This window comes from Aestuariivita boseongensis (assembly GCF_001262635.1).
Lineage (GTDB): Bacteria > Pseudomonadota > Alphaproteobacteria > Rhodobacterales > Rhodobacteraceae > Aestuariivita > Aestuariivita boseongensis.
On sequence record NZ_JXYH01000012.1, the window covers coordinates 1 to 86,133 of the forward strand.

Annotated in this window: 71 protein-coding genes; 34 read left to right on the forward strand and 37 right to left on the reverse strand. The window is 62.3% G+C overall.

Annotated features, from left to right (window positions below; genetic code table 11):
* The first annotated feature begins 53 nt into the window (after window positions 1–53).
* Window positions 54–314 (forward strand): NADAR family protein, encoded by a 261-nt coding sequence (locus TR61_RS06770; RefSeq protein WP_050929166.1) that lies wholly within the window; start codon window positions 54–56, stop codon window positions 312–314.
* Between the two features lie 56 nt (window positions 315–370).
* On the opposite strand, the gene arfB is transcribed toward TR61_RS06770, so the two are convergent.
* The 5 genes from arfB to TR61_RS06795 all read right to left on the reverse strand — a co-directional run bounded on the left by arfB (window position 371) and on the right by TR61_RS06795 (window position 4,921).
* A complete protein-coding gene (arfB, locus tag TR61_RS06775; protein ID WP_050929167.1) occupies window positions 371–787 on the reverse strand; it encodes an alternative ribosome rescue aminoacyl-tRNA hydrolase ArfB in 417 nt (138 codons plus the stop codon).
* 301 nt (window positions 788–1,088) lie between these two features.
* Window positions 1,089–1,718 (reverse strand): queuosine precursor transporter, encoded by a 630-nt coding sequence (locus tag TR61_RS06780; protein WP_050929168.1) that lies wholly within the window; start codon window positions 1,716–1,718, stop codon window positions 1,089–1,091.
* A gap of 85 nt (window positions 1,719–1,803) precedes the next feature.
* On the reverse strand, window positions 1,804–2,685 hold the full coding sequence (locus TR61_RS06785; RefSeq protein WP_050929169.1) for an esterase-like activity of phytase family protein: 882 nt from the start codon (window positions 2,683–2,685) through the stop codon (window positions 1,804–1,806).
* Window positions 2,658–3,530 (reverse strand): penicillin-insensitive murein endopeptidase, encoded by an 873-nt coding sequence (gene mepA / locus TR61_RS06790; protein ID WP_050929170.1) that lies wholly within the window; start codon window positions 3,528–3,530, stop codon window positions 2,658–2,660. The genes TR61_RS06785 and mepA overlap by 28 nt, the downstream gene beginning before the upstream one ends.
* Window positions 3,527–4,921, reverse strand: coding sequence for an MFS transporter (locus tag TR61_RS06795; RefSeq protein ID WP_050929171.1), 1,395 nt, complete (start codon window positions 4,919–4,921; stop codon window positions 3,527–3,529). The genes mepA and TR61_RS06795 overlap by 4 nt, the downstream gene beginning before the upstream one ends.
* Before the next feature lie 204 nt (window positions 4,922–5,125).
* Between TR61_RS06795 and TR61_RS06800 the strand changes: the two genes are divergently transcribed.
* The 3 genes from TR61_RS06800 (at window position 5,126) to yaaA (ending at window position 8,352) form a co-directional block, all read left to right on the forward strand.
* Entirely contained in the window at window positions 5,126–5,413 is a 288-nt protein-coding gene (locus TR61_RS06800; RefSeq protein WP_050929172.1) for a YggT family protein, read from the forward strand.
* 78 nt (window positions 5,414–5,491) lie between these two features.
* On the forward strand, window positions 5,492–7,531 hold the full coding sequence (gene recQ, locus TR61_RS06805; protein WP_050929173.1) for a DNA helicase RecQ: 2,040 nt from the start codon (window positions 5,492–5,494) through the stop codon (window positions 7,529–7,531).
* A 32-nt stretch (window positions 7,532–7,563) separates the two neighbouring features.
* Entirely contained in the window at window positions 7,564–8,352 is a 789-nt protein-coding gene (gene yaaA, locus TR61_RS06810) for a peroxide stress protein YaaA (RefSeq protein WP_050929174.1), read from the forward strand.
* On the opposite strand, the gene TR61_RS06815 is transcribed toward yaaA, so the two are convergent.
* Complete coding sequence (locus TR61_RS06815; RefSeq protein ID WP_050929175.1) at window positions 8,349–10,517, reverse strand: response regulator; 2,169 nt, start codon at window positions 10,515–10,517, stop codon at window positions 8,349–8,351. The two genes, yaaA and TR61_RS06815, sit on opposite strands and share 4 nt — an antisense overlap.
* 185 nt (window positions 10,518–10,702) lie before the next feature.
* Here TR61_RS06815 and TR61_RS06820 point away from each other — a divergent pair, with 185 nt between their 5' ends.
* Entirely contained in the window at window positions 10,703–16,123 is a 5,421-nt protein-coding gene (locus TR61_RS06820) for an alpha-2-macroglobulin family protein (RefSeq protein WP_082181871.1), read from the forward strand.
* Complete coding sequence (gene pbpC, locus TR61_RS06825; protein WP_050929176.1) at window positions 16,120–18,162, forward strand: penicillin-binding protein 1C; 2,043 nt, start codon at window positions 16,120–16,122, stop codon at window positions 18,160–18,162. Before TR61_RS06820 ends, pbpC begins: the two co-directional genes overlap by 4 nt.
* A 12-nt stretch (window positions 18,163–18,174) precedes the next feature.
* Here pbpC and TR61_RS06830 read toward each other — a convergent pair whose 3' ends face one another.
* The 4 genes from TR61_RS06830 to TR61_RS06845 are packed head-to-tail and all read right to left on the reverse strand — an operon-like array spanning window position 18,175 to window position 24,858.
* Complete coding sequence (locus tag TR61_RS06830; protein WP_050929177.1) at window positions 18,175–20,217, reverse strand: hypothetical protein; 2,043 nt, start codon at window positions 20,215–20,217, stop codon at window positions 18,175–18,177.
* Window positions 20,214–22,982 (reverse strand): DUF4159 domain-containing protein, encoded by a 2,769-nt coding sequence (locus TR61_RS06835; RefSeq protein ID WP_050929178.1) that lies wholly within the window; start codon window positions 22,980–22,982, stop codon window positions 20,214–20,216. The genes TR61_RS06830 and TR61_RS06835 overlap by 4 nt, the downstream gene beginning before the upstream one ends.
* Complete coding sequence (locus tag TR61_RS06840; protein WP_050929179.1) at window positions 22,979–23,854, reverse strand: DUF58 domain-containing protein; 876 nt, start codon at window positions 23,852–23,854, stop codon at window positions 22,979–22,981. The genes TR61_RS06835 and TR61_RS06840 overlap by 4 nt, the downstream gene beginning before the upstream one ends.
* Window positions 23,851–24,858, reverse strand: coding sequence for an AAA family ATPase (locus tag TR61_RS06845; protein WP_050929180.1), 1,008 nt, complete (start codon window positions 24,856–24,858; stop codon window positions 23,851–23,853). Before TR61_RS06845 ends, TR61_RS06840 begins: the two co-directional genes overlap by 4 nt.
* A 71-nt stretch (window positions 24,859–24,929) precedes the next feature.
* On the opposite strand from TR61_RS06845, the gene TR61_RS06850 reads away from it, so the two are divergent.
* The 3 genes from TR61_RS06850 (at window position 24,930) to TR61_RS06860 (ending at window position 27,523) form a co-directional block, all read left to right on the forward strand.
* Entirely contained in the window at window positions 24,930–25,511 is a 582-nt protein-coding gene (locus TR61_RS06850; protein WP_050929181.1) for a DUF1285 domain-containing protein, read from the forward strand.
* A gap of 66 nt (window positions 25,512–25,577) precedes the next feature.
* On the forward strand, window positions 25,578–26,327 hold the full coding sequence (locus TR61_RS06855; RefSeq protein ID WP_050929182.1) for a hydroxypyruvate isomerase family protein: 750 nt from the start codon (window positions 25,578–25,580) through the stop codon (window positions 26,325–26,327).
* Window positions 26,328–26,410: 83 nt separating this feature from the next.
* Window positions 26,411–27,523 (forward strand): THUMP domain-containing class I SAM-dependent RNA methyltransferase, encoded by a 1,113-nt coding sequence (locus TR61_RS06860; protein ID WP_050929183.1) that lies wholly within the window; start codon window positions 26,411–26,413, stop codon window positions 27,521–27,523.
* 43 nt (window positions 27,524–27,566) lie between these two features.
* Here TR61_RS06860 and polA read toward each other — a convergent pair whose 3' ends face one another.
* The 3 genes from polA to TR61_RS06875 form a co-directional block, all read right to left on the reverse strand.
* Window positions 27,567–30,368 carry a DNA polymerase I gene (gene polA / locus TR61_RS06865; RefSeq protein WP_050929184.1) on the reverse strand — a complete coding sequence of 934 codons (2,802 nt, stop codon included), beginning with the start codon at window positions 30,366–30,368 and terminating at the stop codon, window positions 27,567–27,569.
* Between the two features lie 76 nt (window positions 30,369–30,444).
* A complete protein-coding gene (locus TR61_RS06870) occupies window positions 30,445–30,921 on the reverse strand; it encodes a hypothetical protein (protein WP_050929185.1) in 477 nt (158 codons plus the stop codon).
* A gap of 160 nt (window positions 30,922–31,081) precedes the next feature.
* Window positions 31,082–31,261 carry a zinc-finger domain-containing protein gene (locus TR61_RS06875; protein WP_050929186.1) on the reverse strand — a complete coding sequence of 60 codons (180 nt, stop codon included), beginning with the start codon at window positions 31,259–31,261 and terminating at the stop codon, window positions 31,082–31,084.
* An 85-nt stretch (window positions 31,262–31,346) separates the two neighbouring features.
* Between TR61_RS06875 and TR61_RS06880 the strand changes: the two genes are divergently transcribed.
* From TR61_RS06880 to TR61_RS06910, 7 genes are all read left to right on the forward strand, one after another.
* Window positions 31,347–32,300 (forward strand): ABC transporter ATP-binding protein, encoded by a 954-nt coding sequence (locus TR61_RS06880; protein ID WP_050929187.1) that lies wholly within the window; start codon window positions 31,347–31,349, stop codon window positions 32,298–32,300.
* A gap of 128 nt (window positions 32,301–32,428) precedes the next feature.
* Complete coding sequence (locus tag TR61_RS06885; RefSeq protein ID WP_050929188.1) at window positions 32,429–35,401, forward strand: error-prone DNA polymerase; 2,973 nt, start codon at window positions 32,429–32,431, stop codon at window positions 35,399–35,401.
* 212 nt (window positions 35,402–35,613) lie between these two features.
* On the forward strand, window positions 35,614–37,131 hold the full coding sequence (gene gpmI, locus TR61_RS06890; protein WP_050929189.1) for a 2,3-bisphosphoglycerate-independent phosphoglycerate mutase: 1,518 nt from the start codon (window positions 35,614–35,616) through the stop codon (window positions 37,129–37,131).
* Window positions 37,128–38,258, forward strand: coding sequence for a murein hydrolase activator EnvC family protein (locus TR61_RS06895; RefSeq protein ID WP_050929190.1), 1,131 nt, complete (start codon window positions 37,128–37,130; stop codon window positions 38,256–38,258). Before gpmI ends, TR61_RS06895 begins: the two co-directional genes overlap by 4 nt.
* A gap of 7 nt (window positions 38,259–38,265) precedes the next feature.
* Complete coding sequence (locus TR61_RS06900; RefSeq protein WP_050929191.1) at window positions 38,266–39,600, forward strand: S41 family peptidase; 1,335 nt, start codon at window positions 38,266–38,268, stop codon at window positions 39,598–39,600.
* Between the two features lie 188 nt (window positions 39,601–39,788).
* Entirely contained in the window at window positions 39,789–40,739 is a 951-nt protein-coding gene (locus TR61_RS06905) for a TAXI family TRAP transporter solute-binding subunit (RefSeq protein WP_050929192.1), read from the forward strand.
* Window positions 40,740–40,805: 66 nt separating this feature from the next.
* Entirely contained in the window at window positions 40,806–42,584 is a 1,779-nt protein-coding gene (locus TR61_RS06910) for a TRAP transporter permease (RefSeq protein ID WP_050929193.1), read from the forward strand.
* Between the two features lie 30 nt (window positions 42,585–42,614).
* Here TR61_RS06910 and TR61_RS06915 read toward each other — a convergent pair whose 3' ends face one another.
* The 4 genes from TR61_RS06915 to ilvD all read right to left on the reverse strand — a co-directional run bounded on the left by TR61_RS06915 (window position 42,615) and on the right by ilvD (window position 46,201).
* A complete protein-coding gene (locus TR61_RS06915; RefSeq protein WP_050929194.1) occupies window positions 42,615–42,986 on the reverse strand; it encodes a hypothetical protein in 372 nt (123 codons plus the stop codon).
* 8 nt (window positions 42,987–42,994) lie between these two features.
* Complete coding sequence (locus tag TR61_RS06920) at window positions 42,995–43,768, reverse strand: DUF6478 family protein (protein ID WP_050929232.1); 774 nt, start codon at window positions 43,766–43,768, stop codon at window positions 42,995–42,997.
* A gap of 101 nt (window positions 43,769–43,869) precedes the next feature.
* Window positions 43,870–44,457: a hypothetical protein gene (locus TR61_RS06925; RefSeq protein WP_157440840.1), complete on the reverse strand. Its 588-nt coding sequence runs from the start codon at window positions 44,455–44,457 to the stop codon at window positions 43,870–43,872.
* Window positions 44,438–46,201, reverse strand: coding sequence for a dihydroxy-acid dehydratase (ilvD, locus tag TR61_RS06930; protein WP_050929196.1), 1,764 nt, complete (start codon window positions 46,199–46,201; stop codon window positions 44,438–44,440). The genes TR61_RS06925 and ilvD overlap by 20 nt, the downstream gene beginning before the upstream one ends.
* 370 nt (window positions 46,202–46,571) lie before the next feature.
* Here ilvD and TR61_RS06935 point away from each other — a divergent pair, with 370 nt between their 5' ends.
* The 4 genes from TR61_RS06935 to TR61_RS06950 all read left to right on the forward strand — a co-directional run bounded on the left by TR61_RS06935 (window position 46,572) and on the right by TR61_RS06950 (window position 52,836).
* Window positions 46,572–49,676 carry an ABC transporter transmembrane domain-containing protein gene (locus tag TR61_RS06935; protein WP_050929197.1) on the forward strand — a complete coding sequence of 1,035 codons (3,105 nt, stop codon included), beginning with the start codon at window positions 46,572–46,574 and terminating at the stop codon, window positions 49,674–49,676.
* Between the two features lies 1 nt (window position 49,677).
* Window positions 49,678–50,574, forward strand: a complete 897-nt coding sequence (locus tag TR61_RS06940; RefSeq protein ID WP_050929198.1) for a CPBP family intramembrane glutamic endopeptidase — start codon at window positions 49,678–49,680, stop codon at window positions 50,572–50,574.
* A 61-nt stretch (window positions 50,575–50,635) separates the two neighbouring features.
* Window positions 50,636–51,565, forward strand: coding sequence for an acetyl-CoA carboxylase, carboxyltransferase subunit beta (gene accD, locus TR61_RS06945; protein WP_050929199.1), 930 nt, complete (start codon window positions 50,636–50,638; stop codon window positions 51,563–51,565).
* A complete protein-coding gene (locus TR61_RS06950; protein ID WP_050929200.1) occupies window positions 51,562–52,836 on the forward strand; it encodes a bifunctional folylpolyglutamate synthase/dihydrofolate synthase in 1,275 nt (424 codons plus the stop codon). The genes accD and TR61_RS06950 overlap by 4 nt, the downstream gene beginning before the upstream one ends.
* Before the next feature lie 35 nt (window positions 52,837–52,871).
* Here the strand turns inward: TR61_RS06950 and zapE are convergent, their stop codons facing one another.
* The 7 genes from zapE to TR61_RS06985 form a co-directional block, all read right to left on the reverse strand.
* The gene (gene zapE / locus TR61_RS06955) at window positions 52,872–53,930 is read right to left on the reverse strand and encodes a cell division protein ZapE (RefSeq protein ID WP_050929201.1); all 1,059 of its coding nucleotides are present in this window, start codon (window positions 53,928–53,930) and stop codon (window positions 52,872–52,874) included.
* A 67-nt stretch (window positions 53,931–53,997) separates the two neighbouring features.
* On the reverse strand, window positions 53,998–54,915 hold the full coding sequence (locus tag TR61_RS06960; RefSeq protein WP_050929202.1) for an ornithine cyclodeaminase family protein: 918 nt from the start codon (window positions 54,913–54,915) through the stop codon (window positions 53,998–54,000).
* Window positions 54,912–55,532: an HAD family hydrolase gene (locus TR61_RS06965; protein WP_050929203.1), complete on the reverse strand. Its 621-nt coding sequence runs from the start codon at window positions 55,530–55,532 to the stop codon at window positions 54,912–54,914. Before TR61_RS06965 ends, TR61_RS06960 begins: the two co-directional genes overlap by 4 nt.
* Before the next feature lie 3 nt (window positions 55,533–55,535).
* Window positions 55,536–55,991 carry a YaiI/YqxD family protein gene (locus TR61_RS06970; protein ID WP_050929204.1) on the reverse strand — a complete coding sequence of 152 codons (456 nt, stop codon included), beginning with the start codon at window positions 55,989–55,991 and terminating at the stop codon, window positions 55,536–55,538.
* Window positions 55,992–55,998: 7 nt separating this feature from the next.
* Window positions 55,999–56,529, reverse strand: a complete 531-nt coding sequence (locus TR61_RS06975; protein ID WP_050929205.1) for a GNAT family N-acetyltransferase — start codon at window positions 56,527–56,529, stop codon at window positions 55,999–56,001.
* Complete coding sequence (gene fghA / locus TR61_RS06980) at window positions 56,522–57,352, reverse strand: S-formylglutathione hydrolase (protein ID WP_050929206.1); 831 nt, start codon at window positions 57,350–57,352, stop codon at window positions 56,522–56,524. Before fghA ends, TR61_RS06975 begins: the two co-directional genes overlap by 8 nt.
* A 60-nt stretch (window positions 57,353–57,412) precedes the next feature.
* Window positions 57,413–58,348 (reverse strand): AEC family transporter, encoded by a 936-nt coding sequence (locus tag TR61_RS06985; protein ID WP_050929207.1) that lies wholly within the window; start codon window positions 58,346–58,348, stop codon window positions 57,413–57,415.
* Window positions 58,349–58,506: 158 nt separating this feature from the next.
* Between TR61_RS06985 and TR61_RS06990 the strand changes: the two genes are divergently transcribed.
* Window positions 58,507–59,124 (forward strand): TetR/AcrR family transcriptional regulator, encoded by a 618-nt coding sequence (locus tag TR61_RS06990; RefSeq protein ID WP_050929208.1) that lies wholly within the window; start codon window positions 58,507–58,509, stop codon window positions 59,122–59,124.
* Here TR61_RS06990 and TR61_RS06995 read toward each other — a convergent pair.
* From TR61_RS06995 to uraH, 5 genes are all read right to left on the reverse strand, one after another.
* The gene (locus TR61_RS06995; RefSeq protein WP_050929209.1) at window positions 59,121–59,831 is read right to left on the reverse strand and encodes an NYN domain-containing protein; all 711 of its coding nucleotides are present in this window, start codon (window positions 59,829–59,831) and stop codon (window positions 59,121–59,123) included. The genes TR61_RS06990 and TR61_RS06995 overlap by 4 nt on opposite strands.
* Window positions 59,832–59,914: 83 nt before the next feature.
* Window positions 59,915–61,027 carry an S-(hydroxymethyl)glutathione dehydrogenase/class III alcohol dehydrogenase gene (locus tag TR61_RS07000; RefSeq protein ID WP_050929210.1) on the reverse strand — a complete coding sequence of 371 codons (1,113 nt, stop codon included), beginning with the start codon at window positions 61,025–61,027 and terminating at the stop codon, window positions 59,915–59,917.
* Window positions 61,028–61,095: 68 nt separating this feature from the next.
* Entirely contained in the window at window positions 61,096–63,435 is a 2,340-nt protein-coding gene (locus TR61_RS07005; protein WP_050929211.1) for an aldehyde dehydrogenase family protein, read from the reverse strand.
* Between the two features lie 42 nt (window positions 63,436–63,477).
* Window positions 63,478–64,467: a deoxyribose-phosphate aldolase gene (deoC, locus tag TR61_RS07010; protein WP_050929212.1), complete on the reverse strand. Its 990-nt coding sequence runs from the start codon at window positions 64,465–64,467 to the stop codon at window positions 63,478–63,480.
* A 93-nt stretch (window positions 64,468–64,560) separates the two neighbouring features.
* Window positions 64,561–64,920, reverse strand: coding sequence for a hydroxyisourate hydrolase (gene uraH, locus TR61_RS07015; protein WP_050929213.1), 360 nt, complete (start codon window positions 64,918–64,920; stop codon window positions 64,561–64,563).
* A gap of 155 nt (window positions 64,921–65,075) precedes the next feature.
* Between uraH and puuE the strand changes: the two genes are divergently transcribed.
* The 5 genes from puuE to TR61_RS07040 all read left to right on the forward strand — a co-directional run bounded on the left by puuE (window position 65,076) and on the right by TR61_RS07040 (window position 70,649).
* Window positions 65,076–66,488, forward strand: coding sequence for an allantoinase PuuE (gene puuE, locus TR61_RS07020; protein WP_050929214.1), 1,413 nt, complete (start codon window positions 65,076–65,078; stop codon window positions 66,486–66,488).
* Window positions 66,485–67,294 (forward strand): bifunctional allantoicase/(S)-ureidoglycine aminohydrolase, encoded by an 810-nt coding sequence (locus TR61_RS07025; RefSeq protein WP_050929215.1) that lies wholly within the window; start codon window positions 66,485–66,487, stop codon window positions 67,292–67,294. Before puuE ends, TR61_RS07025 begins: the two co-directional genes overlap by 4 nt.
* Window positions 67,291–67,779 (forward strand): ureidoglycolate lyase, encoded by a 489-nt coding sequence (locus TR61_RS07030; protein ID WP_157440841.1) that lies wholly within the window; start codon window positions 67,291–67,293, stop codon window positions 67,777–67,779. Before TR61_RS07025 ends, TR61_RS07030 begins: the two co-directional genes overlap by 4 nt.
* A gap of 18 nt (window positions 67,780–67,797) precedes the next feature.
* The gene (locus TR61_RS07035) at window positions 67,798–69,174 is read left to right on the forward strand and encodes an MmgE/PrpD family protein (protein ID WP_245626834.1); all 1,377 of its coding nucleotides are present in this window, start codon (window positions 67,798–67,800) and stop codon (window positions 69,172–69,174) included.
* Between the two features lie 125 nt (window positions 69,175–69,299).
* Window positions 69,300–70,649, forward strand: a complete 1,350-nt coding sequence (locus TR61_RS07040; RefSeq protein WP_050929216.1) for an aminotransferase class III-fold pyridoxal phosphate-dependent enzyme — start codon at window positions 69,300–69,302, stop codon at window positions 70,647–70,649.
* A gap of 358 nt (window positions 70,650–71,007) precedes the next feature.
* Here the strand turns inward: TR61_RS07040 and TR61_RS07045 are convergent, their stop codons facing one another.
* The 3 genes from TR61_RS07045 to TR61_RS07055 all read right to left on the reverse strand — a co-directional run bounded on the left by TR61_RS07045 (window position 71,008) and on the right by TR61_RS07055 (window position 72,666).
* Window positions 71,008–71,328, reverse strand: a complete 321-nt coding sequence (locus TR61_RS07045) for a hypothetical protein (RefSeq protein ID WP_050929217.1) — start codon at window positions 71,326–71,328, stop codon at window positions 71,008–71,010.
* 106 nt (window positions 71,329–71,434) lie between these two features.
* Window positions 71,435–72,091, reverse strand: a complete 657-nt coding sequence (locus tag TR61_RS07050) for a ChrR family anti-sigma-E factor (protein WP_050929218.1) — start codon at window positions 72,089–72,091, stop codon at window positions 71,435–71,437.
* 8 nt (window positions 72,092–72,099) lie between these two features.
* Window positions 72,100–72,666 carry a sigma-70 family RNA polymerase sigma factor gene (locus tag TR61_RS07055; RefSeq protein ID WP_050929219.1) on the reverse strand — a complete coding sequence of 189 codons (567 nt, stop codon included), beginning with the start codon at window positions 72,664–72,666 and terminating at the stop codon, window positions 72,100–72,102.
* A gap of 209 nt (window positions 72,667–72,875) precedes the next feature.
* Here TR61_RS07055 and TR61_RS07060 point away from each other — a divergent pair, with 209 nt between their 5' ends.
* From TR61_RS07060 to TR61_RS07085, 6 genes are all read left to right on the forward strand, one after another.
* Window positions 72,876–74,177: an NAD(P)/FAD-dependent oxidoreductase gene (locus tag TR61_RS07060; RefSeq protein WP_050929220.1), complete on the forward strand. Its 1,302-nt coding sequence runs from the start codon at window positions 72,876–72,878 to the stop codon at window positions 74,175–74,177.
* Complete coding sequence (locus tag TR61_RS07065; RefSeq protein WP_050929221.1) at window positions 74,174–74,938, forward strand: DUF1365 domain-containing protein; 765 nt, start codon at window positions 74,174–74,176, stop codon at window positions 74,936–74,938. The genes TR61_RS07060 and TR61_RS07065 overlap by 4 nt, the downstream gene beginning before the upstream one ends.
* Entirely contained in the window at window positions 74,935–76,182 is a 1,248-nt protein-coding gene (locus tag TR61_RS07070; RefSeq protein ID WP_050929222.1) for an MFS transporter, read from the forward strand. The genes TR61_RS07065 and TR61_RS07070 overlap by 4 nt, the downstream gene beginning before the upstream one ends.
* Window positions 76,182–76,760 carry a DUF3833 family protein gene (locus TR61_RS07075; RefSeq protein ID WP_050929223.1) on the forward strand — a complete coding sequence of 193 codons (579 nt, stop codon included), beginning with the start codon at window positions 76,182–76,184 and terminating at the stop codon, window positions 76,758–76,760. The genes TR61_RS07070 and TR61_RS07075 overlap by 1 nt, the downstream gene beginning before the upstream one ends.
* Window positions 76,757–77,488: an SDR family NAD(P)-dependent oxidoreductase gene (locus TR61_RS07080; protein ID WP_050929224.1), complete on the forward strand. Its 732-nt coding sequence runs from the start codon at window positions 76,757–76,759 to the stop codon at window positions 77,486–77,488. Before TR61_RS07075 ends, TR61_RS07080 begins: the two co-directional genes overlap by 4 nt.
* Before the next feature lie 62 nt (window positions 77,489–77,550).
* Window positions 77,551–77,868 carry a DUF3775 domain-containing protein gene (locus TR61_RS07085; protein ID WP_050929225.1) on the forward strand — a complete coding sequence of 106 codons (318 nt, stop codon included), beginning with the start codon at window positions 77,551–77,553 and terminating at the stop codon, window positions 77,866–77,868.
* A 170-nt stretch (window positions 77,869–78,038) separates the two neighbouring features.
* On the opposite strand, the gene TR61_RS07090 is transcribed toward TR61_RS07085, so the two are convergent.
* From TR61_RS07090 to TR61_RS07105, 4 genes are read right to left on the reverse strand one after another with little or no spacing between them, the layout of a single operon-like run.
* On the reverse strand, window positions 78,039–79,181 hold the full coding sequence (locus tag TR61_RS07090) for a saccharopine dehydrogenase family protein (protein ID WP_050929226.1): 1,143 nt from the start codon (window positions 79,179–79,181) through the stop codon (window positions 78,039–78,041).
* Window positions 79,178–80,239, reverse strand: coding sequence for a saccharopine dehydrogenase (locus TR61_RS07095; RefSeq protein ID WP_050929227.1), 1,062 nt, complete (start codon window positions 80,237–80,239; stop codon window positions 79,178–79,180). Before TR61_RS07095 ends, TR61_RS07090 begins: the two co-directional genes overlap by 4 nt.
* Window positions 80,240–80,248: 9 nt before the next feature.
* Complete coding sequence (locus TR61_RS07100; RefSeq protein ID WP_050929235.1) at window positions 80,249–80,863, reverse strand: glutathione S-transferase family protein; 615 nt, start codon at window positions 80,861–80,863, stop codon at window positions 80,249–80,251.
* A gap of 21 nt (window positions 80,864–80,884) precedes the next feature.
* Entirely contained in the window at window positions 80,885–81,538 is a 654-nt protein-coding gene (locus tag TR61_RS07105; RefSeq protein ID WP_050929228.1) for a histidine phosphatase family protein, read from the reverse strand.
* 207 nt (window positions 81,539–81,745) lie between these two features.
* Between TR61_RS07105 and fdhF the strand changes: the two genes are divergently transcribed.
* Entirely contained in the window at window positions 81,746–84,511 is a 2,766-nt protein-coding gene (gene fdhF / locus TR61_RS07110; protein ID WP_050929229.1) for a formate dehydrogenase subunit alpha, read from the forward strand.
* 82 nt (window positions 84,512–84,593) lie between these two features.
* Complete coding sequence (locus tag TR61_RS07115) at window positions 84,594–85,772, forward strand: hydantoinase/carbamoylase family amidase (RefSeq protein ID WP_050929230.1); 1,179 nt, start codon at window positions 84,594–84,596, stop codon at window positions 85,770–85,772.
* Between the two features lie 3 nt (window positions 85,773–85,775).
* On the opposite strand, the gene TR61_RS07120 is transcribed toward TR61_RS07115, so the two are convergent.
* Window positions 85,776–86,133, reverse strand: a 358-nt coding sequence (locus TR61_RS07120) for a winged helix-turn-helix domain-containing protein (RefSeq protein WP_172676945.1), incomplete at its 5' end; no start/stop codon positions are given.

An 86,133-nucleotide genomic window follows, 5' to 3' on the forward strand; every position in this document is an offset into this window, starting at 1 on the left:
GGCTATGAGTCCTGACCCTAGTCCAGAACTATGCAGCATTTTCTCGCGTTCTATTGGAAACGGGTTCGAAAGCCATTGTAGAAAAAAAGGTTAAGCGCGAGGATTTTTGGGGAGCGAAAGTGCAGGATGACGGTAGTTTTGTGGGCCGCAACGTACTTGGAAGGCTACTGATGGAATTGCGAGACCAAGTGCGTTTCGGCGAGTACGATGAAAAATCAGTAGTTCTGCCGCCGAGGATCCCTGGCATGTTTATTTTAGGACAGCCAATCGGTCCGGTTTCCGCTAAAGACAAGATTTACGAGCGGCTGATTTGAACACGCCAGTATAGAAGTTAAAAACCAAACTGATCACCGGTGCGTTAAAACCCACCCTACTCCTCCACACCACCCCGCAACCGCTTCACCTCTCCCCGCACCTTCTTCGCCTTCAACCGCCGCTCCACCGACCCTTTCGTCGGGCGGGTGGGCCGGCGCTTCTTCGGGGCCACCGCGGCCTTGGCCACCAGCTCTGCCAGACGTTCCCGCGCGATCTCGCGGTTGCGCGCTTGCGTCCGGGCCTCGGAGACTTGCAAGACCACCGCGCCCTCTTTCGTCCAGCGCCGCCCGGCCAGACGTTGCAGCCGACGCTTCACCGGATCGGGCAGGTTGGGGGACCGCGCCGCCTCGAACCGCAGTTCGACCGCTGTCGCCACTTTGTTCACGTTCTGCCCGCCGGGGCCTGAGGAGCGGATGAATTGCTCGGTCAGTTCCCAATCCTCAATCGTGATCTGGTCATTCACTCTCAGCATGCCGGTGCCTTTTCGGTGCACGGGTTGTGCACGCCCTGTGCACGCATGTCATACACGAAAAAGGGCCGCCAAACAGGCGGCCCTTTCGAAAGCTTCAGGAGGGGATATCGGTTAGACCTCATTGGTCAAACGATGTCACCGCGGGCGGCCTTCAACCGCCAAGGGTTGCCTCAGCAGGCGACCTCCCACGTTGTCCCGACATATCTCTCCAACATCTTTCTCGACACTGGATCACCTCCTTTCGTTTTGTTGAACCTAAGGGAATCTTGGCACAGATTTCCCAAGGCGCAAAACGATTTCTTCAGGCCAATGTGCGGTTGGTTTCCAGCCGCCCAACGATCAGGCGGAAGGGGATCAGCGCGATCAGCGCTAGCGACAGTTTCACCATCCAATCCGCAACCGCCAGCGACATCCACAGCGGTGCCATCGGACCCACGCCCAGAAGCGGCAGAACCTCGTTCGCCCAGGCCACATCGGTGGCAGGATCAACGAAGGACAGCGCATCCGAAAACGCGATGGAGAAGAAAAGCGCCGTATCGACGGTGGAGCCGATCAGCGTTGAAAACAAGGGCGCCAGCCACCACACGCGGTCGCGCAGGGCCGAGAAGATGCCCACGTCCAGAAGCTGCGCGGTCAGGAAGGCCAGGCCAGATCCGATGGCGATGCGGAAGGTGACCAGCGGGCCAAACTCGCCCATAATCTGCGTGCCGATCAGCGAACAGAAGACGCCCACCAGAAACCCGGTGAAGACAACGGTGCGCGCAGGCCCCGCGCCATAGATGCGGTTCATCAGGTCGGTGACCAGAAAGGCGAGGGGATAGGTGAACGCCCCCCATGTCAGCCAGTTGCCAAAGAGGAACTGAACCAGGATGTTCGAGGCCACAACAATGGCCGCCATGGCAATGATGCCGGGAAGATGTGCGCGTGTCATATTCGTTTTCCGTTTTGACAAGGTTGCGGAGACTTGGCCCGTCAGGGCTGCGCGGCGTGTACGGCGTTGCGACAAAATGCGCAAGTCATTCCGTCAGTGCGAATTCCACAATCTGCGTCCGCATGAACGGCCAGAAGTTGTCGTCTGACACCATCGTCGCCCTCAGCGCATTCCTTGTGTCACGCCACAGCGCGAGACCTTCGAGATTGCTGAACTGGCCCGGGCCTGTGGTCAGAAGAAGGGTCTCGTTCCGGGCCGTGTCGCCGGCAATGTCCCACCGGCGCAGGCGGGACTGAAAGCCAAGGATCGTGACTTTGCGTTCCAGCAGATAAAACCGCCCGTCCGGGCCGAATTCGCCAGAGACCGCAAGGAAGCCGTCTCTCGCGCCCAGATGGAATGGCTGGCTCCATCCGGTGCCATCCAAGCGCCAGACGGCAAAGCCCAAACCCAGTGTTCGTGGACGTTCGGCCAGCGTAAACAGATGGCCCTGATCGTTGATCGCCAGAGCCTCCAGCCCCTTGTTCAGAGCCAGGCTGCGGAAGGCTCGGGGGGTTTTGACCTGTTCCGTGGCGTTGGTGTTCGGATCATGGCGATAGATCACGTTGTCCTGCTCGAACGAGATGAACACAGACCCGTCGCCGCCCCAGGCCAGACCTTCTGTATCGAACAGCGCATCCTCTGCGTCTGGGTCGTCACCCAGCCTTTTGCTGCTCAGAACGTCGATGCCGGCAATCTTGCCCGCTTCCCTTCGGATCGTGACATCGAACAGATCACTGCGATCGGTCAGCAGAAGCGCGCCTGACCCATCATCGCGCACCAGGATGGCAGACAGCCCGCCCAGGCGCGTCTCGGACGGTTTCCAGGTGAAGACGGAGAGTAGCCGCGCGCCATCCGCATCGACCGAAACCGGTCGATACGCAACAACAAGGCAAAGAAGGATTACTGCGAGCGCAGAACCGATGCGCATTGCTTGGGCAGATCGGCCAGAACCAGCTCGCGCCGGGGCTTGCTGGGTTTCTTCGGTGCGTTGGGATCGGGCGGCGGCGGGTTCAGGATGTTGTTCACCCATTCCTGCGCGTCCGCGCAGCCATCCCCACGGGGTGGCGGATCCTGGTTCACGCAACCGCGCATTCCTTTGGGGCAGGTCAGACGCACGTGGAAATGATAGTGATGACCATACCACGGCCGGATTTTCCGCAGCCAGCGCCGGTCGCCTTTTTCATCCTTGCACATCTGCACCTTGGCGCCGGGAAACACGAAGATACGGGCAACGCGCGGATCTTGTGCTGCAGCGCGCAGGATACGGTGGTGGGCGCGGCTCCAGTTGTCATTCACGAAAGCGCCCTTTGCCCGCCGCAGCGAGATGGACGAGATGCTTTCGCGTTGCTGGCGTGACAATTTGATGTTCGACGCAGGCAGCATCCAGATGTCGATATCAAGACCGATCTGATGGCTGCGGTGCCCGGTCAGCATCGGTCCGCCACGCGGCTGGCTGATATCGCCGATATAAAGCCCCCGCCAACCGGGTTGCTTTGCGGCAAAGGCGCTGAGGTCTTTGACAAAGTCGATCGCCTCTGGGTGGCCCCAGTTGCGGTTCCGGCTTAATCGCATGGCCTGCCATGTTGGCCCTGTCTCGGGCAATTGCACAGCACCTGCCACGCATCCCCTGGCATAACTGCCCAAGGGCGCAGGCTGTTGGGCCGATGCCGTCCGTTTCGCGCCGAATTGTTGCTTGGCCAGCGGCTCGGCCGTCAGCGGCGCCGCCAGTCCAAGGCTCAAACCAAGTGTCGCGATGAGACGGATGAAGTTCATGTTCGTCGGTCCCCGTCCGGTTTCACCCAGATTAGCAGAAAGAGGCCGATGATGAAAAGGAAGACGATCGGGGACACCCCCAAACGCGCGCTTTCAGTCCAGGCTGTGACCGCTCCGATCAGCATCGGGGCGATGAAGGAAGTCGCGCGTCCGGACAATCCGTAAAGCCCGAAATACTCGGTCGGCGAGGCGGGATCGGAATGGCGCACCATCAGGCTGCGGCTGGACGCCTGCACGACGCCGCCCATGCCACCGATCAGAACGCCGCATCCGAAGAACACGATGTCGGGCAGGGTTGATCCGGGCGGCAGGGCAATGCCGAAGAACGTCTCGCGCGACATGAATACGACCACGATGCAAACGCCGATCAATACCCAGATCGCGGCGATGATCACCGGCTTCGGGCCGATCTTCTGATCCAGGCGGCCACCCAGCCAGCTGAAGACCACCGATGAAATCAGCGCAACAATGCCGAAAATGCCGATCTGCGTGATCTCCCAGTCCAGAACCAGGGCGGCATACACCCCGCCAAAGCTGTAAAGCCCGTTCAACGCATCGCGATAGAACATCGAGGATCCCAGATAGGCCGACAGGCTAAGCCGATGCACAAGGCTTTTCAGGAGGGCAACAAGCATCCCCATGGCCGTGCCGAAGCTTGCACGGCTTTCAGGGCGAGGCGCATCGCGGACCCACATGAAATACGGGATCATAAACACCGCAAACCACAATGCGGAAATGGGGCCGACCGCGCGGGTGCCTTCCCGTTCCGAGGCATCCAGACCGAACAGGGGATCAAGCCCGATCAGCGTCTTGCCATTGCCCTGTTCGGCAAAAAGCAAAAGCATGATCAGAAGTGACACGAAGCCGCCCGCGTATCCGAACGCAAAGCCCGACCCTGAGATCGCGCCGATCTCCTCATCGGTGCCAAGCGAGGGAAGCTGCGAATTGGTGAAAATCAGCGCATATTCCGCGCCGATGAAGCCAAGGCCAAAGGCGGCCAGCATCCACCACATGTTTGACCCGTCGGGATAGGTGAACCAAAGCGCGCCAGCGCCGATCACATACATGCAGGAAAAGGCAAATACCCAGGGCACCCGCCGACCGGAACTGTCGGCCAGTGCGCCCATCAATGGGGCCCCGAACCCGATGATCAGGCCCGTGATCGTCAGGCACAGCGCCCAAACGCTTTGCGCCTGTGCGTCGGCGAGCTGTTCGTCCATCCCGGTGCCAAGGTAATACTCGGCCGCCACGGCCGCGAAATAGGGTCCGAAAATGAAGGTGACCAGCAGCGTGTGATACGGCTGGCTTGCCCAGTCAAAGAAAAACCAGCCCCAGACGCGCTTACGAAGAGACACGCCCCCGAAAGGCGCTTGTTCTGCTGTATCTGCCATATGTCCCTGTTCCTTTTTTTGTTGGATGAGACACGGGAAACGCCGATGGGGCAAGTTATTCCTGCATGGGCTTGCCCGGACGATTTGCGGCATGGCACCCGTCCCAGCGCTGAAGCGCCCGTCAACCACAACCGCGCGCCAAGGCTTGCCCTTTGACCGCATGCCGCTTAACTCAGACCCTGAGAATAAAGGAGCCTTTTGCCCATGCTCGCCATCTATGGCCCTCTGCAGCTGGTCCTCAGCGTCGTGTACTTCGTGATGATCGTTCACATCATCATGAGCTGGTTGATCAACTTTCAGGTGCTCAATCTGCACCAGCCGCTGGTCTCGCAGATCTGGCAGGGGCTGAACCGCTTGCTTGAGCCGATTTACCAGCCGATCCGCCGGGTCTTGCCGGATACGCGGCCACTGGATCTGGCCCCGCTGGTGGCGCTGATCGTGGTGATCTCGCTCAGGGCTTATATTCTGCCTGTGATCTTCGGCTTCGCGTAAGCTCGGGTCTTGTTCACCGAATCTTAGTATGGGACAGTCACCTGTAAGAGCAGACAACTAAAATCTTACAGGTCACCCATGACATCTGCCGCCACGCTTTTGCGCGACGTGTTCGGATTCGACGCCTTCCGCCCCGGTCAGGAAGAGATTGTCGAGGCTGTGAGCACGGGTGAAAACGTGCTGGCGATCATGCCGACCGGTGGCGGTAAATCCCTGTGTTTCCAGCTGCCCGCGCTTTTGCGCGATGGGGTAACGGTTGTCATTTCTCCGCTGATTGCGCTGATGCGCGATCAGGTGCGCGCTTTGCAGGAAGCCGGTGTTGCGGCTGGTGCGCTGACCTCTGGCAATACGCCTGAGGAAACCGAAGCCGTCTGGCAAGCGTTGGAGGATGGTCGGCTCAAGCTTCTTTATATCGCGCCCGAACGGCTGGCCGCAGGATCGGCCATTGGCATGCTGCGCCGGATCGGCGTCAGCTTGATCGCCGTGGACGAGGCGCATTGCGTCAGCCAGTGGGGTCATGACTTCCGGCCCGATTACCTGCGCATCGGTGCCCTGCGTCGCGCGCTGGGCGTACCATTGGCCGCCTTCACCGCAACAGCGGACGAGGAGACCCGGGCCGAGATTGTCGAAAAACTGTTTGATGGCGCAGCGCCGCGAGCATTTCTGCGTGGTTTCGACCGGCCCAACCTGCACCTGGCCTTTGGCGCTAAAAACAACCCTCGCGCCCAGATCCTGAGCTTTGCCGCCGCCCGCCGGGGCCAGTCGGGCATCGTCTATTGCGGTACCCGCGCCAAAACCGAAACGCTGGCCAAGGCCCTGCGCGACGAAGGGCACGCCGCCTGTCATTATCACGGCGGGATGGAGGCCGATGACCGCCGCATCACCGAACGCCGGTTCCAGCAGGAAGACGGGCTGATCGTCGTGGCCACCGTGGCCTTTGGGATGGGGGTCGACAAACCGGATATCCGCTGGGTCGCCCATGCCGATCTGCCCAAATCGATCGAGGCATATTACCAGGAAATCGGCCGCGCGGGGCGTGACGGCGCACCGGCCGAAACGCTCACGCTGTTCGGCCCCGACGATATCCGCCTGCGCCGATCACAGATTGACGAAGGGCTGGCCCCGCCCGAACGCCGCCTGGCCGATCATGCGCGACTGAATGCGCTTCTTGGTCTGGCCGAAGCGCTGGAATGCCGTCGCAAAACCCTGCTGGGATATTTTGGCGAAACCGATGTGACCTGCGGCCGTTGCGATCTGTGCGACACCCCGGCCGAGACGTTCGACGGCACGACGCCTGTGCGCATGGCGCTGTCTGCCATCCTGCGGACCGATGAACGGTTCGGCTCGGGGCACCTCATCGACATCCTGACTGGAACCCTGACCGACAAAGTACGCGCCCGTCGCCATGACGAATTGCCCACCTTCAGCGTGGGTACAGACTATGACCGTCGCCAGTGGCAGGCGATTTTCCGGCAGATGATGGGCCATGACCTGATCCGCCCCGATCCCGAACGCCATGGCGCGCTGCGGTTCACCGAAGCCGCGCGCCCGATCCTGCGGGGAGAGGCGTCGATCACCCTGCGCAAGGATACGATCACACAGGCGCAGCGCCGTCCTGCCGTCAAAACGCTTGTGTCAGACGAGGACGCGCCGCTGCTGTCGGCGCTCAAGGCCAAACGTCGGGCCCTGGCCGAGGCCGCGAAGGTGCCTGCCTATGTCATCTTCCCCGACCGCACCCTGATCGAAATGGCCGAGACTCGTCCGAAAACCCTCGACGACATGGCGCGTATTGGCGGGGTGGGGGCCAAGAAGCTGGATCGCTATGGCAAGACCTTCCTTGAAGTGATCGCGGGCGAGGTGCAATCGCTTCACCCCGCGCGTCAGAAACTGGCGGGTCGCGACGCGGGCACGCTTTACGATCGGCTGCTTGAAGTGCAGGCCAATCTGGCGCGCGGTGAAACGGGTGTCGAGAAGCCGCTGAGTTGTTCCGCGTCGCTTTTGGCCAAGGTCGCGCAGCAGCGCCCCAGCGATGAGCGCGGGATGGAGCGGTTGCTGGGCGAACGCCGTAGCGAACGCTTTGGCGCCGCCTTTCTGGACGTTCTGCGGGAGGCGAGCTAAGTCCTTCATCGGAAGCTGCAAAAGGGGTCATCATGCTTGTTGTCATCTCACCTGCGAAACGTCTGGACTGGGCCGAACGCGACCTGCCCGTGACAACACCCGATTTTCAGGACGATGCGATCCGTCTGGCGAAAACCGCGCGCAATCTGACTTTGGGTGATCTGCAAAAGCTGATGGATATCAGCCCCGACCTGGCCAAGCTGAACCGAGACCGCTTCCGGGATTTTGCCGATGCGCCCGACGCGGAAGCCGTCCGCCCTGCGGCACTGGCCTTTGCCGGCGACACCTATCAGGGGTTGGAAGCCAGTTCCCTGGACGAAGATGAATTGTCCTGGGCACAGGACCACCTGCGGATTCTGTCGGGCCTTTATGGCGTCTTGCGTCCGCTCGACGCAATCCAGCCTTACAGGCTTGAGATGGGCAGCCGCCTGAAAACCCGGCGCGGCGGATCGCTGTATGAGTATTGGGGCGATCAGATCGCAAAGGCGCTGAACGCTCAGGCCGACGAAACAGGGTCTGACGTACTGGTCAACTGCGCCAGCCAGGAATATTTCGGCGCGGTCAAGCCATCCGCACTGAAGCTGCGGGTGATCACGCCGGTCTTCATGGAAGACAAACCCAACGGCCCCAAGATCGTCAGTTTCTTTGCCAAGAAAGCGCGCGGTGCGATGGCGCGGTTCATCGTGCAGAACCGCCTGACCGATCCGTCGTCCCTGACAGATTTCGATATGGGCGGGTATGCCTATCGCCCTGATCTGTCCGAGGAGGACAAGCCCGTCTTCGTCCGCGCCGAGGCGGCTGCGCTGAAAGCCGCCTCCTAATCCACCGGCGGCTCAAGTGGCGCGGTCCCGTCTGGCTGATGGGCCCGCACCTGTTCCAGGATCACATCCTTACGTAGTGGCTTGGTCAGGCACAGATCGATACCAGCCGCCAGGATCTCGTCATGATCGCTTTGCAGTGCATGGGCGGTCAGCGCGATGATGGGAACGTGATGGCTGCTGCCCTCTTCCATCTGGCGGATCTGGCGGGTGGCGGCCTTGCCATCCAGAACTGGCATTGAGATATCCATGAAAATCATGTCAGGCCGCCTGTCGGCATAGGCATGTACAGCCTCTTCTCCGTTTTCGGCGAATTGAAGCTCGGCATTCAGGGCTTTGAGCATCTTCGACAAGACCAGACGGTTGGTCTTGTTATCCTCGGCCGCAAGGATACGCATCGGTCGGATCTGAGGCACCTCCAAGACCGCTGGCGGCGCATCGCCTTTTGCACCGCGCAGGTCTGACAGATCGCCGAGCTGCTTGAAAAGAACGGCACGGGTAAGAGGCTTGGGCAAGGTCCCGTCAAATACATCCGACTGCCCCTGACGTTCGCAAGACATCAGCAATATGGGCGCGTTCAGTCCCAAGCGCCGTACGCCATCAACGAGGTCCCGCGCCATCATATCAGGCAAATCCTCGTCTATGATGACGGCGGCAAAATCACAGTGTTCGCGCACGATGCTCAGGGCATCCGTTCCGGTGGTGGCGGCTGTCACTTCGACCCCAAGCTGCGTCAACTGGCGACTGACAATGTCGCGGTTCAGTGCAGTGTTATCGACCACCAGAATAGGCGACAGGCTGTCAGCAAGCTGCGGCGGTTCAGTGGGGCCGCCAACCATGGGAAGGGTCACGCGAAATCCGAAGCAGGACCCGACACCCTCCTGTGCATCGACCCAAACTTCGCCCTCCATCAGGTCGATCAGGCGTTGGACGATGGCAAGCCCAAGGCCGGTGCCTTCAAAGCGGCGGCTGTTTTCATGTTCGACCTGATTAAACTCACCAAAGATATGGGCGATCTTGTCCTCCGGAATACCGATCCCGGTATCTTCGACGGTAACGTGAAGGGTGACGGTGCCCGCAGCCAGATCGGTCACACCCGTCAGCCTGATCAAAACATGGCCCTGTTCGGTGAACTTAACCGCGTTGCCGGCCAGATTGGTCAACACCTGTCGGATTCGGCCACTATCGCCAACGACCTCCACAGGCAGGAAAAGGTCGCAATCCATCGCCAGTGTAATGCCTTTGTCGCGCGCCGCCGGCTGAAGCAGGGTAACCACTTCATGCACGCACCGCTCCAGATCGAAGGGTTCGGCATAAAGTTTCAGCCTCTCTGCCTCGATCTTCGAATAGTCGAGCACGTCATTAATGATGACCAGCAGCGCCTCGCCCGAGTTCTTGATGGTTGACGCGTAAAGGCGCTGTTCATCCGTCAGGTCGGTATCCATCATCAGGTCCGCCATGCCCACGACACCGTTCATGGGCGTGCGGATTTCATGGCTGATATTGGCCAGAAAGGCGGATTTGGCGCGGTTGGCGGTTTCGGCATTCTGCCGGGCTGCATCCAATTCGGCCTCGTAGTGGACTGTCGCCGTGATGTTCAGCGCAAGGCTGACAATGTCGCCGCCAAAACCGCGCTGGTCGATCAGTTTGATGTATTGATCGTTCCAAAGACGGATAACCGTGGGCTCCGGTTCCGGCATCTGCCAGCGCGCCATCATTTTGGCGCGCCAGTCTCCGGGGCTCAGGTCCTCGGTGTTTACAATCCCTTCATCCGTCAGGATCTGAAGAATACGGACATAGCTTACCCCGGGGGCGACCTCCTCGAGATCTTCGAACACCGACAGATAGGCGGTGTTGGCCCCTATCATCAGCCCGTCGGCGTCGAAGAAGGCAAACCCGTCCTGAATCGACTGGATCGACAACCACAATCGGCGTTCGGCGATTTCGACCTTGGCGTTGGCCAGTGACAGGTCAGATTTGACCTTTTCATTTTCGTCCCGAACCGTTGCGACTTCGGCTTCGGTCGCGCCGATGCGCCGGGTCAAGGCCAGGGCATGCTGGCCCAATTTGCGGTTTGCCGCGTGCAGTTCGGCCTGCTTCAACTCAAGCAGACGTTCGGCGGCCAGCCGCGCGCGCCGCTCTTCAGCCAGTTTGCCTGCAAGGGTCATCTCGTGGGTCTCACCGGAGTGGGTTTTGCATGGGGTCACGGGGTTCGCGGAACAATCTGCTTTTTGTGTGAAGATCGGCTTAATCGCGGTGCGTTTTACGACCCCGCAAAGAAATTCGTCCGCGCAGTTGCCAGCGTGACCTGCCTCGTGTCACGCTGGAGGCAATTTTCAGTTGGGAGAGCCCGATGCACCGTATGGCCTTTGCAGCATTGTTTTCGTTTTTGATCGCACCCGCCCTTTGGGCACAGGCTATGCCCGATCACCGGATGATCGTGACGCGGGATGTCGATTTCTATGGCTCGGACCTGCAGGCGATTTTCGATACCGATCTGCAAATATGTATTCGTGTGTGCGCGCAATCGCCCGATTGCCAGGCTTTCACGTTCAACACACGATCGAACGCCTGTTTTCCCAAGACAGATGTGACCGATGAAACGCCGTATCAGGGCGCCATTTCCGCGCGAAAAACGCCGGTTTCGGCGGAATTGCAGGCCAATGCAGACCGTCGCCGGGCGGCGTTGCCGTTTCTGTCGGATAATGTCGTGCAGGACGCCCTGCGTGAGGCCCGCCAGATCGGCTTTCGACACGCTGACACAGGACTGGCGCTTGGGGATCTGTTGCAAGCCGCCAATGCAGCCGAAGCATCGGGTAACCTGCAAAGCGCAATCCAGTGGATGGGCGTTGCTGTCGCGCAAACCGATCGCGCCGACCTTTGGACAGAATATGCGCGGCTGAACCTTGAGCTTTTGCCCGATAATGGACGCGCGCGCCGCAATGCGGAACGCCGTGCGCTTTTGGGGGCCCTGAACGGATATGTACGGGGCGAAACAGCCAACATCCGTGCGAATGCGCTGATGGTCATGGCGCTTGTTCTTGAACGCGCGAACCGCGGGCGTGACATGGTGTCCGCCCTGCGCGTGGCGCAATCCGAAGCGTCGCGCCCGGATGTGTTGGCGGCCCTTGATGCGGCCGTGGCCAAATACGGGTTCCGTGTTGTTGACACACAAGTCGACAGTGATGCCGAAGCGCCGCGCATCTGCGTGGAATTCTCCGAACCGCTGGTGAAGGCCGGGGTGGATTACGAACCCTTCGTGCGCCTGCCCTCGTCCGACCTTGTTGTGACAGGCTCTGACCGCCAGCTTTGCGTCGATGGGGTTACCCATGGCACGCGGTATCAGATCACCCTGCGCAGCGGTCTTCCCGCCGCCTCGGGTGAAACGCTGGTCCGCGACATCGAGATCACCCAATACGTCCGCGACCGAAGCCCGCTGGTGCGCTTCCCGGGCCGGTCTTATGTCCTGCCCAAAGCCGCCGACGCAGCGCTGCCCGTGGAAACCGTGAACCTGTCGCGGATCGACCTTGCGCTGCGCCGTGTGTCCGACCGTAACCTGCTGCGCGCGGTGCAGGAGGGATATTTCGGGCGTCCCCTGTCGAAATGGGAGGACGAAAGCTTTGCCGAAACCATCGCGCAAGAGGTCTGGACCGGCACGGCCGATGTGCAGAACACACTCAACCAGACCATGACCACCCGCCTGCCCCTGGGCGAGGTGCTGTCGGATCTGCCCACGGGGATCTATGCGCTGAAGGCGCGCAATCCCGATGGCGATCCCTATGAAGATGGCGGGGCCACGCAGTGGTTCGTCCTGTCCGACCTGGGGCTGGCGACGATGCTGGGCACGGAAGGTCTGCATGTGGATGTGCGAGGCTTGTCCGACGCGCAACCGCGTTCGGGGGTAGAAGTCACTTTGATCTCGCGCGCGAACGAGGTTCTGGGCCGCGCAACCACCGATGCCGACGGACGCGCCCGTTTCGATGCCGGTCTGACGCGGGGCGCAGGATCTGCCGCGCCCGCCCTGGTTCTGGCGGCGCTGGGCGAAGGGGATGTGGGCTTTCTCAGCCTTACCGATCCGGCCTTTGATCTGTCCGATCGCGGGGTCGAGGGGCGCGCACCCGCCGGCCCTGTCGATGTTTTCCTGACGCCTGATCGCGGTGCCTACCGCGCGGGCGAGACGATCCACCTGACGGCGCTTGCACGCGACAGCGACGCCCGCGCGATCGACGGGCTGCCACTGACGGCGATCCTCACCCGTCCCGATGGGGTCGAATATCGCAGGCTGCTGTCGAATGGCGGGCGTGCGGGCGGCCATGTCTTTGACTTCCCGCTGGGTCTTGCAGTGCCGCGCGGTACCTGGAACGTGGCGCTGAAAACCGACGCGAATGGCCCTGCACTGGCCACAACGCAACTGCTGGTCGAAGATTTCCTGCCCGAACGGATCGACTTTGACCTGTCCCTGCCTGACGCTCCTCTGCGCCCGGGCGACACGCCGCCGATGACGGTCGAGGCGCGCTATCTCTTTGGTGCGCCGGGATCGGATCTGGCCATTGAAGGATCCGTCGCCCTGCGTGCAACCCGCAGCCTTGAAGACTGGCCCGGATACAAATTCGGCCGCTACGATGACAGCACGCGCACGATCCGCAGCTATTTCGACGGCGGACCGACCGACGGGAATGGCCGCGCCGTCGTCGCAGTTGAGATCCCGCAAACCGATCTGGCAGGCATGCCGCTGACAGCCACGGTCACCGGACGGATTGCAGAAGGATCGGGCAGACCGGTGGAACGCCAGATAACGGCGGTGGTGCGGCCCGCCGGATCGCTGATCGGTATCAAGCCACTGTTCGAAGATGTGGTGGCCGAAGGCACCGAAGCGCGCTTTGACGTTATCGCGCTTTCCTCGGATGAGCAGCCCGAGGCGCGTTCCGTCACCTGGACGCTGAACCGCGTGCAGACGCGGTACCAGTGGTTCCAGCTTTACGGCAGCTGGGATTGGGAGCCGATCACCCGCCGCAGCCGCGTTGCCACCGGCACTGCCCGCATCGACGGCGGCCCGCTACGCATAGCTGCGCCGGTCGAATGGGGCCGGTACGAATTGATCGTGGAAACCGCTGATGGCGCTTATGTCGCCGCGTCCCAGGATTTCTACGCCGGGTGGTATGCGCCGGCCGACAGCTCGGACACGCCCGATACGCTTGAGCTGTCCCTGGACAAACCCGACTATGCGCCCGGTGACACCGCCCAGCTGCGCATCGTACCGCGTTTTGAAGGAACGGCGCTGGTTACCGTGATGTCGGATCACGTGATCGCCCGTCAGGCGGTGGAGGTCCGCACGGGCGAAAACCTGATCCCCGTTGCGGTCACCGATGACTGGGGTGCGGGGGCCTATGTCACCGCCACGGTGATCCGCCCGATGGATGTGGCCGCTGGGCAGAACCCCGCGCGCGCACTGGGTCTGGCCTATGCCAAGGTTGCTCCGGGCGACCTGCAACTGTCGGTGACGCTGGATGCACCGGATATCGTGCGCCCCCGCGGAACGTTGCGCGTCGGCGCGACAGTGGATGGCGCGGCACCTGGTGATGAGGTCTGGATGACTGTTGCCGCGGTGGATGTGGGTATCCTGAACCTGACGGCCTTCGACAGCCCCGACCCTTCGGCGCATTACTTTGGCCAACGACGGCTGGGGGTCGAACTGCGCGATGTCTATGGCCGCCTGATTGACGGCATGAACGGCGCAACTGGCCGCGTGCGATCGGGCGGGGATGCCAATGCGGGCATGCGCATGCAGTCGCCCCCTCCGACGCAAGAGCTGATGGCGCGTTTTTCGGGCCCCGTGCAGGTTGGCGCGGATGGCAAGGCCTTCGTCAATTTCGACCTGCCCGCCTTCAACGGGACCGTCCGACTGATGGCCGTGGCCTGGAGCAACAAGGGCGTCGGTCAGGCCGAATCCGATGTGATCGTGCGTGACCCGGTTGTGGCAACAGTCAGCCTGCCACGGTTCCTGGCACCGGGTGACAGAAGCCGCATGCGGATCGAACTGGTACATGCGGAAGGCCCTGCCGGAGAGATGGCGCTGCGCCTGGGCGTGCCGCAATCGCTGCTTCTTGCAGAAACGGCGGCACAGGTCACATTGGCCGAACAGGGGAAAGAGACGCTGGATATTGCCCTGTCTTCCGATCAGGTGGGCGATCATCCGATTACTCTGACGCTTGTCACCCCCGATGGCACCGAACTGACGCAGGACTTCCTCTTGCCTGTGCGCGCCAACGATCCTGAAATCGCGGAAACGCGCCGCTTCGCCCTTGGCGCGGGCGAGACATTCACCCTCGACACCCAGGTCTTTGCCGAGATGCGCGCTGGCACGGGCAGCGCGTTGATTTCGGCCGGGGCGCTGGCGCGGTTCGATGCGCCGGGACTCTTGGCGGCGCTTGATCGGTATCCTTATGGCTGCACCGAACAGGTGACCTCGCAGGCGATGCCGCTCCTCTATCTCAGTTCCGTGGCGCAGTCCGCAGGCCTGGGCGAGAGGCCTGATATGGACCGCAAGATCGCCTCGGCCATCAGCCAGGTTCTGGCGCGCCAGACCTCCAGCGGGGCTTTCGGGCTGTGGCGCGCGGAATCCGGTTCGGATTTCTGGCTGGACGCTTATGTGGCCGATTTCCTCAGCCGCGCCCGCGCCGGAGGGCACGCGGTGCCGGATCTCGCGTTCCGCATGGCGCTGGACAATCTGCGCAACCGCGTGAACTTCGCCGCCGATTTTGACCGGGGCGGACAGGACATCGCCTATGCGCTGATGGTGCTGGCCCGCGAAGGCGCGGCGTCGATGGGTGATCTGCGGTACTACGCCGATCAGAAGGCCGATGCGTTTGCGACGCCAATGGCGCTGGCGCAGTTGGCCTCGGCCCTTGCCGCCTATGGCGATCAGGTGCGGGCGGACAGGCTTTTTGCCCTGTCACAGGCGCGTCTGGATGCGCAAACCGGGGATGGCCTGCCGGTATGGCGGTCGGATTTCGGCACTTACCTGCGCGATGCCGCGGGCGTGCTGACGCTGGCGTCGGAGGCAGGCAGTACAGCGATCGACACCACCGCACTGGTTGACCGGGTGGCGTTGCGTCAGGGCCGCCGGTCAACGCAGGAAGCGGCCTGGTCGCTGCTGGCCGCACACGCTTTGGCCGATAACCCGGCCAGCGGCTTGCGCGTGAACGGCGCGGATGTGTCCGGCCCCTTCGTGCGACTGCTGCAGGATGCGATGACCGACCAAAGCTTTGCCATAACAACGGCCCAGCCCACGGATATCACGTTGACAACCATCGGTGTGCCGCTGATCCCGCCGCCTGCCGGGGGCACCGGGTACACGATCAGCCGCAGCTATTACGACTTGGATGGCGCACGCATGGACCCCTCGGCCCTGACACTGGGCGAACGGTTCGTCGTCGTGCTTGAGGTCCGCCCATCGCTCGACACCGGGGCGCGGCTGATGATCGACGATCCGCTGCCCGCCGGGGTGGAAATCGACAATCCCAGCCTCCTGCGCTCAGGCGATATCCGCGCGCTGGACTGGCTTGAGACGTCCGAGACTGAACATACCGAGTTCCGCAGCGACCGGTTCCTGGCCGCGGTCGATCTGCGGGATCGGCGGACGGTGACGCTGGCCTATGTCGCCCGCGCGGTGACGCCGGGGGTTTATCACCAGCCGGCGGCGTCGGTGGAGGATATGTACCGCCCCCGTTACCGCGCGCGCACCGACACCGGCCGCGTGACCATCGCGGAATGATCCGCGCCGCGCCCCTTCTGTTCACGGCAGGGCTGGCCTTGGCCGGCCTTGGGGCGCTGCGCGATTTTGGCGATGCGTGGATCGCTCGCACCGATCTGCCGCCGGTGCTTACCGAAACCTCGGTCGAGGTGGTCGATCGAACCGGCACCCTGATGCGTGTGTTCCCGGTGGAGGATGGCCGCTGGCGTCTGGCCGTTTCGGTCAGCGATGTGGACCCACTGCTGATCGACATGCTGATCCGATATGAGGATCAACGCTTCTGGTCACATGCGGGCGTTGACCCGCTGGCGCTAATCCGGGCGGCGCTGCAATCGGCATGGCATGGGGAAATCGTGTCGGGCGGATCGACCCTGACGATGCAGCTTGCGCGCCTTCTGGAAAACGGCAGCACCGGCCAGTGGTCCGGCAAGCTGAGGCAGATGCGCCTTGCGCTGGCGTTGGAGCGGCGGCTGACCAAGGATCAGATCCTGTCGCTGTATCTGCTGCATGCGCCCTATGGCGGCAATCTGGAAGGCATCCGATCCGCCACGCGGGCATGGTTCGGCAAGGACCCGCGCCGCCTGACCCATGCCGAAGCCGCCCTTCTGATCGCCCTGCCGCAATCGCCCGAAGCGCGCAGGCCGGACCGCAACCCCGACACCGCACGCGCGGCCCGCGACAGGGTGCTGGCGCGCCTGGCGCAGGATGGCGTGATTGCACAGGATGATACGCAGGTGGCCCTGCGCAGCGCCGTGCCTCTGCGGGCTCACCGATTTCCGGCACTGGCCCCGCATCTGACCGATCAGGTGGCAGTGCAGGATCCCGTTGCACTGCGCCACCACCTGACACTGGACGCGCGCCTTCAGGCGCGGCTCGAACGGCTGTTGCAGGAAGACATGGCCCAGGCTCCGCCGCGTGTTTCGGCCGCCCTTGTCGTCGCCGATCACCGCACGGGTGAAATCCTGGCCTCGGTCGGATCGCCCGATTTCACCGATACCCAGCGGCAAGGCTTCGTCGACATGACCCGCGCCATCCGGTCGCCGGGATCGACGCTCAAACCGCTGGTCTATGGTCTGGCCTTCGATCAGGGCCTGGTGCATCCCGCGACGCTGATCCATGACGGCCCAGTGCAGTTTGGCCGCTATGCGCCGCAAAACTTTGACGGGCAGTTTCGCGGCGATATCCGCGTGCGCGATGCCTTACAGCTTTCGCTGAACATCCCCGTGATCAAGCTGACCCACGCGATGGGTCCGGCCCGCGTGATGTCAGCCATTTCGCGCGCCGGGGTCGAGGCACGCGTGCCCGGCGGTAAGCCGGGGCTGGCGATTTCGCTGGGTGGCATCGGCCTCAGCCTGCGTGATCTGGTCCAGCTTTACGCGGCCCTCGCCAGCGGAGGGGAGGCGATCCCGCTCTCCCACCTCCCACAGGCCGAACAGCCGAAAACGCGCTTGATCTCCCGTTCGGCCGCCTGGCAGATCGGTCATGTTCTGGCTGACCTTGCGCCCCCACCCGGCGCCCCGGCCCACGCAGTGGCTTACAAGACCGGCACCTCCTATGGCCACCGGGATGCCTGGGCGGTGGGCTGGGATGGCCGCCATGTGATCGGCGTCTGGGTGGGCCGCCCCGATGGCACGCCTGTGCCCGGCGCCTATGGCGCGGATGCGGCGGCCCCGATCCTGTTCAAGGCCTTCGGTAGCCTCAAGCCGGCCTTCGACCCGCTTCCGCCGCCCCCGCCTGAAACCCTGCTTCTGGGGGCCGCGCAGCTTCCGCAACCCTTGCAACGCTTCAGCGCGCGGCAAAGCGGCCTTCAGCAAGCCAATGCTCCCGAGTTGACCTTCCCGCCGGATGGGGCAAGCCTTTCCTTGTCGGATGCCGGGTTGGTGGTGAAACTGCGCGGTGGGCAGCGACCCTATGCGATCCTGTCAAACGGATTGCCCGTGGCCATGAACATTCACGCGCAGGAGGTTGAAATGCCCAATCCAGGTGCGGGGTTTTCCACCCTCACCGTGGTGGATGCGCAAGGCCAATCGGCCCGGGTGAACATCCGCGTTCTGGACTGACCCGACCCGGTTTTACCGCCGACCTTCGCGTAACCAGCCTGTCAGGATGAACCCCGATGCCAGAAGCAGCACCAGCCATGCCGGTAACAGCGGGATTTGCGTGACATTGCTGGTCTCATAGGCCCCGCGCGGGGTAATCCCGATCCAGCCGCGCCCGGATGCAGGCCGGCCCTCACGTACAGATCGCAATGTAGGCAACCCGTCTTCCAGCCGCATCACGCCGCCGCGCAACGTGTTGGCGACGGGCTCCAGAAGCTCTGCGCTAGCGATGGTCTCTTCGAATTCGCGCGGGGCGGCCGGGCCAAGGCCGATCACGGCCTCCTGATCGCCTTCGACCAGACGGTAAAGCCCGATCTCGGGCCCTTCGTAAAGCGCCTCAAACCGGCCCGGACTGACCTCTTCCAATGTCACCTCGACACTGTCACCCACCGGCGGTGTGACGGTGACAGGCCCGACACCTTCCTCCAGCGTGCGGCGGATGATGCGCATGGTCTGGCCTGTCGCCTCGGCCCAGAGGGCTTCTTCCTCCAGCTCGGGCTCTTTCATCATCCAATGCGCCAGCCGGCGCAGCAATTCCATCTGTGGGCCGCCCCCTTCAAAGCCCCGGCTCCACAGCCAGGCATGATCCGATGCCAAAAGCGCCACGCGCCCCTCTTCCACGCGGTCAAGGATCAGCAGCGGGCGGTCATCGCTCCCGGTCATCACCACATTGCCGGTTTCGGGCAGGACGTCGATCTGGCGCAGCCAGGCGCCCCAATCCTCGGACCGGCCCAGATCGGCGGTCACGGGATGGCGCGTGCCCAGATCGGTGACCGTGGGCAGAAAGCGATCCTCGACCACCCGTGCCGTGGGTTCGGCCGGCAGGACCGTTGCAAGAGGCGAGCGATAGATACTGTCCGCCGTCGCGAAATCAGGTCCTGCGGCCACCAGAACCGCGCCACCCGCGCGGACATAGGCAGACACATTGTCCAGATAGATCGCAGGCAGAATGCCCCGGCGCTTGTAGCGGTCGAAGATGATCAGATCGAAATCGTCGATCTTCTCCAAAAACAGCTCGCGCGTGGGGAAGGCGATCAGGCTCAGCTCATTGACCGGAACGCCATCCTGCTTCTCGGGCGGTCTGAGGATGGTGAAATGCACCAGATCGACCGAGCTGTCGGATTTCAGCAGGTTCCGCCAGGTGCGGCTGCCCTGATGCGGCTCGCCCGACACCAGAAGCACGCGCAGCCTGTCGCGCACACCGTTCATCTGGATCAGAGCAGTATTGTTGCGGTCGGTCAGCTCTCCATCGGCCTGCGGGACGGTGAACTGCAACACATTGCGCCCGCCATGCGGTAGCGTGACAGGTAATTCCAGATCCTGTCCGATGGGCACGTCGATGCGCTGCGGCTCCCCACCATCGACCGAGATATCCAAGGGCGCGGTCGTCACGCCAGCGGGAGCGGCACCGCTGTCTTCAATGCGCAGGGTCAGCGTGACCGGCTCGCCAATGATGGCGAAGGCCGGCGCGTTGCGCACGATCAGGCGGCGGTCCCAGTCGTCCTCTGATCCGGTCAGCAGAACGTGGAGGGGCGCTGGCAGATCCGGCGTGCGTTCGATGTCATGCACCCGGCCATCGGTCAGCGCGATGATGCCCGCCACCCGCGCGCGCGGCTCTTCGGCCAGCGATTCGTTCAGGGCGGTCATCAGCTCGGTCCCGGCATCGCCCTCGCCATCGGGGATCCGCACGCGCCGCAATTCGGTATTGGCGCGCGCGGCGATGCGCGCGGCCAAATCTTCCGCCGCTTCCGCCATCTGAGACGGGCGATCGCCCAAAGACTGACTGGCGCTGTCATCCTCCAGCATGACCACGATATCGGTCAGCGGGCTGCGGTCTTCCTCCTGATAGACCGGGCCAGCCAGAGCGGCTACGATCACCGCACCGGCCAGCGCCCGCAGGCCCCAGCCCGACAGGCCACGCAGCCCGGCCAGCAGGACGGTGGCCAAAGCGACAGTCGCCACCGCAATCAGCGCTGTCCAGGGGATCAGCGGATCAAAGATGATATGTCCCGTCATTGGCCCAACCTGTCCAGAAGCGCAGGCACATGGACCTGGTCGGATTTATAATTCCCGGTCAGCACATGCATGATGAGGTTGACGCCGAACCGGTATGCCAATTCTCTCTGGCGTTCGCCAGTAAACCCGCGTCCGACCGGCAGCAGCGCGTTGCCCTGTGTATCGGTGGCCCAGGCCGCCGCCCAGTCATTGCCGCCAATGACAATCGGCGTCACCCCGTCATTGAGGTTGCGGAAGGGCATCCCCTCGATCTGTTCGGCATCTGGTGGGGCGGCCTCGACCCAGACATCGCGGCTCAGGTGGCGGCCCGGAAAATCCTGCAGCAGATAGAAGGTGCGCGTCAGCACATGATCCGCCGGAATGGGCTCAAGCGGCGGTACGTCCAGCGGTGCGGCCAGTTGCTGCAGCTTGCGCCCGTTCGGGCTGGCCGAACCGAACCGCGCAATATCCGCATCACGCGTATCGAAAACGATCATGCCACCCGATCGCAGATAGGTGTTGAGTTTCGCATAAGCCTCGGCCGACGGGGTTGGCTGCTCAGGGGTGACAGGCCAATAAAGGATCGGGAAGAAGGCAAGTTCATCCAGTTCCAGGTTCACGCCGATCGGGTTCGCCGGTTCGACCGAGGTGCGGAAAAACAGCGTATCCGACAACCCGCGCAACCCCGCTTCCGAGATTTCGTCCACGCGCCCATTGCCGGTTATGACATAAGCCAGCACCACCTCTGACGTGGCTGCAAGACTGTCGACATTGCTTGCCGATTGTGCGCCGGCAGGCTGCGCAAGCGGCGTGGACATGACCGCCAGAGCAATCGCAGCGGCGCCGATCGCGCGGCTGCGGCCCAGACGCCCCGACAGCGCTAGCGCGGCGATCACATCCAGAAGCAGCAGGCCGATGGCAAGGCTCAGAAGCAGCCCGCCCAAAGGCAGTTCGGCGCGGATCGAGATCCCCTCAACCGGGATGCGCGGAGGCCAGAGTGCCGGGCTCAAGACGTCCTCCGGCCCGACCACGTTGCGCGCAAGGCGGCGATCTTCGTTATCATACAAGCCGGGCAACAGATCCGGCCCAACCGGATCGGTGACCAGAACGGGCCCTTCGACGCCCGGCAGATTGCCCGCGTCGCGCAGGCGGCCGAAGCCATCCATCACCTGAACCGGTGTCCATGTGGTGCCTTCCAACTCCTGCGCTTCCGGCATCTTGGCCGATGAGGACACGGCCAGCCGCTCCAGCATCTCGACGAACAGTCCCGACAGCGGCAGGGTCGACCATTCGGCATTCGCGGTGACATGGAACAGGACCACCTGCCCCTGACCCAGATCCTTGCGCGTTACCAAAGGCGTACCGTCCGACAGAGAGGCCACAACCCGCTCTGCCAGCGTCGGATCCGGCTGTGCCACGACCTGAGCGGTCACGGTTACATCATCGGGGATCTGCAGCCCGAAGAAGGGCGACCCTTCGGCAAAAGCCGCCAACGCCTTGGGTTCGCCCCAGCTCATCGCGCCGCCGACGCTGCGGCCACCGGCCCGCAGGCGCACAGGCATCAGCGGATGTTCGTCATCGCGGCTGATATCGCTTGCGGCCATCCGCGGCCCGGCAAAGCGCAACAGCATGCCCCCCGCTTCGATCCATTGGGTCAGCGCTTCTTCCTCGCCCGAGGACAGGGTGGCGACATCGGCCAGAACGATCACATCGGGGTTGGCGGGCAGCACGTCCAGAAGCGCGCCGTTCAGCAACTCCGCAGTGGGGATCAGCGCCTGTTCCAGGAAATGGAGCGGCGAGAGCAGCTCAAGCCCCTCCCGATCCTCACGCGCGGCAATCAGGGCCACCTCGCGGCGGCGCAGGCTGTCATCGCTGAGCGTTGTCGCCCCGGCAGACCGCTGGCCCTGCAATTCGAAACGCGACAAACGCCCGCGCAGTTCCGCGGGCAGGGACAGCATGGCAGTGGCTTCGGTCGCATCTGCGGCAAAACCGGCGGGGGCTGTCGCCAAAACCCGTTCGGTACCGGAAGGATCGCGGCCAATGGCCAGAATGGTCACATCGCGTTCACCACCTGTCACGGCGCGGCGAGCGGTCAGCTGAATCGCGCCATCCTCGAACCGGGGCGGGGCCAGGGCGGAGGCCGGGCTTGGCGTTTGAAACACGCGCACGGCCCCGCGCGCCTCAAGATCGCTCAACAACGCTTCGCGGCCGGGATGATCCAGCGCATCACTGATCCAATAAGTGTCAAAGGATGCATCGCCAAACCCGGCGATTGCCTCTTCCACCCGCGCTTCATCCGGCTGCCAGGGCGCCGGAGCAAAGCCGGGCAGGCGGCTGCGCCACACATCGGCGGCCTGGAAAACCGGCTTTTCCGGGTCGGTCAGCTGCACAATGGCGACGGTGCGCCCCGCGCGGCCCGCATCGGCCAGCTTGTTCTCCAGAAGCTCCATCTTGACGGGCCAGGCAGGCGCGCCCGCCCAGCTGCCATCCAGCAGCACCAGAAGCGGGCCTGAGCCTTCGCGTTCGGCCTGCGGGTTCAGCACAGGCCCCGCAAGGCCCAGGATCATCGCCGCAACGGCAAGCATCCGCAAAAGCAAAAGCCACCAGGGTGTACGGTCCGACACGCTTTCGTCATCGGTCAGTCCCAGCATAAGCGCCACACCGGGGAAACGGCGGCGGATCGGTGCGGGCGGCACCGCGCGCAGGATCAGCCACAGGATCGGCAGGGCCAGAAGACCCAGCAGCAACCACGGTGTGGTAAATCCGATACCGCCCAGAACGGTCATGCCGTGCCTCCATCCAGCGCGCGATACAGCCACAGAAGCGCCGATTGCGCGCTGTCATTGGTGTGATGCAAACCCAGCTGCCAGCCCGTTGCCTGTGCCAGCTGCGCCAGTTCCGCCTTGCGGGTGGCCAGACGACCCAGATACCGGTCGCGCAGGTCATTTGCTTTCAGCGTCTCGTGGCTGAGCGTGCCGCCCATGCTTTCGAAAATCGTCCGGCCCTGGAAGGGGAATGCCTCTTCACTGGGGTCCAGAACCTGCAACAGCACGCCGCGCACTCCGCGATCAGCAGCCTTGGTCAGCGCCAGTGTCACATCCGCCATATCGCCCAGGAAATCCGAGATGAACACCGCCCGCGCATGCGGGATCATCGCGCGATGTTCGGGGGCGGCGTAATCCGCTTCCGCGTCGACCGAGAATGCTTCGGCCAGACGATAGATCTGATTATTGCCGCGGCGTGGCGGCAGGGTCGTGCCAGTCAGGCCCACACGCTCACCACCCCGGATCAGCAGGATCGCGGTGGCCAAAGCCAGCACCCGCGCGCGTTTGGCCTTCTGCGGCAGGTTTTTATCTGACGCAAAGCGCATCGACGCGCCCTGATCCACCCACAGCATGACCGATTGCGCGATCTGCCATTCCCGTTCGCGCACGAATTGAACATCGCCCATCGCGCTGCGCCGATGGTCGATCAGACGGCGACTGTCGCCTTGTTGCGCCGGACGGTATTGCCAGAAATCATCCCCCAACCCCGCGCGGCGGCGGCCGTGTTCGCCCAGAAGGACGGTGCCCGCCAGATGTTCGGCCCGCGCCAGGAGCGCAGGCAGACGGGCGGCCTCCGTCTCGGCCCGTTCGCGAAGGAAAAGGGGTTGCTTCACGCCGCAGCCTCAGTCCGCGTCAGACCCGCAGCTGTTGTTTCAATCAGATCGGCCAGGCTGTCGCCCCGCGCCCGCGCGGCAAAGTTCAATGCCATCCGGTGGCTCAGCACCGGGCGGGCCATGTCGATCACGTCTTCGACATTGGGGGCCAGGCGGCCCTGCAGCAGCGCCCGCGCTCGAACCGTCAGCATCAGCGCCTGTGCGGCGCGCGGTCCGGGGCCCCAGGCCACCGTTTCGCGCACGCGGTCTGAGACGTCAGCTTCACTGGGCCGGAAGGCGCGCACCAGATCAAGGATTATATCGACCACACCATCGCCCACTGGCATTCGCCGCAAAAGCGTTTGCGCCGCCAGCAATTGTGCGGTGTCAAACACCTGTGTCGAGACTTCTTCAGCCACACCAGTCGTGGCCAGCAGAATGTCCTTTTCCGTCTCCCGATCGGGGTAATTCACGTCGATCTGAACAAGGAATCGGTCCAGCTGTGCTTCGGGCAGGGGATAGGTGCCTTCCTGTTCAATCGGGTTCTGCGTTGCCAGCACGTGGAAGGGCGGGTCCAGCGGACGGTCCTGCCCCGCAACTGTCACAACCTTCTCCTGCATCGCCTGCAGCAGCGCCGATTGCGTCCGGGGGCTGGCGCGGTTGATCTCGTCTGCCATCAAAAGCTGGCAAAAAATCGGCCCCGGCACAAAGCGGAACGACCGGGTGCCATCGGCTGCAGTGTCCAGAACCTCGGACCCAAGGATGTCGGCCGGCATCAGATCGGGCGTGAACTGGATACGGTTGCCGTTCAGCCCCATTACGGTCGACAGTGTTTCAATCAGGCGGGTCTTGCCCAGCCCCGGCAGGCCGATCAGCAGCGCATGTCCCCCGCACAAAAGCGCGGTCAGCGTCAGGTCGACAACGCGCTCCTGCCCAATAAACCGCTTGGTGATCGACGCGCGCGCCTCGGCCAGTTTATCCTCGAGGGCCTCGATCTCGGCCACCAGATCTGCGTTGTCGGACATGACAATCCTTTCTCGGGTCATATATCGGTCTTAGACAAAGTGTATCTCGCCAAACGGAAATGGCAAAAGCTATGAGTGGACAAAAAGCTGTTACTCCCTCTGCAGACGGGCTTGCTGCCTCGGTTAAGGCAGCCAAACCGCGCGGACGTCCGCCGGTTCACCTGTGGAACCCGCCGTTTTCCGGCGATCTGGACATTCGCATCGCCCGTGACGGCACCTGGTATTACGAAGGATCGCGGTTTGAACGGCTGGAACTGGTCAAGCTGTTCTCGTCGATTCTCAAGAAAGAAGGGGACAAGTACTTCCTTGTCACGCCGGTCGAAAAGGTGGGCATCATTGTCGAGGACGCCCCTTTTGTCGCGGTCGATTTCGATGTTGAAGGCGATGGCGAAGGGCAAACCCTGACCTTTCTGACGCAAGTGGGCGAAACCGCCAAAGCCGGTGCAGATCTGCCGATCCGTGTCGCACATGACGACGAAACCGGCGAACCCGCGCCCTATGTCCTGATCCGCGACAACCTCGAAGCGCTGATCGACCGCAAAAGCTTTTACCGCCTTGTCGAACTGGGCACACACAAGGACGGGTGGTTCGGCGTCTGGTCGCAGGGCACGTTCTTCCCCATCGCCCCCTCGGACACAGTTGAAGAGGGCTGAACAGCACCGCCCCCTTGGCCCGGCTGCGATCCGCGTCTAATCCTGATCGTGATCAAGGAGGCGCGCATGCCCAAATTTGCAGCAAATATTACTCTGCTGTTCGATGAATTGCCCTATCTCGACAGGTTCGACGCGGCGGCGGAGGCCGGTTTCGGCGCGGTCGAGATCCTGTTTCCCTATGACTGGCCGGGGCAGGAGACACTGCAGGCCCTTCTGAAGAACCGCTTGGATCTGGTTCTGATCAACGCCCCGCCCCCAAACTATACCGGGGGGGAGCCGGGTTTTGCCGCAATTCCGGGTAATGAGGCACGGTTCGAAAAAGACATCGCGCGGGTCATGCGCTATGTTGATCTGCTCAAGCCGCGCTTTGTCCATGTGATGTCCGGCAAGGCGCAAGGGGCCGAGGCCGAAGCGACCTTTATTCGCAACCTGCAATGGGCCGCTGACAAGTATCCTGACCAGCAGTTCACGATCGAACCGCTGAACCCCGACGATCAGCCGGGGTATTTTCTGAACCGTTACGATCTGGCCGCGCGCGTTCTGGATGCGGCAGACCGCCGCAATCTGGGTCTGCAATATGACGCCTATCACGCGCAGAAAATCCATGGTGATGCGCTGGCGATTTGGCGCGAATACGGGGGGCGTGCCGCTCATATCCAGATCGGTGACACCCCTGACCGCCGCGCGCCGCTCAGCGGCGAGATTGATTTCAAAGCGCTGTTCCAGATGATCGACGACAGCGGCTATGCCGGTTGGGTCAGCGGTGAATACCACCCGCGTGGCCGGACCGAAGAGACGCTTCAATGGATGCGCTAAAAGCTGACGGCAACGTTGTCTCCCACGCAATCAGAGCGCAAAAACACCTCGTCGGAGGTCGGCAAACAAGGTAAGCCGCCTTCATGAGCGCGACTGACCCTTTCGAAATCTTCCTTGCCGCCACGCCGGGGCTGGAACAGGCCCTGTGCCATGAAGCGCGAGAGGCTGGCTTTCCCGATCCCGTTGCCGTGCCAGGCGGTGTCACCTTCCAAGGCGGATGGCGGGACGTCTGGCGCGCCAATCTGGTTCTGCGCGGGGCAACCCGTGTGCTGGCGCGCTTTGGCGGGTTTCCCGTCTTTCACCTGGCGCAGCTGGACAAACGCGCGCGGAAATTCGACTGGTCGGGGGTTCTGCGCCCGGATGTTCCGCTGCGCGTGGAAGTGACGGCCAAACGTTCCAAGATCTATCACGCAGGCGCGGCGAAACAGCGGATCGAAACTGCTCTGGCAGAAAGCTTCGGCGCGACCCTGTCGCCGGATGCCACGCTGCAGATCAAGGCGCGGATCGAAGACAATTTCTGCACCTTCAGCGTGGATACCTCCGGCGCGTCCCTGCACAAGCGCGGGTACAAGGAAGCGGTGGGCAAAGCCCCGCTGCGCGAAACCCTTGCCGCGTTATTTTTGCGGGAATGCGGCTTTACCGGGGATGAGCCGCTGGTCGACCCGATGTGCGGATCAGGCACTTTCGTGATCGAAGCCGCCGAACGCGCTCTGGGCCTTCATCCCGGCCGCGCCCGGTCCTTCGCGTTCGAGGATCTGGCAAGTTTCGACCCCGACGCCTGGGCAGCCCTGCGAAAGCCAGAGACACGGGCCGTACCCAACCTGCGGTTTCGCGGCTATGACCGCGATCAGGGCGCCATCGCGATGAGCACCGCAAACGCCGCGCGCGCCGGTGTGGGTGCGATCTGTGACTTCACCTGCCAACCCATCAGCGCACTGACCCGGCCCGATGGCCCGCCGGGGCTGGTCATGGTCAACCCGCCCTATGGCGCGCGGATCGGGAACAAGAAAATGCTTTACGGTCTATACAGCGCGTTGGGCGAGGTCCTGAAAACCAATTTCGCCGGCTGGCGCGTGGGCATCGTCACCTCTGAGGCCGGTTTGGCCCGCGCCACCGGGCTGCCTTTCGTGGCCAGCACGCCCCCGGTGCCGCTGGGCGGGCTGAAGATCAAACTGCACCGCACAGACCCGCTCTAGCCGTGCGGCATACCGGATCAATCTTGGAACGTTTGGTGCGAACTCAATGCGCCTCGGCCCAGTTCTGGCCCTGACCGGCATCGACGATCAACTGCACATCCAGTTTCACTGCAGGGTCGGCCGCGCCTTCCATCACCTCTTTGGCGCGGGCGATGGTGGTGTCGACGGCGTCTTCATCCACTTCGAACAGCAATTCGTCATGCACCTGCAGCAGCATTTTGGCCGGGAGGTCTGAAATCGCCTTTGGCATGCGCACCATGGCCCGCCGGATAACATCCGCCGCCGTACCCTGAATCGGGGCGTTGATTGCCGCACGCTGGGCAAAGCCTGCGCGCGGTCCCTTGGCGTTGATTTCAGGCGTGTGGATCTTCCGGCCAAACAGCGTCTGCACAAAGCCGTGTTCCTTCGCAAAGGCCTTGGTGTCATCCATATAGGTGCGAATGCCCGGGAAGCGTTCGAAATATCGGTCGATGAAACCTTGCGCCTCCCCCCTTGGAATGCGCAGGTTGCGCGCCAGGCCAAAGCCCGAAATCCCATAGATCACACCAAAGTTGATCGCTTTCGCGCGCCGCCGGATTTCGGGTGTCATCTCGTCCAGCGGCACATCGAACATCTCGGACGCGGTCATGGCGTGAATGTCCAGCCCATCGGCAAACGCCTGTTTCAGCTGCGGGATATCGGCGATATGCGCCAGGATACGCAATTCGATCTGGGAATAGTCCAGCGACAAAAGCACCTTGCCATCCTCGGCAACGAAGGCTTCGCGAATGCGGCGGCCTTCCTCGGTGCGGATCGGGATATTCTGCAAGTTGGGATCGGTCGACGCCAGCCGCCCGGTCGACGCGCCGGCAATCGAGTATGATGTATGCACCCGGCCCGTATCAGGATTGATGTGATCCTGAAGCGCGTCCGTATAGGTCGATTTGAGCTTGGACAGCTGCCGCCAGTCCAGCACCCGCGCGGGCAGTTCATGTTCGGTGGCCAGATCCTCCAGCACGTCCGCGCCAGTGGCATAGGCCCCAGTCTTGCCGCGCTTGCCGCCCTCAAGCCCCATCTTGTCGAACAGGATTTCGCCCAACTGCTTGGGAGAACCCACATTGAACGTCTCACCGGCCAGTTCATGGATCTCCGCCTCAAGACCGGCCATCTTCTGTGCAAAGGCGTTGGACATGCGGCTCAGCGTGTCACGATCCACCTTGATCCCGTCCATCTCCATCCGCGCCAGAACCGGTACCATGGGCCGCTCAAGCGTTTCGTAAACGGTCGTAACCTGCACGCGATGCAACTGAGGTTTGAACATTTGCCACAGCCTGAGCGTGATATCGGCGTCCTCCGCCGCGTAGGCGACGGCCTCGTCAATCGGGACGAAATCGAAGGTGCGCGCGGATTTGCCGGTGCCCAGCAGTGGTTTGATCGGAATGGGCGTGTGGTTCAGATACCGTTCCGACAGGGTGTCCATGCCATGCCCATGCTCTCCGCCATGTAGGGCGTAAGACATCAGCATCGTGTCATCAATCGGGGCCACGTCGATGCCGTAGCGGGCAAAGATCTTGGCGTCATACTTCATGTTCTGCCCGATCTTCAGGATCGCAGGATCCTCCAGCACCGGCTTCAGCGCCGCCAGAGCGTCCTCCAGCGGCATTTGCCCCTCCGCCAGCGCGTCCGATCCGAACAGGTCATCCGACTGCCCCGCCTTGTGGGTCAGCGGGATGTAACAGGCGTGCCCCGCCTCCACACACAGCGAAATCCCCACCAGATCGCACAGCATCTCGTTCAGGCCGGTGGTTTCAGTATCCACGGCAACCCAGCCGCGTTTGCGGATCTGCGCGACCCAGGCCTCCAGCGCCTGCGCATCGCGCACGCAATCGTATTGCGCCTCGTCAAACGACGGAGCTTCTGGCGCGTCGCTTTCCTCGTCAGCAGGCTTGGCGGGTGCATCCGGGATGACCGGCGCCTCAACACCAAGGTTCTCTGCGATCCGCTTGCTCAGCGTGCGGAACTCCATCTCGGCCAGAAAGCTCATCAGCCGGTCGGGATCGGGGTCGCGTACCTCCAGATCGTCCAGTGTGAAATCCAGAGGCGTATCCATATCCAGCTGCACCAGCTTCTTCGACAGCTCGATCTGCGCGCGCTTTTCGATCAGCGTTTCCCGGCGTTTGGGCTGCTTGATCTCTTCTGCGCGGTCCAGAAGCGACTCCAGATCGCCGAACTCGTTGATCAAAAGCGCCGCCGTTTTGATCCCGATACCCGGCGCGCCCGGTACATTGTCGACGCTGTCCCCGGCCAGGGCCTGCACATCGACCACACGCTCTGGGTATACACCGAATTTCTCGAACACGCCTTCGCGGTCGATCCGCCGGTTCTTCATCGCGTCCAGCATTTCCACGCCGTCGCCCACCAGCTGCATCAGATCCTTGTCCGAACTGATGATCGTCACCCGTCCGCCAGCATCGCGCGCCTGCACTGCCAGCGTGGCGATGATGTCATCGGCCTCGTAGCCCTCTTTCTCCTTGCAGGCGATGTTGAAGGCTTCCGTGGCCTCGCGGGTCAGCGGGATCTGCGGGCGCAGTTCCTCGGGCATTGCCTCGCGATTGGCCTTGTACTGATCGTACATCTCATTTCGAAACGTATGGCTGCCCTTGTCAAAGATCACCGCCACATGGGTGGGCGCATCCGGCCCATGGTTTCCTTCCACATAACGGTGCAGCATGTTGCAGAAGCCTGACACCGCACCAATCGGCAGCCCGTCAGATTTGCGCGTCAATGGGGGCAATGCGTGATAGGCGCGAAAAATAAACGCCGATCCGTCAATCAGATGCAGATGACAACCTTTGCCGAACGCCATTGCGACCTCCCATCTCCGTTCCGGTCAGGGATGGAGTACTGTGCCACAGATGTCCAGTCGGTCAACCTCTCAGCCGTCAGAAGGAAAAGATGTCACCGATGTTTTCGACGATTTTAACCAACAGCAAAAACCCAAGAAAGATCAGCACCATCCACCACATGTATTGCATGAGGATCGCGCCGCCGCCAAAGGTCACAGCATAAAACCCCAACCGCCAGTTTTCCTGTTTAATCAGCGACACCATAGCCAGCACAATCGCAATCCCGCCGATCACCGGCGTTGCATAAAAAAGATACTGAAAGATCTGCTGCGACAGAGACACAGGCACAGGCTCACGTTCCGGCTGGCTCAAGCCCAGAAAAGACCGCCAGGCCGATCGCTTGATGTCTCCGGCGATCTCACCGATCTGCTGCCCGATGGGCACGCTTTCCTGGCTCGACAGCACTTGCATCTGCACCAACACCAGTACCATCGCCACAACACCGCAAATCACGGCCCAAAACCCCCAGCTGCTTGTGACGCGGGGAGCCTGTGGATGGATGGCATCGCTCATGGCTCGATCTCCTCGACTATCAAGCGACGGGCGTAGCAATTCATTATGGCACAAGTGGGGCTACAGGCCCGGGCAAGCGAACCCTGCAGGCTTCTTCTTGCTGAAAATACGGCCGCCGGAGGCTCCCGCAACCGGCCAGCCGCACGGCCGCCAGATCGGCTCAGACCTTGCCTTCGAAATCGCGATGTACGTATTTGCAATCGCAATAGGGGCATTCGACCCAGCCGGTATCATCCGGGATCTGCAGCCAGACGCGCGGATGGCCCAAGGCCCCTTCGCCGCCGTCACAGGCCACACGATAGCTGTCAACGATTTTGGTTTCCGGCGCTTCGATGGTCATGCGCTGCGGTCCTTCCGGTTGTCGGCACGGGCAGGTTGAACTAGGTGCTTTATGAGCCAAGCAGATCAGAGGGGCAAGAGGCGCGGTGACACAAGACGCCATCCGCATAAACGGTCTGGTCAAGACCTACCAGGGCAGCAAGGGGCAACCCGCCAAAACGGCGCTCAAAGGGGTTGATCTGGCGATCCCTCGCGGATCGGTGTTCGGGCTTTTGGGCCCCAATGGCGCCGGCAAGTCGACGCTGATCAATATCCTTGCGGGTCTGGTGACGAAATCTGCGGGCAAGGTGCAGATCTGGGGCTTTGATCAGGACGTGAACCCCAGGCAGTCCCGCGCGGCCATTGGCGTCATGCCGCAGGAGCTGAACCTCGACCCGTTTTTCACCCCGCGCGCAGCACTTGAGGTGCAGGCGGGGCTCTATGGCGTGCCGAAATCCCAGCGCCGCAGCGATGAGATTCTTGAGCTGGTGGGCCTATCCGACAAGGCAGAGGTCTATGCCCGGACGCTGTCCGGGGGCATGCGACGCAGGCTTCTTCTGGCCAAAGCTTTGGTGCACAGGCCCAATGTGCTGGTGCTGGATGAACCGACGGCAGGTGTCGATATCGAACTGCGGCAGATGCTGTGGGACAATGTGCGCAATCTCAATGCCGAAGGCATGACGATCATTCTGACCACCCATTATCTGGAAGAAGCGGAAGAGATGTGCGACGAGATCGCCATCATCAACCATGGGGAGGTTGTGGCGCGCGACAGCACCGAAAACCTGCTGACCACGCTCGATGCCAAAACCTTGGTGATCCATCCCGAAAATGACGTTGCAAAAGCCCCCTCCGCCGACGGGATCGAGGGAGAGCTGCGCACCGACGGATCGCTGGCCTTTACCTATCGCAGCGGGGTGACAAAGGCCGAAGCGGTTCTGGACATGGTGCGCGAGGCCGGCATCCGAATTCGCGACCTGCGCAGCGAAGAACCGCATCTGCAGGATGTGTTCCTGGCGCTGACGTCATCGCGGCCAGATTTTGGCGCAAAATCTGGCTGAGAAACTGACGCAGTTTCTCATCGGGACTCGGCCGACAGAGATTTTGCGTCAAAATCTATCCGTTTTCTGTGGCAGAAAACGGATCGGACTCGAAAAAGAACAAAACGTGAATATAATGGTGCTCTGCCATGTATACAGAGCTGTCGATCACATCCAATTTCACCTTCCTCACCGGGGCTTCCCACCCCGAGGAATACATGGCCCGCGCCGCCGCACTGGGCCTGTCGGGTGTGGCGATTGCCGACGAAAACTCTGTCGCCGGTATCGTGCGCGCCCATACCCAGGCACGCGAGATCGCCCGGCTGGTGGCCGAACGCCGCGCGTGGGACGCCGAACATGACCCCATCGGCCCGCCATGCCCTGATCATATCCCCGCACCGCCTTCTTTCCCGATCTATGCCAGCCCCCGCCTGATCCCCGCCGCCCGACTGGTCTTTACAGATGCGCCCCCCATCACCGTGCTGCCTCAAACGCGCGCCGGTTGGGCGGGGCTTTGCCGGATCCTGTCACAGGGCAAGCTCAGGGCCGAAAAAGGCAGCTGCATTCTGAGCCTGTCCGATCTGATCGCCTTTCCGGACGATCTGCAGCTGATCCTCTGGCCTGCGGATCAAATCTGGCCCAAAGACTGTGCAGGCTGGGCGGATCACCTGCCCCGGCTCAAATCCGTTTTCGGGGGCGGCCTGCATCTGGGCCTTGCCCCGCGCTATGACGGGCGCGACGGCCTGCGTTTCGACGCACTGGCATCGCAGGCGGCAGAGGCGGGGCTGCCCACCCTCGCCAGTGCCGCACCGATGATGCATCACGCGCGCCGCAGGCGTCTGGCCGATGTCGTTACCGCGATCCGCCTGGGCTGCCGCGTCGACGATCTGGGTCGCGCGGCGCTGGCCAACGGCGAACAGCGCCTGCGCGGCGAGGCCGAGATGCGCCGGATCTTCGCAGGCCATGAGGATGCGGTCGACCGTGCCCATGGGTTGTCAGAACGCCTGACCTTCTCGCTTGATGAGCTGCGCTATGAATACCCGCATGAGGTGGCAGAAGGCGAAACCCCCGACAAACGCCTGCGCCGGCTGGCTTATGAGGGGATGCAATGGCGTTACCCCTCAGGTGCGCCCGATAAGGTCAAACGCCTTCTGGAACATGAGCTGACCCTGATCGGGAAGCTGAAATACGAACCCTATTTCCTGACCGTGCGCGACGTGGTCCATTTCGCTCGCTCCCGCAATATCCTGTGTCAGGGGCGCGGGTCAGCGGCCAATTCGGTCGTGTGCTATTGTCTGGGCGTGACCTCCGTTTCCCCTGAAATCGGCACGATGGTCTTTGAACGCTTCGTGTCCGAGGCGCGCGATGAGCCTCCCGATATCGACGTCGATTTCGAACATGAACGCCGCGAGGAGGTGATCCAGTGGATTTACCAACGCTATGGCCGTCACCGCGCGGGCCTGTGCGCCACGGTCGTGCACTACCGCGGCAAGCGCGCCATCCGCGAAGTGGGCCGCGCCATGGGCCTGACCGAGGATACGATCAGCGGGCTCAGCTCCCAGCTTTGGGGTTTCTTCTCGATCAAGGGGATCGAGGCCGAACGCATGGCCGAAATCGGCCTTGACCCCACCGACCGCCGCCTGATCCAGACATTGGAACTGGTGCATGAGATCAACGGATTTCCGCGCCACCTGTCCCAACATGTCGGCGGTTTCGTGATGACCGAGGGGCGGCTTGATGAACTGGTTCCGGTGGAAAACGCCACGATGGAGGATCGCACCGTCATCTGCTGGGATAAGGATGATATCGACACGCTGGGGATCCTGAAGGTCGATGTGCTCAGCCTGGGCATGCTCACCTGCATCCGTAAGGCGTTTGATTTGCTCAAACGGCATCACCAGACCAGCTACACGCTGGCCACGCTGCCGCCTGAGGACTCGCGCGTCTATGACATGCTCTGTGCCGCCGACAGCATCGGCGTGTTCCAGGTCGAAAGCCGCGCGCAGATGAATTTTTTGCCGCGCATGCGCCCGCGCAATTTCTATGATCTGGTGATCGAGGTTGCGATCATCCGCCCCGGCCCGATCCAGGGCGACATGGTTCACCCCTTCATCCGGCGAAGAAACGGGGAGGAGGAGGTCAGCTTTCCCTCGGACGAGTTGGGCGAGGTGCTGGGCAAAACCCTGGGCGTGCCGCTGTTTCAGGAGCAGGCGATGCAGATCGCTATCGTGGGCGCGGGCTTCACCCCCGATCAGGCGGACAGGCTGCGCCGGTCACTGGCCACCTTCAAGAAGCATGGGAATGTCAGCGAATTCCGCGCGCTTTTCCTGCGCGGCATGAAGAAAAACGGCTATGACGACGACTTTGCCGAGCGCTGTTTTTCCCAGATCGAAGGCTTCGGCTCCTATGGGTTCCCCGAAAGCCATGCTGCGTCTTTTGCGCTTTTGGTCTATGCCTCGGCCTGGATCAAATGCCACCATCCCGGCATCTTTGCCTGTGCGCTGCTGAACTCCCAGCCGATGGGCTTTTATGCGCCGGCCCAGATCGTGCGCGATGCCCGCGAACACGGGGTAGAGGTGCGCCCGATCTGCATCAATGCCAGCTTCTGGGACAATGTGATGGAGCCTGACGGGCAGGGGGGGCTCGCGCTGCGTCTGGGATTCCGGCAGATCAAGGGCCTGGCCGAGGAGGAAGCCACCTGGCTCACCGCCGGGCGCGGCAACGGGTATCATAGCGTGCAGGATGTCTGGCGGCGTGCCGGGCTGGGGCCGCAGGTTCTGGAACGGCTGGCCGAGGCGGATGTCTTTGCCGGTATCGGCCTGTCGCGCCGCGATGCGCTATGGGAGGCCAAGGCGATTGCCAGCGCAAAACCCCTGCCGCTTTTTGCCGGCGACATGGATGGCGAGGGGATCGAGGAGCCTGCCGCCCATCTGCCCCGGATGCATCTTGGCGAAGCGGTGGTAGAGGATTTCGTGGCCACGCGCCTGTCGCTCAAGGCGCATCCCGTGGCCTTGCTGCGCCATCTTCTGACACCTGGTGCTGTGCCGCACCTGCCGCCCGGCCGTGGGCGGCCTGCGCCGGATCTGTCGAAACTGATGTTCACCCGCGCCAACCCGGATTGATCCAAAAGCGCGCGCTGCCGCGCGCACGGTTTTCATTGATTTGGCGCCTGTGTCGCGGCATCGGCATCACGGTCTGTGGTCTGCCTTTTGCGATCTGTTGCGTGCCGTATTTGGAAAGAGAAGAAGACAAGGGCCGGGTTCCCTTCGCCTTGGGCTTCACCCGGGCGGCCAGCCGGGTTAGAAGGCCGCAAGAAACCTGATGGAGCGCGCCGATGCAGACCCCCAAACCCGTTGTCCTGTGCATTCTGGATGGCTGGGGTCTGTCGGACCGGACCGAGGCCAATGCGCCCTATCTGGCGGATACACCCAGTTTCGATGCCATCATGTCAAAAGGTCCCCATGCGCGGCTGATCACCCACGGGCCGGATGTGGGTCTGCCTTCGGGCCAGATGGGAAATTCCGAAGTGGGCCATACCAATATCGGCGCGGGTCGTGTCGTGGCGATGGATCTGGGCCAGATTGATCTGGCCATTGAAGACGGCAGTTTCTTCGAGAATCCGGCGTTGCAAGAGTTCATCCAGCGGCTGAAAACCAGCGGTGGAACGGCGCATCTGATGGGGTTGGTGTCGGATGGCGGGGTGCACGGGCATCTGACGCATATTTTGGCCGCGGCCAGGGCGATCACCGACGCGGGCGTTCCGGTGGCGCTGCATGCAATCACCGATGGGCGCGATGTGGCGCCGAAATCCGCCTATGGCTATCTGCGCACGCTGAGTGACCAGTTGCCCGAGGGCGCGCGCATCGCCACCGTGATCGGGCGCTATTTCGCGATGGATCGGGACAATCGCTGGGGCCGCGTGTCGGAAGCCTATGACGCGATGGTCCACGCCAAAGGTCGCCGCGCCAAGGATGCCCATGGGGCGGTCACCGCCGCCTATGAGCAAAGCGAAACCGACGAATTCATCACCGCGACAGTGCTGCCCGGCCATGCGGGCATTCGCGACGGTGACGGCGTCTTTTGCCTGAATTTCCGTGCGGACCGCGCGCGCGAAATTCTGGCCGCCATCGGCCAGCCCGGGTTTGATGCCTTCGACACAGGCACGCGTCCCGATCTGGCCGCTTTCCTTGGGATGGTCGAGTATTCCGATCTGCATAACACCTATATGACCACTGTCTTCCCCTCGCGTGAGATCGTGAACACGCTGGGCGCCTGGGTCGCTGCGCATGGCCTGCGCCAGTTCCGCCTGGCCGAGACCGAGAAATACCCCCATGTCACCTTCTTCCTGAATGGCGGCAAGGAAGACCCCGAACCGGGCGAAGATCGCTTCATGCCGAAATCGCCCGATGTGGCGACCTATGATCTGCAGCCCGAGATGTCGGCCCCCGAGGTGGCAGACAAACTGGTGGAGGCGATCCATGCGGAGTACGACCTGATCGTCGTCAACTTCGCCAATCCCGACATGGTGGGTCATACCGGCGATCTGAAGGCCGCGATCCGGGCCTGCGAGGCTGTGGATCAGGCGTTGACCCGCACCATCGCCGCGCTGGATGAGGTGGGTGGCGCGATGATCGTCACTGCCGATCACGGCAATTGCGAGCTTATGGTCGATCCGGAAACCGGTGGGCCCCATACAGCCCACACGCTCAACCCGGTGCCCGTGGCGCTGGTGGGCGGGCCGGATGGTGCGCGCCTGCATGACGGGCGGCTTTCGGACCTGGCGCCGACAGTGCTGGCGCTGATGGGTCTGCCGCAACCGCCCGAGATGACCGGAAAGAGCCTTCTGGAATGATCCGCCTGGCCGCCCTTCTGACGTTTCTGGTGTCAGGCGCGGCCTGGGCGCAATCCGATGCCGCGGATGCGGCGCGGCAGGCCGCCCAATTGTTGGAAGAGGCCGCCCTTTCCCTGCAGGAGGCCGAAAGCGCGCGCGACCGGGTGCGCGCCCTGACGGAAACCGTGCAGGCCTATGAGGCCGGGCTTTCGGCCATGCGCGACGGGTTGCGCCAGGCCGCGCTGCGCGAGGGTCAGCTGCAACGCCAACTGAACGCGCGCGAGGCCGAGATCGCCGATCTTCTGGGTGTGCTGCAAACCATCGGCGCGGCGCCGCCCCCGGTTCTGATGGTTCATCCCGGCGGCCCGCAGGACAGTGCCCGCGCCGCGATGATGCTGGCCGAGGTGACGCCCGCGCTTAACACCCGCGCCGCCGAGCTGCGCCGCGACCTGGACGAGGTGCGCACCTTGCGCCTGCTTCAGCAATCCGCGGCGCGGACATTGGAACAGGGTCTTGCAGGCGTGCAGGAAGCGCGCGCCGATCTCAGTCAGGCGGTGGCCGACCGTACCGATCTTCCCAAACGCTTCACCGAAGATCCGGTGCGCACGGCGATCCTGATTTCCTCGACCGAAACGCTGGAAGGCTTTGCCAGCGGCCTTGCCAATATGACGGACGAGGTGATCACGCCCACCGCCGCCGACATCAGCAGCCTGAAGGGCGAATTGCCGATGCCGGTGCAGGGCGTTCTTCTGCGCCGCGCGGGCCAGTCCGATGCGGCGGGCATCACCCGGCCCGGCATCGTGCTGGCCACACGCCCGCGCGCGCTGGTCGTCAGCCCGACGCCTGCAACGATTCGCTATCGCGGCCCGCTTCTGGATCTGGGCAATGTGGTCATCCTGGAACCGCAGGCCGACACGCTTTTCGTGTTCTCCGGCCTTGCCGAGGTCTATGGAGAGGCCGGACAAGTCATTCCCGCAGGCACACCAGTGGGCTTGATGGGCGGTTCCGACCCGGAAATTGGCACAATTCTGTCAACAAGCAGTGAGGGCACTGGAACAGACCGCTCAGAAACGCTCTATATAGAGGTGAGAGAGGGCGCAGACCCCGTGGATCCAGAAACATGGTTCCAAACCGATAAGGATGGATAAGCCAGAGATGAAAAAGATACTCACAGTAGCAGCCGCCGGGATCCTCTCGGGTGCCGTGGCCACGACCCAGATCGCCGGCCCGCTGCTTGCCCAGGAAACCGAGCGGAGCACGTCGGTCTATGAACAGCTTGACCTCTTCGGCGATATTTTTGAACGCATCCGCGCGCAATATGTCGAAGAGGTGGACGAGGCCGATCTGATCGAAGCCGCCATCGACGGCATGCTGACCTCGCTTGATCCGCACTCCAGCTATCTATCGCCCGAAGATGCCGCGAATATGCGCGTGCAGACCCGTGGCGAATTCGGCGGGCTGGGTATCGAAGTCACGCAGGAGGAAGGCTTTGTCAAAGTCGTCTCTCCCATCGACGGCACTCCGGCGGATGAAGCCGGGATGGAAGCGGGAGATTTCATCACCCATGTGGATGGCGAAAGCGTTCTGGGCCTGACACTGGACGAGGCGGTCGAGATGATGCGCGGCCCGGTGGGATCGGAAATCGTGATCACCGTCGTGCGTGAAGGCGAGGCCGAACCCTTCGACGTTTCCATCATCCGCGACACGATCAAACTCACCGCTGTGCGGTCGCGCACCGAAGGCGAAACCGTCGTCCTGCGGGTGACCACCTTCAACGATCAGACCACGCCGAACCTTGAATCCGGTCTGCAGAAACAGATCGAGGAAGCAGGCGGCATCGACCAGATCAACGGCATCGTCCTTGACCTGCGCAATAACCCGGGTGGCCTGCTGACCGAGGCGATCAAGGTTTCCGACGCGTTCCTTGAAAAAGGCGAAATCGTCTCGACCCGTGGCCGTGCGCCGGAAGATGGTGAGCGGTTCAACGCCACGCCGGGCGATCTGGCCCAGGGCAAACCCATTGTGGTGCTGATCAATGGCGGGTCCGCCTCGGCCTCGGAAATCGTGGCCGGTGCGCTGCAGGATCACCGCCGGGCTATCGTAGTGGGCACCAAAAGCTTCGGCAAAGGCTCGGTCCAGACCGTGATGCCGCTTCGGGGTGACGGCGCAATGCGCCTGACCACGGCGCGCTATTACACGCCGTCCGGACGGTCGATCCAGGCGCTGGGCGTCTCGCCGGACATCGTGGTGGAACAACCCCGCCGCCGCCCCGCCGAGGATGACGAGGAATCCAGCGCGCTGATCAACCGGTCGGAAGCCGACCTGCGTGGCCGTCTCGACAATGACAGCCTGAGCGAGGACGAGATCCGCCAGATCGAAGCCGACCGCGCCAAGGCCGAAGCCGCCGCCGCGCTGCGGGAAGAGGATTATCAGCTGGCCTATGCCATCGACATCCTGAAGGGTCTGTCGGCGATCGGTCCCCGCGACTGATCTGCACCTCATTCAAACATCCAAACGCGCGCGGTCTGAACACCGCGCGCGTTTTTCGTTGGCTGATGAAACGCCCCGGAAAATCGCCTGCACCCGCCTTGGCCAATGGGACTTCCCTCTCAAATCATTCCGCTTCATAGTGCCGCCCGAACGGCCGCGAACAGCCGTCAGTAACGGGAGGAAACACCATGAAGTTTTTCACGCGCGCAGCACTGGCTGCAGCGATTGTGGGCTTTGCAGGCACTGCCGCCTTTGCCGAAACCCGCGTCACTTATAAATCCGCCAAGGCCGGCTCGTCCTATTACCAGATGGCCGTGCAAATCGCCGAGGCGATGAAAGCAGGCTCGGACATCTCGGTCACAATCGAGGAAAGCCAGGGCTCCGTCCAGAACGTGATGGAGGTCAAGGCGCGCGGCGGCGATTACGTCTTTACCACCCCGCCCGCGCTGGTGGGTCTGGCCCAGGGCGGCAAGGCGATGTTCGAAGGCAAGGGCGACCCCGCCTTTGACGAGATCCGCGCGCTGTTCCCGATCCCGTCGCTGACCATGCATTTCGTCACCCGCGCCGATGCCGGGATCAACAGCTTCGCCGATCTGGAAGGCAAGACGATCCTTCTGGGCAAGGGTTCCTTCGGTGCGCGCGAGGGCGAAAAATACCTGGGCCTCTTCGGTCTGGAAGGCAAGGTCACCCTGGCCGAGGTTGAACTGTCCAACGCCGTGCCCGCGCTGAAGAACGGCCAGATCGACGCCTTTGTCACCGCAGGTTCCTATCCCGCGCCCAACGTGATCGAAGCTGCCGCCTCCACCGGTGTGAAGGTTCTGTCGCTGAGCGACGAACAGGTGGCCGAAACCAAGCGCGCCCGTCTGGTCATTCCGGCAGGCACTTATGCCGGGCAGGATGAAGACATCGTCACCACCTCTCTGCCGGTTGTGGCCTACACCACCACCAAGATGGACGATGACACCGCCTATCAGCTGACCAAGACCTATTGGGAAGGCAAGGCGGCGATGGGTGAGGCCGCACCGTGGTGGAACGGCGTGGACGAGGGCCTGATGTCGAACATTCCGGGTAAGATCCATCCCGGCGCGATCCGCTATTACAAGGAAGCGGGTATGGCGCTGACCGACGCTCAGATGTAATCACGCGCAAGGTTTGGAAAGGCCGGGCCCCGCGCCCGGCCTTTTTGATGAGGCAGGGGCAAAGACATGCTGCAGGATGACGGTCCGATCCGGTTCAAGCTGCTCTGGCTGGCGCTGGCAGCGCTGCTGGTCGTCTATCATATCGGGCTGATCTTCTGGGGGCTGGTGCCGAACCTCGTCTCCCGCCCGCTGCATATGGCGCTGGTCCTGCCGTGGATTTTCCTTTTTGCGGCGCGCAGCCGGGCGCAACTGATCTCCGGCGCGGTCTTTGCGGTACTGGGCATGGCCTCGGCCATCTGGGTGGCGTGGAACCACGACGCGCTCAGCGATCAATACGGGTTTCTGGAAAACAACCTGCAGATCGCCATCGGCGCCACGCTTCTGATCTGCGTGCTCGAAGCCGCCCGGCGCGCCATCGGCTGGCCCTTGCCCGTGGTGGCTGCGCTTGCCCTGCTCTATGCGCTGTTCGGCCAGCATATTCCGGGCGAATTCGGCCATTCCGGCACGCCGCTGAAAAGCTTTCTGGGCACCATGACCATCGCCGAAGGCGGTATCTGGGGCAGCCTCACCGCAGTCTCCGTGGGTGTCGTCGCCGTCTTCGTCATCTTCGGCGCGGTCCTGAACGCGGGCGAGGCCGGTCAGGGCTTCATGAACGTCGCCGCCGCGGCCGCGGGGCGGCTCAAAGGGGGTGCGGCAAAGGTCTCGGTCATCTCTTCGGCGCTGTTTGGATCCATCTCTGGCTCGGCTTCGGCCAATGTCGCCTCCACCGGGGCGATCACCCTGCCTGCCATGACGAAACTGGGCTATCCCAAACGCCTCGCCGGCGCGGTCGAGGCCGTGGCTTCATCCGGTGGTCAGATCATGCCGCCGCTGATGGGGGCAGGGGCCTTTGTGATGGTCGAACTCACCGGCGTGCCCTATACCGGCATCATGGCCGCCGCGATCCTGCCCGCGATCCTGTATTTCCTTGCGGTCTGGGTCGGCATCAACGCCTATGCGCGCCACACCGACCTCAAAGGCATCGACGCCAAGGACCAGCCCGGTCTGAAAGACGTGGCCATCACCTCGGCCTTTTTCCTTGTGCCTTTCGCTGTGCTGCTTTGGGGCATGTTCGGCCTGAAAGTTACCCCGCAATACGCTGCCTGCCTTGCCATCGGCGCGGGCGCGGTTCTGCTGTTTACCGATCGTGGCCTGACCGTCGACCTTCGCGCCACGTGGGACCGTTATGAAAACGCGCTGCTTACGGCCGCCCGCCAGGTATCGCTGATCGCCGCGATCATCCTCTGTGCCTCCATCATCATCGGGGTGCTGTCGGTGACCGGCCTTGGCGTCAAGATCACCTCCCTGATCCTGTCAGGTGCCGGCGGCCTGCTCTGGCCCGCGCTTCTGCTCACCGCGCTCGCTTGCCTCATCCTGGGAATGGAGGTGCCGACGACTGCCGCCTATGTCATCTGCGTCTCAGTCGCGGGCCCCGCGCTGATCCAACTGGGGCTCGAGCCGCTGCAAGCGCATTTGTTCGTCTTCTGGTACGCGCTTCTCTCCACGATCACCCCGCCCGTTTGCGGCGCGGTCTTCATCGCATCGGGCATGGTGCGCGAAAACTGGCTGCGTGTGGCGATCACGGCGATGGCGCTGGGCGTGGGTCTGTACATCATCCCGATGGGCATGATCGCCAATCCCGACCTGATCCGCGTGGCCGAAAGCCCCGCCCTTGCGATCATCGCGTTCCTGCGTGTCGGGCTGGGGCTTGGCCTGATCTCCTATGGCCTCATCGCCATGCGCAAGCCGCTGCCCACGCTGGCCCTCTGCGCTGCCGGTCTTCTGGTGATCTTCGCCCCGATCTAGACCCGTAGGGCGGGACTTGTCCCGCCGCCCCTAGGCCGTTTCCACGCAATGCCGCCGGAAGGCACGTTTCAGCATATCCAGCTCGGCGCGCAGCAATTCCATCTCTGCCCGGATGTCATCGGCCAGAACGTCACCAGCCATCAGCGTGAAATGGGTCAGTTTCTCCGACCCGTCGAAAATCGCGAATGTGTGCACCCCATCGGCAATCGCGTATGTCGGAACGGGCACCCGCACCGCCCAGGCCCCGCTGGCGGGATCAAGTGTCACCTCTACCCCCGGAACCTCCTGATCGCGATGCAGCACGCGAATATCCGGGTTCTGCTCCCCGGCTTCAAGACGTGCCAGGATGCCTTCCCACACACCATTCGCCAGACGGGTTTTCATCAATTCAAACTGGCTCATGCCTCACCTCAGATCGCCGCGCGCAACCGGCGCGAGAATGTCAGATCGCGCAGCGTCACCTGGTTCATTTCAGGGCCTTCGAAAATGATATCCAGCCACGCTTTCTCGATCCGCTTTTCGTTCAGATTGGAATAGGCCAGATCGAATTCCACCATCACGTTTTCCTCGTGCAAAGGCAGCTCCCGCACGAATTGTTCGGTGTTCGGCCCGTGCTTGATATTCAGCCGCGCGAAAATCTCGATCGGCTTTTCCACCTCGACGATCGTATCGACGCGAATGACGTGATCCTTTTTCAGCCCGGCAATCGATTCCTTCGGCATGTCGATCACCAGCGACAGGAACGACCCGTCGAACCTGAACACATCCATGCGCACGCCATAGGGTGCCAGATCCGCCTCTCTTAAATTGCGAACCTGGCGCAGGGTCAGCTCGGAGCGCGCGCAATCGTGAAACAGCGTCGCCTCCTTGCCCAGCATGGACTTCGTCTCGACCGAGGACATTCCCGGCACCGGCAGAGGGCCGCGCCACAGTTCGGGCCGCCACGCCCAGTCGGTGCCAAAAGGCTTGGGAAAAGCGTTTGACCCGATCAGAGGCAGCGCCAGCCGCTCTTCGCTGGCATAGATCACCTCGTTCAGATGGGTCCTCAGCTGCCGTGCCCGTTGGCGGTATTTCCGCAATGTCGACAGATCGGCCTTCCGCGCCTGCCGCGCCGCCTGCCGCCACCACCGGATTGCGCCGTTGTGGATAAAGCGATCCATCACTGTGCCGAACTGAAATGCCATATGCGCAGTTTCCATCGTTTCCGATTCAAGAACAATCCATCAGATTGTTTTCGATAGGCTAAATCCAGAATTCCACGCGCGATTTTGCTTTCGCGCCACACTCAACCTTCGGGCTGTGCCGTTGCGCGGCGCGTTGCCGCCACCGCACGCTCCAACAGACGCGCGCCTTCCCGTTCCAATGCCGGACTGCCGGGCGGAGCGTAAAGCGACAGGTTGACCAGCTGGTCATTGACCACGAACGCCGTGCGCCAGAACGTGTCACTCACCGCGTCAAGCCGTGCGGGCCCGCCGCGCAGGCGCACAAAGGCAAGCCCGTCCCCCTCAAGCGTGTTCACCAGTTCCGCGCCGGGAACCGCGGCCAGCGCGGCCGCATCCGGATCAGCCGTCCCCTCCGCCACTGACGTGGTCGAGGCCGTGATGATCGCCAGATCCTTGTCGTTGAAAAAGCCCTGAACACCCAGCGTATCGCACCGCCCAAGCAGAGCGAACCGGTCGCGCATGCTGCGCGGGTCGATGCAATATCCCTCTGGCGCGGCCAGTTGCACCTCACCTTGTGCCAGGCTGGCGCGGGTCACGGCTTTGGCCCCGCCCGCCCCGTTTGACTGGGGCAGGGGGATCTCGTCACACCCGGCCAGCGCGATCATGGCGCAGGCCGCGACAGCCCGAACCTTACAGGTCCATATACTCATGCTTCTCGGCCTTGCCGCCGGGATGGGTCACGGCACCCTTATAGGTGTCGCCCACCAGCTGTGCATATTTCCAGATCGCGCCCGAGGCATAGACGGTCTCGCGCGGGCCGCTCCAATTGGCGCGGCGCTCGGCCAGTTCCTCGTCCGACAGATCCACCGACAGTTCACCAGTGACCGCGTTGATCGTGATCATGTCGCCATCCTTCAGCAGCCCGATGGGCCCGCCCTTGGCCGCTTCCGGTCCAACATGGCCCACGCAGAAACCCCGCGTCGCGCCCGAGAACCGGCCATCGGTGATCAGCGCCACCTTCTTGCCCATGCCCTGACCGGACAGCGCCGCCGTGGTTGCCAGCATCTCGCGCATGCCCGGCCCGCCCGAGGGGCCTTCGTTGCGGATAACGATGACATCGCCTTCCTTGTATTCGCGTTTCTGGACCGCCTCGAAGGCGTCCTGCTCGCATTCGAACACGTTGGCGGGGCCGGTAAACACCTGATCCTCTGCCGAAATACCGGCCACTTTCACAATCGCCCCTTCCGGTGCCAGGTTGCCCTTCAGGCCCACAACGCCACCAGTCTTGGTGATCGGGTTCTCGATCGGATAGATCACCTTGCCGTCGGCTTCGCGCTCGATCAGGTCAAGCTCCTCGCCCATGGTCTTGCCGGATGCGGTCATGCAATCCTCGTGGATCAGACCGGCTTTGCGCAGCTCTTTCATGACGACAGGCACACCGCCTGCCTCATAAAGGTCCTTGGCCACATACTGACCGCCCGGCTTCAGATCGACGAAATAGGGCGTGTCGCGGAAGATCTCGCAGACATCGTCCAGGAAGAACTCGATCCCCGCTTCATGCGCAATCGCAGGCAGGTGGAGACCGGCATTGGTGGACCCGCCGGTGCAGGCCACCACGCGCGCGGCATTCTGCAGCGATTTCAGCGTCACCACGTCGCGGGCACGAATGTTTTTTTCGATCAGGTTCATGACCGCGCGGCCCGACGCCTCGCCATACTGGTCACGGCTTTCGTAAGGTGCAGGCGCGCCCGACGAGTTCATCAGCGCCAGGCCAATCGCCTCAGACACACAGGCCATGGTGTTGGCGGTGAACTGACCGCCGCAGGCCCCGGCGCTGGGGCAGGCCACACGTTCCAGCACATCCAGCGCCTTGTCGCTCAGCTGGTTGTTCTGGTGACGGCCCACCGCCTCGAACATGTCCTGAACAGTCAGGTCGCGGTTCGCGAAATCTTCGGGCATGTCCCCGATCTTGGGCGCCTTGCCCGGCAGGATCGACCCGCCATAGATGAAGACCGACGGCACGTTCAGCCGCACCATCGCCATCATCATCCCCGGCAGCGACTTGTCGCAACCCGCCAGTCCCACGATCGCGTCATAGCAGTGCCCGCGCATCGTCAGCTCGACCGTATCCGCAATCGCCTCGCGCGAGGGCAGCGACGACCGCATGCCTTCATGGCCCATCGCGATCCCGTCGGTCACGGTGATGGTGGTGAATTCCCGCGGCGTGCCGCTGGCTTCCTTCACGCCCATCTTCACCGCCTGCGCCTGACGGTTCAGCGCGATGTTGCACGGCGCGGCCTCGTTCCAGCAGGTGGCGACCCCGACCAGAGGCTGGTGGATCTCCTCCTCCGTCATGCCCATCGCATAGTAATACGACCGATGCGGCGCGCGCTCGGGCCCTTCGGTCACGTGACGGCTGGGCAGCTTGGATTTGTCGAATTTGCGCTTGAGCATGGAAACCTCCCCGGGAAAACGTTCTGCAAGAAGGCAATAGCGACGCGCCTATCCTCTCGCAAGTCAGAACGCTCACGCTTTGGCCTCGAGTGCCCCTGGCAAGGGGGTGCAAAACGCACAACACCCCTGTTTGAGAGTGTACAAAATAGACAATTTCGGGGCTATCGGTCCCATCTGGCCGACTGCCCAAGCGCGCAAACTGCAGCCCCAACCCGCGCGGATTGCCCCGAACCATGTGCGCCAAAGTCAGGTTTCGTGTGCACAACCGCTCCTTGCAATGTGCCTTCACAACGCTTTAGTTAGCCCTAACACCGCAATTTACGGGCATTTATTCCGACAGCATGGGCTGCCGGCCTGTCTTGGGCAGAACATGGAACGCACCCTTTTCTCTTTCATCTGGAAGTACTCCACCCGGCAGCAACTGGTCTTGTTGCTGGTGACGGTTCTGTCTTTCCCGTTCCTTTATGCCTCGCTGGAACTGCCCAAGATGATCATCAACGATGCCATCGGCGCAGAACGCGATAACATTGATTTATTTGGGTTTTCCGTCACGCAGGTGGAATATCTGCTGATCCTGTGTTTCGCATTTTTGGGCGCTGTTCTGGTCAGCGGCCTGATGAAAATGCGCATCAACACGATGAAAGGCGTGCTGGCTGAACGGCTGCTGCGGCGCTTCCGGTATCAGCTGCTCAGCCGGATGATGCGGTTTCCGAAATCCTATTTCCGCTCGACCAGCCAGGGCGAACTGGTCTCCATGGTCACGTCCGAGGCCGAGCCAATGGGCGGTCTGATGGGCGACGCGGTTGCGCAGCCGGTCTTCCAGGCGGGTCAGATGCTGACCATCCTGACCTTCCTCTTCTTGCAAAGCATCTGGTTCGGCCTAGCTGCTATCGCCTTGATTCCATTGCAAGCCTGGCTGATCCCAATGCTTCAGCGTCAGATCAACCAGCTGAACAAAAAGCGCATCGTGCAGGTGCGCCACCTGGCGTCCGAGATCGGAGAAACCGCCGCCGGAATCGGTGATCTGCGCGTAAATGGCGGCTGGCGGTATCGGTTGGCGGAATATTCTGCGCGTCTGGGGCGGCTGTTTGATATCCGCTTCCAGATCTACCAGAAGAAATTCTTCATGAAGTTTCTCAATAACTTCATCACCCAGCTGACACCGTTTTTCTTCTATTCCGTGGGTGGTTACCTCGCCATTCAAGGGGAAATCACGGTTGGCGCGCTAGTCGCGGCACTGGCGGCCTACAAGGATATCGCCAGCCCGTGGAAAGAACTGCTGATGTACTACAACCAGGTGCAGGACATGTCCCTGCGCTGGGAAATCGTGACCGAACGCTTCCAGCCCCGCGGCATGCTCGATGAGCGGCTTTTCGAAGGCGAACCGGACGAGATCCCCCACCTGCGCGGCAAGATCGAAATCAAGGATGTCACCATCCGCGATCAGGACGGCAACACCGTGCTTGAGGATATCACGCTGGACATTCCCGCCGGCGCCCGCGTGGCCATTCAAAGCACCAGCGCGAACGAACGCGCGGCCTTCGCCGATCTTCTGACGCGCGAGGTGATGCCCGTGCGTGGCAGCGTCACCATCGCAGGACATCCGCTGAACAGCCTGCACCAGCGGGTGCTGGCCTCCCGCATCGGCTATGCCCATTCGCGGCCCTATCTGTTTGACGGTACGCTGGGCGACAATCTGTTGATGCCGTTGCGGGTCAAGCCACATGGCGACAGCCAGCCGCTAACCGAGAAGCGCAACCTGGTCGAGGCGAAACGCTCAGGTAACAGCATCGATCTGGTGTCGGCGGAATGGGTCGATCCCGATCTGGCCGGACTGGAAAGCGAAGAGGATATCCGCAACTGGTGGTTCCAGCTGGTTCAGGCCATGGGCGTGGATAAAGCCATGGTCGCGCGGTCGCTGCGGTCGCGTTTTGACCCGGATAAACACCCCGAACTTGCGCGGAAGATCGTCGAACTGCGCGACGAGGTGCATCAGCGTCTTGTCGATGCGGGGCTTGATGACGTGATCCGCCGGTTCGATCCCGACAGCTTCAACCCCTCCGTCCCCCTGGGCGGCAACCTGCTTTACGCGTCGCCGCGTATGTCGATCTCTCAGGAAACGCTGGCCGGGGAGCGGCACTTTATCAACATGATCCACGAGATCGGCATGGCCCGGGATGCCCGCGACATAGCGCTGGGCGTCATGCAGACCCTGCGGCAGACCTTTGGTCAGGACGGCACGGACCATCCTCTGTTCCGCCGTCTGGGCATTGATGAAGAAACCTATATCCGCCTGTCCGAAATCGTGCAGAAGCTGGACAAGGAAGGGAACGACGCGCTGTCCGATGAGGAAGAGGCGCTTTTGCTGACAGTGCCCTTCCTGCTGACCGCCGAGCAGATCGGCCCCAGCTTCCCCGAAGAGTTCAAGGATCGTATTCTTGAAATCCGCAAAACCAAGGCGGAAGACCTCCGGGCCTTGGCAGGCGACCTGTTCGTCCCGATCGAAGAGACGGCGTATCTTCCGCGCCTCAGTGCGCTGGAAAATCTGCTGTTCGGACGCATCGCAATGACGGCCGGGTCTCGGGCAGAACAGATCGAAGAGATCGTCACGAAGATGATCGACGAACACGGTCTGCGCCGCGCAGTGGCCGAGCTCATTTATGATCTGCCATCCGGCCTTGGCGGGACGAACCTGCCCACCGTCATCCAGGAACGGGCGGCCTTCAGCCGCGCGTCGATCAAACGGCCCGATATTCTGGTTCTGGACAAGGCCTTGGCCAGCCATGACAGCAAAAGCCGCGCCGAAACCCGTGTGCGCTTGCGCGATCTGCTGCCTGAAACGACCATGGTTTTCATGGAAGACAGCTTTGCCAGCCCCGACAATTACGACCTTTATGTCGAGATCAAGGATGGCAGGATCGACGGCGTATCACGCGGCAACAAGGAGCTGGCGGATGGGCCGGGTGCCGCGGATCTGCGGCGCAAGCAGCGGCTGATTGCGCAGACCGATATGTTCGGTGGGCTGGATGCAAGAAACCAGCGTCTTCTGGCCTTCTCGGCACAGTGGTTCGAGGCCGAAAAAGGCCGCATCATCTTTCACGAGAACGACCGTGCCGACGCGATCTATCTTTGCGTCGAGGGCCATGCCGAAATGCATTGGCCGGAAAACGATCTTGGCGCCCGGCCCATCGCGTCCATCAATCCGGGCCGCGTCATCGGGGATCTGTCGATCATCCTGAACGAGCCCCGCCAGCTGCGCCTGATATCCGTGACCGATACCAAGTGGCTGCGGATCGGTGCCGAGGAATTCCGCGCCGTTCTTGACAACGATCCGGCCGTGGCGCGCAGCATGCTGAAAACCGTGGCCAGCCACCTGACTGGTGCGGCCGAGCTGCTGCGCCATGCCAAGCTGGATATTCCGGATGACGGGTCGAAAGCGCTGGAACAGACCGGGCGCGGGAAGCAGGAGAACTGACATGAACCTGCGCCGCGCCTATATCCCACACGAGATCCTGGTGGGCCCTGCCCGCGCACGTTCCGAACTGTGGCGCGTCTTTGCCGGATGTGGCGTGATCTTTGCCACCGCGATGCTGCTGAGTGCTCTGGCCAGCTTCGTGATGTGGTTTATCCTGCAGCCCCAAGGTCAGGAGATCGGCGACCCAACCATGGGGCAGACCCCGCTGTCGCTGCTGTTTCTGCTGGGTGGATTTGTTTTTCTGACGCTGGGCACTGCTGTTGCGGCCCGGCTGCTGCATGACCGGTCGCTTTTCAGCATTCTGGGCCCGCCCAGGGCGGTCATGCGGGATTTCCTGCGCGTCTTCCGAGGGCTGGTCGTGCTGGGCGTGGTTGTGTTTCTTCTGCCGCCCTACGACATTGGGGCCCAACTGACACCCAACCTGCCGTTTTTCAGCTGGCTTTTGTTGTTGCCGTTCTCTCTGCTCGTGTTGCTGATCCAGACCAGTGCCGAAGAGATCGTCTTTCGCGGATATCTGCAGCAGCAACTGGCGGCGCGCTTTTCCTCCCCCTTGGTGTGGGTCGCGGTGCCGTCGGCGCTGTTCGCCTTTGGGCACTATCTGCCGGCCGAAGCGGGCAATAACGCGATCTTCGTGGCCGCCTGGGCCGGGCTGTTCGGCGTTCTGATGGCGGATCTGACGGCCCGCGCCGGAAACCTGGGCCCTGCGATTGCCGTGCATTTCGCCAACAACCTGTCGGCCATCATTCTGGTGTCGCTTCCCGATCAGCTGAGCGGCCTGTCGCTTTACACGATCGACATTGAATTGTCGGATCCCGGTGCCTTGCAAACATGGTTGCCGATCGATTTCGGCATGATGATCCTGATGTGGCTGACGGCCCGGCTGGTCATTCGCCGTTGATTGCATTTCACTTTCAAGGGGCTTATTTCACGCCCAAGGCAATGCGCGAAAGGTGTGGGCTATGAACTGGATCACCAATTATGTCCGGCCACGGATCAACTCGATCTTTTCGCGCCGTGAGACTCCGGAAAACCTTTGGCAGAAATGCGATGACTGCGGCACCATGCTGTTTCACCGCGAACTGTCCGAAAACCTGAATGTCTGCACGAATTGCGGCCATCACATGGGCATCACGCCGCGCGAACGGTTCCTGGCGCTGTTTGACGGGGGTGTCTTTTCGCAGGTGACCGTTCCTGAACCCGTCTCTGACCCGCTCTCGTTCCGAGATCAGAAGAAATATCCCGACCGGATGAAGGCCGCCCAGAAAATGACCGGAGAGCCCGAGGCGATGCTGGTCGCCACAGGGGAAATCGGGCGCACGCCGATTGTGGCGGCGGCTCAGGATTTCTCGTTCATGGGCGGGTCCATGGGCATGTATGTGGGCAACGCCATCATCGCCGCCGCGGAAGAGGCGGTGCGCCTGAAACGCCCGCTGATCCTGTTTTCGGCGGCAGGCGGCGCGCGGATGCAGGAAGGCATCCTCAGCCTGATGCAGATGCCGCGCACGACAGTGGCCGTGCAGATGCTGAAAGAAGCCGATCTGCCCTACATCGTCGTGCTGACCCATCCGACGACGGGTGGGGTGACGGCGTCCTATGCGATGCTGGGCGATGTGCAGATTGCCGAACCCAACGCACTGATCTGCTTTGCCGGCCCCCGCGTGATTGAACAGACCATCCGCGAAAAGCTGCCCGAAGGGTTCCAGCGCGCCGAATATCTTCTGGATCACGGAATGCTGGATCGTGTGACGCCCCGCACCGAACTGCGGGACGAACTGATCACCATTACCCGAATGCTGCTGGGCATGCCGCCCGCGGTGAAGGGCGATCTGCCCAAACCCGACATGGCCGAACCCGCACCCGCCGAACCAGAGACTCCGGCCAAGGAATGACCGCGCCCACATCCGACGCCATCCTTGCACGGATGATGGCGCTGCATCCCAAGATCATCGACCTGACGCTGGATCGGGTCTGGCGCCTGCTTGAGGCTCTGGACAACCCGCAGGAGAAACTGCCGCCGGTCATCCACGTGGCGGGCACGAATGGCAAGGGATCGACGCTTGCCATGATCCGTGCAGGGCTGGAGGGTGCGGGAAAGACGTGTCACGTCTATACTTCGCCCCATCTGGCGCGGTTTCACGAGCGCATCCGCCTTGCGGGCCAGTTGATTTCGGAACCCGATCTCACGGCCGTGCTGGACGAGTGCTATGACGCCAATGGCGGGGAACCGATCACCTATTTCGAAATCACGACCGTCGCGGCGATTTTGGCCTTTTCGCGGATCCCTGCGGATTACACTCTTCTGGAAGTGGGTCTTGGCGGGCGTCTGGATGCAACCAATGTGATCGACCGACCCTTGCTGACCGCGATCACGCCCGTGTCGATGGATCACGAGGCCTTTCTGGGCGACACGCTCGCCAAGATCGCGGGCGAAAAGGCGGGGATCATCAAGCGCGGCGTGCCCTGCGTTGTGGGTCCCCAGGCCGATGAGGGGCTTGAGGTTATCGAGGCGCGTGCCGCAGCGCTGGGCGCGCCTGTTCTGGCCCATGGTCAGCACTGGCATGTGTCCGAGGAACGAGGCCGCCTGATCTTTCATGATGAAACCGGGTTGCTGGATTTGCCCCTTCCCAACCTGCGCGGGGCACATCAGATCCAGAACGCAGGCACGGCGCTTGCCGCGCTTCGCTGGATGCAAGCGGGTGAGGCGGCCTATGAGGCGGCGGTAACCAAGGCGGAATGGCCCGCGCGGATGCAGCGGCTGAAAACCGGCCCGCTGATCGATGCGGCACGGGAGGCCGAGCTGTGGCTGGATGGCGGCCACAACCCGGCGGCGGGTCAGGCGCTGGCCGATCTGCTGCAGAGCCTGCCGAAACGACCGACCCATCTGGTGGTGGGGATGCTCAACACCAAGGATATCACCGGGTACCTGTCCCCGCTGGCCCAGCTGTCGGACAGCCTGACCGGCGTTTCCATCCCCGGAGAGGCAAACACCATCCCCGGCGAGAAAACCGCGCAGATCGCGGCGGATCTGGGGATGAAAACCGCTGTTGCGGACACGGTTCTGGACGCGGTGCGTGCCATCGCATCAGAGGATTCACATGCGCGGATCCTGATTTGCGGGTCGCTCTACCTGGCCGGGTCAGTCTTGCGCGAAAACGGGTGACGCCGGGCCCAAGACTTTTGCAAAAGTCTTGGGCGTCATCGCCCCCAGTCTTCGGCCTGCATTTCGCGCAGGCGGCTGGCAGTGCGCTCGAATTCGAACGTGCCTTCGCCTTCGACATACAGCATCTCGGGTTCGGCCGCGGCGGAACAGATCAACCGCACCTTGGCCTCGTAAAGCGCGTCGATCAGGGTGACAAAACGCTTGGCCTCGTTGAAATTGCTGCGCGACAGACGCGGGATATCTTCCAGAACCAGAACCTTCACCGCCTCGGCAATCGCCAGGTAATCCCCTGGCCCCAAGGGCTTGCCGCACAGGTCGTAAAACGTCGCCCTTGCCACGCCATTTCGGAATGCGGGCAAAACCACCGCGCGCCCTTTGACAGGCAAGACCAGTTCGCTGGCGGGGCCTCCGGTCAGGTCTTTCCATACGTCTGCAATGGCCTTGCGGGCGTCTGGCCCGATGGGGGTGAAATAGACCGGGCTGCCTTCCAGCCGGTTCTGGCGGTAATCCGTTGGGCTGATCAGTTCGCGGACCACCATCCTGTCTTTGATCAGGTCGATGAACGGCAAAAAGATCTGACGGTTCAGCCCGTCCTTGTACAGATCATCCGGCACCCGGTTCGAGGTGGTCACCACGGTCACACCGGCAGCAAACAGCGCCTCGAACAGGCGCCCGACGATCATTGCATCGGTGATGTCGGTGATCTGCATTTCGTCAAAGGCCAGAAGGCGCACCGACTTTGCGACATCGGCGGCGACAGGCGCAATGGCGTCATCGACGCCGCGCTTGCGGGCCTCGTGCATGGCGGCGTGGATTTCCTGCATGAACGCGTGGAAATGGACGCGCCGCGCGGGCACGCCGTCCAGACTGTCGACAAACAGATCCATCAGCATCGACTTGCCGCGCCCGACGCCGCCCCACAGGTACAGCCCCTTGGGCGGCTCGGGCGCTTTACGGAAAAACCCGCGTTTCACCGGTTGGGCAAGCGCCGTCTGGATGCGGGCAAATTCCGGCAGCACGGCTTCCTGCGCCGGGTCCGGCTGCAAACTGCCCTCTGCGATGCGCCGGGCGTAAAGATCGGTGACAGATGCCATGCCTCAGCCCTAGCTGCGCGGCGCGGAATTGAAAAGATCCGCCAGTGGGTTCATACGGTTCCGCTGCCTATTGCGCCGCGCGCCAGCGATCCAGTACATAGCGCGAGGTCATCAGATCCAGATGCGCCCCGCCGCCGTTCTTAAAGACGGTGATCTCATCCGGCCCGCCGCGCCGGAAATCGGACAGCGCATAGAAATCGGCACGGATATCGTCACGAGTGATCACACCGGCCTGCAGCGGTTTTTCGATCTCTCCGATATGGCCGATGGTCGTGTCGAAACTGTCGACATAGATCCTGGCCCGCGTCATGGCGGTGTCATCGGTCTCGCGCATGTCGGGGCGGTAGGCGCCGATCAGGTTCAGGTGCTGACCGGGCCGCAGCCAGTCGCCCCTGATCAGCGGCTCTGACGACATGGTGGCCGTCAGGATGATATCGGCCGCACCCACGGCCTGTTCCAGATCCGCGGCAACCAGGGTTCCGGGATACTGGGCAGCCAGAGCCTCTGCCGAGGCGGCTGTTCTGTTCCACAAGGTGATCTGCGCGCCGGGGAAGCCTGCGGTGAAGGCCTCGATCAGCGATGCGCCCACCGTACCGGCACCGACGATCAGGATCTTCGACGCTCCTTCTGGCGCCAGCCGAAGCGCACCCAGAAGGCTGTCGCCCGCTGTCTTCCACTTGGTGATCAGGTGGAAGTCGATCAGCGCTTCCAGGGTGCCGTCGCCGTCCGAATAAAGACACACGCCGCCGTTCACGATGGGCAGGTTCTGCGCCGGGTTGCCGGGAAAGATGGTGGCGGTTTTCACGGCCATCCCCATCCCGTCGATCCATGCCGCGCGCGACAGAACCGTATCGTCACCACGATAGAGGAAGGTGTCGCCCACTTCCGCTTTGGGCAGGGCGTGCCCTGCCTCAAACGCTTTGGTCAGGTCGGTCCAGTCCATCAGCGCTTCGCCTTCCGCGAACGAAATCGAGGGGATCGTCATGCCGCTTCCTCCGCGCTCAGCAAACCAACGTCTACCAATTTGTCCGCCCAGCCTTGCGGGCCCTGAAACAGATGGGTTTGCCAGCCGCGCGCATTGGCTGCCGCGATATTGTCGGGCCGGTCATCGGTAAAGATCAGCCGTTCAGGCGCCACGCCGCAGTCGGCCTCCACCATCTCATAAATCCGGACATCCGGCTTGATCACACCCATATGGCCCGAGATATAGTCACGGTCGAACTGCCGCAGAAAGGGATAGAACCCGGCGGCATAGTCATAGCTCTGGATGCCGAAATTCGTCAGGCTGAAGACTGGCACGCCCCTGGCCTGCAGCGCGCCCATTAGGCGCACGGAATGATCAATCACCGGCGTGGCCAGTTCGATCCAGCGATCATGCCACATGCGGATTTCTTCGCGCCATGCGGGGTAGGCCTCGGCGGTGGCATAAATCGTTTCGGTGAAATGTTGCCCGGTATCGACCTTGTCATTCATGCCATGCAGATCAACCTCGGCAAACATAGCGCGACGACGATCTTCACCAATCACGGCGTCATAGAACCGTTCGGGCTGCCATTCGATCAGCACGTTTCCAATGTCGAAAATGACGGCTTCTGGCCTCATTGCTTACCCTTTCTTCGCGGCGCGCAACTCCCGCTCCAGCGCATCCAGAAAACGAGAGCGGTCCGCCTTTGTAAACCCGCGCCCGCCGCCGCCCGCACCCAGCGGGTTGGCCGCACGTAAATCGGCCATCAGATCGCGCATGGCAAGCTGCTGACCGATATTGGCCTGCGTGAACGCCTCCCCATTATGGCGCAGAACGCGGGCCCCTGCTTCGATGCATTTCGCGGCCAATGGGATATCACCTGTCACCACCACGTCGCCGGGTCCACAGTGTTCGGCGATCCATTTGTCGGCCTCGTCCGGGCCTTCTGCAACGATCACATGATCGACGAACGGGTTCTGCGAAGGGCGCAACCCGCCGTTTGAGACAACGAACATCTTGATCTCGTGCCGGGTGGCGACACGTTCGGCTTCGGCCTTGACGGGGCAGGCATCGGCATCAATGTAAAGGCTCGTCATAGGTCTGTCACAGTCTCCAAGCCAAAGCGATGTTCTCCGACCGCCAGAGAGGGCCCGCATCGCGGAACCGGGCCCCCTTGCGCGCGCCTTCCCTGAGATAAAAGTCGATGGCGCGTTGATTCTGGATGACTACGGCAAGGTGTGCCTGAGCGAAGCCTGCCGCGCGCAGTTTGTCGAACGCCGCGTGCAGCAGCCGCGCGCCAAGACCTTGCGACCGGAACGCGCGTACTACAAAAAGATGTTTGACCTCTCCCCCGCTGCCCAGCGCAGGGTCGGAAGAGGGGCCGTATTGGGTAAACCCGACAATCCCTTGCGCATCGGTGTCAGCGACCAAAACGCCAGCGCGGGGATCAGCCTCGGCTACAATTTTTGCAAGCGTGTCTTGCCAGTGCGCCGGCCCTCGTCGGGTTTCAATGACGTCCTGCAAAGCCTTTGGCGCGATCCCGGCATAGGTTTCCCGCCAGACCGCAACATGAAGATCGCCAATCGCCCGGGCATCGCTCAGGCTTGCCGGGCGCAGATGGGTTGTCTCAGGCATAAAGCGCGTCTGCATGGAACGCGATATGGTCTTCCATGAAGGTCGAGACGAAGAAATAGCTGTGGTCATAGCCCGGCTGCAGCCGCATCTGTGCCTGTTGCTTGCGGGCGGCGAAGGCCTCGGTGAAGGCATGGGTGTTCAGCAGATCGAAAAACTGATCGTTCGTCCCGGTATCGGTCAGGATCGGCCCGTCAAAGCCCACCTCGCGCATCAGCAGCGTCGCATCATGGCGCGACCATTTGCTTTCATCCGGCCCAAGGTATGCGCCCAGCTGCTTGCGGCCCCAATCGCTGGCCGTGGGGTTGCAGATCGGCGCAAAGGCCGAGACCGAGCGGAACCGCCCCGGCAGGCCCATCGCCAGGGTCAATGCGCCATGCCCGCCCATCGAATGGCCGGTGATCGCCTGACGCTCCATATCCACGGCGAAATGGTCCGAGATCAGGGCAGGCAGTTCCGCAGCCACGTAATCCCACATGTTGAAATGCGGTGCCCAGGGCTTCTGACTGGCATTCACATAGAACCCCGCGCCCTGGCCCAGGTCATAGGCGTCGTCATCCGCAACCTCTTCCCCGCGGGGGGAGGTATCGGGGAACACCACGGCAATGCCATGTTCCGCCGCCCATCCCTGCGCGCCGGCCTTCACCATCGCGTTCTCATGGGTGCAGGTCAGGCCCGACAGGTACCACAGGACCGGAACCGGCCCGTCGCGGGCCTCTTCCGGCAGGAACAGGCCGAAGGTCATATCGCACAGACAGGAAGAAGACGCGTGGGTATAGACGCCCTGCACGCCGCCAAAGGCTTTGTTTTCGGATTGGGTTTCCATGACGTTCTCTCCGCTGTTGATCGCGACAGGAATACCAGCGCGGGCAGAAACCGCAACGGGTCAGCCCAAGGGACCACTGACCAGTGCAATGGCGACCGATACCGTCACGATGGACAAGACGGTCGAGATAAAGATCGCCGCCGACGCACGATGGGGCGCGACGTTGTAATGCTGTGCCAGGATATAGACATTTCCCGCCACCGGCAGGGCGGCGGCAGAAACCACGACCGCAGCCGAAAACGGGTCGATCGGGAATAGGTAAAACACGCCAATCGCCACAAAGATCGGGTGGATCACTAGTTTGCACAGGCTCAGCCACAGGGCGATCTGCACCCGTTCCGCCGATTTGGACGCAAGCGAGGCCCCGATGGCGAAAAGTGCACCGGGCGTTGCGGCGGCGCCCAGAATGGCCAGGAACTCGTTCATCGGGCCTGGGATTGGGATGTCGAAGGCCGACCACAGCAGACCCAGCGAAATCGCTACGATCATCGGGTTTTTGACCAGGCCAAGACCAACTGTCTTCAGGATCCCAAGACTCATTCTGCCGTCGCGCGATCCGGTGATCAGAATGACGATCAGGGATGAGAACACGATCAGATCCACCGCCAGAACCAGCATCACGGGACCGATGGCCGCCTCGCCGAAGATCACCGCCAGCATGGGGATACCCAGGAAACCCACATTTCCGATGACGGCGCATTGCGCCTCGATCGCGGTGTGAGAGACATCCAGCTTGCGCAGAAAGGCCACGACGGTCGCGATCCCGTACACAAAGGCCGTTCCCCACAGGTACCCGGCGATCAGACGGCCGTTGAACACCTCGTCCAGCGACAGGTTCGCGGCAAAGCGGAACAGCATGGCCGATAGTGCAAAGTAGAAGACGAATTTCGTAAGATACGCCGTCGCCTCTTCGGAAAAAAAGCGTGTCCGCCCGGCCCAATATCCAAGGCCGATGATTGCAAAGAACGGAACAGTGCGAAGAAAAATCTCGACCATGGCAGACCGTTACGGTCTTGGGCCGGGCTGCGCAAGACGGTGAAGGGGCCCGAAAGGGCTTTGTGCCATACCCGTCGAAACCGGGTCACGCTACGCAAGTCATTGCGACTAAACCGTTCGGTTTATATATATGAAGTCCCAGGGCATACGGAGAGGCAATGGCGCAGGCAGCAGAAACAGTCCGCAAAGGTCGGAAATTCGACCAGGTGCTGGAAGGCGCGCGCAAGGTCTTTCTGGCCGATGGGTTTGAAGGGGCCAGCGTCGATGACATCGCCCGCGCGGCCGGCGTGTCGAAAGCCACGCTTTACAGCTATTTCCCTGACAAGCGCCTTTTGTTCATGGAAGTGGCCCGTCTGGAATGCATCCGCCAGGGCGAGGAATCGATCAAGGAGATCGACACGATGGCCGCCCCGGAACGGGTGCTGGCCAATGCAGCGCGGCACATGCTGGGCTTCATGCTGTCGGATTTCGGTCAGCGCGTCTTTCGCATCTGCGTGGCCGAGGCAGACCGTTTCCCCGATCTGGGCCGGCAGTTCTATGAAAGCGGACCGATGATGGTGCGCACGCGGATGAAGGAATACTTCGCCGATGCCGTTGCGCGCGGAGAGCTGAAGATCGACGATCTGGACCTGGCCGCCGATCAATTCGCCGAGCTGTGCAAGGCAGACCTGTTTCCGCGCTGGGTGTTCAATATCGACCCGTCCTTCACCCAGGAAGAGATCGACCGCGTCATCTCGGGCGCGGTGACAACGTTCATGGCGCGCTACGGCGCTTAATCGACCCGGCGCACTTCCAGCTGGTTTCCGGATTTCCGCGTCTCGAAGCGTTTGATGTCTTTCACAAGATCGCTGAGTTTTGGTTTGCCGTAAGTCCGTGTGTCGAAATCCGGATTGTCGGCCACAATGTACTGGCCAAGCGGGCCAAGCGGGTACCAGTCGCCATCCTGCGGGATCTTGTCCATCGCTTTGAGGATCAGCGGAATCGCATCTGTAACGGGTTTCTTACCGGAGGAGGCTTTGCCCCCTTTGGCTGGCGCAGGTTCGTCGATGATATTCTCGATCAAGACGAACCTGTTGCAAACATTCCGAAGGGACTCCGGCGCTTTTGCTTCGCCGATCCCTATGACATCCATGCCCTGTTCGCGAATACGATTGGCAAGCGCGGTGAAATCGCTGTCAGAACTGACCAGCACAAACCCGTCGAATCGCCCGGTGTGCAGAATGTCCATCGCGTCGATGACCAAACCGATATCGCTGGCGTTCTTACCACGGGTGTTTGCGGTTTCCTGATGTGCCACAAGCCCAAGATCGCGCACAACCTTGGACCAGCTATTCAGCCGATCCGACGACCAGTCACCATAGACGCGTCGCAGGGCGGGCTCTCCGAAGCTTGTGATCTCTTTCAGGATCGCGCCTGCATATTTCGCCGGGATGTTGTCTGCGTCGATCAGAACGGCATAAAGCGGCCGGTCGCGGTCTGGCATGGGATAGCTCCCCCGTTGTGAAGAAAAGCCCGCTTTCTTTCAAAGAAAGCGGGCCGGAAACGTTCAAAGTTTCCGTTGTCTTATCAATAGATCACCACAGACCGGATCGATTTGCCTGCGTGCATCAGGTCAAAGCCCTTGTTGATGTCCTCCAGGCCCATGGTGTGTGTGATCATCGGGTCGATCTCGATCTTGCCGTCCATGTACCAATCGACGATTTGAGGCACATCGGTCCGCCCGCGCGCGCCGCCAAAGGCCGTGCCGCGCCAGCTGCGCCCGGTGACCAGTTGGAAAGGCCGGGTGGAAATCTCGGCCCCGGCGGGCGCCACGCCGATGATGATCGACTCCCCCCAACCCTTATGCGCCGATTCCAGCGCGGCGCGCATGACCTGCACATTACCCGTTGCGTCAAAGGTGTAATCAGCGCCGCCCTTGGTCAGGTTCACCAGATAGGGCACCAGATCGCCTTCCACCTCGGTCGGGTTCACGAAATCGGTCATACCGAACTTCTGCGCCATGGGCACCTTGTCGGGGTTGATATCGACGCCCACGATCTGATCGGCACCCGCCAGCCGCAAACCCTGGATCACGTTCAGCCCGATGCCACCTAGGCCAAAGACAATGGCGCGGCTGCCAATTTCGACCTTGGCCGTGTTGATGACCGCGCCAATACCTGTCGTCACACCGCAGCCGATATAACAAACCTTGTCGAACGGCGCGTCTTCGCGGATCTTGGCCAGCGCGATTTCCGGCAGGACCGTGTGGTTCGAAAACGTCGAACAGCCCATGTAATGCAGGATCGGATCGCCATCCAGAGTTGTGAAGCGGGACGTGCCATCCGGCATCAGACCCTGGCCTTGGGTTTCACGGATCGCCTGGCAGAGGTTCGTCTTGGGATGCAGGCAGTATTCGCATTCCCGGCATTCCGGCGTGTAAAGCGGGATCACGTGATCGCCGGGCTTCAGCGAGGTGACGCCTTCGCCGACCTCAACCACCACGCCCGCGCCTTCATGGCCCAGAATGGCGGGAAACAGCCCTTCGGGATCCGCACCGGACAGCGTGAATTCATCGGTGTGACAAATGCCGGTCGCCTTGATCTCGACCAGAACCTCTCCGGCACGGGGGCCATCCAGGTTCACATCCATGATCTCCAATGGTTTTCCGGCTGCTGTCGCAACGGCTGCGCGCGTTCGCATGATCTGTCCCTCCCTTATAGGTATTGCGCCCGACCGTGCGGGAAAGGGCCTGGCAAATCAAGGGTTGGTTATTCGCCGTAAGGCACCCAGATGTTCTTGACCTCGCTTGCGGCGCGCAAAAACGCCTGCGCATCGGCTTGCATCCAGTCGCGTGCGTGTCCGTTGTTCACCCAGGTCCGTTTCAGGTTATGGGCGGCCTCTTTCTCGATCACCGCAGAGATGTCGGAGGACGAAAAACTCCACACAGCATCCACATTCATATGTCCCGCCAGATGTGGAGCCAGCTCCTCATGCGACCCTGTCAGGATGTTCACCACCCCTGCAGGTACGTCCGAGGTTTCAAGGATCTGATAGAAATCCGTGGCCGCCAGCGGGAAGGGCTCGCTTGCCACCAGAACGGTGCGGTTGCCCATCGCGATGGCGGGCGCCATGACCGACACCAGCCCAAGCAGCGGTGCCTCATCGGCACAAAAGGCCCCGATAATGCCGACCGGCTCATTCATAGCCAAGGCCACACCGCGGATTGGCACGCCATGCACCCGCCCGTCGTATTTGTCAGCCCAGGCCGCATAGGTGAACAGTCGGTCGATCGCGGCCTCAACCTCTTCCATCCCGCCGCGTTTGCCGGTCAGGGAGTCGATGCGATGGGCAAACTCATTGGCGCGGGCCGAAAGGTTTTCGCCGATGTAATACAGGATCTGCGCGCGCAAATGGCCGGTCGTCCTGGCCCAGCCACTGGCAGCATGCGCGGCCTCCACCGCGTTGCGGATATCCTTGCGGTTGGCGATGGGCGCCTGCCCCAGAAGCCTGCCCTTCTTGTCGAAGATATTCTGCGAATACCCGCCATCGGGCCGTGCCTGTTTGCCACCGATATACAGCTTGGGCGTGCGGTCGATCCCATCCGCCGGGCCATCCGACCCTTCAAACGCAGTGACGCGCGCCAGCGGTTTGATCTTGCCCTTTGGCCTCGTATAGGCCGCCAGCCCCTCCCAACCGCCTTCGCGGCCAAAGCCGCTTTCGCGCACCCCGCCAAATCCGGCTGCGGCATCGAACAGGTTCGTGGCATTCACCCAGACAACCCCCGCCACCAGCTTCGGTGCGATATCCAGCGCAAGGTTCACATTCTCGGTCCAGACCGTCGCGGCCAGCCCATAGCGGGTGTTATTGGCCAGATCGACAGCCTCGGACGGCGTGCGGAACGTGGTCGAGACCAGAACGGGCCCAAAGATCTCTTCCTGCATCAGAGGGTCGGACGTGGACAGCCCCGTGATCAGCGTCGGTAGATAGAAGCAGCCATTGGCAGGCAGGGCGGTATCGGCGCGATAGACCTCTCCGGCGGTATTGCTGTCGACCAACTGCGTGATCGTGGCCAACTGAACCGGGTCGACCACAGCGCCCACATCGATGCATTTGTCCAGCGGATCGCCCACGCGCAGCCCGTCCATCCGCGCCTTCAGCTTGGCATAGAACGCCTCGGCCACGCCTTCCTGCACCAACAGGCGCGATCCGGCGCAGCACACCTGGCCCTGATTGAACCATATCGCATCGACCAGCCCCTCGACGGCGCTGTCCAGATCGGCGTCGTCAAAGACGATATACGGGGATTTGCCGCCCAGCTCCAAAGTCAGCGCCTTGCCTGACCCCGTGGTGGCCTGACGGATCTTGCGGCCCACGTCGGTCGAGCCGGTGAAGGCAATCTTGTCGATGCCGCCATGGGCCACGATCATCTCGCCCACCGCGCCGTCGCCCGTGACGATGTTCACCACGCCCTTGGGCAGACCAGCCTGACGGCAGATATCGGCAAACAGAAGCGCGGTCAGCGACGTGTATTCCGCAGGTTTCAGAACCACCGTGTTGCCCATCGCAAGCGCAGGCGCGATTTTCCAGGCCAACATCAGCAGAGGGAAGTTCCACGGGATGATCTGCCCGCACACGCCCAACGCCTCGCGGTCGGGCAATTCGCTGTCCATCAGCTGCGCCATCCCCGCGTGATAATAGAAATGCCGCTGCGCCAGCGGCACGTCGATGTCGCGCGCTTCCCGGATGGGTTTGCCATTGTCCAGCGTCTCAAGCACGGCAAACAGCCGCGCGTGTTTCTGCAAAAGCCGCGCAAGGGCATAAAGATACCGCGCACGGCCCGCGCCACCCAGTTTCTGCCATTTGTCTTGCGCGGCCCGAGCGGCGGACACGGCGGCGTCCACATCGCCCATGGTGGCCTGAGACAGGGTCGCCAGAACCTCGCCCGTTGCGGGGTTGCGGCTTTCAAACCCGTTCGCCGGTTTGGTGAATTCACCGTCAATGAAATGACCAAACCGATCGCCCTGGTCGACCAGCCAGGCCAGCGCTTCGGCCGCGCTTTCGGGGGCGGGTCCATACTCCATCGTCTCGAAGATCTCTTTGACGGTCATTTCTTCTTCTCTTTCCAAATACGGCAAACCGGCATCGGCCACCTAGCCCATCGCATGCCGGTAACTCGCCGAATAGCGGCCCGTGACATGGTGCTCCAACTGCCGTTCGATATCACCCAGCAGTGAAGACGCGCCAAAGCGGAACAGATCCGGCTGCAGCCAGCGATGGCCCAACTCGTCCTTCATCAGCGACAGATAGACCAGCGCGTCCTTTGCCTTGGAAATCCCGCCCGCGGGTTTGTACCCCACGCGATACCCGGTACGCTGGTAGTAGTCGCGGATCGCCCGGATCATCACCAGGCTGACCGGAAGCGTGGCATTCACGCTTTCCTTCCCCGTCGAGGTCTTGATGAAATCCGCCCCCGCCATCATGCAGACAAGCGATGCGCGCGCCACATTGCGCAGCGTGCCCAGTTCTCCGGTTGCCAGGATCGCTTTGACATGTGCCTCACCGCAGGCGTCGCGGAAGGCCCGCATCTCGTCATAAAGCGCCTGCCAGTTTCCGCCCAGAACGTGCCGGCGCGAGATGACGATGTCGATCTCCTCGGCCCCCGCCTTCACGCTTTCGTCAATCTCCGCCACGCGCAGTTTGAAGGGCGACAGGCCCGCCGGAAACCCGGTCGATACGGCGGCCACCGGAATGCCCGTTCCCCGCAGCGCCTCAACAGCGGTTTCGACCATGTCGTGATAGACGCAGACCGCCCCCACATGCAGGCCGTCCATGCCAAGCGCATCCAGTATATCCGCCCGCACGGGCTGGCGTGCCTTGGCGCATAGCCGTCGCACCCGGTCTTCCGTGTCGTCACCCGACAGCGTCGTCAGGTCGATGCAGGTCACAGCCTTCAAAAGCCACGCCGCCTGATAGTCTTTCTTCACCGACCGCCGCCCCGGCAGCGTCGCCGCGCGCCGTTCGATGGCCGAGGTGTTCGCCTGCACCGCCCGCACCCATTGCATATCCAGCGCCATGCCGGGATTGCGGGCATGGGTGATCTGGGGCAGTTGCGTGGGCTGGGTCAGGGCAGATTTCTGCATGGCAGGCTCGTGACTTGTTAAGGGCACAAGATCGCATCTGCGCCTGGCTTTGGCAAGAAATCCGGATGTTGACCGGGCGGCAGCAGACCGAATTCAGCTGCCGCGATAGGTCGAATATCCGAAGGGCGACAACAGCAGTGGCACGTGATAATGCGCGTCCGCGTCCGAGATTCCGAACCGGATGGGAACCACATCCAGAAAGCGCGGATCCTCTGCCCGGGTGCCGCTGGCGGTAAGGTACGCGCCGGCCTCGAATTCCAGCTCATAAGTGCCGGTCGCGAATTCCCCTTTGGGCAGGATCGGGCTGTCGGTGCGGCCATCGTCATTCGTCACCATCTCGGCCAGAAGCCGCCGCGCCTGCCCGTCGATCGCGTATAGCCGGATCGCCAGGCCCGCCGCAGGCACGCCCCGCGCGGTGTCCAGAACATGGGTGGTCAGATATCCGTTGCTCATTGCGCCTGTCCTGATCTTGATGCTTGCCCTTTGGCGTAGCCTAGTTTTGGCTGGGCTGGAAAGGGGCTTGGCGGAAAGCTCTTTCATGATTTTTTTGAAAGCACGCCGGGTTCAATCGGAATAAGCTGAAAAAGACACGGCAAAGAAAGGCCCAGATGGCACGTTATCCAAGGGACATGATCGGTTATGGCGCGACGCCACCCGACCCCAAATGGCCGGGCGGTGCGAAGATCTCCGTGCAATTCGTGCTGAATTACGAAGAGGGGGGTGAGAACAACATCCTCCATGGCGACCCCGCTTCTGAGGCCTTCCTGAGCGAGATCGTGGGCGCCGCCCCCTGGCCCGGTCAGCGCCACTGGAACATGGAATCGATCTATGAATACGGCGCGCGCGCCGGGTTCTGGCGCCTGCACCGGCTGTTCACCGGAGCGGGCATTCCCGTCACGGTCTATGGCGTGGCCACCGCGCTTGCGCGCAGCCCCGAACAGGTCGAAGCGATGACAACCGCCGGGTGGGAGGTTGCCAGCCACGGCCTGAAATGGGTCGAACACAAGGACATGCCCGAGGACGAGGAGCGCGCCCAGATCGCCGAGGCCATCCGCCTGCATACCGAAGTCGTGGGCACCCCGCCGCAAGGCTGGTATACCGGGCGTTGTTCGATGAACACGGTACGGCTGGCGGCGGAAACCGGGCAGTTTGCCTATATCTCCGACACCTATGATGATGACCTGCCCTATTGGCTGAATGCCGACGGGCGCGATCAGCTGATCATTCCCTATACGCTCGATGCCAATGACATGCGGTTTGCCACGCCGCAGGGGTTCAACTCGGGCGATCAGTTCTTTTCCTATCTCAAGGACAGCTTCGACGCGCTTTATGCGGAAGGCGAAGCGGGTGCGGCCAGGATGATGTCCGTGGGTCTGCATTGCCGTCTCATCGGGCGGCCGGGCCGCGTACAGGCGTTGCGGCGCTTCATCGACTATATTCAGGGCTTTGACGGCGTCTGGTGCCCGCGCCGCATCGACATTGCCGAACATTGGGCCAGAACCCATCCGCCGCGATCCCGCCCGCGACCCCATCTGATGGAAAAACAGGCCTTCATTGACGCGTTTGGCGGTGTGTTCGAACATTCGTCCTGGATTGCCGAACGCGCTTTCGATCTGGAGCTGGGACCGGCCCATGACACGGCGGCGGGCCTGCATAACGCGCTGGCGCGCGTCTTCCGCAGCGCTTCGCGGGAGGAGCGTCTGAGCGTGCTCTGCGCCCATCCGGATCTTGCCGGAAAACTGGCCGCCGCCAAGCGCCTGACCGCCGAAAGCACCGCCGAACAAGCCAGTGCCGGGCTGGATGCGCTGACCGATGAGGAACGCGCGCAATTCACCGCGCTGAACACGGCCTATGTCGAAAAGCACGGCTTTCCCTTCATCATCGCGGTGCGCGATCACGACAAGCCAGGCATCCTCGCGGCCTTTCTGAGCCGTGTGGACAATGAAAACGAAACGGAATTTGCTGAAGCCTGCCGCCAGGTCGAACGCATCGCCCGTCTGCGGTTGGAGGACATGTTATGAGCTATGCCTTTCCCCCCGGCGGCCTTCCGGGGCAAGAGGTTAGCCCCGTTGGCACCGCCGTCTTCACCACGGCCTATGCGGTACTGCCCGCCGACACACAGCGCGATATCGTCACCAGCCTGTTTCCCGGCTGGATCGGCATGCGCGCCTGGATCCTGGCGCGCCCGCTCAGCGGTTTTGCGGAAACCTTCGCGCAATACGCGGTCGATCTGGCCCCGGGCGGCGGCAGCGATACACCCGAACCGGATGCCGGGGCGCAGGCGATCCTTTTCGTGGCCAGGGGTCACGGCGATCTGACAATCGACGGACAGGCACATGCGCTGGAACCGGGCAGCTATGCCTATATCCCGCCGGGGGCGGATTGGTCGATCTGGAACCGTTCGGACGACGTGTTGCAATTCCACTGGATCCGTAAACGCTGGGAAGGCGCACCGGGGCTCAGCGCTCCGGATGCCTTCGTCACCCATGATCGCGACCACGCCCCCAAAGCCATGCCCGATTGCAACGGCGTCTGGGCCACGACCCGCTTTGTCGATCCCGATGACCTGCGCCACGATTGCCATGTGAACATCGTGACCTTCCAGCCCGGCGGGCGCATCCCCTTTGCCGAAACCCATGTGATGGAACACGGGCTTTATGTGTTGCAGGGCACGGCCGAATACCTGCTGAACACCGATTGGGTCAAAGTGGGTCCGGGCGATTTCATGTGGCTGCGTGCCTTCTGCCCGCAGGCCTGCATCGCGACCGGGAACGAGCCGTTCCGCTATCTGCTTTACAAAGACGTCAACCGGCATCCCAAGCTGTGAGCACCGATCGCGATATCCTCTGCCAGCCTTTGACGGCTGACGCTTTCGCTCCGTTCGGGGACGTGCTGGACGCCTCGGGCGAGCCTGACAAGATCATCAATGCGGGCAAATGCGGCCGCTACCATGACCGCGCCCAGCTGGATTTTGGGCCGGGCGGCCGGGCGGGTATCAGCCTCTTTCACGCGGAACCCCGGCAATTTCCCTATACGCTTGATCTGCTGGAACGGCACCCCGAAGGCAGCCAGGCCTTTCTTCCGATGACCCAGAACCCTTTTCTGGTCATCGTGTCGGAAACCGCCCATTCCAGGCCGCTGGCTTTCCTGACGGCCCCCGGTCAGGGGATTAACCTTCACCGTGGCACATGGCACGGGGTCCTGACGCCTCTTGCCGCGCCGGGGCTTTTCGCCGTGATCGACCGGATCGGAGACACCGCCAATCTGGAAGAACATCGCCTGGATCCGCCCTGGCGCATCCTGCCGGGCTGACCACGGGAAGGGGCACAGATGAACCATATGACCGACGTCATGGACGGGCAGGGGACAACCCTGGCCCGGCTATCTGATTTCGCGCTGAACCTTGCCGCCGATGATATCCCCGCGCCGGTGCTTGAACGCGCGGCGCTGCTCCTTCTGGACACGCTGGGCATCTGCATCGCTTCCTCCCCGATGGAGGCGGGTGTGCTGGCACGCGACGCTGCCACGCGGCTTTTCGGGGCCGGCGATCCGGCATACGCGGCGCAGATGCTGTTTGATGGCCGCACCGTCAGCCTTGCCGGTGCAGTTTTCGCCGCAGCGACCCAGACCGACAATCTGGATGGCCATGACGGGTTCAATCCGGTCAAGGGCCATGTTGGTGTTGTCACAGTGCCCACGCTTGCCGTGCTGGCCCAGCACCTGCCCGATTTGCCCGGCCGGCAGGCGCTGGCGGCCCTTGTTGTGGGCTATGAGGTGGCAGGCCGCGCCGGGATGGCGCTGCATAACACGGTCAGTGATTATCACACCTCGGGCGCATGGAACGCGCTGGGCGTGGTCGCCATGGCCGCCCGGCTGCGCGGACAGTCCCCTGAAGTGCTGCGCGAAGCGCTAGGGATTGCGGAATACCACGGTCCGCGCAGCCAGATGATGCGCGAAATCGCCAGCCCCACCATGTTGCATGATGGATCTGGCTGGGGCGCCCTTGCCGGGATGAGCGCGGCCATCATGGCCGAAAGCGGTTTCACCGGCGCGCCCGCCATCACCGTCGAAGGGGCAGGGGCCGCTGTCTATTGGGCCGATCTGGGGCAGGTCTGGCAGACGCAGGACCAATACATCAAACCCTATCCCATCTGCCGCTGGGCCCATGCGCCCATCGACGCCGCGCGCGAATTGATGCTGACCCATGATGTCACCCACACGCAGATCGAAAAGGTGATCATCCGCAGCTTTGCCAATTCCATCGCTTTGTACCCGGATATGCCCGACACGACGTCCAAGGCGCAATATTCGCTGGCCTTTGCGGTCTCGGCCATGCTGGTGCATGGGCATATCGGACTTGACCAGATTTCAGGAGACGGGCTGCGCGATGAAAACATCGCCCGGCTGGTCGCCGCCACGGAACTGGTGGTGAGTGAAGACCATGAGGCGCTTTTCCCCCGGCACCGGACGGCGGATGTCGATCTGGTTCTGCGCGACGGGCGTGTCCTGCGTTCGGGCCTGACCCACGCGCGCGGCGGGACCGAACGGCCCTTTGACGCGTCCGAGATTACCAAGAAATTCACGGCCTTCGCAGCTCCGGCCGTCGGGGAAAGCCGCGCCTCCGCCATCCGCGATGCCTGCCTTTACCTGACGCGGCCTGATGCATCCTTCCGGGCGCTGGGCCAGCTGTTGCAGGATCCGTTGTAAGACTGCCTGCCAAACGGCCAACGGCGGAAATCTGAACTGCCCTGCCGCCTCTGCCCTTGCAGTGGTAACGGCGTTGGATCATGGTCGGGGCATTCTCTTGCACCGCTGTTTCGGGAGGTCCGACCATGAAAGACGACAATTTTCTGCGCGCCAACAACGCGCAACATCTGTGGCACCCGATGGGCCATCCCGGCGATATGCGCGCCCATGCGCCAACCATCATCACCGGGGCCGAGGGGTCTTCGATTGTCGATATCGACGGCCACAAGACCGTTGATGGTGTGGGCGGCCTCTGGTGCGTGAACCTGGGCTATTCCAATGACCGGGTGAAAGACGCGATCGCCAAACAGCTTTACGAGCTGCCCTATTATTCGGCCTTTGCAGGCACCTCGAACCCCACGGCCATCGAAGCCTCCTACGTCGTGCGCGAATTCTTCGCCGAAGACGGCATGGCGCGGGTGTTCTTCACCTCTGGCGGGTCCGACAGCGTGGAAACCTGCCTGCGGCTGGCCCGCCAATACCACCGCCTGCGTGGGGAGCCGACGCGGACCAAGTTCCTCAGCCTGAAGAAAGGCTATCACGGCACCCATTTCGGCGGCGCGTCGGTGAACGGCAACAACCGCTTCCGCACCGCCTATGAACCGCTGCTGGCGGGCTGCTTCCACTTGCCCAGCCCCTATCCCTATCGCAACCCGTTCCATGAAACGGATCCGGCGAAGCTGGCCCAGAACATCGCCGCCGCGATGGAGGACGAGATCGCCTTCCAGGGCGCAGGGACCATCGCCGCCTTCATCATGGAGCCCATTCAGGGCGCGGGCGGCGTGATCGTGCCGGATGCGTCCTTCATGAAGCTGATGCGCGAGATTTGCGACAAGCACGGCATCCTGATGATCTCGGATGAGGTGATCACCGGCTTTGGTCGCACTGGGTCGTGGTCGGGTGCGCGGCATTGGGGCGTGCAGCCCGATATGATGAGCACCGCCAAAGGCATCACCAGCGCCTATTTTCCCGTGGGAGCTGCGTTGATGAGCGAGAAGGTCGCCGAGGTCTTTGAAACCTCGGACGAAGCAGGCGGCATCTTCCACGGCTACACCTATTCCGCGCACCCAGTGGGGGCGGCTGCGGTCACAGCCTGTCTTGAGGAAACGCTGCGCCTGGATACCAAAACAAACGCGGCCGCGCGCGGCAAGCAGCTCTACGAAGGGATGCTGGGGCTTCAGCAGAAATACGACATCATCGGCGATGTGCGGGGCGGCGAAGGCCTCATGACCGGGGTCGAGATCGTGTCGGACAAGGCGGCCAAGACGCCGATGGACATGGCCACGATGAAGCGCATCCACAAAACCGCATATGAGGCCGGTGCCATGGTGCGTCTGGGGATGAACAACATCCTGATGTCACCCCCGCTGGTGATCACCGAGGGCGAGGTTCAGACGATGATCGACGCGCTGGACAAGGGGTTTGCGGCAGCGTGACAGCCAAAGGTCATGCGGGTCAGGGTATTGCCTCGCATGGCCAAACGGGCATCGTCAGGTACGAACAGGATTGATTGATCGCTTCCCGGTATACCTGGGACACGCTTTCCAGTTTAAGTGCCAAGGTCTGGTGAATGCCGCATGTCATCTCGACCTCGCGCGGGCGCTTTTGCGCCCAGCTTGCGTATTCGGTGCCGTAACCGGGGCAGCTTTTGGCAACGATGTCTATTGACCGGTTGGTGTTACGGCATTGGTTGCGGTCACTATCCCACTGATACTCGCACGAGGATCTGCGATCGGCAGACGGAAATTGCTAACTGCTCCGCCATGAAAGCGTCAAAGGCTTCGCTTCCGCGTTTCATGCCGAAGTCTTGGTTACACATACGTGTTGGTTCCATGCACTGGCCCGCTGCGTTGCCGTCGCCCTCACTGGTTCTGAAGCTGTCACCGGGGCCGATTGCGCAACTGAAACCGCCTGACCAAACACGCTATTGACCGGAAGCGGATCTGCCACCATTTGCCCGCCGCTTTCGGCGGCGGTCCGGGTGATTGACCCGCTTGCATCGCGCAGGGTGGAAATCAGATCACCGGGCTTGATGCGCTGATCCTTAATGAAATGCGTGCCGATGATTGTGATGGGGTAGACAAGAGCGTTTGAAAGCCAGACTTCGGTATTCATGGACGGGATTATGTAAAGGCAACTGCATCCTGACAGTTAACCTGGGTGCAAAAAAAACCGGCACCTGTTGGGTGCCGGTTTTGCGAGATCTCCGAGGGAAGTCTTGTCAGATCCGCAGGAAGGGCTGTGCAATCTTGGGCAGCAGGGATTTGAACTGCAGCGGGCCATCTGTGACGGCAAGACAGATGCAGTCTTCGCCGATATCGGCGACAGGTGTGTGATCCAGATCGCTGTCGGCAATCTCTACATCGCCCCGGGCAAAACGTTCGCCCTCGTCGATGAAGGCACCTTGCAGAACCATCGTCATTTCGATCCCGCGGTGGCCATGATCCGGCATCGCCGCGCCCGCCGGAATGTAAAGCAACCGGGCGGATGCATCCTTGCTGGTGGGCAGGATCGCCTGCTTCACACCCATACCGACCGACCGCCATTTGACGTCGGCCAAATCTCCGCCGATGTAATCCTGCAGCGGCGCGGGCAGAATGCTGTCTTTGCGCACCGATGCCTTGGGGGCCGGTTCTACCGCCCCGCCTGCGATCAGCGCCATCGTCGCGGCCAGCGCGTCGTCCGACATCGCGGCAACCTCCAGCGCGCTGTCTTCCAGAATTGCGCCGCCGACGGCGTCAAAGCTTTCCACCCGTGCGCGGCATTCGTCACACAGGGACACATGGCTTGCGACCATCAGGTTGAAGGCTTCGGGCAGCGTCCCTGCCGAATAGGCCATCAGGATCGGGTCGCTCAGATGATGATTGATGCGTGTCATCTCGTTACTCACTTCATGGCATGGCGCAATCGGTCCAGCGCCAAACGTATCCTCGATTTGATCGTCCCAAGGGGAAGCCCCGTTTCCTCGGCAATCTGGCTATGGCTCAGATCGCCAAAATAGGCGCGTTCGATCAGTTGTCTTTGTGCGTCCGGCAGCTCTTCAAGCGCTTTCCGCAGCAGTTCACTCTCCTGTTGCAGAACCAATGTATCTTCCTGATCCGGTTCCGCTTCTGGCCCCCACGGAAGATCTTCCGGTTCGGGGCGTCTTTGTTTCCTCAACAGGTCGATCTTGCGGTTTCGGGCGATGGTAAAGATCCAAGTCGCCACCGATGCCCGCGAGGGATCGAACATATGTGCCTTGTGCCACAGCGTCGCCATGACTTCCTGGGCGCACTCCTCGGCCAATGTCGCATCGGCCCCGGACTTCATCAGGAACGCTTTGACCCGAGGCGCAAAGTACTGAAACAGCTCAGCAAAGGCCTTCTGGTCCCGGGCGTCCCGAATACGCTCTACATGGCTGATCCAATCAGAGCGCGCCGTCGTATCTTTCTTGATCACCAAGGGCTGGTCCATCCGTTTCACATCCTGCGCCCGAAGGCCGGAAGGCGCTGCCTTAGCACTTACGCCTTTGCACGTTGAAGGATCAACCGAGATCATCATACAAGGGCTACGTGGGCTGTACCGGATTGGATCAAAAAAATAGCTGAAATTCTTTTGCATCCAAACGCTAAGCGGCCCCGTATCCCCCTTCAATACTGACTTATGGTGGAGTTCCCCCTCTTATGCCTTTTGAACTCGGCGCAGGCGCGCCCAAGAAAATTGCTGTCATCGGCGCCGGTATCTCTGGAATGGGAGCGGCTTTCATGCTGGCTGACGGCAACTCGGTCACATTGTTCGAGGCCGAGCCGCGCCTGGGCGGACATGCCCGCACCATTATGGCGGGCAAAAACGGGGATCAGCCGGTCGATACCGGGTTCATCGTCTTCAATTATGCCAACTATCCGCATCTGGCCGCGCTGTTCGATCAGCTGGACGTGCCGGTCACCAAAAGCAACATGAGCTTTGGCGCCTCGATCGACGGCGGGCGGATCGAATACGGCCTGCACTCGCTGGATGCGCTGTTCGCGCAGCGTAAGAACGCGCTGACCCCCAGCTTCCTGCGGATGGTGCGCGATATCTTCCGTTTCAATTCCAAGGCACTGAAAATGGCCCGCGCCAACCCCGAGCTGACCATCGGTGAATTTCTTGAGCGGATGGGCACCGGCCCCTGGTTCCGCGACTACTATCTGCTGCCGCTGACCGGCGCGATCTGGTCCACGCCCACCGAAAAGATCATGGACTTCCCAGCCTATGCGATGGTGCAGTTCATGGAAAACCACGCATTGCTGAACCACACCGGGCAACATCAATGGTACACGGTGCAGGGCGGGTCCATCGAATATGTGCGCCGTCTGGAACGCGCGATGATCGCAAAGGGTGTCGATCTGCGGCTGGGCGCGGCAGTTCAGGGCGTCCGCCGCGTCGTCGCCGGGGCCGAGGTCAAGACCTGGGGCGGGGAATGGGAAAGCTTTGACGAGGTTGTCTTCGCCACCCATTCCGATGACAGCCTCAAGATGCTGACCGACCCATCGCCGCAGGAACAGCGCGCACTGGGCGCAGTGGCCTATCAGCCCAACGATGTGGTTTTGCACGCCGATGCGTCGATCATGCCCAGGCAGCGCAAGACCTGGGCCAGCTGGGTCTATACCGAAGACCGCGTGGCCCAATCCGACCGGATCGACCTGACCTATTGGATGAATTCGCTTCAGCCGATCCCGATGGACGATCCGCATTTCGTGACACTGAACACAAAGCGCACCATCCGCGAAGAGCTGATCTATGACCAGGTCACGCTGCGCCACCCGGTCTATGACCTCGACGCGCTTGCCGCTCAGGACGCGGTGCGCGCCTTCAACGGAACCGGCAACACGTGGTTCTGCGGCGCATGGATGAAAAACGGCTTCCACGAAGACGGGCTGTCCAGCGCCGTCGATGTGGTCGAAGCGATCCGCCGCGCCTCGACCCTGCAGGTGGCTGCCGAATGATTGAGACCGTCGATCATATCCAGGGCCAGACCTATCACGGGCGCAAGGGCGCGGTAACGAACGCGTTCCGCTATTCCATCGACTACGTGATGCTGAATGCCGAAGCCGACCTGGCCACGCCGCGTCTGTTCAAACGCAACGGGCGTGGGCTGTGCGCGCTGTTCGACAGTGACCACGGCGGCGCGCCAGGCGATGGCAAGGGCGCAGCCTGGGTGCGGGATGTACTCAGCCAGTACCAGCTGCCCAGCCCGGCCCGGATCATGCTTCTGGCCCAGCCGCGGTTCTGGAACCACGTGTTCAACCCGGTCAGCTTCTGGGTCTGCTACAACGACCATGACGAGATCACGACCGTCATTGCCGAGGTCACGAACACCTTCGGCGAACGCCATTCCTATCTGGTGCACCACCCCGACAACCGGCCCATTCAGCCAACAGATCGGCTGAAGGCGTCGAAGATCTTTTTCGTCTCGCCCTTCCAGAAGATCGAAGGCGGGTACGAGTTCCGCTTTGATATCTCGGATGACCGCATCGGCATCTGGATCGACTATAGCGGCGAAGGCAAAGACGGGCTGATCGCCACACTGACCGGCAAGCGGAGGGGCCTCACAAACCGCTCTATCCTGTCATCGGTCCTGCGCCGCCCGCTGGGGTCGCGCCGGGTGCTGGCGCTGATCCACTGGCAAGCGCTGAAACTGTGGTGGAAAGGCGCGAAGTATCGCGTGCGCCCGACCCCCCCGGCAGGGGAGGTGTCGCGCGGATGACAGCCCTGGCAGCCCGCATCACAGCCGAGCGTTTGCCGGCCTATGCGCTCTTTGCAGCGCTGCTGGCTGCTGCGGGCTTGCCGATCTATATCCACGCGCCCAAATTCTATGTCGATGAATATGGCGTCAGCCTTGCCGCACTGGGTGCGGTTCTGTTCGGGCTGCGCCTGCTGGACGTGGTGCAGGACCCGCTTCTGGGCCGCTTGTCGGAACGGTTCCGCCACCGTCGATCGCTGGCGGTTGGCATCGGCCTGATCGTGATTGCCCTGGCCATGCTGGGGCTTTTTGCCGTCGAACCGCCGATCAGCCCGCTGATCTGGTTTATCCTGATGCTGACTTGCGTGTTTTCGGCCTTCAGCTTCCTGACCATCAATTTCTATGCCCAGGGTGTCCTGAAAGCCGATCAGATGCCGGGCAACGGTCATCTGCGTCTGGCCCGCTGGCGGGAAACCGGCGCGTTGCTGGGGGTCTGCATGGCTGCGATCGCTCCTGTCGCGCTGGGCGTGGCGATGGACCGGCCTTTTGCCGGGTTCGCTGTAGGCTTTGCCATTGTCGCGCTGATGGCGCTTCTGGCGATGCGCGAGGAATGGAACGCGGCCCACGCCGCACCGTCGCAGGGCTTTGGCGTGGTGATCCGCGATGCGCTTGCCCGCCGCCTGCTGCTGATCGCGCTTCTGAATGCCGCCCCCGTCGCGGTCAGTTCGACGCTGTTTCTGTTTTTCGTGGAAAGCCGTCTGCTTGCGCCTGGAATGGAAGGGCCGCTTCTGCTGGTCTTCTTTCTGTCCGCCGCCCTTGCGGCACCGCTGTGGGGGAAGCTGGCCGAAACCCATGGCGCCCGCCGCGTGCTTTTGTTCGCGATGGTGCTGGCCATCGTGGCCTTTGGCTTTGCCCTGACGCTGGGCGCGGGCGATGTCGCGGCTTTTGCGGTGATCTGTCTGGTCTCGGGCGCGGCTCTGGGCGCGGATCTGACTTTGCTGCCCGCGATGTTCGCCACGCGCATGGCGGAAATCGCGCCCTCAGCCTCCGAAGGCTTTGGCCTTTGGTCCTTCGTGTCGAAATTCACTCTGGCCTTCGCCGCCGCGGTCCTGCTTCCGCTGCTTGACGCCTCCGGCTTCCGCGCGGGCCCCGAAAACCCCGAAGAGGCGCTGACGCTTCTGACATGGCTTTACGCAGGCGTGCCCTGCGTTCTGAAAGTGCTGGCCATCATTCTGCTGGCCCGCACAAAGATGAAGGAGAACGGATAATGGATTCTCTGCTTTTGGTGGCCTTGGGCGCTGGCATCGTGCTGGCCCTTGGCTGGATCAAGAACCGGCTTTGGTCGTTCAAGGCGCAAAAGCCCGGCGACTATGTCGCGGGCCAGCCGCAGTTTGACCTGCGCACACATCTGAATGGCCCCGTTGTCTGCGAAGGCGTGATCTATGGCCCGCTTGGCCGTGTCTCTTCCCGGTTCGAGGCAGATTTCGACGTCCAGTGGTCCGGCAATACCGGTATCATGAAAGAACATTTCCGCTATGATGACGGGTCCACCCAGGATCGTGAATGGCAGCTGACGCTGGGCAATGACGGTCGGATCAAGGCGAAAGCCTCGGATGTGGTGGGCACTGGAACAGGGGTGCAAACCGGATCGGCTGTGCAGTTGCTTTACAAATACAAACTCCCGGACGAGGCCGGTGGCCATGTTCTGGACGCGGTTGACTGGATGTACCTTGCGCCGAACGGCACCATCGTGAACCGCAGCCAGTTCCGCAAATTCGGCATTCAGGTGGCCGAGCTTGTTGCCACCATGCGCCCGGCTCAGGAAGGGATGAAAGACGCTGCATGAGATCCTTCAAAGGCAAGACATACTGGCTGGTCGGCGCCAGCGAAGGGCTTGGCGCGGCGCTGGCCCATAAACTCAGCGCGGCGGGGGCGACGCTGATCCTCTCGGCCCGGTCCGAAGACAAGCTGCAGGCGCTGGCTGATGATCTGCCGGGAGAGGCGCGCGCGCTGGCCATGGACGTCTCGGACACCGAAAGCGTCACCGTCGCTGCCAAAGCGGCCGGAGAGGTTGACGGCGTTGTCTTCCTCGCGGGTGTTTACTGGCCGATGCCGGCGACGGAATGGGACGCCGATGCCGCCACAGCGATGGCCGATATCAACTTTACCGGGCTCGTCCGCGTCGTGGGTGCCTGTGTCCCGTCCATGGTCGCGCGCAACACGGGCCATATTGTGATTACGGGGTCGCTGTCGGGTTTTCGTGGATTGCCCGGCGCCATCGGCTATGCCGCGTCGAAGGCAGGCACCATGGCGCTGGCCGAATCCATGTATGCCGACCTGAAGGACACAGGCGTTGATGTGCAATTGGCCAATCCCGGTTTCATCAAAACCCGGCTGACCGACAAGAACGATTTCAAGATGCCCTTCATCATGGAACCCGATGAGGCGGCCGAGGAAATGATCGCCCACATGCGCAGCGACCGGTTCAAGAAAAGTTTCCCGCGCGTCTTCTCCTGGGTGTTCCGGGTCAGCCAGTTCATGCCGGATTGGATGTATTACCGGCTATTTGCGTAAGATCAAAGACGCCCCCATCTGTTCGCCGTCTGATACCCTCGTGCGAACAGAGGAGATTTGCCATGGAAAACCTGTCTACACGAGCGGTCGCTCAGGTCATCCTGATGAGCCGTGAACTGGACCGCGCCGAGGGAGAGCTGCGCGCCTTCATCGACCGCATGACCGAAGAACAGCAGGCCGAGCTTGTTGCGGTGATGTGGATCGGGCGTGGCAGTTTCGAACCCGAAGAGTATGACGAGGCGGTCAATACCGCCCTGACCGAAGCGACCACGCCCTGCGCCGATTACCTGCTGGGCACGCCGCACCTGTCGGATAATCTGGAAAACGGCCTGGACGCGCTGGGCTTTTCCGCCACGGATGAAGAGGATGCGTTGCTTTGATCCAAAGGCGCCCCCTGCGGGCGCAAGACATGCTTTGATCTGGCGCCCGATGCAGACCGGTGTGCCTGATCTTTGATCGCATCTCTCCTGGCGGGCGTCGTGTTCCGTATTTTGAAAGAGAAGAAGGCAGCGGGTGCTTCTTCTCTTTTCAAATACGGGTTAACCCGACATCAGCCGATATGATCGACAATGGCCAGGTGTTGCGCCAGCGTGTCGATCTCGCCCATCCAGTCCGATACCAATTTCCGGTCGGAGGGCGCGGCATGAACGCCCGCCGCGATCTGGCGGTTCAGCACCGCCTCCACCGCAAGCGAGACCGGAACCGACACCAGTCGCGCCATCGCCGTACCGCGCGCATCGCCCCAGGCATCCATCACATAGGTCTTGTGCCAGACCGGAACGCCTTTCTGTTCCGCCTTCAGGCTGACGCAGAGAACCACGCGGTCCGGCTCTCCCTCGTCATAGGCGTTTTCGGCCCAGAACTGATCGGACATTTCCTTCAGGCGAGCCTCTCCGGCCTCGCCCTCCAGGGTCTCGATTTCCCGGAACACATCGGCCCAGGCCTCGGCCCAGCCGTTGAGGCGCAGCGTGCCGCGCACGAATTCCCTGACGGGCCAGGCCGGATCGAAATTGTATTCCGCCATGAAGGGCAGGCTGTCACGGTTGGGATAGACCTCGAAGCTTTCCGGCGCAGGCAGCGGGGCTGTGTAGGATGAGATCGCGTCCCAGGGCCGGTTCACCCTGAGTTCCGAGAAATCGCGGATCGACCGTGACGGCGACCGCAGCGCCTTGAGCACGCCCAGGGGCGACCAGCTGAACTTGTACCGGAACGGGTTGGGGTGTTTCGGGATCCCCCCGCAGTAAGAGATGAAGCTGATTTCGTTTGTCGGATCAAAGGCTGCTGATCCACGGTAATCGGCGACCAGCGCATGGGCCATCAGATGGTCGATCCCCGGATCAAGCCCCACCTCGTTGACCAGCGCCACGCCAACTTCCCGCGCGGCACCGTCCAGCGAACGCATTTCCGGCGCGATATAGGACGAGGAGACGAAATGCGCTGCTTTCTCGATGGCCCGTTCGGCCAGCGGCACATGCCAGTCACCCGGCAGCATCGACACGATGACATCGCCTGCCTGAAGCTCTGCGGTCAGGGCTTCGATATCAAAAGCAGCGATATTGCCGGTCAGGTCGCCGACAGCCTCCTGCGCCTTTTCGACCGTCCGGTTCCAGACCTTTACGTCGTGACCGTCAGCGATCAGGCGGCGAAGCCCCGGAATTGCCGAAAGTCCTGTTCCGCACCAGTGAATCGTCATGAGCCCAGCCTTCTCATATGTTCCTCGAACGTGGCCGCCGCGCGGCCCCATACACCGCCGGACAAATTGCCCAATGTCAGAAGCGAGGGCAACAATTGTCCTGCATAATCATCCGAGCTTTCCGCCGGCAGCATCGATGGCAGATTGTCGATCGCCGTGACATCCAGGGGCGGCGCCTCATGCACGCGCAAGGCCGGTTCCGCCCAGCTTGTCGTCCGGTCATAGACCTTGATCGGGGAAAAATCGCTGTCCGGGTCGCAGGAGATATCGCCGATCACCGACAAGCGCCGCGCCGCGACCTTGGCGCTTGCGGGTACGAAAACAGGCGTGCCCGGCCGCGCGAGGATGCAGTTGAGGAAGATGTCATGCTGCAGGATCTCGGGGAAGGGGCCGCCGCTGGCGGTTTCCGCCATGTCCCAGCGGGTGACAGGCACGCCCATCGCCGTGCACAGATCCGCAGCCCCCGTGCCCACACGCCCCAGTGCACCGATCACGATGGCGGTTGGCCGGTGCGTGCCGGTTGCCACCAGTTCCGCCTGCAGGTCGGCCAGCAAGTGGGTCGAGCTGCGATAGGTCGAGACCGGTCCGCAGAGGCCGCCTTTCTGCTGCGCCGCCCAGCACTTCAACGCAACCGCTGCACCGGCATAGCCCGCCCAGTATCCAAAGGCGGCCACGCGGCGGCCTGCCTCGTCTACCAGATATTCCAGGTCATACAGCGTCCCGCCGCCTTCGCGGAAGCGGCGCAGCAGAACCTGACCGGCTGGCTGGCCCTTGAAGGCATGGCCGAACATGATGTGGCGATTCCGCAGCGGCGTGCCGTCCTCGGGCAATTCCTTCAGGCCGAAGATGATCGCGTCGTCCGGCGCATCGGGCCAGCTGTTCTCGGCCACGATGGTGCAACCGGCCTGGCGATATCCGTCAATCGGGATCGCCCGGACGCCGCTTTCCTCCACACTCACCGCGATGCCCGCCGCAATCAGCGCCCTGGCACCTTCAGGGGTCAGCCCCACACGTTCTTCATTGGGCCGCTGTTCGGCCCGCACCCATAGATGTGTCATGCGCCCCTCTTACAAAACGCCGTCCGACAAGGCCATGCGCACCGATGGGCGTTCCCACATCGACGCGTGGAAGGCCGCCAGTTTCGGATAGCGCCCCATATCCACCCCGTCGCCCGGCAGCCAAGTCGACACCACAAAGAGATAGGGGTCCGCGAGGCTGAACCGATCGCCCAGAACAAAGGGGCCGGTCAGCACATGTTCTTCCACATAAGCTGAGCTTTCCGACATGGTCTGGGGCACTTTCTGCTTCATGTCCGCCCAGGAGGACGGCTCATCGGCCCAGCGCGCGCCCCGCATCGCATGGGCGTGGTTCACATGCATCGTGCTGGCCAGATAGGTCATCGCGCTGCGCATCCGTGCCGCGTCAAAGGGATCCTCGGGGACCAGCCCCGCCTTGGGATGCATGGCGGCGATGTAATCGAGGATGGCGGATGTTTCCGTCAGAATGCCGCGCGGCGTCTCAAGCGCGGGCACCCGGCCCTTCGGGTTGATCGTCAGATACGCCGCCCCGCGCTGTTCCGCGTCCGAGAAATTGATGCGCCGCAGGTCGTGATCTGCCTGAGCCTCGTTCAGCGTGATCGCCACGGCGGCTGCAATCGTGCCGGGCGCGAAATAGAGTTTCAGCATGCAGTCAGCCTTTCGGGGTCAAAGATGGGTTTGCGCGTAATGGCGCTCGGGGTGTTCGAGATGTGGAACCGCGTTGAACAGAACCGGGGAAAGCTGATCGCCAATCGGGTGCAGCCGGTGCATTGACGTATTCATGATCGCCAGCGCCACACGTGCCATGGCCGGTATATCCAGATCCATCACCTGCCGCATCGCCATCGCGATCAGCCCGCCGGACGTGACCACCAGCGCAGGCCCGTCGCCTTTGGCAATCTCGGTCAGGGATCCCAGGACCCGGTCTTCGAACTGCGCAAAGCTTTCGGGCGGGTCCTTGATCACCCCGTCGCGCCAGGCGCTGAACACCTGCGGCAAATGCTGGGCGAAATGCTCGCGCTCGGTGGGGATCGCGACGCCTTGCTGTGTCTCCAACGCTTTGGCGAGGGTGAAGTATTCCATCTCGTTCAGGCGCGGATCCTGCACGACCTCTTCCGCGAAACCCATGCTTTGCGCGGTTTCGATATGCCGGGTCAGCGTCCCGCAATAGATCCGCGGATGGAAAGCGTTCGAGGCGCGCAGATGGTCTCCCAGCCAGGCGGCCTGCTGGTGGCCAAGCGCGCTCAGCTTGTCATAGCTTTTTTCGTCACGGGCCTCGGTATTGGCCTGCCCGTGGCGGATCAGGGTGATGTGGGACATGTCAGCCTTTGGGTGTCTGTCCCGCCTGACTTAACGGGCCGCGCGCCCGGTGGAAAGGGCAGGATCCCGTATTTGTAAAGAGAAGAAGACGCGATGTCGTGCATCGGAAACAGCGGTGGCGCAATTTCGGCAAGGGATGTCGGGATTGGGAGTCCCGCCCGCGCGCGAGGTTGATTTATACTGCGCCCACGCGAACGGGAGGCAGGAATGTCCGACACGATCAAATTCACGCTGGACGGCCAGGAGGTTGAGGCGCAACCCGGCATGACCATCTGGGAGGTTGCCAATGGCCGTGGCCTGGTGATCCCGCATCTGTGTCACAAGCCCGCGCCCGGCTATCGCCCTGACGGTAACTGCCGCGCCTGCATGGTCGAGATCGAGGGCGAGCGGACACTGGCCGCCTCGTGTATCCGCGAACCGCAGGACGGCATGGTCGTGACGACGAACTCCGCGCGGGCGACATCGGCGCGCAAACTGGTTGTCGAGATGCTGCTGGCCGACCAGCCCGAGCAGGAGGCGTCGCATGACCGCTCCTCGCACCTGTGGGACATGGCGGCGGCCAATGGCGTCTCGGAAAGCCGCTTTCCCAAGCTGGAAGACGGCCGCATCCCGTTGCTGGATGACAGCCATGTGGCGATGCGTGTCAATCTGGATGCCTGCATTCAATGCGGGCTTTGCGTGCGCGCCTGCCGCGAAGTGCAGGTCAATGATGTGATCGGCATGGCGGGGCGCGGGCATGACGCCTATCCGGTTTTCGACATGGACGACCCGATGGGCGACAGCACCTGCGTAGCCTGCGGTGAATGTGTGCAGGCCTGCCCCACCGGGGCGCTGATGCCAGCCACCGTTCTGGACGACGCGCAGCAGGGCGACAGCAAGGATTACGACAGCGAAGTGGACAGCATCTGCCCCTTCTGCGGTGTGGGCTGCCAGGTCTCGCTGAAAGTGAAGGACGGTAAGGTCAAATATGTCGAGGGGATCAACGGCCCTGCGAATGAAGGCAGGCTTTGTGTCAAGGGCCGCTTCGGGTTCGATTACATCCATCACCCGCATCGTCTGACCAAACCGCTGATCCGGCGTGACGATGCGCCCGCCAAGGGATTGAACGTCGATCCCGGCAACTGGCAGACCCATTTCCGTGAGGCCAGCTGGGATGAGGCGCTGGATTTCGCGGCAAACGGCCTGAAGGGCCGGGGGCGCGAAGTGGCCGGGTTTGGCAGTGCCAAATGCACCAATGAAGAGGCCTATCTGTTCCAGAAGCTGATCCGCCAGGGATTTGGCCATAACAACGTCGATCACTGCACGCGTCTGTGCCACGCGTCCTCGGTCGCGGCGCTGATCGAAAACGTGGGCTCGGGAGCGGTCACCGCGACCTTCAACCAGATCGAACATGCCGATGTCGCCATCGTCATTGGCGCGAACCCGATCGAAAACCATCCCGTCGCGGCCACCTATTTCAAGCAGTTCACCAAGCGCGGCGGCAAGCTGATCGTGATGGACCCGCGCGGCCAGGCGCTCAAACGCTTTGCCACCCATATGCTGCAATTCCGCCCCGGCGCGGATGTGTCGATGCTCAACGCGATCATGCATGTGATCGTGGAAGAGGGGCTTTATGACCAACAATATATCGACGCCTATACCGAGAACTGGGAGGCCGAGAAGGCCCATCTGGCAGGCTTCACGCCCGAGTTGATGAGCGAGATCTGCGGGATCGATCCCGACACGCTGCGCGCCGTCGCGCGTGATTTCGCGACGGCCAAGGCAGGGATGATCTTCTGGGGCATGGGCGTCAGCCAGCATATCCACGGCACCGACAATTCGCGCTGCCTGATCTCCCTTGCGCTGATGTGCGGCCATGTGGGGCGTCCCGGCACGGGTCTGCATCCGCTTCGGGGGCAGAACAACGTGCAGGGCGCGTCGGATGCGGGCCTGATCCCGATGTTCCTGCCGGATTACCAGACTGTGACGGATGATGGCGTCCGCTCCGCCTTTACCGAGGTTTGGGGCGGCGGCGATTTCTCGAACGAGAAGGGCCTGACCGTGACCGAGATTATGGATGCCGTGCACGCGGGCGACATCAAGGCGATGTATGTGCTGGGCGAAAACCCCGCCATGTCGGACCCGGATGTTGAACATGCCCGCGACGCTTTGGCGAAACTCGACCACCTTGTGGTGCAGGATATCTTCCTGACGGAAACCGCGAACTATGCCGACGTGATCCTGCCCGCCTCGGCCTTTTACGAGAAGAACGGTACGGTCACCAACACGAACCGTCAGGTGCAGATGGGCCGGCAGGCAGTGCACCCACCCGGCGAGGCGAAGGAAGATTGGTGGATCGAGGTGGAACTGGCCAAACGTCTTGGCCTGGGCTGGGATTATCAGTCCCCTGCGGATGTCTTTGCCGAGATGAAACTGAACATGAAATCGCTGGACAACATCACCTGGGGCAGGCTCGCGGGCGAAAACGCGGTGACCTATCCGTCCCTCTCGCCCGAGGATCCGGGTCAGGCGATTGTGTTTGGCAATGGCTTTCCGCGCACCGACGGGCGCGCACGGTTTACACCGGCCTCGGTCATCCCGCCGGATGAGGCGCCAGATACCGAATACCCGATGATCCTGACCACAGGGCGCCAGCTGGAACACTGGCACACCGGGTCCATGACCCGCCGCGCCACGGTGCTGGACGCGGTCGAACCGGAAGCCAACTGTTCGCTTCACCCCAAGACGCTGCGCCGTCTTGGCGTGGCCCCCGGTGACATGATCCGTCTGACAACGCGTCGCGGTTCGGTTCAGGTGATGGCCCGCGCCGACCGCGCCGTGGCCGAGGATATGGTCTTCCTGCCCTTCGCCTATGTGGAGGCGGCGGCGAACATCCTGACCAACCCGGCGCTCGATCCCTATGGCAAGATCCCGGAGTTCAAGTTTTCCGCAGTGCGCGTGGAGCCGGTCGGGGCGCAGGTGGCTGCCGAATAGGCGGGCCAAGCAATTTCGAAATTGCTTGCAAGGCCGTTCGAACGGCCTTGCGCCCGTCGCGCCCAGCGGGAACACTGTCGCAATGATCGACGCTGACCGCTTCCTTGAAAACCTCCACACGCTGCGCAGCTTTGGCGCGTCCGGCATTGGCAATGGTGTTGTTCGCCCGGCCTATTCCGACGCGGATATCGCGGCGCGTAGCTGGCTTGCCGATCAGATCGCCCAGGCCGGTCTGACCCCGCATATCGACCCGATGGGCAATGTCTTTGGCCTGCGCGATGGTCCTGCGCTTCTTCTGGGCTCGCACAGCGACACGCAGCCCGAAGGCGGTTGGCTTGACGGCGCGCTGGGCGTCATTGCCGGGCTGGAAGTGGCCCGCGTGAACCCGCATGTGTCGGTCGTGTCCTTCCAGGATGAAGAAGGCCGGTTCGGTGCGCTCACGGGCAGCTCGGTCTTTGGCGGCGCGATCACGCAGGATCAGGCTGACGCGCTGACCGCAAAGGACGGCACAACGCTGGGCGATGCGCGCAGCGCCCTGCCGCGCAATGATGGCCCGGTCGATCCCTCCCGCTTCACCGGCTATATCGAGATGCATATCGAACAGGGCCCCGTTCTGGATGCCGAGGGCGACCAGATCGGCGTCGTCACCGATATCGTCGGCTCGCGCCAGATCGAGGTCACATTCACCGGCCAGCAGAACCACGCGGGCACCACGCCGATGCATCTGCGCCGCGACGCGTTTCAGGCGCTGTCGGTCTTCAACACCGCGCTCAACGACCGGCTGCGCAATGTGGTCACGCCGCGCACGGTCTGGACGATTGGTCATGTGACGCTGCACCCGAATGCCTCGTCCATCGTGCCGGGGCGGGTATCCTTTTCCGTCCAGTGGCGCGATGCCGACGATGACCGTCTGACCCGGATGGAGCGGATCGTGCGCGACACCCTGGATGAGATCGCCGGTCAGACGGGCATGCAGCTTTCCCTCCACGGCCTGCGAAACCTGCGCCCCACCGCGATGGACGCCACCCTGCGCGCGGCACTTGAAGCCGGGGCCGAGGCCGTCAGCCCGGGCAAATGGCGGACCATGCCCTCAGGTGCGCTGCACGACGCGACGAATGTGGCGCGGGTTTTGCCGGTAGCCATGCTGTTCGTGCCCTCCATCGGCGGCATCAGCCACGATTTCGCCGAAGACACGGACGAGGCCGATCTGGTTACAGGTCTCAACGTGCTGGCCCATGCGGCGCAGAGGGTGACGGGCTAACGCCTAACCCCATTCGACATCCCCCAGAAAGATATAGCCCGCGCCATAGATCGTCTTGATCAGCCGCGGGTTCTTGGGATCCTCGCGCAGCTTCGTGCGCAGCCGCGAGATGCGCACATCCATCGCCCGGTCAAAGCTTTCGCCCGCAGCACCGCCCAGCGCGTCCTGCATCTGCTGACGGCTGATCAGACGTTTCGGGCTGTCCAGAAACAGACGCAGCACTTCGCCTTCTGCATGAGAGAACGGTGTTTCCTGACCCGTGCCATCCTCCAGCACATAGCGGTCGAAATGCGCGGTCCAGCCGTTGAACTGCGCGCGGTCACCCGAGCTGGGCGCGGCCCGCGCCCCGCCGCGCAGGCGG

Excerpts from the sequence above, each read along its gene's own strand:
- arfB (WP_050929167.1), bottom strand. The coding sequence starts at position 787 with ATGCTGAGAGTGAATGACCAGATCACGATTGAGGATTGGGAACTGACC.
- TR61_RS06780 (WP_050929168.1), bottom strand. The coding sequence starts at position 1,718 with ATGACACGCGCACATCTTCCCGGCATCATTGCCATGGCGGCCATTGTT.
- TR61_RS06785 (WP_050929169.1), bottom strand. The coding sequence starts at position 2,685 with ATGCGCATCGGTTCTGCGCTCGCAGTAATCCTTCTTTGCCTTGTTGTT.
- mepA (WP_050929170.1), bottom strand. The coding sequence starts at position 3,530 with ATGAACTTCATCCGTCTCATCGCGACACTTGGTTTGAGCCTTGGACTG.
- TR61_RS06795 (WP_050929171.1), bottom strand. The coding sequence starts at position 4,921 with ATGGCAGATACAGCAGAACAAGCGCCTTTCGGGGGCGTGTCTCTTCGT.
- TR61_RS06800 (WP_050929172.1), top strand. The coding sequence starts at position 5,126 with ATGCTCGCCATCTATGGCCCTCTGCAGCTGGTCCTCAGCGTCGTGTAC.
- recQ (WP_050929173.1), top strand. The coding sequence starts at position 5,492 with ATGACATCTGCCGCCACGCTTTTGCGCGACGTGTTCGGATTCGACGCC.
- yaaA (WP_050929174.1), top strand. The coding sequence starts at position 7,564 with ATGCTTGTTGTCATCTCACCTGCGAAACGTCTGGACTGGGCCGAACGC.
- TR61_RS06815 (WP_050929175.1), bottom strand. The coding sequence starts at position 10,517 with ATGACCCTTGCAGGCAAACTGGCTGAAGAGCGGCGCGCGCGGCTGGCC.
- TR61_RS06820 (WP_082181871.1), top strand. The coding sequence starts at position 10,703 with ATGCACCGTATGGCCTTTGCAGCATTGTTTTCGTTTTTGATCGCACCC.
- pbpC (WP_050929176.1), top strand. The coding sequence starts at position 16,120 with ATGATCCGCGCCGCGCCCCTTCTGTTCACGGCAGGGCTGGCCTTGGCC.
- TR61_RS06830 (WP_050929177.1), bottom strand. The coding sequence starts at position 20,217 with ATGACGGGACATATCATCTTTGATCCGCTGATCCCCTGGACAGCGCTG.
- TR61_RS06835 (WP_050929178.1), bottom strand. The coding sequence starts at position 22,982 with ATGACCGTTCTGGGCGGTATCGGATTTACCACACCGTGGTTGCTGCTG.
- TR61_RS06845 (WP_050929180.1), bottom strand. The coding sequence starts at position 24,858 with ATGTCCGACAACGCAGATCTGGTGGCCGAGATCGAGGCCCTCGAGGAT.
- TR61_RS06850 (WP_050929181.1), top strand. The coding sequence starts at position 24,930 with ATGAGTGGACAAAAAGCTGTTACTCCCTCTGCAGACGGGCTTGCTGCC.
- TR61_RS06855 (WP_050929182.1), top strand. The coding sequence starts at position 25,578 with ATGCCCAAATTTGCAGCAAATATTACTCTGCTGTTCGATGAATTGCCC.
- TR61_RS06860 (WP_050929183.1), top strand. The coding sequence starts at position 26,411 with ATGAGCGCGACTGACCCTTTCGAAATCTTCCTTGCCGCCACGCCGGGG.
- polA (WP_050929184.1), bottom strand. The coding sequence starts at position 30,368 with ATGGCGTTCGGCAAAGGTTGTCATCTGCATCTGATTGACGGATCGGCG.
- TR61_RS06870 (WP_050929185.1), bottom strand. The coding sequence starts at position 30,921 with ATGAGCGATGCCATCCATCCACAGGCTCCCCGCGTCACAAGCAGCTGG.
- TR61_RS06875 (WP_050929186.1), bottom strand. The coding sequence starts at position 31,261 with ATGACCATCGAAGCGCCGGAAACCAAAATCGTTGACAGCTATCGTGTG.
- TR61_RS06885 (WP_050929188.1), top strand. The coding sequence starts at position 32,429 with ATGTATACAGAGCTGTCGATCACATCCAATTTCACCTTCCTCACCGGG.
- gpmI (WP_050929189.1), top strand. The coding sequence starts at position 35,614 with ATGCAGACCCCCAAACCCGTTGTCCTGTGCATTCTGGATGGCTGGGGT.
- TR61_RS06895 (WP_050929190.1), top strand. The coding sequence starts at position 37,128 with ATGATCCGCCTGGCCGCCCTTCTGACGTTTCTGGTGTCAGGCGCGGCC.
- TR61_RS06900 (WP_050929191.1), top strand. The coding sequence starts at position 38,266 with ATGAAAAAGATACTCACAGTAGCAGCCGCCGGGATCCTCTCGGGTGCC.
- TR61_RS06905 (WP_050929192.1), top strand. The coding sequence starts at position 39,789 with ATGAAGTTTTTCACGCGCGCAGCACTGGCTGCAGCGATTGTGGGCTTT.
- TR61_RS06910 (WP_050929193.1), top strand. The coding sequence starts at position 40,806 with ATGCTGCAGGATGACGGTCCGATCCGGTTCAAGCTGCTCTGGCTGGCG.
- TR61_RS06915 (WP_050929194.1), bottom strand. The coding sequence starts at position 42,986 with ATGAGCCAGTTTGAATTGATGAAAACCCGTCTGGCGAATGGTGTGTGG.
- TR61_RS06920 (WP_050929232.1), bottom strand. The coding sequence starts at position 43,768 with ATGGCATTTCAGTTCGGCACAGTGATGGATCGCTTTATCCACAACGGC.
- TR61_RS06925 (WP_157440840.1), bottom strand. The coding sequence starts at position 44,457 with ATGAGTATATGGACCTGTAAGGTTCGGGCTGTCGCGGCCTGCGCCATG.
- ilvD (WP_050929196.1), bottom strand. The coding sequence starts at position 46,201 with ATGCTCAAGCGCAAATTCGACAAATCCAAGCTGCCCAGCCGTCACGTG.
- TR61_RS06935 (WP_050929197.1), top strand. The coding sequence starts at position 46,572 with ATGGAACGCACCCTTTTCTCTTTCATCTGGAAGTACTCCACCCGGCAG.
- TR61_RS06940 (WP_050929198.1), top strand. The coding sequence starts at position 49,678 with ATGAACCTGCGCCGCGCCTATATCCCACACGAGATCCTGGTGGGCCCT.
- accD (WP_050929199.1), top strand. The coding sequence starts at position 50,636 with ATGAACTGGATCACCAATTATGTCCGGCCACGGATCAACTCGATCTTT.
- TR61_RS06950 (WP_050929200.1), top strand. The coding sequence starts at position 51,562 with ATGACCGCGCCCACATCCGACGCCATCCTTGCACGGATGATGGCGCTG.
- zapE (WP_050929201.1), bottom strand. The coding sequence starts at position 53,930 with ATGGCATCTGTCACCGATCTTTACGCCCGGCGCATCGCAGAGGGCAGT.
- TR61_RS06960 (WP_050929202.1), bottom strand. The coding sequence starts at position 54,915 with ATGACGATCCCCTCGATTTCGTTCGCGGAAGGCGAAGCGCTGATGGAC.
- TR61_RS06965 (WP_050929203.1), bottom strand. The coding sequence starts at position 55,532 with ATGAGGCCAGAAGCCGTCATTTTCGACATTGGAAACGTGCTGATCGAA.
- TR61_RS06970 (WP_050929204.1), bottom strand. The coding sequence starts at position 55,991 with ATGACGAGCCTTTACATTGATGCCGATGCCTGCCCCGTCAAGGCCGAA.
- TR61_RS06975 (WP_050929205.1), bottom strand. The coding sequence starts at position 56,529 with ATGCCTGAGACAACCCATCTGCGCCCGGCAAGCCTGAGCGATGCCCGG.
- fghA (WP_050929206.1), bottom strand. The coding sequence starts at position 57,352 with ATGGAAACCCAATCCGAAAACAAAGCCTTTGGCGGCGTGCAGGGCGTC.
- TR61_RS06985 (WP_050929207.1), bottom strand. The coding sequence starts at position 58,348 with ATGGTCGAGATTTTTCTTCGCACTGTTCCGTTCTTTGCAATCATCGGC.
- TR61_RS06990 (WP_050929208.1), top strand. The coding sequence starts at position 58,507 with ATGGCGCAGGCAGCAGAAACAGTCCGCAAAGGTCGGAAATTCGACCAG.
- TR61_RS06995 (WP_050929209.1), bottom strand. The coding sequence starts at position 59,831 with ATGCCAGACCGCGACCGGCCGCTTTATGCCGTTCTGATCGACGCAGAC.
- TR61_RS07000 (WP_050929210.1), bottom strand. The coding sequence starts at position 61,027 with ATGCGAACGCGCGCAGCCGTTGCGACAGCAGCCGGAAAACCATTGGAG.
- TR61_RS07005 (WP_050929211.1), bottom strand. The coding sequence starts at position 63,435 with ATGACCGTCAAAGAGATCTTCGAGACGATGGAGTATGGACCCGCCCCC.
- deoC (WP_050929212.1), bottom strand. The coding sequence starts at position 64,467 with ATGCAGAAATCTGCCCTGACCCAGCCCACGCAACTGCCCCAGATCACC.
- uraH (WP_050929213.1), bottom strand. The coding sequence starts at position 64,920 with ATGAGCAACGGATATCTGACCACCCATGTTCTGGACACCGCGCGGGGC.
- puuE (WP_050929214.1), top strand. The coding sequence starts at position 65,076 with ATGGCACGTTATCCAAGGGACATGATCGGTTATGGCGCGACGCCACCC.
- TR61_RS07025 (WP_050929215.1), top strand. The coding sequence starts at position 66,485 with ATGAGCTATGCCTTTCCCCCCGGCGGCCTTCCGGGGCAAGAGGTTAGC.
- TR61_RS07035 (WP_245626834.1), top strand. The coding sequence starts at position 67,798 with ATGAACCATATGACCGACGTCATGGACGGGCAGGGGACAACCCTGGCC.
- TR61_RS07040 (WP_050929216.1), top strand. The coding sequence starts at position 69,300 with ATGAAAGACGACAATTTTCTGCGCGCCAACAACGCGCAACATCTGTGG.
- TR61_RS07045 (WP_050929217.1), bottom strand. The coding sequence starts at position 71,328 with ATGAATACCGAAGTCTGGCTTTCAAACGCTCTTGTCTACCCCATCACA.
- TR61_RS07050 (WP_050929218.1), bottom strand. The coding sequence starts at position 72,091 with ATGACACGCATCAATCATCATCTGAGCGACCCGATCCTGATGGCCTAT.
- TR61_RS07055 (WP_050929219.1), bottom strand. The coding sequence starts at position 72,666 with ATGGACCAGCCCTTGGTGATCAAGAAAGATACGACGGCGCGCTCTGAT.
- TR61_RS07060 (WP_050929220.1), top strand. The coding sequence starts at position 72,876 with ATGCCTTTTGAACTCGGCGCAGGCGCGCCCAAGAAAATTGCTGTCATC.
- TR61_RS07065 (WP_050929221.1), top strand. The coding sequence starts at position 74,174 with ATGATTGAGACCGTCGATCATATCCAGGGCCAGACCTATCACGGGCGC.
- TR61_RS07070 (WP_050929222.1), top strand. The coding sequence starts at position 74,935 with ATGACAGCCCTGGCAGCCCGCATCACAGCCGAGCGTTTGCCGGCCTAT.
- TR61_RS07075 (WP_050929223.1), top strand. The coding sequence starts at position 76,182 with ATGGATTCTCTGCTTTTGGTGGCCTTGGGCGCTGGCATCGTGCTGGCC.
- TR61_RS07080 (WP_050929224.1), top strand. The coding sequence starts at position 76,757 with ATGAGATCCTTCAAAGGCAAGACATACTGGCTGGTCGGCGCCAGCGAA.
- TR61_RS07085 (WP_050929225.1), top strand. The coding sequence starts at position 77,551 with ATGGAAAACCTGTCTACACGAGCGGTCGCTCAGGTCATCCTGATGAGC.
- TR61_RS07090 (WP_050929226.1), bottom strand. The coding sequence starts at position 79,181 with ATGACGATTCACTGGTGCGGAACAGGACTTTCGGCAATTCCGGGGCTT.
- TR61_RS07095 (WP_050929227.1), bottom strand. The coding sequence starts at position 80,239 with ATGACACATCTATGGGTGCGGGCCGAACAGCGGCCCAATGAAGAACGT.
- TR61_RS07105 (WP_050929228.1), bottom strand. The coding sequence starts at position 81,538 with ATGTCCCACATCACCCTGATCCGCCACGGGCAGGCCAATACCGAGGCC.
- fdhF (WP_050929229.1), top strand. The coding sequence starts at position 81,746 with ATGTCCGACACGATCAAATTCACGCTGGACGGCCAGGAGGTTGAGGCG.
- TR61_RS07115 (WP_050929230.1), top strand. The coding sequence starts at position 84,594 with ATGATCGACGCTGACCGCTTCCTTGAAAACCTCCACACGCTGCGCAGC.